Genomic DNA, 114,907 nt, shown 5'->3' with positions numbered 1-114,907 from the left:
GTGACCGACCTTCTGGATATCTTCCGGAGCATCGACTCGACGGGCAGTATTCCGACGTTGGGCAGGATCGTGGTTTTCGGGGCGGGTGGCTGCCCGCCTGCTCGGCAACCTCACCGATCCGTACCCGTGCTCCTCTGGCCGGAAGGCTGCCGGCTTGCCGATTTGCGCCTCACGTCGACGTCAGGTTGAGAGTAACGGGTATCGAATGAACACCATCATTTCGACCTATAAAGGTAAGGCAGGACATTATGCGTGCAGCCCGCTTCCATGAATACGGCGGAGCGGAGAGCCTGGTGATCGAGCAGGCCCCCGAGCCCCACCCCGGACTTGGCGAGATACGTGTCCGGGTCGCGGCGGCCAGCGTCAATCCCATCGACTGGAAGCTGCGCTCCGGCGCCCTGCACCAGCTGATTCCCCTGGAGCTGCCCGCCATTCCAGGGCGCGACGCCGCCGGCGTGGTCGACGAAATCGGTGACGGAGTGCAGGGGGTGAGCATCGGCGACCGCGTTTTCGGGCTGGGCGGTGTCACCGGCGCAACCGCAGAGCTGGTCATCCTCTCGGCCTGGGCCCACGCCCCCGACACGTGGAACGATGAGCAGGCCGCGGGCGCCGGTCTCGCGTCCGTGACCGCGATGCGTGGCCTGAACGCGCTCGGCTCCCTCGCGAGACGCACCCTTCTCGTCGAGGGAGCCGCCGGAGGCGTGGGCAGCGCGGCAGTCGAGATCGCGGTGGCACAAGGTGCCACCGTGATCGGGACAGCCAGCGAACGCAACCACGAGTTCCTCACCTCTCTCGGCGCCGTTCCCACCACCTACGGCCCCGGCCTCGAGCAGCGCCTCTCCGCCCTCACTCCGCACGGCGTCGACATCGCGCTCGACACCGCGGCCTCCGGATCCCTGGACGACCTCGTCGCGATCACGGGCGACCCGACGCGCGTCGCGACCGTCGCCGACCACGCAGGCGGGCAGCGCCTGGGCACGCATGTGGTCAACGCGGACAACGACTCCACCCTCCTGTCCGCAGCCGCGGAACTGGGCCGGCAGGGCCGCTACACACCCCGTATCGAACAGAGCTACCCCCTGGAGCGGATCGCCGACGCCCACGCGCACGCCGAGCGCGGACGCACACGCGGAAAGATCGTGATCTGCATCTGAAGCGGGGGCATGGCACAGATACGCCAGCCCGCCAAGCGATGATCTTGGTGGGCTGGCGCTGCCCGCTCAGCGCCGGACGGTGTACGGGCACCTCGACAAGGCCAAGACAAGCCCATTGATCAGGACAAGTGCCCGCAGTGGCCGCATGGGTGGCTACCTTCGTGGCTACGTTCACAGCCGCGTGTACCGGTTTGAACCGGTACGGACCAGGGTCTGGTAAAGCCCTTCGGCTAACGAAAAAAGGGCCCCTGACCAGCAATTTCCCTGGCCATAGGGCCCCTGGCGGCAGACGAGTCGGGCTGTACGCCGGGTTCTGTCGCCCGGTCGCCTCGCGGCGGCCGGGGAGACGGCCATCCATCTAGGGCCGGCGTTGCCGCCGGCCTCGTGCGGTCTACCCGCGGACTTGGGCGGGCAGCCCTCGAACGTCCGCGCAGGGTCGCCCTTCTTGCGAAGAGGCGGCCCCTTTTGACCTTGCTCCGGGTGGGGTTTACCTAGCTGCCCAGGTCACCCTGGGCACTGGTGGTCTCTTACACCACCGTTTCACCCTTACCGAGGACCGAGGTCCCCGGCGGTCTGTTTTCTGTGGCACTGTCCCGCGGGTCACCCCGGGTGGCCGTTAGCCACCACCCTGCCCTGTGGAGCCCGGACGTTCCTCGGGAAGGTCCGTGAGGACCTTCACGCGGCCGTCCGCCCGGCTCGTCTGCCGTGGCGACCATGTTACCGGGCGAGAGGGAGGGGTCGGTGCCGCCGAGGCCGTCGCCAGGAACGAGCCCGCCAGGATCAGGGCGAAGGACGCCAGGATTCCGGGGGTGAGGCGTTCGTCCAGGAAGAGCGCGCCCGCCGCCACCGCCACCGCCGGGTTGACGTACGTGAAGACCGTCGCCCGTGTCGGGCCTACCTCGCGGATCAGTTCCAGGAACGCCACGAAGGCCAGAGCCGTGCAGATCACTCCGAGGGCCGCGAGGGATATCAGGGCGGGGGTCGAGGGGAGGGTGGGCGGGCGGGTGAGGGCTGCCGCGGGGGCGTAGACCAGGGCTGCGAGGAGCAGGACCGGGGCTATCAGCTGGAGCGTGGGGACCTGCTTGAGGTGGCGGGCCATGATCAGGGGGGCTATGGCGTAGCCGATCACCGTGATGAGGACCTCGGTGAGGGAGAGGACGTTGCCGCCGGTGAGGTGCGGGACGGTCAGGACCGCCACGCCTCCGAGGCCCAGGGCCAGGCCGGTCATACGGCGGGCGCCCAGCCGTTCCGTGTCTCCGAAGAAGCGGGTCAGGAGCACGCTCACGATCGGGACGCCCGCGATGAGCAGGCCGGCCGTGGAGCTGGAGAGGTGGCGTTCGGCGTCGGTCAGGGTCCACCAGGGGCCGAGGACCTCGATCACGGCGAAGGCGAGCATGGGACGCCAGTGATCTTTCACCACACGGGTCAGTCCCCCTTGGCGGATCGCGAAGGGGAGCAGGAGCGCCGCGCCCAGGGCACAGCGGACGAAGACGACCATGGACGGGGAGACCTCGTCCACGGCCACTTTGATCATCAGATAGGGGATGCCCCAGAGGACTCCCAGCAGGGAGAAGAGGAACCAGCCACGTGCAGTCATGGGGTGAGTCTCGGCCGGGTCAGTGACGTACGTCTTGAACGCTGTTGCGGTACGCCGCCGGGGTCACTCCCAGCACCCGCCGGAACCACCGTGTCATGTGCGCCTGGTCGGCGAAGCCCACCTGTCCGGCGACGTCCACCGGGCGCCCGCCGGCCTCCAGCAGGCCCCGGGCCCGGCTCACCCGGTGCTGGGCCAGCCAGGCGTACGGGGGCATGCCCATCGTCGTGCGGAAGGCTCGCAGGAGTTGGTAGCGGGAGAGGCCCAGGTCGGTGGCCAGGTCGGCGAGGGAGGGTGGGGCGAGGAGTTCGTCGGCCAGGCGGTCGCGTACGGCGAGGGCGATCGTGTCGGCGCCGGGGACGGTGTCGGAGGCTGCGCGGGACGTCGAGTGACGGCGGGCCAGGGCCGTGAGCAGCCAGGGGAGGCGGGACTCTGCCTCCAGGGGGTCGGGGCAGGTGCTCACCTCGGTGTGGGCGATGCGCAGGGCGGCGGCGAGTTCGGGGTCGTGGACGAGGGGGTCCCGGAAGTGCGGGGTGCCGCCGAGGATGCCGTCGGTGAGGAGGGCGGGGGCCGGGTAGAGGGCGCGGTAGGCGTAGGTGCCGTAGGCCGACTCGCCGGTGTGGACCTCGCCGGGGGCCAGGACGACTATCGCGCCCTCCGCCACCCTGAGGGCGCCGCCCCGGTAGTCGATGCACGAGGCGCCGAGCACGCAGATGCCCACGCTGAATTCCTCGTGCGTGTGCGGGGCGTAGCGGTGGCGGTCGAAGCGGGCGGTCAGGAGGTCGAGGGGGCGGTCGGGGCGGCCGAGGGTGGCCCTGGTCCACCGGGTCTGTTCATGTCCGCCGCCGCCCACCTGGCGCACCCCTTTCCAAGGCTGTAAGGGTGCAACACCTGGGTGTCCGGCTTTCATACCGCCGCCGTACGCCCCCCGGTACTCAGAGAAAGTCCGCCGTGTCCAGGTCGAAGGCGAAGGGCTCGGGGAGGGCGATCGGCTTGCCGAAGGGGACGGTGTGGCGCTCACGGTAATCGCCCTGACGTGGATCGCTGAGGAGTGTCACCGCGGAGGCGTCGCGGTCGACGAGCAGATACAACGGGGTCCCGGCGCGGGCGTAGCAGCGGCGCTTGACCTCGCGGTCGAGCTCGGGCCTGGTGGAGGTCACTTCCAGAACCATGGACACGCCTTGGCAAGGCATCCAGGGGTCCGCGCCCCGGTAGAGCCGCAGTGCCTGGGCAGCGAAGGTGCCGTCCGGGATCACGTAGTCGTTCGGGCATCCGTCCCCCTTCCCCAGCCGCAGCCCTTGTTCCCGGAGAACTGCATTTCGGTCCGCGACCGCTTCATCACCTGGCTCACGATCAGGCCGATGCAGTCCTCGTGGTCCCCGTCCGACGGCGCTGTCACTACGATCTCCCCCTCGATCAGTTCTGCCCGGAGACCCTCCGGGGTGCCAAGGGCGAAGAAGCCCTCCAACAGGACTTCCTCCTCCTGCATGAGCGGCTTGCGGGCCACGGCAGCCATGTCACACCCCTCCGTCCTCTGTCGCTCGCCAGACTGGGACATCGGCTGATCTCCTGGCCATGAGATCGGGACCGTTCCCTCGAACGTGGCACCTGATCACCGTGGTGACTGATCACCGTGGTGACTGATCACCGTGGTGACTGATCGCGGTCACCATCGGTCCCCCGGCCCGTCGCTTGACCCTGCCGCAGCGTCAACGTTTCTACTGGTCGTATGCGGATCGGAGAACTGGCCGCGGCTGTCGGGGTCACCCCGCGGGCCGTGCGGCATTACCACCACCTCGGGCTGTTGCCGGAGCCGGAGCGGCGGGCCAACGGGTATCGGGACTACACGTTGCGGCACGCCGTCGTGTTGGCGCGGATTCGGCGGCTGACGGAGTTGGGGCTCGGGCTCGCCGAGGTGCGGGACGTGCTCGTGGACGATGCCGGGCGTGAACTCGTCGAGGTGCTTGGGGAGTTGGACGAGGATCTGGCTCGGCAGGAGACGGAGATCCGGGAGCGGCGGGGGCGGTTGCGTGTCCTGATGGAGGACGCGCGTGCCGGGCGGCTGCCGGCCGAGGGGCCCGTGTCGCCCGAACTCGCCGCCCTCTTCGGGAGGTTCGGGCCCGTGCCGCAGTCCCCGATGGCGGTCAAGGACCGGGAGGTGTTCGCGCTTCTGGAGACGACCGCGACGCCCGAGGCGCGGGCGGAGATGCTGGCCGGGCTGGAGAGCATGATGGCGGCCCCCGGCGCGGTCGAGCGGGCACACGAGGCGTACGCGCTGCTCGACGCGCTCGCCGACGCCGAACCCGACGACCCCCGCGTGACGGAGGCGGCCCGCGTGCTCGCCGAGCTCATCCCGCCGGAGATGGTCCCACCGGGCACCGACATCGGCACCGACCTCGACAGCGGTGGCAGCAGCAGCGGCAATGGCGGCAACGGCACCAGCACCGGCAGCTTCCTGCGCGCCTTCTACGCCGACTTCGCCCCGGCCCAGGCGGAGGCCATCCGCCGCACGCTCCGGATACTGATGGAGGACCGCCCATGAGGATGATGGGGATGATGGGGAGTACCTACAGGATCGCCCACTCCCTGGTGCGTCATGAACTCCTGCTACTGGCCGGTCTGTTGCGCTGGGTGGCGCGGCGGCCGCATGGGGTCGGGAGCGGCGGGCGGGCGTTCGGGTACGCGCGCGGGCAGGGGGCCATGATGTTCGGGTTCGGCTTCGTGTGTGTCGTCGAGACCGTGACCATGGCCGTCCTGCTGCACGGCTTTCCACTCGTTCACCAGGTCTTCCTCGTCCTCGACCTCTACACGCTCCTCATCGTCGTCGGGCTCCACGCGGCCTCCGTGACGCGCCCCCACGTCCTCACCGGCACGACGCTGCGGCTGCGCCGCTTCGCCACCGTGGATCTGTGTGTGCCGCTCACCGTCGTGGCGTCGGTGCGACGTGAGTTGCGTACGACGCATGAGAAGCGGGACGGGGAACTCGACATGGAGGTCGGGTCACAGACCACCATCACTGTCGAACTCTCCCAACCCGTCGCGTACTTGACCTTCTTCGGCCGTCGCAGGGAAGTGCGCCTGGTGCGCTTCCACGCCGACCGGTCCGACCAACTTGTGGGGTGCGTGCGGGAGTTCATGGCGGAGGTCACGCCGGAACGAACCGTACCTTCGCCACTCCCGGTTCGGCCTGCGTGAGCCGTACCCGCAGCCGCTCCCCCAGCGGCAGCCGGCCGCCGGTGGTCTCCACCACGCGGCCGATGACCGCCGGGGACTCCAACTGCACGGTTCCAGCGCTGGGTTGGTCCTCCTCCACGTCCACCACACACCCCTCGAAGACTTCCCCCACCCGGTCCCTGAGCAGCGCCGCCTCGATGATGTCCACGCACTCGCGCTCCACGCGTCCGGCCAGCCGGGTTCCGGCGGTCATCTCGTCCGGGAGGGTGTCGAAGGCCGCCAGGACCCAGTCGGGGGTCACGGTGTCGGCTGCCGTCGCGAGGCAGATCTCCGAGGCGTAGCGGTCCACGAGACGGCGCAGTGGGGCTGTGCAGTGGGCGTAGGGGGCGGCGACCGCGGAGTGCGTGGTGATGTCGGGGAGGTGGCCGTCGCGGAAGGGCGTGTAGTGCGCGCCGCGGAGCAGGGTCGTGCACTCCAGGAGGAAGGCGGCGTGGCGGGGGTCGCGCGGGTCGAGGGAGCGGACGAGTTGTGCGTACGAGACGTGGTGCGGCCAGTCGATGCGGAGGGCTTTGGCCGTATGGCGAAGGCGGCCCACCGCGCCGTCCGGGGCGGCGGGGAGGGTGCGTAGTACGCCGGTGCCGTGGGCGAGCATCAGTTCGGCCGCGGCCATGCCGGTGAGGAGGGAGATCTGGGCGTTCCAGCCGTCGGCGGGGAGGGGGGCGCGGTAGGTCAACTCGTAGCTCTCGGTGCCATCGCCCGGGGCACCGTCCTCCGTGATCTCCTGCTCGGGGATGTTGAGGGAGATGCCGCCGCGGGCGACTTCCAGGCGCTCGCGCAGGTGCCCGATCTCCTTCAGGAGGCCGACAGGTTCCTCGGCGGTGCCCGCGTCGATCTGTTTCTGTACGCCGGCGTAGTCCAGCTTGGCGCGGCTGCGGACGAGGGCGCGGCGGACGTCGACGGTCTCGGTGCGGCCGTCCGCGTCGAGGTCCAGCGTCCACAGGACCGCCGGGCAGGTGTGGGCCGGGAGGAGGCTGGCGGCGCCCTCGGAGAGGCAGGCGGGGTGGAGGGGGACCTTGCCGTCGGGGAAGTAGAGGGTCGTCACCCGGCGGTGGGCCTCGACGTCGACTGCGCCGCCTGGTGTGACGAAGGCGGCGACGTCGGCGATGGCGTACCGGACGCGGTAGCCGCCGGCGCCCGTGCCCGGCCGTCGTGACAGGTGCATCGCCTGGTCGAGGTCGGTGGAGGTGGGCGGGTCGATGGTGAAGAGGGGGATGTCCGTGGCGTCGTACGACGGGAGGCGCGGTGACTTCGCGGCGTGCTCCGCCTCGACGAGGACCTGGAGGGGGAAGGCGTCGGGGACACCGAGGTCCCCGCGCAGCGCGCGCAGCGCCGCCCGCAGGGGTGCCTCTGCGGCGCCCTTGACGCGGAGATGGCGGCTGGGCATGGGTCGAGCGTAGGGCGGGACGCGCGGGACGGCACCCCGGCGGTCCCGCCCCCACCCGGCTTCCCTGCACCGTGCAGGGGTACACCCGTGCACCCCTGCACGACGGGCGCCCGGCGAAAGCCCGCCCCTCCGCGCCGCCCGGCCCTGGCAGGCGCCCGTCTCCCCACGTCGTACGCTTCTGCGGAGCCCCGAAACCCCCCGAGAACATGGAGTAGTGCCCGTGCTCGTCCTGCTGCCCCCCTCCGAAGGCAAGGCCCCCTCCGCGAGTGGCGCTCCGTTGAAGCTGGAGGGGCTGTCGCTGCCCGCGCTCACCGGGGCGCGGGAGGCGGTGATCGGTGAGCTGGTGGAGTTGTGTGCCGGGGACGAGGACAAGGCGCGTGAGGTGCTCGGGCTGAGTGAGGGGCTGCGCGGGGAGGTCGCCAAGAACGCGGAGCTGCTGACGGCGGGTACGCGGCCGGCCGGGCAGGTCTACACGGGGGTGTTGTACGACTCCCTCGACCTGGCCACCCTGGAGACCGCAGCCAAGCAGCGGGCGGCGCGTTCGCTGCTGGTCTTCTCCGGGCTGTGGGGCGCGGTCCGGGTGACGGACCGTATCCCCTCCTACCGTTGCTCGATGGGCGTCAAGCTGCCCGGCGTCGGCGCGCTCGGCACGCACTGGCGTACGCCGATGGCGTCGGCGCTCCCGGAGGCCGCCGGCGACGGACTCGTCCTCGACCTGCGGTCCTCGGCGTACGCGGCCGCGTGGAAGCCGAAGGGCGAGGTGGCCGGGCGGACCGCGACCGTACGGGTACTGCACGCACCCACCCGCAAGGTCGTCAGCCACTTCAACAAGGCGACCAAGGGCCGCATCGTACGAAGTCTGCTGTCGGCCGGGATCGCGCCCAAGGGCCCGGCGGAGCTGGTGGAGGCGCTGCGGGACCTCGGGTACGTGGTGGAGGTGGAGCCTCCGGCGAGGGCCGGGAAGGCATGGACGCTGGATGTGCTGGTGAACGAGGTCCACTGAGGGCGGGGGCCCAAGGCCGGAGCCGGCGGCCCGGGGTCGGAGCCCGGGGCCGGGGTCGGAGCCAGAGGCCGGAGCCCGCGGACGAGGACGATGCCGGAGCCCGGAGCCCGAGGCCGAGGTCGTAGCCCAAGGCCGGAGCCCGAGGCTCGGGCCGGGGCCAGGGGGCGGGGCCGGAGCCCGCGGCCCGGAGCCGGGGCCAGAACCATGGCCAGGGGGGCGGGGTTAGGGCCAGAGCCAGGGCCAGGGGGGCGGGGTTAGGGCCAGAGCCAGGGCCAGGTACGGGTGAAGCCAGGGCCAGAGCCAGAGCCGGGCCAGGGTCGGGTGGCGGGGCCGACCTCACCGGGTCCCCCACCTCCCCTTCACCCACCCCCCCACATTGCAGCATGCGCAACGTACGTTGTGCATGCTGCGGCTCGCGGGCAGGATGACGGCATGCCCTCATCGCCGCCCCCGTCGTCGCGCGTCTCCGTCCTCGGTCTGGCGGCCGTGCTGCCGGTGGTCGTCGTCGACGACCCGGTCGACGCGGTACCGCTCGCGCGGGCGCTGGTCGCGGGCGGGCTGCCGGCGATCGAGGTGACCCTGCGGACGCCGGGCGCGCTCGACGCCGTACGGGCGATCGCGGCGGAGGTTCCGGCGGTGGCGGTCGGGGTGGGCACGGTCATCACCCCGGCGCAGGTGGCGGAGGCCGTCGCGGCGGGCGGGCGCTTCCTGGTCAGCCCGGGGTGGACGGACGTACTGCTGGACGCGATGCGGGCGTCCGGGGTGCCGTTCCTGCCGGGGGTGTCGACCGCGTCGGAGGTCGTGACGCTGTTGGAGCGGGGGGTGCGGGAGATGAAGTTCTTCCCGGCGGAGGCGGCCGGCGGTACGGCGTATCTGAAGTCGCTCGCCGGGCCGCTGCCGCAGGCGCGCTTCTGCCCGACCGGCGGGATCGGGGCGGCCAACGCTCCGGAGTATCTGGCCCTGCCCAACGTCGGTTGCGTGGGCGGTACTTGGATGCTGCCGGCCGATGCCGTGGCCGCACGGGACTGGGGACGGATCGAGGGGCTGGCCCGGGAGACGGCGGCGCTCAAGCACTGAGCCGGCAGCGCTCAAGCACAGGAACGGGGAACCAACGGCGGCAGGCGGCCACCCCGTGGTGCGAGATCACGGGGCGGCCGCCCGCTGCCGTACGCGGAGGCGTCAGGCCACTTCGTCACCAGCGGCGCTCGCGACCTTCGCCCTCCACCGTTCAGCCGTTCAGCCGTTCAGCCGTTCAGCCGTTCAGCGCAGGTGTGACGTGTCGTTGAGGAGGCGGAGGGTGGCGTTGCCGTCCGCGTAATAGGCCAGGGCCGACAGTGACGCCGCCGAGAGTTCCATGCGGAACAGGGACTCCGTGGGCGCGCCGAGGGCCAGGCGTACGAGGGTCTTGATCGGCGTGACGTGGCTGACGAGCAGGACGGTACGGCCCCGGTGCGCCGCGACCAGTTCGTCGCGGGTGGCGGCGACGCGGTGGGCCACGGCCTCGAAGCTCTCGCCGCCGCCGGTGGGTTCGGCGTCCGGGGAGGCCAGCCAGGCGTTCATGTCGTCCGGGTACCGCTCCCGCACCTCGCCGAAGCTCAGCCCCTCCCACGCGCCGAAGTCCGTCTCCCGCAGCCCGTCCTCGACCGTCACCCCGAGCCCGAGCCGGGCCGCGACGATCCCCGCCGTCTCCCGGCAACGGGCCAACGGCGACGACACGACCTCCTGGATCGTCCCCCGGGCCACCAGCGCTGCAGCGACCCGCTCCGCCTGATACCGGCCGACGTCGGAGAGAGACGGGTCCGAACCCCCGCTCCCCGAGAACCGCTTCTGGGGGGTGAGGGCGGTCTCGCCGTGGCGCAGCAGCACGAAGGTGGCCGGCGTACCGAGATCGGGGGCGGCCGAGGCGACGTTCTTGGCGGCGCGCAGGTCGGCGGCGGTTGTGGACGCCCGGGCCTCCTTCGTACCTGCCGCAGTCGTCGCCCCCGCCAGCGCCGCACGAGCCTTCGCCGCACCCGCCGCCGCGTCCCCCGGGGGGCCCGACGGTTCGGGCGCGGCAGCCGCGGCGGCCCGCGTGGCACGGGTGTCCAGGTCCGCCGTGGAGGCGGACGGCGACCACTGCTCGCCCCGCTTCCCCGCGTCCATCGCCTCGTTGGCGAGGCGGTCGGCGTGCTTGTTCTGGTCTCGTGGCATCCACTCGTACGTCACGCGACCGGGCGGGAAGACGCGCGCGGCCTCGGCGGCCAGCGGCTTCATGCCGGGGTGTTTGATCTTCCAGCGGCCCGACAGCTGCTCGACGACGAGCTTGGAGTCCATGCGGACCCGGACGGAGGCCTCCGGGTCCAGCTCGTACGCCGCCTTCAGACCCGCGATGAGCCCGCGATACTCGGCGACGTTGTTCGTGGCGACCCCGATGTACTCGGCGGCCTCCACCAGCGTCTCGCCCGTCACCGCGTCGAGGACGACGGAACCGTAGCCCGCGGGCCCCGGGTTGCCCCGGGAACCGCCGTCGGCCTCGACGATGAACTCCCGCACGCCAGAAGCCCCTTACTCCCCTTGCCGCGCCTACTGCCCGCTACCGACTGCTACCGCAACCGCTACTGACTGCTACCGACACCTGCTACTGACTGCTACCTGCCTGCTGCTACCTGCCTGCCGCTGCCGCTAGAGGCCCGACTCGGACGTGCGGACCAGGATGCGACCGCAGTTCTCGCAGCGGGCGACCGTGTCGGCGGGGGCCTTGCGGATCTCGTTGAAGTCGGTGATCGACAGCTCCTGGCGGCAGCCCTGGCAGGTGCGCTGGTACAGCCTGGCCGCGCCGACGCCACCCTGCTGGTCGCGCAGTTTGTCGTAGAGCTTGAGGAGGTCCGCGGGGACCGCGGCCGAGATGACCTCGCGCTCCTTCGTCACCTTCGCCACCTCACCGTCGATCTCCTCGAAGGCGGCGTCCCGGCGCGCGGTCGCGTCGTCGACCTTCCCCTGGACGGCGCCGACCCGCTCGGTCAGCTCGGCGACCCGCTCCTGCGTGGACTCCCGGCGCTCCATGACCTCCAGGACGATGTCCTCCAGGTCGCCCTGCCGCTTGGCGAGGGAGACGATCTCGCGCTGGAGGTTCTCCAGGTCCTTCGGGGAGGAGACGGCACCCGAGTCCAGGCGCTGCTGGTCGCGGACGGCGCGCTGGCGCACCTGGTCCACGTCCTGCTCGGCCTTGGTCTGCTCGCGGGCGGTGTCGCTCTCCTCGGTCTGCGCGGCCACGAGCAGGTCGCGCAGCTGGATGTGGTCCTTCGTCAGCGACTCGATCTCGGCGTGCTCGGGCAGCGACCTCCGCCTGTGCGCGAGCTGCTGCAGGCGTACGTCCAAACCCTGGACGTCGAGGAGGCGGATCTGGTCGGCGGGCGCGGCGTTCAGTTGGGGGCTCCCAGTGGGTCAGAAGAAGAAGGGGTGCGCGAAGCGCTCGTTGGAAGGGCGGTGGCGGGCGACGGGTGGGAGGACGCCGCGTGGGCGGTCCAGGGGTCGGTGACCGTCTTGGAGACGTGGACGCGCAGGTCCCATCCCTCCCGGTCGGAGATCTCGTCGAGCTGGGCGGCGGCCAGCTCGCACCAGGGCCATTCGGTGGCCCAGTGTGCCGCGTCGAGCAACGCGAGAGGTGTGTGGGTGCCCGCGTGGGTGCCTTCCGTTGCGCGGGCGACAGCCGCCATGAACTCCGCGGCCGGGTGGTGGCGCAGGTCCGCGGTGAGGAAGGCGTCGACACCGGCCGCGCGCACGTCGTCGAAGAGGCTGTCGCCGGAGCCGCCGCTGACGGCGACCGTGCGGACGAGCGCCTCGGGGTCTCCGGCGATCCGAATGCCCTGCGCGGTGGCGGGCAGTCGTTCGGCGGCCCGCGCGGCCAGCTCCCGAACGGTCAGCGGGTGGTCCAGCTCGCAGACCCGGCCGAGACCGCGCCGCCCGGTGGGGTCGGCGGGGTCCGGTACGAGGGGGCGTACGACCCTGAGGTCCAGCGCGCCGGCGAGGGCGTCGCTGACCCCGGGGTCGGCGGTGTCGGCGTTGGTGTGGGCGACGTGCAGGGCGATGTCGTTCTTGATGAGGGTGTGCACGACGCGGCCCTTGAAGGTGGAGGCCGCCACCGTCGTCGTACCGCGCAGATAGAGCGGGTGGTGGGTGACCAGCAGGTCGGCGCCCAGCTTCACCGCTTCCTCGACGATCTCCCGCACCGGGTCGACGGCGAACAGGACCCGCGTGACCTCCTGGTCCGGATCGCCGCAGACCGTGCCGACCGCGTCCCACCCCTCGGCCCTCTCGGGCGGCCAGAGGGCGTCGAGCGCGGCGATGACTTCAGACAGACGGGGCACGCAGCAAAGGCTACCTGCACTGCTCCCGTCCCAGACCGGCCGCGGGTCACTTGACCATCCGCCCTCTGGCCAGCACATCCATCGCCGTTCCCTCAGACGAATCGAGGGACATGCACCCTTATGTGTGAAGGGGGTGCGGGTTGTCCCACGTCTGTGTGGACGAAAACTAGCTTCGTCGCCGGAGGTGATCGAACGATGACGGCCTGTACACCACCACCCTCACCCGCGACGGGCCACGGGAACGAGACGGGACGGGAGAACGAAGCGAAGAGACCCGGCGCGGAAAGCGGCGGGAACGACACCAAGGGCGGCGGCGAAGGCGGGAGCGAGGAGCCCCCGTCGCCCGGGTGTGTGATCACCGCCGACGGGACGTACGCGGCGCGCCTCGCGCTCGACGGCGAGTCCTGGTTCCCCGAGCGCTGGACCCTGGACGGCCCCGAGCCGTACGCCGTACCCCTGCCCGGCCACCAGCCGGAGGAGCCCGGCACGGAAGTGCTCCCCCTGACCGACGGCCGGGTCCTCATCCACCGGCTGGCCGCCGACCGGCACCTGTTCTCGCTCCTCTACCCGACCGGTCCCGGCACCGGCGAACTCCCGCTCGGCGCCGTGGAATGCGCCGATCCGGCGGCCGAGTTGCGGCTGCTGCCGCCCGCGCCGTGCGGGGAGCGGGCGTACGCCCTCGCCCTGGGCCGGAGCGCCACGACGGTGTGGCTGGTGGCGGGCGGGGCGTTCGGGCCGGAGTTGCTGGCGCAGGTGCCGGGGCGGTGTTCGGGCGGGATCTGGCTGGACGGGACGGGCCGGCTGCTCGCTCTGGACCAGGAATGGGGCGGCCGGACGAAGTCGGTGGTGGTCGATCTGGAGCAGGGCGGCGCGATCTCACCGCTGCTGCAGATCGCGGACGGCAGCAACGACCGGGTACTGCTCGCCGACCCCGACAGCGGGCTGCTCCTGATCCGTTCGGACGCGCCCTCCCCCGGTCACGACCGGCTCGGCTGGGGCGTGTTGGGCAGTACGCTCCCGGTCCGTTTCCCGGAGTGTCTGCGGGTTCCCGACGGCCACCGCATCACCCCGTTCGCCATCCAGCCGGGCCAGATCCTGACCCCCGAGAGCTGCGCGGTCGCGCTGCGTCTGGACGGCCCCAGGGGCAGCTGGGTCGGCGTCTGGCGCCCGGCGGCACGACGGATCTCCCATCTGCCCGCTCCTGAGGGCTGGTTGGCGGGGGCCGGGCTGTGGAGCCGGGAGGGGGTGCTGCAACTGCCGTACACGGCGGGGGCGGTGCGGTGCGGAGTGGCTCGGGTGGAGGTGACCTGGGAACCGGAGGAGCCAGAGGAGTCGCAGGAAGCACAGGAGGCACAGGGGGCCCACGAGTCGCAGGAGGCACACCGGGAGGGTGCGGCGTCGGGTGCGGAGCCGTCCGGACCGGGATTTACCGGACCGGGATCCGGCGCGGGGGCGACCGGTGCGGAGCCGTCCGCGCCTGTTGTCGCTCGGCCCGTGCCCTTGCAGCAGGCTCCGCTGGAGGGGCGAGTGCCCGAGGAGGTGACCGTCGGGTGAACGTGATGTGCGGGCTGCGGGCGAAGTGGGCGCGGCGCGGGCGACACGCCCTCGGGCGCCTTCGAGGCGCACGGGGTGCCCCGTTAAAATCATCCGCCGGAAAGAAGATCATTCGACGGGGAACACTTCCAATGAGCGACGTGCACACAGTCCATCCGCCCACGGTCAACCCACACGAGGCGGACGGCCACGGCAAACACCGGGGCCAGATCTCGGCCCAAGAAGCCGAGAAGACGAACCCTCGCGGGCGCCACCGCAAGCCCGCCGAACACACGGAGTCGACGACGTCCGCCTGAACGGCGACAGAGTCCCCTCCGGTCGCCTCCGGTCACCTCTGGAGAAACGTCAATTCGACGCCAGAACCGACCACCGCGGCATCCGGCCCCGCTCGTCGTCGACGGGCGGGGCCGTCCCGTTCCGGATACGGCCCCGTAAGGGGGCGGGCGCGGCGCGGGGAACCGCGACCGGCCCACCACCAGCCGCACTCGCCGATCCACCTGACGTGACAGACGCGTCCGCGGCTCGTTCGTGGCTGGTCGCGCAGTTCCCGCGCCCCTTGCGGGTCCGGGTCCCGCCTATACCTCCGCTGCCCCCCGACCATGCCGCAGCCCCAGCACCTCCGCCGCCGCGAACGTCTCCCCCGCCGGCCGGTCGACGTAGTGCGGCGTGAGCAGGCCGTCCAGTTCGTCGTACGTGAACGCGTCCTGCTTGGTGTCGAACTTGGCCCGCACACGCGGCCGTTCGACGATCGCGACCATGCCGCCGTGGACGACGAAGAGCTGGCCGTTGATCTGTGCGGCGGCGGGTGAGGCCAGGTAGCCGACGAGGGGGGCGACATGCTCGGGGGCGAGTGGGTCGAGGCCGGCGCTGTCGCCGTCGGGCGCCCCCGGCAGGCCCGCGAAGACGTCCTCGGTCATCCGGGTGCGGGCGCGCGGGCAGATGACGTTCGCGGTGACGCCGTACTTGGCGAGCGCGAGCGCCGTGGAGGTGGTCAGTCCGACGATTCCGCCCTTCGCGGCGGCGTAGTTGGGCTGCCCGGCGGAGCCGGCGAGGAAGGCCTCGGAGGAGGTGTTCACGACGCGCCCGTAGACCAGGCCCCCGCCCTCGCCCGACTTCGCCCGCGCACGCCAGTGGGCGGAGGCGAACCGGATCGTGTTGAAGTGCCCCTTGAGGTGCACCCGCACGACCGAGTCCCACTCGTCCTCGGACATGGAGAAGACCATGCGGTCGCGCAGGATGCCCGCGTTGTTGACGAGGATGTCCAGCTTGCCGAACCGGTCGACCGCCAACGTCACCAGTTCCCGGGCCTGTTCGTGGTCGGACACATCACCGATGTGCGCCACCGCGTGGCCGCCCGCCGCTCGGATCGACGCCGCGACCTCCTCGGCGGGCCCGGTGGACACCTCACCGGAACCGTCCCGACCCGGCCGGCCGTAGTCGTTGACCACCACGGCCGCGCCCAGCCGGGCCAGCTCCAACGCCTCGGCCCGGCCGAGCCCGCGCCCCGCGCCGGTGACGATCGCGGACAGTCCTTCGAGCGGCAGTGCCATTCCCGAACCCCTCTCCTCTCGCCCCCGGGCGGTGGTCAGATCTCGATGCAGGTCCGGAGCGCCACCCCGGTCCGCATCTGGTCCAGTGCCTCGTTGATGTCGGCGAGGGGCACCCGGTGGGTGATCAGGCCCGCGAGGTCGATACGGCCGGCCCGCCAGAGGGCGATGGCCCGCTCGTAGGAGCGCAGGACGTCTCCGCCCCCGTACATGGAGGGCAGGATCCGCTTCTCGTCGAAGAACAGCTCGAACATGCTGAGCTGGAGGAAGTCGTCCAGCGCGCCCGCGCCGACCACGACGAGCGTGCCGCCGCGCCGGGTGGCCTCGTACGCGGTGCGGGCGGTGGTCGAGCGGCCGACGACCTCGAAGACGTAGTCGAAGCCCTCGCCGGCCGTGACCGACTGCTTGGCGTCGGCCAGCTCCTCCGGCGGGATCGCCTTGGTGGCACCGAATTTGAGGGCCGCCTCGCGCCGCGAGGCCACCGGGTCGACGGCGACGATCTCGGCGGCGCCCTTGAGCCGGGCGCCCTGGATCGCCGAGATGCCGACGCCTCCGCAGCCGATGACCGCGACCGACGAACCGGCCTCCACATCGGCGGTGTTGAGGGCCGCGCCGAGCCCGGTGGTGACGCCGCAGCCGATGAGGGCGGCGATGTCGAAGGGCACGTCGTCCGGTATCGGCACGGCGCAGCCGGCGTCGACGACGACCTCCTCGGCGAAGGTACCGGTGCCCGCGAAGCCGAAGACGTCCCCGGCGGGACGCCTGAAGTTGGGCGTACCGGCGTTGAGGAATCCGGCGAGGCAGAGCTGCGTCTGACCGCGCTTGCAGGCGGGACAGATGCCGCAGGCCGGGAGCCAGCACACGACGACCCGGTCACCGGGCTTCACGTGGCTCACGCCTTCCCCGACCTCGACTATCTCGCCGGCCCCCTCGTGCCCCGGTACGAACGGTCCGGGCTGCGGCAGCACCCCGGCCATCGCGGACAGGTCCGAGTGGCACAGCCCCGTGGCCCGCACCCGGATCCTCACCCGTCCCGGCCCGAAGCCCACCGCCTCGACGTCGTCGAGCACGTCGAGCTTGTCCTGGCCGATCTCGTGCAGTACGGCTGCGCGCATGGTGCGGCTCCCCTCAGGAGTACCTGACCTACGGTTGTGCTGAGCTGCTCTTTCGTCGGCTCGTTCGGTGACTTGTACGTCGGCGCGTTCGGTGGCTCGTGCGGTGGTTCGCTCGGCGGCTCGTGCGGTGGCCCGTGTGGCGGTTCGTCCGACGGTCCGTACGTCCGCTCATTCGTGCTCGACGAGGGTGTCCGCCAGTACCGGCGCGTCGTCCCGCTCGACGGCGGTGACCGCCACCCGCACCGACCGGTCGTCCGGCCGCCACATCCGGATGCGGAGGGTCTCGCCGGGGAAGACGACGCCCGCGAAGCGCGTCCCGTACGAGCGGACACGGCCGACGTCCCCGCCGAGCACCGTGTCCACCACGGCCTTCAGCGTCATCCCGTAGGTGCACAGCCCGTGCAGGATCGGACGGTCGAACCCGGCCCGTCCGGCGAACTCCGGGTCGGCGTGCAACGGGTTCCAGTCACCGGAGAGGCGGTAGAGCAGCGCCTGGTCCTCGCGGACGGCCCGCTCGACCTCCTTGTCGGGCGCGGTCGTCGGCGGTTCCTGCCGGGCGGACGGCCCGCGCTCACCGCCCCAGCCGCCCTCTCCCCGTACGAAGATCTGCGCCTCGTTCGCCCACAACGGGCCCTCGGCGTCGGTGACTTCGGTCCGCATGACCAGGACGGCCGCCTTGCCCTTGTCGTACACGGCCGCCACCCGCGAGGTCGCGGTCGCCCGCCCCTCGACCGGGATCGGCCGGTGGAGCTCGACGCGCTGACCGCCGTGCAGGACCTTGGCGAGGTCGACGTCGACGCCAGGTGCGTTCAGGCCGCCGATCACATCCGGTGATCCCGCGCCCGCGACGGTCGCGAAGCTCGGCAGGACGTGCAGCCGGGACTCCAGCGTGTAGCGCAGTTCGTCGGGGTCGGTCGCGGGGATGCCGGCGCCGATACCGAGGTGGTAGAGCAGGACGTCCTTACGACTCCACGCGATCTCGGCGGAACGGGGCTCGGCCGCGAGCGCCTTGGCTGCGTCGATGGGCATGGGGCTCCTGTGTGCGATGCGTGGCGGAAGGCGAAAGAGGGAAGGCGGGTGACGGGTGGGGGGTGGCTTGCGCTGAGAAACCTCGGTACGACCGTCCGCACCAGCGGTCGCACCGAGGTCGTCACGGCCGACCCGGAACCCGCCCACCTAGAACGCGTTCCAGTCCGGCGACCCTCTGTATAGCCGAGCCACGTGCACTTGTGAAGGCTCCTGACAGTACGTCAGATACGGGTCGCTCCGCCGACCGGGCAGGGCAGGGTGACAGGGGCGGCACAGACCTTCCGCGCCCGGTCGTCCGGTCAGCCCCGCCCGCCACCACGTCACTCTCGCTTCCTCACGCCGTCACTTCACCACTTCGTTCACCTCGTCACCTCCGCCGACCGGTACCCCACCCCCTCCGGCGCCAGCGCCACGAACCAGCTCGCCTGGGCGCCCTCCACCTCGACGATGCGGGGATTGCTCAGGTCCGCCCGGGGGTCATCGCCCCGGTCGCGCTTGACGTCGACGAAGGTGTTGTCGGACCAGGTGACACGCACTACCTGAGCGGTGGGGGCGACCTGGCCGATGACAAGGCGCTCGGGGGCATCGTCCTCATCCCGGTCGCCGGTGCCGAAGGGTGTCGCGTAGACCTCCAGGTCCGTGCCCGAGAGGGCGTCCGCCTCGCCGTCGATCATCGCGCCCGTCTGCTCACCGCCCATGCTCAGGTGCACGAAGTGCCAGCTCTTGCCCACGAGGTCGGCGGCGCCGTCCACACCCCCCGGCGAGTCCCCGAACAGAGCCATCGCGGCGAGCTGATCGTCGGCCGTCGCCTTGTCCTTCGGCGCGTCCCAGACGTCGATCGTCATTCGCCAGGCCGTGCCCTTGTCCTCCCCCTGGGCCAGGGTGGTCCGCGACGGCTCGTACGTGACCCGGGCGTCGGGCGTCACCCGGTCCGTCGGCACCGGGGCCGACGCCGCCGGGACCACCCGTCCCCGGTCCCCGTCCGTCACCGTGGCCAGGGCCAGCGTCCCCGTGGTGCCCGCGATCACCACGGCCGCGGCAGCCGCGACGGCCCAGCGGCGGGCCTTGCGGCGCCGGCCGCCCCGTACGACCGCCTGGTACGGGGCTATACCGACCTCTACGCCGTCGGCCGCGTCCGCCAGCAGGAGGGCGATGTCTCTCTCCACCGGGGTGCTGTGCGTGAGGTCGTGGCGCGTGAGGTCGCCGTACGCGCTGTCGCCGTATGCGCTGTCGCCGTGCTTCATCTGCTGGTTCGCCTTCCCGTCCACGCCACCCACACCGTCCGTGCGGTTCGGACCGTTCATGTCGTCGGCCGTGTCGTCCGCGTCCCTCATTTCCGGCCCCCCTGTGTCACCATCTCGGCCAGTCCCGGTATGGCGCGGAGCTTCGCGATCCCCTTCGCCGCGTTGCTCTTCACCGCGCCCACGGAACAGCCCATCGCCTCCGCCGTCCGGCTCTCGCTCAGGTCCTCCCAGTACCGCAGGACCACGGCTTCGCGCTGGCGCGGCGGCAGTTGGGCCAGGGCTTTCAGCAGGGCGCTGCGGTCGTCGGCCTGGGCGATGCGGTCACCACTGTCGGGCCGCTCGGGCACGAGGTCCGAGTCGCTCCGGGGCGCCAGGAACTCCTTGAGGCGTCTACGGTGCTTGCGCGCGTGGGCGTTGATCATCACGCGCCGTACATATGTGTCCGGGTCGTCCGTCGAACCGACTCGGCGCCAGGCCACGTACACCTGCTCCAGCGTCGTCTGCACCAGGTCCTCCGCAGCGTGCCGCTGCCCCGTGAGGAGAAACGCCGTACGCATCAACCGTGGCCAGCGGCCGACGAGGAAGCTCTGGAACTCCTCGTCCCGAGCAGCCCTCGCCTGCTTCCGATCCCCCATGAGCACCTCCTAGATGCTTCTAACAGTCCATGAGGGCGCGGATCCGTTGCCTCCTCTCGCAAGAAGATTTCAGGCCCCCCTGACGGCCCACCCGGAGGCCTCGTCCCGCCCTCCGGCCCTGACGTGCCGTCACTTCCTCACGAGCGGGTCAAGTTTTCGTTAGTCGCTCGAAACAACGGAATAGTTGCCCAGGGCACGAGGTTTAGACGGCAGCTACCTTGACCCGGCCAGGAGGCCCGCACCATGACGCAACCGCACACGCCGCCGCCGATCGACCGGCCCACCACAGGAGCCGCAGGGGCCACACGTGCCTCCGGAGCGATCGTCCCGGTGCTGGCCTTCGCGGGAATCGTCGTCGCGGTGATGCAGACCCTTCTGGTCCCGGTGATCAAGGACCTCCCGCAGCTGCTGGACACTTCTCCCAGCAACGCGACCTGGGTACTGACCTCCACCCTGCTGTCCGGTGCCGTGGCCACCCCGATCATGGGCCGCCTCGGCGATCTCTACGGCAAGCGCCGCATGCTGCTCGTCAGCCTGTCCGTCATGGTGGTCGGCGCGCTGATCAGCGGTTTCACCAGCGCACTCCTCCCGATGATCGTCGGCCGTACCCTCCAGGGCTTCTCCATGGGCGCGATCCCGCTGGGCATCGGCCTGATGCGCGACGAACTGCCCCGCGAACGTCTCGGCTCCGCCATGGCCCTGATGAGCTCGTCCATAGGCGTCGGCGGTGGACTCGCGCTGCCGCTCGCCGCCGCGGTCGCCCAGAACACCGACTGGCACGTCCTCTTCTTCGGTGCCGCCGGCCTCGGTGTCCTCTCCATCGTGCTGACCCTCGTCGCCGTACCGGAGACGAAGGCGCGCGCGCAGGGCACCTTCGACTATCTCGGCGCGCTCGGCCTCTCCGCGGGCCTCATCCTCTTCCTCCTGCCGATCACCAAGGGCAGCGACTGGGGCTGGACCTCCGCGACCACGCTCGGCCTGTTCGCCGCGTCGGCCCTCGTTCTGCTCCTCTGGGGTGTCCTGGAGCTGCGTATCCCCGCGCCGCTGGTGGACCTGCGCACCACCGCCCGCCGCGAGGTCCTCCTCACCAACCTCGCCTCGATCATGGTCGGCGTCTCCTTCTACGTCGTCTCCCTCGTCCTGCCGCAGCTCCTCCAACTGCCGTCCTCCACCGGCTACGGTCTCGGGCAGTCCATGATCGTCGCGGGTCTGTGCGTGGCGCCGCTCGGCCTGACGATGATGTTCACCGCGCCGGTCTACGCCCGGATCTCCGCCAAGTACGGCCCCAAGAGCACCCTCATCCTGGGCCTGCTGATCATCGCGGTCGGCTACGGCGCCGGGCTCGGCCTGATGAGCGCAGCCTGGCAGACCGTGGTCGTGTCGGTGGTCCTGGGCGCGGGTATCGGCCTCGCGTACTCCTCGCTCCCGGCGCTGATCATCGGCGCCGTCGACCCGTCCGAGACGGGCGCGGCCACCGGACTCAACACCCTCATGCGCTCCATCGGTACGTCCTTGTCGAGCGCCGTCATCGGCATGGTGCTGGCCAACACCGCGAACCATGTCGGCGGTGTCGCGATCCCGACCATGCACGGCTTCCGCGTCTCCTTCCTCATCGCCGCGGCCGCGGTCGCCGTGGGCCTCCTCTTCGCCGTCCTCCTCCCGAGCCGCCGCCCCGCGCAGGGTCTGACGCTCCGCGCGAGCAGCGAGGACGGGGCCGATGGGACCAGGGGGATCGAGGGGATCGAGAGGACCAAGGGGATCGACAAGGCCGGTGAGACCGACGGCCTCGACGCGGCCGAAGGGGGCCACGCGACCGACGCGGCCTCCAGGGAGGACAGGGCAGCGGTCACCCGCTAGGCCGAGCGCACGGCGTGACGCCCGCCCGCTCGCTCGCTCGCTCGCCGAGAGTGGCACCTGCCCTCGACCCCTATCCGCAGGTCCGGTGGGGGCTGGTCGCGCAGTTCCCCGCGCCCCTGAAAAGCAGGGGCTGCGCCCCGTGCTTTCCGGCGCGCGGGCCGTACCTTTCAGGCCCGCAGGGGCCTGGTCTTTAGGGGCGCGGGGAACTGCGCGGCCAGCCCCCACCCACCCGCACCCGCCATCCGACCGAATCCCCGAACCCTCCCGCCGATCACCGCATGGCAGCATGGGGCGCCAGCGCGTACGACGACACGGAGGACCCCATGTCCGCGGCCCCCAACCCCAACCCGAACCTGGTCACGCCCACTCCCGCACCCAAGGCGGAGATTCTCGGTGCCTTCGAGTCGGCCAAGGGGTTCATGCCGGTGGGTGAGGGGCTGGCGCTGTACGCGGCGGCGGTGGAGGCCGGGCGGCTGGGGCTGCCGTTGCTGGAGGTGGGGACGTACTGCGGGCGGTCGACGATCCTGCTGGCCGACGCTGCCCGTGAGGCGGGGGTCACGGCGATCACGGTCGACCATCACCGGGGCAGCGAGGAGCAGCAGCCGGGCTGGGACTACCACGACGAGTCCACCGTCGACCCCGAGGTGGGTCGTATGGACACGCTCCCCACCTTCCGCCGTACCCTCCACCGGGCGGGTCTGGAGGACCACGTCGTCGCGGTCGTCGGCCGTTCCCCGCAGATCGCCGCCTTCTGGGGCACCCCTCTCGGCCTCGTCTTCGTCGACGGCGGCCACACCGACGAGCACGCCACCGCCGACTACGAGGGCTGGGCGCCCCATGTCGCCCCGGGCGGCCTCCTCATCATCCACGACGTCTTCCCGGACCCCGAGGACGAGTTCACCGGGCAGGCCCCGTACCGCGTCTACCTCCGTGCCCTCGCCTCCGGCGCCTTCACGGAGGTGTCGGCGACGGACTCCCTGCGGGTGCTGCGGCGCACCGGGACGGGAATCTGACCCGCACCACCCCGATACCCGAGCGGTCCCGCATACCTGGAGCTGCGCCACCTGCGCCACCTACGCCACCTCTATGCCGTGGTCCTGGACCAGTTCCTCCAGGCCGCCCCGGTACCCCTTGCCGCCGACGACGAAGTCCCAGTCGCCGTTGGCGCGGCGGCGGAAGGAGCCGAGGGTGAGGGCCGTCTCGTCGGCGCGGCCGTCGGAGACGTCCAGGCGGCCCTGTTCGGCTCGGGAGGGGTCCAGGAGGCGGATGCCGGCGTCGGTGAAGCCGGAGAGGTCGGCGTCGGGGTTCACGGCCGGGTCGATCGCCGCCACGAGGACGAGGCGGTCGGCCTCCGCCGGCAGTCCGTCGAAGGAGACCTGGATCGCGGCCTTGTCGGGTGCGGTCGGCGGGACGGCGCGGACCGTGCCGTCGGGGGTGCGGAGGTTGTTGTAGAACACGAAGTGGTCGTCGCTGAGGACCCGGTCGCCGCGGCAGACGAGCGCGCAGACGTCCAGGGCGACACCGCCGGTCCAGTACATGCCGAGCACGCTGTGGTCGTCCGTGGCCGGGTCCGCCACGGACGAGGCGTCCGCCGAGGTCCACTGGGCGGGCAGCACCACGGTGGGGTCGGTCGAGGACACGGGAGCTGGAGCGGCAGCGGGGCGCTCGCCCGTCCCCAGGCGCCCCCGGAGACCGTGCCGGTGGAGCAGGTCGACGAGTTCGCGGCCCGAGACCAGCTCCAGCGGCTTGCCGTTGGCGAAGGTGTGGGAGCCCGGTCCGAACTTGGACGTCGTCACCAGGACGCCCTTGTTGGCGCCGGCGTCCTGGACCGTGCCGTAGAGGTCACGGACGGCCGTCGGCGGGACGGTGTTGCGGTAGCGCTTGACCTGCACGACGATCTTGCCGCCGCGGATCGGGGCCGGGTCCAGGGCGTCGACGTCCACCCCGCCGTCGCCCGAGCGCTGGGTCGTGACGGCCTGCATGCCCATGGCCCGGAAGAGTTCGGCGACCAGTGACTCGAAGGCCAGGGGGTCCATCTCCAGCAGGTCGGGCTCGTCCTCGCCGCCGTGGGTGACGACGCCGTTGCCCACGTCGTCGGGCCTGCGCCCGGGGCGGACGGGGGTGCGCTGGTCCGGCCGGGCGGACAGCTGGCCCCGGAGCCCGTCCGTCAGGCAGTCCACGGCGCTCACCTGTTCCAGGTGCAGGCCGGCGAAGACCGACCGGGGCACCGAGACGGTCGTCAGGAAGATCTGGGCGCGGCAGCCGGTCGCCGGATCGTGGTCGTCCACGAAGCCGTTCAGGACCACCGATTCCAGCGCGCCGAACTCGTCGGCGGAGAAGAGGTCGTGGAGCACCAGGAGGGTGCACTGTGCGAGGACGTCCCGGTAGAGGGCCCGCCGCTGGGTGACCGGGCGCGGGCGCTCCTTGTCCTGGTCGACGCTCGGCATGTAGACGACGGTCTTCGCCTCGGGGACGGTGTCGTACCTGGGCAGCTCCCAGTCCAGGACCAGTTGCCGTGCCGCCGAGTCGTAGGCGGCCGAGACGCCCCGGGGGAAGCCGTCGGGCCAGGCGGGCGAGGCGTAGAGGGCGGCGGAGAAGTAGTCGACGGCGGCTTCCGGGTCGCCGTCGCGCAGTGCCGTCGCCATCTGCGCGAGCCCGGCGTTGTGCCGCCGGATCTCCGCCCGCTGCCCCTCCGCCCACTGCTCGTACTGGCGTTGGTACTGGGCCAGTTGACTCTGCCGCTGTGCATCGGCGGCCTGCGCCGCGTGCCAGTCGTGCTCGAACCGGGCGCGCGCCTCGGCCTCTGCCGCCGCCCGCCGCTGCGCGGTCCAACCACCCTGCGCCTGGTAGTGGTTGGGGTCCGGCATGGGCACCGGCCGGGCGAGCGGACCCGGCGAGAACGGCTCCAGCCGCTCGGTGCGGGTGAGGGACGCGGCCCTGAACGCCGGGGCCCGGCAGCCTGCGGCCAACAGCCCTTCCAGGGCCTGGACCTGCGCGTCCAGTTCCTCCGTACGCCGCCGCGCCTCCGCCTCGCGCTGCTGCCGGTACGCCGCCTGCTGCTCCCGCTGGCTGCGCGCCACCTCCCGCTGATACGCGCGCTGTTGGCGCTCGTACTCACGCTGCTGCCGGGCCTGCTCCTCCGACTGACGCTGCTGCTGGCGTTGTGCCTCGGCCCAGATCCCGGCCAACCCGTTGGAGCGACGACTCATGCGCTAACGGCCCTCCCACCGGAGCTCACCGACCGCGCGACGAAGCCCCGCCCCCACAACCAGACGTAACCGGACGACTTTATCCCGCGACAGCCCCTACGCCTACCGCTGGTCAGCGCCCTGCCCGCCGACCTCGCACCCCTCGCCCCCCGGCGGCCGTCGTCCGCCTGCCCGTGTACCGGACGGGCAGGCGGACGACGGCCGCCAGACGACGATCACGGGGGCGACGGCCGGTCGATCGGTCGGTCGGCTCGATGGGAGAACGGGCGGGGCGGGGATGCCTTCGTATGCCGTTGCCGTATGCGCGAGCCGCGGCGACGACGGGCCTTCAGGGGGCTCTCCCGGAGCAGGGGGCTGGTGGCGGGCCGACGAGCGGAGCCCGGGGCGAGGCTCCGAGCGGGAACGCGGGTGGGGACGCAGCCGGGACACGGGCGAGGACGGCCACACGCCTCCGGAGCGTGGCATCAGCTGCCACGCGGAGCGGGGGCGGCTGTCCGTCCGGGGCCCGACCCGTAAGGTGGCAGGCGTGTCGTACGTAGGCCCGGACTTCGATCCGCCCCAGCCCCGCCGTTCCGCGCTTCGCCGTCCGATGACCGTGGCGGTGGCCGCGGTCGTGGTGGGGGCGGTGGCCGGATGGGGGGTCTGGCAGGCCGTCGGGGACTCCGGGGGCGGGGACGGTGGGTCGGGCGGCGTGGCGGGCCCGCAGACCCGGTCGGCGACCACTCCGCCGACCTCCCCCGACCCGTCCGGCGGGCCGACCGCCTCCGACGACGGCAAGGACGCGAAGGACGGTGCGGACGGCGAGAAGGCGAGCCCCTCCGGTTCCTCCTCCGCGCCCGCCGCCACCGGCCCCCTCAAGGGCAAGGTCGTCGTCATCGACCCGGGTCACAACCCCGGCAACTTCCAGCACACGACCGAGATCAACCGCAAGGTGAACATCGGGACGAACGCGAAGGAATGCGACACCACGGGGACGACGACCAACGACGGCTACACGGAAGCCAAGTTCACGCTGGACGTCTCCCGGCGGCTGCGGACGCTCCTCGAACAGGAGGGCGCCACGGTGAAGTTCACACAGGACGGCGGTCGGGCCTGGGGTCCGTGCATCGACGAGCGGGCACGGATCGGCAACGAGGCGAAGGCGGACGCGGTGGTGTCGATCCACGCGGACGGCTCCGGCGCCGGCAACCGCGGCTTCCATGTGATCCTGCCGGGTTCGGTGAACGAGGGCGCCGCCGACACCCGGCCCATCGTCGCCCCCTCCCGCGACCTCGGCGAGCGCATCACCGGCTTCTTCGTCCGCGCCACCGGCAGCGCCCCCTCCAACTACGTCGGCGACGGCACCGGCATGGTCACCCGCACCGACCTCGGCGGCCTCAACCTCTCCACCGTCCCGAAGGTGTTCATCGAGTGCGGCAACATGCGTGACAGCAAGGACGCGGCCCAGCTCACCAGCGGAGCCTGGCGCCAGAAAGCGGCCCAGGGAATCTCCGACGGCATCGCGAGCTTCCTCGAAAATTGAACAACTCTCCCCTTCGCGGAACTCAGGCCGCTAACCCGAAGTACCACGGAATGAAGTGCGGGCGGTCTCAATCTGTCAACGGTTCCCGCCGTGTTCGTCGTGCGCGCCACGAAGCGCGATATCCATGACCAGGCACCGTTGACCAGCGGTGCCTGGCGGCAGAAAGCGGCGCGGGGGAACTCTGAGGAAATCGTGAGTTTTCTGCGAGGGTAGCGGGCGGGTCGTGATCATCGAGATGATCACGGCGGACACCCAAGTCGGTCGGACGATATGGTCGTCCTTACGATGAGGGGCCACCCCCGCGCATCCCACCACGGCCTGACGGCGACATGGTGACGGCGACGCCTCCACCGATGACGAGACGACTGACGAAGGACCTGAAGTGAATATCCGCTCCCTCACCAGAGGCGACGGCGTCGTGATCGGAGCAGCGGTATTGCTGTTCATCGCGTCGTTCCTCGACACGTTCGACGGCTCCGGCGACGACATCCCCAATGCCTGGGACAACCTCGGCTTGGTGATGAGCATGTACGTCGGCGGCATCATCGGTGCGGTGCTGATCGTCCTCGCCCGTGCGCTGCCGCAGCCGCCCAAGGTCGTCGGTCTCGACCTGGGACAGCTCGGGGTGGCTCTGACGATCTTCGCCGCCTGGACCTCGTTCTGGTCGATCATCGACCCGTTCGGAGCGATGGAGGACCTCTTCGGCAGCTTCGGCGGCTCCGAGCCCGACTCCGGCGCCGGCCTCATCCTCGGCCTGATCGCCGCCCTGCTCCTGGCCGCCGCGGCCGTCGCCACCCCCCTCGTCCCCGCCCTCAAGGCCGCCCTGGTCGGCGCCCCGCGTCCGGCCGCCCCGCTGCCGTACGGCGCCCAGCCGCCCGGTGGTTACGGCTACCCGGGTGCCGGTGCGCCGGCGCCCTTCGGTGCGGGTCAGCCGCAGCCCGGTCAGCCGGGACCCGGTCAGCCGGGTCCGGGTCAGCCGGGTCCGGGCGCGCCGTTCGGTGGCGCTCCGCAGCAGCAGGCGGCGGCCCCGCAGCCGCCGGCCGGTGACTTCTCGCCGTTCTGGTTCGCGGTGCCGGTGGCCCGTCCACTGTTCGCCGAGGACGGTTCGCAGTCGGCCATCGCCGAACTGGCGCCGGGCACCTGGTACCTGGCGGTCGAGCAGCGCGGCCCCAACCTGGTGGCCCAGACTCAGGACGGCCGCCGTGGCGTCCTGCAGGACACCAGCGGCATCCAGCGCGGCTGATCACCTCTCCGCACGGAGCCGCACGAAGTCATACGAAGCCATAAGAAGTCATAAGAAGCGGTACAGATCCACACAGAGCTCTACGACCGGCCCCTCGCTCTTCCGAGCGGGGGGCCGTTGTCGTACAGTCGCCTCCCGCCCGAACAGCTGACACACCGTCAGGAGGCAGGCGTATGCGGCTCGGTCTGGCACTCGGTTACTGGGGGCGCGGCCCCTCCGCGGACCACGTCCCGCTCGCCCAGGAGGCGGAGCGGCTCGGCTACGACTCGGTGTGGACCGCCGAGTCCTGGGGCTCGGACGCCTTCACGCCGCTCACCTGGATCGCCGCGCACACCTCAAGGATCAAGCTGGGCACGGCCGTTGCGCAGATGGCCGCCCGGTCGCCCACCACGACCGCGATGCACGCGCTGACCCTGGACCACCTCTCCGGCGGGCGCGCCCTCCTCGGGCTCGGGCTCTCCGGGCCGCAGGTCGTCGAGGGCTGGTACGGACGCCCGTTCCCGAGGTCCCCGCTGACCGCGACCCGGGAGTACGTCGACGTCGTACGCCAAGTCCTCAGGCGTGAGGCCCCCGTCGAGCTGCCGGGGCGCTTCCACCCCCTCCCGTACGACGGCCCGGACGGCACCGGCATCGGCAGGGCGCTGAAGTCCATCACCCACCCCCTCCGCGCGGATCTGCCCGTCCTGCTCGGCGCCGAAGGGCCGAAGAACATCGCGCAGACGGCCCGGATCGCGGACGGCTGGCTGCCGTTGTACTGGTCGCCGACGCGGACCGACGTCTACGAGGCGTCGCTGACCGAGGTGCCCGACGACTTCCTCATCGCGCCCATGGCACGGGCGAAGGTCTGCGACGACGTCACCGAGGGGCTGCTGCCCGTCAAGGCCATGCTGGGCTTCTACATCGGCGGGATGGGGCACGCCAAGCGCAACTTCCACGCCGATCTCATGGCCCGCATGGGGTACGCGGAAGAGGCCCGGCACATCCAGCGGCTCTTTCTCGACGGGCGGCGCGAGGAGGCCGTACTCGCCGTGCCGGACGCCTTCGCCGACGAGATCTCGCTGGTCGGGCCGCGCGAACGGATCGCGGAGCGGCTGGAGTTGTGGCGGAAGGGGCCGGTGACGGACCTGCTGGTGCTCGCCCCTGATCCGCACACGTTGCGGGTACTGGCGGAGCTCAACTCCTAGTCCGGCGAGGGCCGTCGACGGACGGCCGAGGTTTCATCGGGGGCAAAAGGGCAACCCGTCCGGCATGTCTCGATACAGCGGCTCCAACCAGGCCGGCCGGGTCATAGCCATCGTCGCCGACATCATGGCCTTCATCCTCGGCCTGTGGATCCTGATGTACCTGTTGGATGCGAACGGCACGAACGACTTCGTGCAGTTCATCCATGACGCGGCCCGCTGGCTCGCCGGCTGGTCGCACGACCTGTTCACCTTCGACGAGCAGTGGGCGCGGGTGGTGGCCGGCTATGGCCTGGCGGCCGTGGTCTACCTGTTCGTGGGGCATGCGATCGCCAACCGGATGCACCGCCATTGAGCGGATGCACCGCCGTTGAGGGGATGCACCGCCATTGAGGGGTGTGTGCGGCCCCACCGGACCCGCACACGCCCCTCAGCAGCACTCCGATTCGTCGAAGTCGTCCAAGCCGCGCGGCAACCGCTCACCGCCGAAGACCGCACACGTCGCCTCGTCGCCGCCCAGCGCGGCCACGGCAAGCAACAGGGATCCGGCGGTCCAGGAGGTCAGCTCCTCGGGCCAGACTGCCTGGTCCTCGTAGACGTAACCCGTCCAGTACAGGCCGGAGTCGGCGTCGCGGAGGTGCTGGATGGACTGGAGGATGTCGAGGGCGCGGTCGGACTCGCCCATCACCCAGAGCGCCAGGGCGAGTTCGGCGGACTCGCCGCCGGTCACCCACGGGTTGGGGACCACGCAGCGGACGCCGAAGCCGGGCACGACGAAACGGTCCCAGCCTTCCTCGACACGGGACTTGGCCTCGATGCCGGTGAGCGCGCCGCCGAGCACGGGGTAGTACCAGTCCATCGAGTAGCGGTCCTTGTCGAGGAACCGCTCGGGATGCCGGCGTATCGCGTGCCGGAGCGCGCCGACCGCCAACTCCCAGTCCGGCTGCGGCTCTTCGCGCTGTTCCGCGATGGCGAGAGCGCAGCGCAGCGCGTGATGGACCGACGAACTGCCCGTCAGCAGCGCGTCGTTCACCGGTGTGCCGTCGTCCTCACGCTTCCAGCCGATCTGGCCGCCGGGCTGCTGCAGCCGCAGGACGCATTCGATCGCCGCGTAGACGGCGGGCCACATGCGGTCGAGGAAGGTGTCGTCGCCGGTGGCCAGGTAGTGGTGCCAGACGCCGACGGCTATGTACGCGACGAAGTTGGTCTCGCGGCCTCGGTCGGTGACGTCGTCGGCGTCCCCGTCGGCGTACGCGGCGTACCAGGAGCCGTCGCCGTTCTGGTGCCGGCGCAGCCATTCGTAGGCGCGCTCGGCGGCCTCGTGCTCGCCGGCCGCGTCCAGGGCCATGGCCGCCTCGGTGTGGTCCCACGGGTCGAGGTGGTGCCCGCGGAACCAGGGGATGGCACCGTCCGCGCGCTGCACCGCGAGGATGCCGCGCACGGTGGCGGCGGCCTCCTCTGCGGTGAGGACCCCGGGCAGGACCAGGTGTTCTGTCCGGGGCGTCGTCACTTGGCGTCCGCCCCGGCCTTGGTTCCGGCTTCCTCGAACGGCCCGGCCTTCTCGGACGGCCCGGCCTTCTCGGACGCTCCGGCTTCCTCTGGGATCCCGGCTTCCTCCGGGATCCGGGGAAGGTGCGGCTTGGTCGCGTACGCCACGAAGCTCTTGCCGATGAGCGGGTTCAGCGCCTCCTCGGCGACCCGGGTGGCCAGCGGCTTCTTCATGATGTCCCAGACCAGCAGCTTGTGGTACGCCCGCACGGGCAGCGCCTTGTCGTTGTCGACGCCGAACGCGCACTTCAGCCACCAGTACGGCGAGTGCAGGGCGTGCGCGTGGTGGGTGCCGTACGGCTTGAGGCCCGCCTCACGGATCTTGGCCAGGAGTTCGTCCGCCTTGTAGATGCGGATGTGGCCGCCCTCGACCTCGTGGTAGGCGTCGGAGAGCGCCCAGCAGACCTTCTCGGGGCCGTAGCGCGGGACGGTGATGGCTATGCGGCCGCCGGGCCGCAGCACCCGGACCATCTCGGCGAGTACGCCCTTGTCGTCGGGGATGTGCTCCATCACCTCGGAGATGATGACGACGTCGAAGGACTCGTCGGGGAAGGGCAGCGCGAGGGCGTCGCCCTCCATGGCGGTGGCGGTGGCGCCTTCCGGGGCCTCCCCGGCCTCCTTCATCGCCGCGAACCACTTGGCGACCTCGCGGATGTCCTCGGCGTTCTGGTCGAGGGCCACGACCTGGGCGCCGCGCCGGTAGCACTCGAAGGCGTGCCGGCCCGCTCCACAGCCGAGATCCAGGACCCGGTCCCCCGGAGCGAGCGGGAACCGGGAGAAATCGACGGTCAGCACGTGGCCCTGCTTTCGCGGTTGGCGCTTTCGCGGTTGGTCTCGACTGCTTCGTCGACGACTTCGACAGCCTTGTGGGCTTCGACAGCCTCGTGGGTTTCGACGAGTTCGGCGGCTTCGACGGTGTGGTCCGCCGCCGGTACGGCGCTCGCGGCGGCCCCCGCCGGACGGCCCTCGGCGCGGGCGATCACCTCGCGGTAGTGGGCGACCGTGCCCTCGGCGGCGCGGGCCCAGGTGAACCGGGTGAGGACCCGCTCGCGTCCCGCGCGGCCGAGCCGCCGCCGGAGTTCCGGGTCGCCGAGGAGCCGGCTCAGTCCGGCGGCCAGGGCGCCCGGGTCGCCCGGGGGCACCGCGAGGCAGGTCTCGCCGTCGGGTCCGGCGACCTCCGGTATGGCCCCGCCGGTGGTGGCGACCAGCGGCGTACCGGTGGCCATGGCCTCGGCGGCGGGCAGCGAGAACCCCTCGTACAGCGAGGGGACACAGGCCACCTCGGCCGAGCGGACCAGGTCGACCAGCTCGGCGTCCGATATGCCCTTGACGAACTCGACGGCGCCTTCGAGGCCGTACCGCTCGACGGCCTGGGCGACCGGGCCCTCGGCGGGCCGCTTGCCGACGACGACCAGATGGGCGGCGGGGTGCTCGGCGCGCACCTTGGCGAGCGCCTCGACGAGGAAGACGAGCCCCTTCAGCGGCACGTCCGCGCTTGAGGTGGTGACGATCCGGCCCGGTACCTGTGGCACGGCCGGATTCGGCGAGAAGAGGTCGGTGTCGGCGCCGATGTGCACGACGTGCATACGGTCGTCTCGTACGCCGAGGTGGTCGACGATCTCCTGGCGGGAGGTGCCGGAGACGGTGAGCACTGACGGCAGCCGCCGTGCGACCCGCTTCTGCATGCGCGTGAACGCGTACCAGCGGCGCACGGACATCCGCCGCTGCCACCCCTCGGCCGCGTCCAGCTCCAACTGCCGGTCCACGGTGATGGGGTGGTGGATGGTGGTGACGAGGGGCGCGCCCACATCGCCCAACAGCCCGTACCCGAGCGTCTGGTTGTCGTGGACGACATCGAACTCGCCGCGCCGGGCGCGCAGATGACGGCGGGCGCGGAGCGAGAAGGTCAACGGCTCCGGGAACCCGCCGGTCCACATCGTCGCCACTTCGAGGGCGTCGACCCAGTCGCGGTACTCGTCCCGCTTCGGGGTGCGGAAGGGGTCGGGCTGCCGGTAGAGGTCGAGGCTGGGCAGCTCGGTGAGGGAGATCCCGCCCGGACCGTCGGCGGGCACGGTGTCCTCGTCGAGCACGGGGTACGGCTGGGAACCGATCACCTCGACCCGGTGGCCGAGGCGTGCCAGCTCTCGCGAGATGTGCCGTACGTAGACGCCCTGCCCCCCGCAGAACGGGTTCCCCTTATAGGTGAGGAGCGCGATGTTGAGCGGTCGCTCGCCGTCCGCAGCGAGGTCATGCCGAGACCCCGCCTGACTGGCCTCAGCGGTCACTCCTGGCCCCCTTCTCACTGCGATTTCCCGTGAGATTACGACGAGACGGTAATCTAGAACAAGTTTCAGAGTTGATCGTTCAAGAGGCTCTGAATCTACCGGCTGGTAGAACCGCTGTGAGGGGTGGATCGGGTGATTCACGCCACGGCCCGCGCCCTGGCATGCTATTTGATCTCATACCCTCACCGACCGTCACGACTGTCACGGAACGAGACCCATGCCTGCGGAAGTCAAGGTGGAAGCCGTCGCGGGGCGACCGGACTCACCGCCCCTCACGGAGCGACAGGAGGCCCGTCGGCGCCGCATCCTGCACGCGAGCGCCCAGCTGGCCAGCCGGGGCGGTTTCGACGCCGTGCAGATGCGTGAGGTCGCCGAGTCCTCGCAGGTCGCCCTCGGCACGCTCTACCGCTACTTCCCCTCCAAGATTCATCTGCTGGTCGCCACCATGCAGGACCAGCTGGAGCACATGCACGGCACGCTCCGCAAGAAGCCCCCGAGCGGCACGACGGCGGCCGAGCGCGTCGCCGAGACCCTGATGCGCGCCTTCCGCGCCCTCCAGCGCGAGCCCCACCTCGCCGACGCCATGGTCCGCGCGCTCACCTTCGCCGACCGCAGCGTCAGCCCCGAGGTCGACCAGGTCTCGCACCAGACGACCGCGATCATCCTGGACGCCATGGGCCTGGAGAACCCGAGCGCGGAGCAGCTGTCGGCGGTCCGTGTCATCGAACACACCTGGCACTCGGCCCTCATCACCTGGCTCTCCGGCCGCGCCTCGATCGCCCAGGTGAAGATCGACATCGAGACGGTGTGCCGCCTGATCGACCTGACGGCCCCGGAGCAGCGGACGCGGGCATAAAAAAGACCTACGAGACGGGTTCCCTGCGCCGGTACTGCTTGTCCGGCTCAGGTGCCGAGGGTCACCGTCAGGCCCTGTCCTGCGACCTTCCGGCCTCTCAGCCCGACCGTCGACGTCGGCATCGGCGGATCTGCTACCTCGCGCCACTGTCGGCTACTGCGGTCGGCTCCCTCACTCGTCTCGTAGGCTGATTTCTACGATAGAACACCCACGCGGGAATACAACCCCCTCAAGGGGATTTTTTCGAGCAATTCCGACAATGACGGAACGCGCTAACCCGCGGCTTCCAGACCGCTCCAGCTCCGCCCGATCGCCTTCTCGCCCGCCCACCGGTCGAGCAGCCCGCGAGCCTCGTCCTCCGGGGCCGCCAGGGACACGCGCTGGGCGCCCGCGAGCGCCGGCCGGGGCTCCTTGTGGAGGGTGCCCTCGCTGCAGCAGGCGCAGTGCGTCGTCAGGCTGCCGGCGGGTTCCGCCGCGAAGTCGTGGTCGGCGAAGAGGGTGGTGAGGGCTTCCAGGTCGGCGGGGTCGCCGACCGCGACCGTCACCTGGAACGTGGGCAGGTCGGACGGTTCGAAGAGGAGCAGTTCGTCGAAGACGGGGTAGGTCGCGCCGTCGACGACGCGTTCGCCGTTGGGCTGGCCGTCGTGGAGGACGATCTCGCCGTAGCGGCGGCCGCCGGTCACGGGCACGTTCATCACGCGCCCGCGCGTCGGGCACAGCCGGTCGATCCACACCACCTCACGTGCGCCATCGGTGTCGAGGCGCACGCAGGCCTGGCCGAAGCGGCCGTCGATCTCGCCCTCGCCGTCGGGCAGCTGGATGCCGAAGCCGGTCCAGGCGTCGCGGGCGGTGGCCCAGTCGCGGCGGATCGTGGCGGCGATGCCGAGGTTCCAGTACGCGGGGTCGCCCTCGCCGCGCGGTGCGCGGGCGGCGGCCTGGATGCCGAGCTCGTACGCCTTGTCCCAGTTGCGCAGGAACTTGTGGCCGAGCGCGGCGTCGTACCACCACTCCGCGCTCGGCTTCTCGTCCGGGAAATGGGCGAGCACCTGTTCGTAGAGGTCGGCGGCGCGCTGCCACTCCTCGGCGTCCCAGGCCACGTACGCCTGCTTGATCAGCTCCATGGCCTCGGACTTCCGCACGCTTCCCGCCCCGACTTCCCGATCGTTCCTGTACCGACCGCAGAGCGTAGGCCTCCTAGTCCTCCGGCGGGAACACCGGCTCCCCGCTGCCCAGGAGGGCGATCGTGATCGCCTCCACCGGGCAGCCCTCCGCCGCCTTCAGGATGCGTTCGTTGGCATCGGTGTCGGGGGCGGCGGGGTGGGACTGCATGGCGGAGTCGAGGCGGAAGGCTTCCGGGGCGAGGTGGGTGCACTGGGCGGAGCCGATACAGAGGGAACGGTCGACCTCCACGTGCCAGCGGTCACCCATGCCCTGTCAGTCCTCTCCGTCGACGGTAACGGTGACGACGGTGGGCGGCTCGTACCCGGCCGGCAGATGGATCATCTTGTGCTCCAGGTACTCGCCGTAGCCCTCGGGGCCGAACTCCCGTCCCAGGCCGGAGTTCTTGTAGCCGCCGAAGGGGCCGAGCATGTCGAGGCTGAAGGTGTTGACGGAGTAGGTGCCGGTGCGGACCTGGCGGGCGATGTCGATGCCGTGTTCGTCGTCTGCGGTCCAGACGCTGCCGCTGAGGCCGTAGTCGGAGTCGTTGGCGATGCGTACGGCCTCGGCCTCGTCGCCGTACGGGAGGAGGCAGATCACCGGGCCGAAGATCTCCTCGCGGGCGATGCGCATGGAGTTGTCGACGTCGCCGAAGAGGGTCGGCTCGACGTACCAGCCGCGTTCCAGGCCGGCCGGACGGCCGCCACCGGTGAGGATCTTGGCACCCTCCTCCTGGCCGATGCGTATGTAGTCGAGGCTGCGGCGCTGCTGGCGGGCGGCGACGAGGGGGCCGAGTTCGGTGGCGGGGTCGAGGGGGTCGCCGATCTTGAGCGCGGAGGCGTAGGCCGCGAAGGCCTCGGCGAACTCGTCATAGCGGCTGCGCGGGACCAGGATGCGGGTCTGGGCGACGCAGGCCTGCCCGTTGATCATCCAGGCGAAGGGGGAGATGCCGTTGACGGCCGTCTGCGCGTCCGCGTCCGGCAGGATCACGGCCGCCGACTTGCCGCCCAGCTCCAGGGTGACGCGGGTGAGGTTGCGGGCGGCGACCTCCATGACCCGTTTGCCGGCGGCGACCGAGCCGGTGAAGGAGACCTTGTCGACGCCCGGGTGCCCGACCAGGTACTCGCTGACCTCGCGGTCGGCGGGAAGGATGGAGAGAACACCTTCGGGCAGGCCGGCCTCGGCGGCGATCTCCGCCAACAGGTAGGCGTCCAGGGGGGTTTCGGGCGACACCTTCAGGATCGCCGGGCAGCCCGAGAGGAGGGCGGGAGCGAGCTTCGCGGCGGCGGTGAACTGCGGGACGTTCCAGGGGACGATCGCCGCGACCACGCCGACCGGCTCGCGCCGGACGAGGATCTTGCCGAGCACGCCGTCCCGCCGCTCCTCGTACGTGAATCCGCGCGCCGTCGTGATCGCCGCGTCCCACACCAGCATCGAGGCGAGCGCCTGCACCATCACGCTGGAGGTGAACGGGGTGCCGTTCTCGGAACTGATGATCCGGGCGAACTCCTCGTGCCGTACGGCGAAGGCGTCCTTGATGCGGGCGACGACCTCGATCCGTTCGTCGAGGGTCATACGTGGCCAGGGGCCGTGGTCGAAGGCGTGGCGCGCGGCGGCCACGGCCCGGTCGACGTCCGCGCGCGACGCGTGCGGGACGCGACCGATGACCTCCTCCGTGTGCGGCGAGACCACCTCGATGACGTCCGTGCCCAGGGGGTCGGTCAACTCCCCGCCGATGAACAGCTGTCCGTGTTCCACGAGTTCGGTCATGGCCGACTGCCTCCCGGAGCCAGTTCTCTTCTCCAGCAAGTTCCAAGTTCGCGAGTCCGCAGGTGCGCAGACTTAGATTCAGATTCAGATTCCGACCCAGACTCAGATTCTGACGAGTCATCAGATCGTGAGGGATAGGGAACAGATACCAGTTCCAGTGAGAGGAGTCCACGGACTGCACACCGGATCATCCGGACTCCCGGTGGAACCCGTTCTAGTTATAGTGGCCGGAGCGCGCGGTGATCGGGTCATCAACGGGGCATCGACGACAGGGGGAGCGCATGACACACGTGCACGATCACGGCGGAGGCGTACGGTCCGTCGAGGTCCCCATCCCGGACAACCCGCTCGGCCACACCCTCGTGTACGTCGTCGACACCGACCGCGGGCCGGTCCTCGTCGACACCGGCTGGGACGACCCGGCGTCGTGGGACACGCTCGCCGCGGGTCTGACGGCCTGCGGTACGTCGGTCGCGGAGATCCACGGGGTCGTGATCACGCACCACCACCCCGACCACCACGGGCTGTCGGGGGCGGTGCGCGAGGCGTCCGGGGCGTGGATCGCGATGCACGCGGCGGACACTGCGATCGTACGGCGCACGCGCGGGACCGGCCCCGACCGCTGGTTCACGTACATGACGGACAAACTCACGGCCGCGGGCGCACCCGAGGAACACCTCGCCCCACTGCGCAGCCCGCGCCGCCCCCGCGCCCTGCCCGGTTTCTCCCCCGCGCTCCCCGACCGCGAGATCGTCCCCGGGGAACTCCTCGACCTCCCCGGCCGCCGCGTCCGCGCGATCTGGACGCCGGGCCACACGCCCGGCCACGTCTGCCTCCATCTGGAGGAGGAGCATCCCTCCCGGCTCCCCGGCCACGGCCGCCTGTTCTCCGGCGACCATCTCCTCCCCGAGATCAGCCCGCACATCGGCCTGTACGAGGACCCGGACGACGACACCGTCACCGATCCCCTCGGCGACTACCTCGACTCCCTGGAACGCGTCGGGCGCCTCGGCGCCGCCGAGGTCCTGCCCGCCCACCAGTACGCGTTCACCGACTCCGCCGCCCGCGTACGGGAGTTGCTGGCCCACCACGAGTCCCGGCTCACCGGCCTGCTCGCCCTCCTCGCCTCTCCCCTCACCCCCTGGCAACTCGCCGAACGCATGGAGTGGAACCGCCCCTGGCCCCAGATCCCCTTCGGCTCCCGCAACATCGCGGTCTCCGAGGCGGAGGCGCATCTGCGGCGACTGGTGAAGCTGGGGCGGGCGGAGGCGGTGACGGGGAGCGATCCGGTGACGTATGTGGCGGTGTGAGGGGCTTTCGTCGAGGCTGGAGGCCGCCGCCGCGCCCTCACCAGGCCGTGCTCTCAGGCCACCGTCGCCGGAAGCATGAGGGAGCGGATCAACTCCTCGGCGGCTCCCACGAGTTCCACTTCGCGCGCGGTCATCGTCGGGTTGGCCGCGCGGCGCCGTCCCGCCTCGACGAGTCCCTCCTCCGTCAGGGCGGAGGGGCCGTCGGGCTGCTGGGCGAGGAGGAGGGAGACGAGTGTGGCGTGGGCCATCTCGGCACGGAAGTCGGCGGTGTCGACGGCGACTTGGGCGAGGATCACTGCGGACGTACCCCAGTCGAGGCCGGGCGGCCCCTCCTCGGCAGTGCTCCAGTCGATGACCCGGGGGCCGTGGGTCGTGAGGATGACGTTCTCGGGGTGCAGGTCCAGGTGGAGGACGCGGGGTGTGGGCGCTGTGGACGACGCCCCGCGGGTGGGGGGCGGCGCGGCGGCGGTGGGGCTGAGGGAGTGGCCGGGCGTATGACTGCGGGGCGGGGAGATGTCTTGGCTGCCGGGCAGGGAGATGTCTTGGTCGCGGGGCGGGGAGATGTCCTGGCCGCGGGGCGTGCAGAGCGCTTGGTTGCGAGGCGGGAGGGCATGGAGGGAGTGCAGGAGGCGTGCCAGGGTGGCGCCGACCTGCGCCGGGTCGAGCAGACCGGTGGCGACGGCCTCCAGCATCGTCGGGCCGGACAGCCGCTCCAGCACCATTTCCGTACGGCTCGCCGAGCGCACGCGCGGGACGGGGTACCCGTGGGCCCGTACGTGCTCCATGATCTCGGCCTCGGCGGCCGCGTCACCCCAGCCGTCCCGGTAGCGCCGCAACACCCAGGCACCGACGGCGCCTTCCGGGCTCCCGGTTCGGCCGGTTGCGGCACGGCCGCCGAGGCCGCGACGGCCGCCGCGCCCGCCGACTTCGCCACGGTCGCCGGGGCCACCAGGGCCGCTGGCTGCGTCACGGTTTCCAGGTCCGCCGTCCCCGGACGGCCCCTCGGCCCAACCGAGCGCGTCGCCTCGGCCGCTCCCGCCGGCTCCGTCGGCCGCGAAATGGCCGTTGGGCCCATCGACCGTGTGGTGTCCGTCGGCTGCGGCGGGTCCGGTAAGCCCGTTGCGCCCGGGGCGCCCACCGCGTCCGGTATGTCCGTCAGCTCCGTCACCGTCGTCGAGTCCGTCGGGGGCGGTGGCTTCGCTGTGGGCGACGAGGGTGGCGGGCCCGGCCGTCGCGGACTCGCTTTCGTCGGTGTGGAGTTCGTACACGTCGGCCGTGCGGCCGGACCCCAGCAGTCTCCCCGTGCGCATGGCCCGAACCTATCCCGGCGCACCAACTGCCCTCAGGCTTTTGGCTACCGGCAGGTAGAGTGACCGGGTCGTCATCACACCCGTACGGGGGGAAGCCGGTGCAAATCCGGCGCTGACCCGCAACCGTGAGCCGACCCCGGCAAGGGGGAGGCAAGTCGGACTGCCCTGTACGGAATCGTGACCGGCTCGCGTCACCGGCGGCCCGCCGGTGTACGGCACCGTCGAGGAATACGGAGCCGAGCCGCCCGGCGCTTCGCCGTGCGCCCGGCTCCCCGTCAGGGAGAGGCAGCCGCCGATCATGAATGTCCGCCGCAGCGCCGCGGTAGTCGCCGTACTGGCCGTCACAGCCGGGCTCGGCACCGGACTCGGTGGCGGATTCGGTGGCGGATTCGGTGGCGGTTTCGCGCCGGTCGCTCTCGCCGACGACGCGTCTCCCGTGGCATCCGCCGCTCCCTCCGCCTCGCCGTCGCAGGCGATCCCCACCGGCCTGTACGGCTCCACCGACCCCACGTACGACGGTGTCTGGCGGCAGTCCCTCGCGCTGCTCGCGCTGGACACCGTGGAGGAGAAGCCCGGTGCCGGCGCCGTGCGGTGGCTCGTCGGGCAGCAGTGCGCGAGCGGGGCGTTCGCGGCGTACCGGGCCGACGCCACCGCGCGGTGCGATGCCAGGACGACGGTCGACACCAACAGCACGGCCGCCGCGGTCCAGGCGCTCGCCGCGGTCGGAGGACAGGACGCCGAGACGGGGCGGGCGGTGCGCTGGCTGAAGGACAACCAGAACAAGGACGGCGGCTGGGGCTACACCGCCGGCGGGCCCAGCGACGCGAACTCGACGTCCGTCGTGATCGGCGCGCTGACCGCCGTGGGCGACGCCCCCGACAAGCAGAAGAAGGCCGGCAACTCGCCCTATGACGCCCTCCGCGCCCTCGCCATCCCCTGCGGGGACGGGGAGAAGGACGGCAAGGGGAGTGGGAAGGACGGCGGGAACGACGGCGGCGCCTTCGCCTATCAGCCCGACAAGAAGGGCGGTCTCGCCGCGAACGCCGACGCCACGGCCGCCGCCGTACTCGGCAGCCTGGGCAAGGGGTTCGCCGCCGAGGCGGGGAACGGGCCGGGGAAACAAGGGGATTCCGTCGGGGAGTGCGTTTCGGGTGACTCGCCGGAGGATCTGGCCCACAACGGGGCCGACTACCTGGCCGGCGCCCTCGCCGCCGACGGTTTTCTGACGTCCGCCCTCGCGGGTGCGGAGGATCAGCCCGACCACGGCAACACCGCCGACGCGGTCGTCGCGCTCGCCGCCGCCGGGGACAAGGGCGCGACCGCGAAGCCGCTCGCCTGGCTGGAGAAGAACTACGGCGTCTGGGCGGCCAAGGCCGGCCCCGCCGCGTACGCCCAGCTCGTCTTCGCCGCGCACGCCGCCGGTGACGACCCGCGCGACTTCGGTGGCGCCGACCTCGTGGCCCAGCTGAAGGAGACCGGTCCGGCGCGCGACGTGGACGACTACTCCTCCATACCGAGCGACGAGACCGCCACCGGGGAGGAGGACGGCGCCGGTCTCGGGGCTGGCGCGTGGTGGGCGATCGGGTTCGGGCTCGCCGTTGTCGGGGGCGTCGTCGGGTTCGTACTGGTGAGGGCCGGCAGGAAGCGGCGGGAGGCGTGATCGGCCGCCGGAGGGCCGCCGCGATCAGGTCGACTGCCGCGCCGACGGGCTCGTCGTGGTCGGCCTCGCCTCTTCTGCCCCGGCCCCGGCTGCGTGGCGTGTTGCCGCTGCTGAGCGGCATCCTGCTCCTGCTGGGGAGCGTGGGCGTGGGGCAGGCTCATGCCTCGGCGTACCGCTACTGGTCGTTCTGGGATCGGGACGGTTCGGCCTGGACGTATGCCACGCAGGGACCGTCGACCGCGCGGCCGTCCGACGGGGATGTCCAGGGGTTCCGGTTCGCGGTCAGCAGGGACTCCGCGGACGCGGCCCAGCCGCGTGGGGCCGCCGACTTCGCCGCGATCTGTGGGGAAACAGCCGCGCGGGGTGGGGAGAAGCGGGTCGCGCTGGTCATCGACTTCGGTACGGCGGCGGACGCGCCGGCCGGTGAGACGCCGCCGACGGCGCGTACGGCGTGTGCGCGCGTTCCGGACGACGCGAGTACGGCCGAGGCGTTGGCGTCCGTCGCGAAGCCGCTTCGGTACGACACGAACGCGATGCTCTGCGCGATCGCCGACTATCCGGGGAAGGGGTGCGGTGAGGCGGTCGGCTCCGATGCCGATGCCGATGCCGATACCGGCGCCGATGTCGATACCGATGCCGGGGGCGATCCCACCGGCGACGCCCGCACGGACGAACCGAGTTCGCCGCCCGCTGGCGCTGTCACCTCCGACGAAGGGGGCGGGCCGTCCGTCGGGCTGCTCGCGGGCGTGGGAGTGGTCGCCGTGCTGGGGGCCGCTGCGGTGTGGCAGGCGCGGCGGCGTCGGAGGTAGGGCGGATGCGGTGGTGGCGGAAATTCAGCCGACCGGCACAACTACCCGCGGCCGAGACGACGGGGCGGGAAGCCGGCCCAGCGGCACGACTGCCGGTGGTCAGGGGGAGCAGGGAGCTCGGCGTGCACCCCCTCGCCTGGTGGGTCTGGGCCCTCGGGCTCGCGACTGCCGCGTCCCGTACCACCAACCCCCTTCTCCTCTGCCTCCTCGTCGCGGTCGCCGGATACGTCGTGGCCACGCATCGGACCGACGCGCCCTGGGCCCGGTCGTACACCGCGTTCGTGAAGCTCGGTCTCGCCGTACTGCTCATTCGGCTGGTCTTCGCGATCGTGCTGGGCTCGCCCATCCCCGGTACGCACACCCTGTTCACGCTCCCCGAAGTGCCACTGCCCGACTGGTCACAGGGGATCCGACTCGGTGGCCGGGTCACAGCGGAGGGGTTTCTGTTCGCGCTGTATGACGGGCTGCGGCTGGCCACCCTGCTGATCTGCATCGGCGCCGCGAACGCCCTCGCGAACCCGGCGCGGCTGCTCAAGTCGCTCCCCGGCGCCCTGTACGAGGCGGGCGTCGCCGTGGTGGTGGCGATGACGTTCGCACCGCATCTGGTGGCGGACGTCCAGCGGTTGCGGGCCGCGCGGCGGCTGCGAGGGCGGCCGGACCGGGGCGTACGGGGGCTGCTGCACGTCGGACTGCCCGTGCTGGAGGGCGCGTTGGAGCGATCGGTCGCGCTCGCCGCCGCGATGGACTCGCGCGGCTACGGCCGTACCGCACAGGTCCCCGCCCCGGTCCGCCGTACGACCGCCGCGCTCACCCTCGGCGGGCTGCTCGGCGTCTGCGCGGGAACGTACGGCGTACTGACCGCCGAGGGCGGCACCTACGGCCTCCCCGTGCTGCTCGCCGGGCTGGCCGCCGCGCTCACCGGACTGCGGCTGGGCGGCCGTCGCTCGCCGCGCACCCGCTACCGGCCGGACGTGTGGGGCGGGCGCGCGTGGCTGGTGGCCGGGTCCGGCATCGCCGTCGCCGTGCTGCTGATCGTCCTCGGCGCGTACGACTCCGCCGCCCTGCACCCCACCGTCGTACCCCTCACCTCCCCGGACCTCCCCCTCCGGCCGGCCGCCGCGATCCTGCTGGGCCTACTCCCCGCGTTCGTGGTGCCCGCCCCACCGAAGCCCGCCTCGTCGAGGCCCGCCCCGCCGCGCACCCAGCCGAACGCCGCCCCACCGACGAAGGAACCCGCGTGATCCGCTTCGAGGATGTCTCCGTGACGTACAAGGGAGTGGCGGAACCCACCGTCCAGGGCGTGGACTTCGAGGTCCCGGAGGGTGAACTCGTGCTGCTCGTCGGGCCGTCGGGCGTCGGCAAGTCGACGGTGCTCGGGGCGGTGAGCGGGCTCGTGCCGCACTTCACCGGCGGCACCCTGCGCGGCCGGGTCACGGTGGCCGGGCGGGACACCCGTACGCACAAGCCTCGTGAACTCGCCGACGTGGTCGGCACGGTGGGGCAGGACCCGCTGTCGCACTTCGTGACGGACACCGTCGAGGACGAACTCGCCTACGGGATGGAGTCGTTGGGGCTCGCTCCGGACGTCATGCGGCGCCGGGTGGAGGAGACGCTCGACCTGCTGGGGCTCGCCGGGCTCCGCGACCGTCCCATCGCCACGCTCTCCGGCGGCCAGCAGCAGCGCGTCGCCATCGGGTCCGTCCTCACCCCGCACCCGCGTGTGCTCGTCCTCGACGAGCCGACCTCGGCGCTGGACCCGGCCGCCGCCGAGGAGGTCCTGGCCGTGCTCCAGCGACTCGTCCACGACCTCGGCACGACCGTCCTGATGGCCGAACACCGCCTGGAACGCGTCGTCCAGTACGCCGACCAGGTCGCCCTCCTCCCGGCCCCCGGTGCCCCGTTGACCCTCGGCACCCCGGCCGAGATCATGGCGGTCTCTCCCGTGTATCCGCCGGTGGTGGACCTCGGGCGGCTGGCGGGCTGGTCCCCACTGCCGCTGACGGTGCGGGACGCCCGCCGCCGCGCGGGACCACTGCGGGAACGCCTCGCGACTCGAACACCGGACACCACCCGCGCTCCAAAGGGGCGCGGGGAACCGCCCGATCAACCACAACCCACCCGCACCCCGCGACGCACAGAAGCCCCCGAGCTCCCCCCGGCCCGCCCCTCCCCCCTCCTCCGGCGCCTCCTCGGCAAACATTCCACCCCTCCCACCCCCTCACCTCCCGCCGAACCGGCGACAGTCAGGGCCCTCGATGTCCACCGCGGCCACGTCCACGCCCTCACCCACATCGACCTCACCGTCACCCCCGGCGAGACGATCGCTCTCATGGGCCGCAACGGCGCCGGCAAATCCACGCTCCTCTCCGCGCTGGTCGGACTGGTGGAACCGGCGGCCGGTTCGGTGCGCGTGGGCGGGCTGACGCCACACCGCACGGCGCCGAAGGATCTCGTACGCCGGGTCGGGCTCGTACCGCAGGAGCCGCGCGACCTCCTGTACACCGACACCGTCGCGGCGGAGTGCGCGGCGGCGGACCGGGACGCGGGGGCCGAGCCGGGCACGTGCCGGAGGCTCGCCTCCGAGCTGCTGCCCGGGATCGGGGACGACACTCACCCCCGTGACCTGTCGGAGGGGCAGCGGCTGGCCCTCGCGCTCGCGGTCGTCCTCACGGCCCGCCCACCGCTGCTCCTCCTCGACGAGCCGACCCGGGGCCTCGACTACGCGGCCAAGTCCCGCCTGGTCACGACCCTGCGCGGGCTCGCCGCCGACGGCCACGCCATCATCCTGGCCACGCACGACGTGGAACTGGCCGCCGAGCTGGCCCACCGCGTCCTGATCCTCGCCGACGGCGAGATCGTCGCCGACGGCCCGACCCCCGAGGTCGTCGTCGGCTCCCCCTCCTTCGCCCCCCAGGTCACAAAGATCCTCGCACCCCAGAAGTGGCTGACCGCAGCACAGGTACGACGCGCCCTGCGGGCGGCCGGGCCGGAGGAACGGGGCGGGGCCGAGCTGGAAAAACAGGCTGGAGTCAAGGCGGAAGGGCAGGCCGGGGACGAGCCGGAGGAAAAGGGCGGGGCCAAGGCGGAAGGGCGCCAGCCATGAGCGGCTCCTCCCCCACCGACACCGAACCCCCCACCCCCGCTCGCCGCCGCCCACGTCCCCGCCCCGTCCCCCTCTCCCCCCGCACCATCGCCGCCCTCGTCCTCGTCAGCCTCATCGGTGCGGCGGCTTTCAGCTGGCCCTTCTTCGCGGACCCCGGCTCGCAGGTGACCGCGCACGCGAAGGACGCGCCCTGGCTGTTCGCGGGGCTGCTGGTGCTGCTGGTCGGGGTCGTCGGCGCGACGCTCTCCGAGGCCGGGCTGGGGGCGAAGGCGGTGGCGATGCTCGGGGTGCTCGCGGCGACCGGGGCGGCGCTGCGGCCGATCGGAGCGGGGACGGCCGGCATCGAGCCGATGTTCTTCCTCATGCTCCTCAGCGGCCGCGTCCTCGGCCCCGGCTTCGGCTTCACCCTCGGCGCGGTCACGATGTTCTCGTCCGCGCTGCTCACGGGCGGTGTGGGGCCGTGGATGCCGTTCCAGATGCTGTCGATGGGATGGTTCGCGATGGGCGCCGGACTGCTGCCGGGCGCGCACCGCCTGCGCGGCCGTACCGAGCTGGCCCTGCTCGCCGCCTACGGCTTCGTCGCCGCCTTCGCCTACGGCACGGTCATGAACCTCTACGGCTGGCCCTTCATCGACACGCTCGCCTCGAACATCGCCTTCGACGAGTCGGCGGCCCCGGCGGCGAACCTCGCCCGTTTCGTCGCGTACTGCCTGGCCACGTCCCTCGGCTGGGACCTGGGCCGCGCGGTCGTCACCGTCGCCCTGACCCTCACCCTCGGTACCCCGGTCCTGAAGGCACTGCGCCGGGCCACCCGCAGGGCCGCCTTCGAGAGCGCGGTCACATTCACCCCGCCCACCCGATGACCCACACGAACCGCACCACTCACCGTCCGTTACATGAGCCGTGAACCACCACACAGGACCCACATCACATACGAACCGGGCTCGTAGATCGAAGTACGTGACGTGCACACGCCCTTACCCGCGCTGACCAGCACTTTGAGAGCCACGTCACAGAGGGCACCTTCACCGCGAATACGACTACAACTAGCAAAAAGGGTCATTGCGGACGGCCGCTCCGGCTGTTTCCCTGGAGGAGTCGCAACGGCGCCGACGAGCCCACCCGGGCCTCGGCGCCGACGTACGCCCCCACCGCACAGCACGTGGTGAAGGCATGCCCGCGACGGCCGTGTCCCCGAAGAAAAGGATCCCCGTGACCGTCTCCGTTCTCCGCCGCATCGCCTCCCCGAAGAAGGCCCTCGCCGGTGTCACCCTGGCCGCTGCCGCCACCGGTGCCCTGTTCGCCGCCGCGCCCGCCCAGGCCGCGTCGGAGGCCACTCAGGCGCAGGCTGTGGCGAAGAAGATGATCGCGGACTCGGCCCAGTACAAGTGCTTCTCCAACATCGTCGACCACGAGAGCGACTGGAACATCAAGGCGACGAACTCGTCCTCCGGCGCATACGGCCTGGTCCAGGCCCTGCCCGGCTCGAAGATGTCCACCGCGGGCTCCGACTGGAAGACCAACGCCGCCACGCAGATCAAGTGGGGCGTGGACTACATGAAGGACCGCTACGGCAGCCCCTGTGGCGCGTGGAACTTCTGGCAGGCCAACAACTGGTACTGATCCAGCAAGACCCGCACCACCAGCGCGAGCTGCACGGCTGACACGGACGAAACAACCGGCACAGCCGACCCAGACCGAAGGCGGCGGCCCCCGATCCCCGGGGCCACCGCCTTCGCCGTCCGCACGGCACGTTCCCGCCGCGGCGAACGGCGACCGCTTCAGTCGGCGCCGCCCCGGCACTCGAACCACACCGTCTTGCCCCCGGCCCCCCTGGGCCCCACCCCCCACTTGTCGGACACCGCGCCCAACAGTGTGAGGCCGCGCCCGCGTTCCGAGTCCGGCGGCAAGTCGTCCCGCACGACGGGGAGCTGAGCCGACCCGTCGCCCACCTCCACCCGCACCCCGGCCGCCGCCCGCAGCAACAGCAGCGTGCACCGCCGGTCCGGGACATGCCGTACGACGTTGGCGAGCAGCTCCGTCACGCCCAGCTCGACGGCGTCGGTCAGCTCCGGCAGCTCCCACTCGTCGAGATACGAGCGGACGATATGGCGGATGTGATGCGCCGAGTGCTCACCGACGGTGAGGCTGATCCGGTACTGGGCGGGTGGGGCACCCAGGAGGAAGGGGGGAAAGTATGCGTTCACGCCCCAAGACTGACCCGACGCGGCTACTCTCAGCTACAGATCGGACACAACCTGTTGAAGAGTGGGTTCAAGCTCGACGGAGGGACCGCACGTGACCCAGATCCACACCCTCGACCCCGGCGCCTCACCACTGGACTACTACGGCTACGAGTTGCGGCGCTGCCGCGAGGCCGCGAGCCTGACGCAGAAGCAGTTGGGGGACATCCTCGGGTACACCGCGTCGCTGGTGGGACAGATCGAAACCGCGAGAAAATGCCCGACGCTGGAGTTCAGCGAGCGGGTGGATGTGGCGCTGGAGACGGGCGGGCTGCTGTCCCGGCTGGCGGTGCTGGTGATGCGCAGTCAACTTCCGGCCTGGTTTCAGCAGGTGGCGGAGATCGAGGTTCGGGCCGCCGAGATCTACACGTTCCAGACGCACTTGATCCACGGCCTGCTCCAGACAGAGAACTACGTACGCGCTGTACTGGGCGCCCTGGACGAGACCGACCTCGACGAACGGACCGCCGTACGACTCGCCCGCCAGCGCATCTTCGAGAAGGAGGAGCCACCGGTCCTGTGGGCCGTCATCAGCGAAGCCGCGCTCTACCAGAAGCTCGGTGGCGCGGATGTCATGCGGGGCCAATTGTTGAAACTGTTGGCCTTCGAGAAGAATCACCGAATCAACGTCCAGGTTCTGCCTTTCGAGGCCGGAGCACACGCGGGACTACAAGGCTCATTCAACCTCTACCGCTGCCGCCAGGACCCGGACATCGTCTACACCGAGGGCTACGGAAGTGGGCATCCGACCGCGAACCCGGACACCGTAAGGGACTGTTCACTCCGTTACGATCATCTTCAAGCCGCTGCCCTCTCCCTCAGGGACTCGGCAGAGCTGATCCGGCGCGTGATGGAGGAACGCTATGCAGAGCAACGGGATTCCGGTGCGGACCGAGTGGCGTAAGTCCAGCTACAGCGGCGACCAAGGCGGCGATTGCGTCGAGTGCGCGCCGCTCGGCCCCCTGGCCTGGCGCAAGTCCTCGCACAGCAGCGACCAGGGCGGTGATTGTGTAGAGATCACCGAAACCCCCTGCCCCATCATCGCCATCCGCGACTCCAAGAACCCGGCGGGACCCCAACTCACCCTGGCCCCCGCCGCGTTCAGCACCTTCCTCGGCTGGGCGGCGTCAGCAGACGCCGCCTGACTCCTGGTCCGGGAGGTACAAGGCCCGCTCCTGCCGGGTGAGGTCGCGGTGGACCGCTCGGCAGATGTTGGTGATCGACTTGTCCGGGGCGGGCAGATCCACGTTCCACAGGCGCAGGCGACCCTCGTATTCTCCGGTCGCGAGGGTGTGACCGTCCGGGCTGAAAGCCATCGCCCGGGGGCCATCACCGTGGCCGGTGAGGGTCGCGCGCGCGTACCCCGTGGCGGTGTCCCAGAGCCGTACCGTGGTGTCGGAGGCGGCGGTGGCGAGGGTGCGGCCGTCCGGGCTGAACGCCACCCTCACCGAGGCTTCCGTGGTGCCCGCGGTCAGGGTGGCGTCGAGCTGTCCCGTCCCGGTGTTCCACAACCGGACCGTGCCGTCGGAGGAACCGGTGGCGAGCGTACGGCCGTCCGGGCTGAACGCCATCGACTCGATCTGCCGGTACATGATGTAGTCGTCGTCCGCGTAACGCGTCGGTGCGGGGCGGCCGGTGGGGTCGGTCAGCGTGAGGCGGACGCGTCCGGTGTCGGGATCCCGGAGCCGGACCTTCTCGTCGTTGCCCCCGGTGGTGGCGAAGACCTCGCCCGTGGGGCTGAACGCCAGCACCGAACTCTCCTCGTCCTTGGGGAAGGAGACACGGGGACGACCGGTCGGCACGTCCCACAGCACCAGTCCGTCGCTGCCCACCGTCACCAGCGTCCGGCCGTCGGGGCTGTACACCATCGCGTTGACGAACCGGCTGGGGAGCGTGGTCCGCAGACGTCGGGTGGCCGGGTCCCACAACTCCGCGTCGGCGTCGTTGGTGAGGGCGAGCGTCCTGCCGTCCGGGCTGAACTCCAGTGACCCCACGAGGGTCACCTCACCGGTGAGTACGCTTCTCGTACGGCGCGTGACCGGGTCCCACAGCCGTACCACCCCGGCCATGTCCCGGATCTCCTGGGTCATCCGGACACTGGCGGTGGCGAGGGTGTCACCGTCGGGGCTGAACGCGACCGCTTCGATACTGCCGCCCGGCACGGTCACCGTGGCTCGGGGCCTGTGCGTGGTCACGTTCCAGAGCCGGACACTGACCCGGTCGCCGCCCGCGAAATTGCTGTCCTCGTTGCCCGCCGCCAGTTGCCTCCCGTCAGGGCTGAACGCCACCGACATCACGGGGCTGGTGTGGCCGGTGAGGGTGGTGTCGGCACGTCCGGTGGCGAGGTCCCACAGGCGAACCGTGCCGTCGTAGCTGCCGGCGGCCAGGGTCTTGCCGTCCGGGTCGAACGCCATGGACTCGACGCGGCTGCTGGCACTGGTGAGGGTGGTCCGCTGCCTGCCGTCGGCCACGTCCCACAGATGGACGGTGCCGTCCTCGGTGCCGGTGGCCAGGATCTTCCCGGCGGAGTCGAACGCCAGTGAACTGACCACTCCCGTACTGCTCTTGAGGGTGGACAGCACTCTTCCGGTGTCCAGGTCCCACAGCTGTGCGGTGCGGTCCCGGGTGCTGGTGGCCAGCGTGCGTCCGTCCGGGCTGAACGCCACCGCCATCTCCAGACCGGTGGGGCCCTTGAGCGTGGTCGCGACACGGCCGGATGCCACGTCCAGCACCTGCCCGTTCTCTCGTACGGCCAGTGCTCGGCCGTCATGGTCGAAACCCACGGACGCCAGGCTGTTCTCCTCGGTCACGCGGGCGGTGAGCGAATCCCGGACGCGTCCGGTGGCCGCGTCCCGCAACCGCACCTCCTCACCGCCGCCGGTCGCGAGGGTCCTGCCGTCCGGGCTGAAGGCCACGGTCCGCACGAGTCTGGTGTGGTCTCCGCCGGTGAGCACCTTCCGGGTGCGGCCGGTCGCCGGGTCCCACAGCCGCACCGTGCCGTCGAAACTCCCCGTGGCGAGGGTCTTCCCGTCCGAGCTGTAGACCAGGGTGGACACGGTCCCGGTGTGCCCGGTCAGCCGGCGTTCCAGCGGGACGGCCGCCGCGGCGTACAGGCTGCGCGTGGCCTCGCGGGTGGGGCTCGTCCGGTACGCCTTGACGGCCAGCAGCGAGGCGAGGTCGGTGTCGCTCTCCAACAGCGCGGCGGACTGGGCGGCCAGCTGCCGGGACAGGCCCTCGCGTTGGGCGTTCACGGCGCTCTGGCGCTGCCAGTAGGCGACGGCCGTGGCGGTGAGCGCGAGGGCCAGGAGGCAGGCGAGGGAGCCGACGAGGACGCGCAGGCGTCGCGTGGTGCGGGCCCTGGCCCGTTCCTCCTGGTCGAGGGCGGTGAGACTCTCGGTGAGGAAGGCGGCTTCCTGGTCGGTCAGGTCGTCGGTGTGACGGGGGCCCCCGAAGTACTCCCGTGCCGTGACGAGCCGGCTGCCCCGGTACAGCGCGCCCGTGTCACGGCCCAGCTCCTCCCAGGTCCGGGCCGCCTCGGTCAGTTGCCGGTGGGCGCGCAGACGGTCCCGGTCCTCCTCGATCCAGCCGCGCAGCCGGGGCCAGGCGGTGATGAGCGCCTCGTGGGCGACCTCGACGGTCGGGCCGTCGAGGGTGAGGAGGCGGGCCCGGGTGAGGGCCTCCAGGACCTGGGCGACCTCCGCCCGACCGGTGCCCGTGGTCTTCAGCTCGGCCCTGTCGGCGGGCCGGCGTGTGTCGGGCGTGCCGTCCCCCGGGGAGATCAGCCGCAGCAGCACCCGGCGGGCCGTGGCCGCCTCGCCGTGGGTGAACCGGCCGTACATGTCCTCGGCGGTCTTGGCGATGGCTCCGTCCAGGCCGCCGGCCGCCTCGTACCCGGCGAGGGTCAGCGTCTTGCCCCGGCGGCGCCGCCAGGTCTCCAGCAGGACGTGCGACAGCAGCGGCAGACCGCCGGGCGCGTCGGTGATCTCGTCGACCAGCCGCGTGGTCAGCGCCCGTTCCACCGTCAGCCCGGCAGCCGCCGCCGGCTTGACGACGACCTCGCGCAGCTCCGCCGAACTCATCGGCCCGGCCAGCAGATTGGCGTCGCCCAGCGCCTCGGCCAGCTCACGGTGCTCGGCGCAGCGGCCGTAGAAGTCCGCGCGCACCGCCAACAGCACCCGCAACCGGCTCTCCGGCTCGCGCGCGGTCAGCAACAGGTCGATGAAGCGGGCCCGTTCGGCCGCGTCGTGGCAGAGGGTGAAGACCTCCTCGAACTGGTCGACGACCACGAGGGTGTCACCGGAGCCGGTGCGGGTGCCGGTGCCTGTGCCGATACCTGCGTCGGTGCGTGTGCCGGTGCCTGCGTCGGTGCCTGCGTCGGTGCCGTTCGTCTCCAGCAGCAGCTCATGGGTGCGGGCCAGTTGCTCGCCGGGGGTCAGGATCCGGATCGCGGACGGCCGCAGTCCCTGCTCCTCGGACTCGCGCAGGACGGGGATCAGACCGGCGCGCAGGAGTGAGGACTTGCCGATCCCCGACGGGCCGAAGACCGCCGCGAACCGTCGGCGGCGCAGCAGGTCCACGAGTTCCGCGGTGAGCCGGTCCCGGCCGAAGAAGAGCCCGCTGTCGTCGGCCTCGAACCGGGCCAGCCCCCGGTACGGCGGCTCCGCGCCCTCCCCGTCCTTGTCCGGGTCCGACGCGGCGGCCTCCTCGACCGCCTGGTGCCACCGGATCTCCCACTCCCCCGGATCGCCCCCGCAGGCCCGTACGAAGGCCAGGGCCACCGCCAGCGTGGGCAACTGCTCGCCGCCCGCCGCCTGGGAGAGGGTGGTGATCGAGTAGCCCGCCTGCTCGGCCATCGCCCGGTAGGTGAGGCCGCCCGCCTCGGTCCGCAGTTTCCGCAACTCGAACGCGAACCGCTGCACCGGCCCGGCCCCCGGATCGACCGGCACCTCACGACGACCCGCCACCGCGCTGTTCCCCTCCCACCACACCCACACCGTCCCGGACAACCACCGTACGCATCCGGCCACCTAAGCGGAGAGATCGCGTCCGGCCATTGTTTGGCATGCTCGGCACCCGTGCCAAACAATGCGCGACCCGGTGAAATCAGTGGTGTGGGCGGTACGGGGGCCGCACACGACGGGGGATCGTGCGGCACGGCCACGGGGGACATGCCGCTCACGGGGGAAAGCGGCGGCGCGACCGGTCGCCACGGGGGAAAGAGGCGGCACGGGGGACGTGGCCGCCACGGGGGAAGGCCCTGCTGGCCGCGGGACGACCAGCAGGGCCACTTCCGTCTCCGGGCGCCGACCGACAGCCGGACAGCCACCGGCCACCGGCCACCGGCCACCGGCGCCACTGTCCGCTCGCCGCCGACCGGACAGCCATCAGCCATCAGGTGAGCCGTCAGGCGCCAGCCTTCAGCCCCAGCCTTCAGCCTCAGCCTTCAGCCTCAGCCTTCAGCCGGACAACAGCCACCGCACCACGGTCGGCCGACAGCGGCGGGCGGCGGGCGGCGGGCGGCGGGCGGCGGGCGACGTCACAGCCGCTGGATGATCGTCCCGGTCGCCAGTCCGCCGCCCGCGCACATCGTCACCAGCGCGAACTCCTTGTCGGTCCGCTCCAGTTCGTGCAGCGCGGTCGTGATGAGCCGCGCCCCCGTCGCACCCACCGGATGCCCCAGGGCGATCGCGCCGCCGTTGACGTTCACCTTCGCCAGGTCCTGGTCGAAGACCTGCGCCCAGCTCAGCACCACCGACGCGAAGGCCTCGTTGATCTCGACGAGGTCGATGTCCTTGAGCGACATCCCGGCCTTCCCCAGCACCGCCTTGGTCGCGTCGATCGGCCCGTCGAGGTGGAAGTGGGGGTCGGAGCCCACCAGCGCCTGGGCGACGATCCGCGCCCGGGGCCGCAGCTTCAGCGCGCGGGCCATCCGCTTCGACGCCCACATGATCGCCGCCGCGCCGTCGCTGATCTGCGAGGAGTTGCCCGCCGTATGGACGGCCGTCGGCATGATCGGTTTCAGCCGGGCCAGCGCCTCCACCGACGTGTCGCGCAGCCCCTCGTCGTGGTCGACGAGCCGCCACATGCCCTGGCCCGCGGCCTGCTCCGCCTCGGTCGTCGGCACCTGGACGGCGAACGTCTCCTTCTTGAACCGTTCCTCGGCCCACGCGGCGGCGGCCCGCTCCTGGGAGAGCAGGCCGAGCGCGTCCACGTTCTCCCGGGTGAGCCCCCGGTGCCGGGCGATCCGCTCCGCCGCCTCGAACTGGTTCGGCAGGTCGACGTTCCACTCCTCCGGGAACGGCTTCCCGGGCCCGTGCTTGGACCCCGACCCGAGCGGCACCCGGGACATGGCCTCGACGCCGCAGCTGATCCCGACGTCGATGACGCCCGCCGAGACCATGTTGGCCACCATGTGCGAGGCCTGCTGCGAGGAGCCGCACTGACAGTCGACGGTCGTCGCGGCCGTCTCGTAGGGCAGGCCCATGGTCAGCCAGGCCGTGCGCGCGGGGTTCATGGACTGTTCGCCGGCGTGGGTCACCGTGCCGCCGACGATCTGTTCGACGCAGTCGGCGGGGATGCCGGTGCGCCCGAGGAGTTCACGGTAGGTCTCGCCCAACAGGTAGGCGGGGTGCAGGTTGGCGAGCGCGCCGCCGCGCCTGCCGATGGGAGTGCGTACGGCTTCGACGATCACGGGTTCCGCGGCCATGGGGGAATCCTCTCGACGGTTACCCGCGCGGCGCGGGGCGTCCCGGCCCGGCCCGCCACGCAGAACTAGTACGCGTTCTAGTTCTCTTGAGCAGTCTGCTGAGCGTGACCGCGCGACCGCAAGGGGCGTGCGGCAATTGAAAAGCCCGTACCCCTTGCCAGTTGTAGAACCCGTTACTACGGTCACCGCAATTCCCTCTATCTGATGCCCCGTCAGGAGTGGCCGATGCCCTGTCCAGCGCTGCCCGACGGGTTCGACTTCACCGACCCCGACCTGCTGCACCACCGTGTCCCTCTCCCGGAGTTCGCCGAACTGCGCCGCACGGAACCGGTCCACTGGATCCCGCAGGCACCCGGCATCGCGGGCTTCGCGGACGAGGGCTACTGGGCCGTCACCCGGCACGCGGACGTCAAGTTCGTCTCCACGCACCCGGAGTTGTTCTCCTCGACGGTCAACACCGCGATCATCCGCTTCAACGAGCACATCGAGCGCGACGCGATCGACGCCCAGCGGCTGATCCTGCTGAACATGGACCCGCCGGAGCACACCCGGGTCCGGCAGATCGTGCAGCGCGTCTTCACCCCGCGGGCGATCCGCGCGCTGGAGGACAACCTGCGCCACCGCGCCCTCAGCATCGCCCGCGAGGCCGTCGCCCAACCCGGCCCCTTCGACTTCGTCACCGAGGTCGCCTGTGAACTGCCCCTCCAGGCCATAGCCGAGCTGATCGGCATCCCGCAGGAGGACCGCATCCGGATCTTCGAGTGGTCGAACCGGATGATCTCGTACGACGACCCGGAGTACGCCATCACCGAGGAGGTCGGCCAGGAGTCGGCGATGGAACTCATCGCGTACGCCATGAACATGGCCGCCGACCGGAAGCAGCGCCCGGCGAAGGACATCGTCAGCACCCTGGTGGCCGCCGAGGACGAGGGGAACCTCACCTCCGACGAGTTCGGCTTCTTCGTGCTGATGCTGGCGGTCGCGGGCAACGAGACGACCCGCAACGCCATCACCCACGGCATGCACGCCTTCCTCACCCACCCCGACCAGTGGGACCTCTACAAGCGCGAACGCCCCGCGACGGCCGCCGAGGAGATCGTCCGCTGGGCCGCCCCGGTCAACTCCTTCCAGCGCACCGCCACCCAGGACATCGAACTCGGCGGCAAGCTGATCAAGCAGGGGGACCGCGTCGGCATCTTCTACGCCTCCGCCAACCACGACCCGGACGTCTTCCCCGACCCCGACACCTTCGACATCACCCGCGACCCCAACCCCCACCTCGGCTTCGGCGGCGGAGGCCCGCACTTCTGCCTCGGCAAGTCCCTGGCCGTCCTGGAGATCAACCTGATCTTCAACGCGATCGCCGACGCGATGCCGGACCTCAGGCTCGCCGGCGAACCCAGCCGGTTGCGCTCCGCCTGGATCAACGGGGTGAAGCACCTCCAGGTGACCACCGGCTGACCACACCGCCCCACCGCACTCGGGTCGACGGCCTCCCGGCGCCGTCGACCCGTCCCGCTGGAGGCAGGGGCGCCATCCCCCTACGCCCCGCCCCTGCCTCCGTCGTCTCCTCCGCCGTCGCGCTGGACGGCCGTCGCGAGGCTGCCGGTCGCTCCCGGTTGCTCGTGCGGTTCCCCGCGCCCCTGACGGGGCGCGGTGGTGCGGGGCCCTGTCAGGAGGTAGGTCAGGCCGAAGCCCGCGCCCACCACCGCCGCGCCGCCCACCGCGTCGAGGATCCAGTGGTTGCCGGTCGCCACGATCGCGAGCGCCGTGAAGAACGGGTGCAGCAGGCCCAGTACCTTCATCCACACCTTGGGCGCGACCAGCGCGATCGTGAGCCCGCACCACAGTGACCAGCCGAAGTGCAGGGACGGCATCGCCGCGTACTGGTTGGCCAGCTCGGTCAGCCTGCCGTAGTCCGGCCTGGAGAAGTCCTGGGCGCCGTGGATGGTGTCGATGATGCCGAGGCCCGGCATCAGACGCGGCGGTGCCAGCGGGTAGAAGAAGAAGCCGACGAGGGCGAGGAGCGTGGTGAGGCCGATGGCCGTGCGGGCCCAGCGGTAGTCGGCGGGGCGGCGCCAGTAGAGGACACCGAGGACGGTCAGCGGGACCACGAAGTGGAACGACGTGTAGTAGAAGTCGAAGAAGCCCCGCAGCCAGCCGATCCCGACCACGGTGTGGTTGAACCAGTGCTCGATGTCCATGAACAGGACCTTCTCGACGGCGAGGATCTGGTTGGCGTGCTCCTCGGCGGCGGCCCGGCTGCCGGTGGCCTCAAGGCGGGTGCGCTGGTAGGCGGCGTAGGTGACGCGGATCAGCAGCAGTTCGAGGAGCAGGTTCGGCCGGGTCGCCACCCGGCGCAGCAGCGGGGCCCGGCGGAACCGGGTCTCCGCCTTCGGGGCGTACCGAGTGGGGGTCGGCGTCCGGTAGAACTCCGAGGTGCGGGACAGGAACGGCACGACGAGCGCGGCGGCGAGCGCGGCCAGCAGGACCACGTTGTCACGCACCGGGTGCAGGACGCCCACGTTCGGCACCATCATCTTCGCGGGCAGCGTCATCAACAGGACGACGGCGAGCGGCCACACGTACCGTGCCGAGGTCTTCTGCCCGACCCGGCCGACCACCGCGAGGAGCACCCACAGCAGCTGGTGCTTCCAGGACGTCGGCGAGACGGCGACCACGACACAGCCCGTGAGGGCGACCGCCAGCAGCAGCTGCCCGTCGCGGGCGTAGTGGATGGCCCGCCGCATGCCGAGTGCGGCGACGGCCGCGGCCAGCGCGAAGAAGACGACGACCTCCAGCGGGCCCTCCAGGCCGAGCCGGAGCAGCACACCGTGCAGGGACTGGTTGGCGAGGTCGTCCGCCCGGCCGCCCAGGCCGACGCCGGCGAGGTGGTGCACCCAGTAGGTGTACGAGTCGTGCGGTAACGCGGCCCAGGCCAGTGCGGTCGCCCCGGCGAAGGTGATCCCGGTGCTCGCGGCGGCGCGCCTGCGGCCGGTGAACCACAGCAGCGGCACGAAGAGCAGCACGGTCGGCTGGAAGGCCGCGGCGAGCCCGACGCAGACCCCGCTGGTGCGCTCGCCCCGGACCACGAAGCAGCCCGCGAGGACGAGCAGGACGGGGAGGATGCTGGTCTGGCCCAGGTACAGCGTGTTGCGCACCGGCAGCGACAGCATCAGCAGGGTGACCGCGACGGGGGCCGCGAGCAACGCCGTACGGCGGTTGACGGGCTGGGGCAGGGCGCGGGCGGCGATCAGGCCGAGGGCGACGACCAGGACGAGGGTGCCGAAGGTCCAGCCCCAGCCGAGCGCCTGTTCGGCCATTCGGGTGAGAGGCTTGAGGGCGAGGCCACCTAAGGGTGTGCCCGTGAACTGTGTGGAGTCGTACAGCGAGCCGTTCACATGCAGGACGCCGCTGGGCCCGACCCAGGTTTCCAGATCCGTGAGCAGCTCGCCTTTGGGCGTGTTCAGCACGACCGCGATCTGCCGCACCGCCAGGATCGCGGCGACCAGCCACAGCAGCGCTCGTGCCGCCCCCAGTCGGCCCGCCGTCGGGCCCGCTCCGGTGGCACCACCCGGTCTGCTCTGCTCCGTCGCCACGCGCTGTCGCCCTCCCGCCCCGTCGACGTCCCCCCGAGAAGGCTCGCACCGTCCCCGTTGTGAGACGCGGGCAACCCCCTCTTCACCCGAGAGTCACCCAACCGTTTTGTCCGAATGACGATAGTGCGCGGAAGGTTGCCCGCACGCCCAAGGGCACGACGTGGATCACAGATGCACATCACGGGCGGGGTTGTGACAGGCCACTGACAAACACCTGGAAGCATGGCCCCGAGCGGGACGGCACGTCAGCGGGGCAGCGGGAGGGCACGGGGGATGAAGGGTTTCGCACGGGGGCGTGCGCGCCCGGCGGAGTGGGCGCACGGGAGGCGCGGGGCGCGCGGACGGCTGATGGTGGTCGTCCTCGCCCTGCTGGGCTTCCAGCTGGCGTCGCTGGTGGCACCGGCGTACGCCTGTGGCTGCGGCGCGATGGTGCCGGACGGCCAACGGAACATGTATGTGAACGGCGAGAGGTCCGTCGTGCGCTGGGACGGACACGAGGAACAGATCGTGATGAGCCTGACGGTCGCCGGTGACGCCCGGACGGCCGCCTGGATCATGCCGGTGCCGAACCGGGCGACGGTGAAGCTCGGCGACGCGGCCGTCTTCGACCAGCTCGACCGGGAGACCGCGCCCGAGTACGAGAAGCGGGAGTACTTCTGGCCGCGCTCCGGCGACTGGCCGTTCGACATGTTCGAGAGCGACGGCATGGCAGGGGACGCCGCACCCCAGGACCCGCGGTCCTCGGTGGACGTCGTCGGCCGCGAACGGCTCGGCCCGTTCGACGTGGCCCGGCTGACCGCCACCGACTCCGGCGCCCTCGGCGACTGGCTCGACGAGAACGGCTTCGCGCTCCCGGACCGCCTGGACACGGCACTGAAGCCGTACGTCCGGCAGAAGTGGGAGTACGTGGCGATCCGGCTGGCCCCGGAGGACACCACCGCCGGCCTGCCGCTCTCCGGCACCCTCGACCCGCTCCACCTCACCTTCACCAGTGACGAGCTTGTCTACCCGATGCGCCTGTCCCGCCTCGCCACCACCCCGCAGACCCTCGACCTGTACGTTCTCGCCGAGCACCGCATGGAGCCCGGCTCCGCGATCGGCGGGGACGAGCCGAAGGTGACGTTCGCCGGACGCCTCGGCGCGCCCGTCGGCGCGCTCGGCGACCTCACCGGGGGCGGTACGGACTTCCTCACCGCCGTCGAGCAGAGCTTCCCGCAGCCGGGGCGGATCTCCGGCGATCACACGCTGCGGCAGGCCGCGGCCGACGACACCTATCGAAAGGTCATCTACGTGGACGAGATGCAGACCCTGTGGGGCATGCCCGAGTGGCTGGTGTGGTTCGGCATCGGCATCGCCGCGCTGGCGATCAAGGCGGTGGCCGTCGCGATCGTGCTCATGCGCAACGCGAAGCGGCAACTGCCGCCCCTACCGCCGCCGGGCGCGGCTTTCCCGCCGCAGGGCGCCTACCCGCCCGGTGCCTACCCGCCCGGCGCCCCCGGCGCGTACCCACCGGGAACACCGGGTGCGTACCAGCCCGGACCGCCCGCCGCGCCGGCCGACCCGAAGTCCGGACCGATCGGCTGACAACACACCCTGGAACCGCTGACAGAGGGCCTGCCTCGCGCCTATATTCATTAGCGCACCTACTTAGCCGATCTAAGTAACTGCTGGTCAAAATAACTACTGGTCTGAGTAACTGTTCCAATGAAAGGCGCGGGAGGCACAGCTTCATGAGCGAGTCAGGGACCTGGGACGATGTCGACGCCTACTTCACCACCCACCTCGCCCCGAACGACGAGGCCCTGGAGGCGGCGCTGCGCGACAACGAGGCGGCCGGACTCCCGGCCATCGACGTCGCCGCCAACCAGGGCAAGTTCCTCCATCTCCTCGCCCTGATCCAGGGCGCCCGCCGCATCCTGGAGATCGGCACCCTCGGCGGCTACAGCACCATCTGGCTGGCCCGGGCGCTCCCCGCCGAGGGCCGGCTGATCTCCCTGGAGTACAGCGACCGGCACGCGGAGGTCGCCTGTCGCAACATCGCGCGCGCCGGGCTCGACGGCATCGTCGAGGTACGGGTCGGCCCCGCCCTGGAGTCGCTGCCCAAGCTGACCGACGAGAACCCCGAGCCGTTCGACCTGGTCTTCATCGACGCGGACAAGGCCAACAACCCGCACTACGTGGAGTGGGCCCTGAAGCTCACCCGGGCCGGCAGCGTCATCGTCGTCGACAACGTCGTACGCGGCGGCCGGGTCGCCGACGCCGGCAGCACCGAGCCGGACGTCCGCGGCACCCGGGCCGCCATCGAACTGATCGCCGCGCACCCGAAGCTGAGCGGCACGGCGATCCAGACGGTGGGCACCAAGGGGTACGACGGCTTCGCGCTGGCCCGGGTACTGGACTGACCGGGGGCGGCGGGGCGCGGTTCCCGTCAGGCCTCGTGGTAGAAGCCCACGTTGACGCTACGGGGGCTCGTGCGGTCGTAGATGACGAGTTCGCCCGAGCTGCCGTGCGGGAGCTTCGCCGTGCCGCCGTACGGGAGCGGTGAGGGCTGGTGGTTGAGCAGGGTCAGCCGCACCTCGGAGGAGGGGTCGGCGTGCGAGCCGCGCAGCCAGGTGACCTGCCAGCTCCCGTCGGGGGCGCACAGGAACTCCAGGTGCACGCGGGAGACGAAGAGCCAGTCGTCGGGTGTCGCGAGCCTGCACACCGCCCGATCGCGGCCCACCCGGAGCACGCCGCCCGGCTCGCTGGGCGCGTCGGCCATCTGCATGCCGGCCGTCGCCCCGGCGTCCGCCTCGGAGACCGAGGCCATGGTGAGTTCGAGCACGTACCGCTCCTAACGGGTCAAACTCCAATTGTCGCTGCGCACGGCGCGTTTGACGCGCCGCCGCCGCATGATAATTCGCCGGATCGTCCTGCTGTGCGGGCTCCGGCACAATGGACGCATGACCGAGCGAAAGCCCCCCGGTGTCAGCTTCGAGTCCTTCGTCGACAAACAGATCCGCGACGCGGAGGCGCGCGGCGACTTCAAGGCCCTCCCCGGCGTGGGCCGACCCCTGCGGGACGACGACACGAGCTACGACGAACTCTGGTGGATCAAGCGGAAGATGGCCCGCGAGGGCATGTCCGTCCTGCCACCGACGCTCGCCCTGCGCAAGGAGGCGGAAGACGCCCTCGCGACCGCCGCCGAGGCCCCTTCCGAACGCGTCGTCCGCAAGATCATCACCGAGATCAACACCAAGATCCGAGAAATGATGTTCAAGCCCCCACCGGGCCCCCCGCTGGGCCTGAAGCCCTACGACGTGGAAGAGGTCGTACGGGAATGGGCCGCGCGCCGCGCGGGTGAGCAGGACGCCCGGTAGCCCGGGGGATTCCGCCATACGGCGCCTGCGGCCCGTCGGCGGCTGATCGCACAGCTCCGCCCAGACATGAAACCGCGCCCCGGGGCACGACCCGGGGCGCGGTCTCGTCGGGTGCCGCTGTCGGCGTCAGAGCCGAAGCAGCCGTTCGGTCAGCTCCCGGTAGTCGCGAAGGGCGAGGCGGAGCTGCTCGGTGTCGGTGGCGGACGCGCGGTCGTCGGTGGCGCTCGTCTGCCAGGAGGTACGGAGGGTGCGGCGCCGCTGCGTCATCGCGTCGGTGAAGCGGGCGGTGACCTCTTCGAGAACGTGATCCGCCTCCTCGACGGCGGACCGGGGCTCGTCGACGAACTCGCCGACCGCGTGCCGCAACCTCGACGTCAGCTTGTCGCACTCGTCGTGGGGCAGGAGAAGGGATCCGGCGGAGTGGGAGCCGCCCGGGCCGGAGGCCTTGGCGCGGTCCTCGCCGCGTCCCCGGCCGGGCTCATCGGCGACGCCCATCGTCCTGCCTTCGGTACGACCCTCGGTACGGCTGTCCGTGCGGCCGTCCATACGGCTGTCCGTGCGGCCGCCTGTACGGCCCGCCGTGGTGTCGTGGCCCGCGACGAGCGGGGACCCGGTACCTCCGGAGCCGGCCGGGTCCGTCGCCCGCGTGCCCGGCGAGATCCCGTCGCCCTTCACACCCTCACGCCTCGGGTCCGCGTCCCGCGCCTCGCGCGCGCCGCGCTCCCGGATGCTGTCGCCCCTGGTCACGTCGTCAGTCATCCCCCTCAACTCCCCTTCGCGTGGCGCCTGGTGGGCACCCATGGCAGATGGGACCGGTGACGGCCGGCGGCCGTACCGTCGCGCTCGTCGCGTCGCGCCGTGCCGTCGTGGGCCGGGTTCTCGCGCCCGGCGGTACCGTCGCGGTCCGCCCGCGCGTCCCGGCGGTCCGGTGTCACCAGGTCCTCGAACAGGGCGCGGGCGTCGATCATGGCCTCGCGCAACTCCTCGGTACCTGTGCCGGGACCGGCACCGTTGCCCGCGTGGCGCTGGGCGCTGTCGCCGGTGGTGTGCGCCGCGAGGTGCACCCGGCGGTAGCCGTGGACGTGGTGGGCGTGGTGGACGGAGAGCGCCTCCAGTTGGGTCTCGTAGTGGCCGCCGTCCGGGAAGCCGCGTGCTCCGGCCACCTCGGAGAGCAGCCGGTCCGCCTCGGAGACCGCCTCACGGGGCGAGTCGACGAAGCGCTCCTGGGCGGCCGCCCAGCGGGACTCGTAGCGTTCGCGCTCCGCGCTCGGCAGCGGCCGCTTCTCCATCGAGCCGTGCCGCTTCACCCGCTCCGTGAGTTCCCGGGCGGCAGCCCGCTCGTCGCCGTCATAGCGGGTCACGGTCCGGTCGTACTCGGGTCCGAAACGCCGTTTCAGCGATCCGCCGCCACCCGTACCCCTGCGGGCGCGCTGGGCCAGGACGGCCGCCACAACGATCACGACCGCCACGATCACGATCAAAGCGATGATCAAGCCTGTGGACATGAGTGCCTTCCAGAGTCCTCGGCCCGGGCGTCTCGCCCCATCGGGCCGTTTCGCACCGGGTTGCCCGAACCCGTTCGTTCAAACGGCAAGTGCACGGAAGAAGGACGCCGGGAGGCTGACGATGGGAGACGGACGACGGACGACGGACCAACCGCGTAAATCGTTTGCGGGCCACCCGCCCCCGCTCCCGACAATGACCGCCATGACCCGTATGACCCACGAGAGCCGCGAGAGCCACACGACCCCCACGACCAGCGTCTGGTCCGTGGACGAGGAGCCCTACGACTCCCCCCTCGCCACCGCCCTGTGGCGGGCGTACTACACCGAGGTCAGCGACCGCTGGTATCTGCTGCACGAGGGACACGCCACGGACCCGGAGGAGCTGGAGCGGGAGGTCGCCGCGGACACCGGGGAGTATCTGGCACCGCCGGGCGGGACGCTGCTGGTGGCGCGGTACGGGGGCGTACCCGTCGGCACCGCCGGGGTACGGCTGATGGACGCCACGACGGCCGAGCTGAAGCGGGTCTTCGTGCTGACGGAGGCACGCGGCAAGGGCGGTGCCGCGCTCCTGGTGACGGCGGCCGAGGACGCGGCCCGCGCACTCGGCGCCGAGCGGATCGTCCTCGACACCCGCGGCGACCTGGTGGAGGCCCGCGCGCTCTACGCCCTGCTCGGTTACGAGGAGAGCGCCCCGCACAACGACGACGAGTACGCCGACCACTGGTTCACGAAGAGACTGGCGTAGACGTAGACGTGGGAGCCGTAGGGGGCGTGGGCGGAGTGGGCGGCGGCGTACCGGACTTCGTCGTGGCCTGCGGCCGTCGGGTGATCGCTCCGCCGTCGTGCGGGCGTTCCGCGTCCGAGCCGCACAGCTCGTCGTTGAGTTCCTCGACGAGACGCACGAGGTCGGTGGGGCGGTCGGGGCCCCACCAGTCGCCGAGGAGTTCGGCGAGGGAGTCCTCACGGGCCTTGGCCAGCTTGTCGGCGGCCTCGTGGCCGGTGTCGGTGAGGACGAGGTCGATGCCGTCGCGGCGGGCAAGGCGGCGCCCCTCCACCTGCCGGGTCGCGGCCATGATCATGTCGAGCGGAACGGTGCTGCGTTCCGCGAGCACGGCGGGTTCGGTCCAGCCGTACCGCCGGATCCGCAGCAGCAACCAGCTCGATGCGGGCAGCAGGTCGTAGCCGGCCCGTGCGGTGATCGTCCGGTAGACCTCGCGGCGGCCCTCCCTCGACCCGAGTACCGACAGCGCCCGGCACACCTCGTCGTACGACGACCGTTCGACCGGATTGCTGGCGAGCGTCTCCGTGGCGTCGGGCGCCGTCACGGAGGCCCGCAGCGGGTCCTCGCGCAGGAACCAGGCGAGGACGAAGCCGAGGAGGGCGACCGGGGCCGCGTAGACGAAGACGTCGGTGATGGAGGAGGCGTACGCGTCGAGGACGGACGGGCGCAGCGAGGCCGGGAGTTCGGCGATCTCGCGCGGGTCGGCCTTCAGCCCGTCCACGCTCACGCCGGACGGGAGCCGGGCCCCTTCGAGCGCGTCGGTGAGCTTGTCGCCGAGGTGCCCGGCGAAGACCGTGCCGAAGACGGCCACGCCGAACGAGGCGCCGATGGACCGGAAGAAGGTCGCGCCGGAGGTGGCGACACCGAGGTCCTCGTACGGGACGGCGTTCTGCACGACGAGGACGAGGACCTGCATGACGAGGCCGAGGCCGAGGCCGAAGACCAAGAGGTAGGCGCTCATCTCGCCGTCGCTGCTGTCCGCGTCGAGCTGGTGCAGGAGCAGCAGGCCGAGCGTGGTGACCCCCGTACCGGCGACGGGGAACATCTTCCAGCGGCCCGTACGGCTGACGATCTGCCCGGAGACCGTCGAGGACAGCAGCAGCCCGAACACCATCGGCAGCATGTGCACACCCGACATGGTCGGCGACACACCGTGCACGACCTGCAGGAACGTCGGCAGATAGGTCATCGCGCCGAACATCGCGAAGCCGACGACGAAGCTGATCACGGCAGAGAGGGTGAACGTGTGGACACGGAACAGCTTGAGGGGCAGGACGGGTTCGGCGGCCCGCCGCTCGACGGCCACGAAGGCGACGACGAGCAGCACGGCCAGGACGGAGAGGCCGATGATCTGCGGCGAGTTCCAGTCCCAGGTGGTGCCGCCGAGGGAGGCGACCAGGACCAGACAGGTGGCCACGGAGGCGATGAGGAAGGTGCCGAGGTAGTCGATGACATGCCGCTCGGCCTTGCGCGGGATGCGCAGCACGGCGGCGATGACGAGCAACGCCACCGCTCCGACGGGCAGGTTGACGTAGAACACCCAACGCCAGCTCAGATGCTCGGTGAACAGCCCGCCGAGCAGCGGCCCGAGCACGCTCGTCGCGCCGAAGACCGCGCCGAACAGCCCCTGGTAGCGCCCTCGTTCACGCGGCGGGACGAGGTCCCCGACGATGGCCATCGACAGCACCATCAGCCCGCCGCCGCCGAGCCCCTGCAGGGCCCGGAACCCGATCAACTGGGGCATGTTCTGTGCCGCTCCGCACAGCGCCGACCCGATGAGAAAAATCACGATCGCCGTCTGGAACAGCCTCTTCCGACCGTACTGGTCGCCGAGCTTCCCCCACAGCGGTGTCGCCGCCGTCGCGGCCAGCATGTACGCCGTGACCACCCACGACAGGTGCTCCAGTCCACCGAGGTCGCTCACGATCGTCGGCAGCGCCGTCGAGACGATGGTCTGGTCGAGCGCCGCCAGCAGCATGCCCAGCAGGAGGGCCCCGATGGAGACCATCACACCACCGGGCACCCCTTCGGCGACGGGCACACCGTGGCCACGGGAGCCGTGCGGGGGCTCGTGTCCGGCGGTGGCGCCGGAGTCGTCGTCGCTGGTCGGGGTGGCGGCACCGGCGGCGTTCGCGGGCTCCTTGCCACCGTCGGCGGCGTTCGTGGGCTCGCCGCCACCGTCGGCGGTGGCGTGGCCGGTGTCGTCGGTCATGCAGACCTCCCGAGGGCCTCGTACAGCGTCCCCAGTTTCCTCTTTCTCCGTGTCCAGTCCATCGTGGTCGGTGTGACCGGTTATGGCCTGTCGAGCCGTACCGGAACCTGTGATTCCCGGGGCGCCTGGGAGATTCTGTGAGGACCGTTTGCTTAAACTCTGGAGTCTTCGCGGGGAGGAACGACACGTGAGTGAACCGACCAGTCACATATGCCCGGAATGCTTCACACCCCGGGCCTCGGACGGCTCGCCGTCCTGCGCGTGCGGCCGCCGCGCGTCCGAGGCCCTTCTGGAAACCCGCACGGCCGAGGCGGCGGCCGCGGAGGACTTCGACCCCCTCCGGATACGCCCATACGTGGAACTGGGCGACGAGGACGACGGGCCGGGCGGAACCTGGCCGGGCGGGCCGGGTCCCGGTCGGGCTTCGACGATCGCCATGCCGGTGACCACGGCAGCGACGAGTACGCCGAGTACCCCGAGCGCCACTTCGACCCGGGCGCTGTTCTCGACACCGGCGCCGACCACGCCGTACGCGTCGCCGACCGCTTCCGTCGCCTCTTCCGGCCCATCCGGCCCCTCCACATCCCTCGACTCCCCCGCCTCCCCGTCGGCGGCGGGGGAGTCCGTACATCGACGCCCTCGGCGTCGCCGCCGTACGGGGCTCGTCGTCGCCCTCGCCGGGACCGCCGCCGCGGGGGTGATGGCTGCAGCCGGGTTCGCGAGCGGCCTGTTCTCGTACGACACCCCCGAGCGTGACCGTGCGCTGCCGGACGACCTGCGGGCGAGCGCGCCGGACACGTCGCCGGACGGGGAGGCCTCGCCGGTGGAGCCGTCCGGGAAGGGCGGGGGCCGGGCACCCGCGCCGGCGCCGCCGGGCGGTGGCGGGGGCGCGGGTGCCCCGAGCCCCACGAAGAGCCCGTCCCCTTCTCCGTCGCCATCGGAGGCGTCCGGCTCGCCCTCGCCGTCCGTCTCGGCCGGCCCGACGCAGAGCTCGCCCGGCGCCAGCGCCTCCACCGGCTCGTCGGCCGCAGGCGCGGACGAGTCGGACGACAGCCGGCTCGTGGTTCCCAAGACGCTCCGCCTCGGCGACGACGACCCCGAGGTCACCGAACTCCAGCTCCGGTTGCGCCAGTTGGGCATCTACAACGGCGACATCGACGAGAGCTACGACAGCCAGGTCGAACAGGCCGTCCTCGTCTACCAGAGCAGCCGCGGCATCACGAAGGACCAGGACGAGCAGGGCGTCTACGGCCTGGTCACCCGGGAGCGACTGGAGTCCGAGACGAAGAGGCCGTGACCGGCGGGACCGACCCGACCAACAGGACCGACGGGGGCTGGGCACGGCCGACACGGGCTGTAGCCGGGCGCGAGGGCTGTAGCCGGGTGGCAGGGGCCGCGCACGGCTGATGCGGGTCGGCCGGCGTGCCCTCGTCCCGTGTGATGCAGGATGAAGCCATGAGTATCGTCAAGATCAATGTCCTCACGGTCCCTGCCGAGCAGCGCGAGGTGCTGGAGAAGCGGTTCGCTTCCCGTGCCGGGGTGGTCGAGAGTTCCGACGGCTTCGAGTGGTTCGAGCTGCTGCGCCCCGTCGACGGCACCGACAAGTACCTCGTCTACACCCGCTGGCGCGACGAGGTCGCCTTCCAGGCATGGATGGAGGGCCCCATGAAGCAGGCCCACCAGGGCGGCGGCGACCGCCCCAAGCCGGCCGCCTCCGACTCGAACGTCTGGACCTTCGAGGTGCTCCAGCAGACGGGCCCGAAGACCGGGTCCTGACGACCACCGGCACCAGCACCCGCTTCGCCCCGCCCGACGGCTACGGAACCGGCCCCCGGGCGGGGCGAAGTGGTCCCGTAAGTACCCACCTTTTTGTGGGTACTTGGCGGACGGCAGCCGTCAGGCGACCCTTGTGGTGAGGGAGCGGCCGGAGAGCCGCGTGACACCGACCACGGGACGGAAGACGAACGCGATGGCGACGGCAATGACGATCACGATGACGATGACGTGAGGGTTCACGAGGCGGGTCGGGACGCGATCTCGTGCTCGGCCTCACCCTCGGCCCCGGTCAGCGTGTCCAGGCGTCGGTGCCCCCAGTCCGACAAGGGTCCCAGCGCCTCGGAGAGTTCGCGGCCGAACGGGGTCAAGGAGTACACGGTCTTCAGCGGCAGCACGTCGTGCACCTCCCGGTGCACGAGCCTGTCGGTCTCCATCTCGCGGAGCGCCTGAGTCAGAACCTTCTCGCTGAGGCCCGGCAGCATCCGGCGCAGCTCGCCCGGGCGGTGCGGGCCGGACTCCAGCATCCAGAGCAGCGACGTCTTCCACTTTCCCTCGATCACTGCGATCGCCGCGGTCACCCCGCAGACATTCGTGTCCTGGGCACGCTTGCGCGACATCCCCGTTCCCCCTCGCCCTGTTCATCCTGTTCGTCGCGAATCGACAACGGACCAATTTTCCACAGGAGTTACTGAGTCATGCCCGCACACACCGAACAGCCCACCACTACCGCCGCCGGCACCGCCACTGACACAACCACCCCCACCGTCACCGTACTCGGCCTGGGTCCGATGGGCCGTGCCCTCGCCGGCGCGTTCCTGGACGCCGGGCTGCGGACCACGGTCTGGAACCGTACGCCGGGCCGGGACGGGGAGTTGGCCGCGCGGGGTGCGATCGGCGCCGGGTCGGCCGAGGAGGCGGTGGCCGCGAGCACGCTGACCGTGGTCTGCGTGGTGAACTACGACGCCTCGGACGCGGTACTGCGAAGCCCGGAGGTCACCGAGGCGCTCAAGGGCCGCACAGTGGTCAACCTGACCGCCGACACCCCGGGCCGGGCCCGCTCCACCGCCGCGTGGGCGGCCGAGCACGGCGTCGACTACCTCGACGGGGCGATCATGACGCCGACGCCGACCATCGGCACCCCGGACGGCGTCTTCCTCTACAGCGGCTCCGAGGACCTCTACAACGCCCACCGGCCCGTGCTGGTCGCGTTGGGCGGCACCCACACCCATCTCGGCGAGGACATCGGCCGGGCGGCGACGTTCGACATCGCGCTGCTCGACCTCTTCTGGACCTCGATCGCCGGCTACACCCATGCCCTGGCGCTGGCCCGTGCGGAGGGGGTGAGCGCGCGGGAGCTGACCCCGTTCGCCCAGGGGATCGCCGCGATCCTTCCGCCTCTGTTCGAGGCGGGTGCGGAAGAGGTCGACAGCGGCAGGCACTCCGGCGAGGGCAACCCGCTCACCTCGGCCGTGTCGACCATGGCCCACATCGTCGAGGTCTCCGAGTCCCACGGCATCGACGCGAGCGTCATGCGGTCGGCCGAAGGCTTCGCCCGCCGCGCGATCGCCCGGGGCCAAGGCACCGACGGCTTCACCAGGCTGACGGACGTCCTCGACCGCCACTAGCCCATCCCGCCGATGGTCCGGTGCGGGGGTGGGGGAAGCGGCGCCGTCCGGTGCGGGGGAAGCGGCACCGGCCGCACCGACCGGCTGCCCCATCCCTGGCATGCGGCACCAATCCCACCGGACCCACCGCCCGGAAAGACGGCACAAGCCTCAGCCGACCGACGTCCGGGAGACGGCACAAGCCTCAGCGAACCGGCCGTCCGGGAAACGGCACAGATCCCCCGTGACCAGCCCACCCGGAAGACGACACAAGCCCCCATGACCAGCCGGCCGGGGAGACGGCATTCCCGCCGTCTCCCCGTCAGCCGCTCACGTGCAGCCGGATCGTTCCGTCCCCGGCCACCTCGACCCGCACCGCCGTCAGGTCGGGAACCACCACGTCCGGACCGTAGGACCGGGCCCGCTCCCCGATCCCCACAACCCGCATCCCCGCCGCGCGCCCCGCCTCGATCCCCGCCTCGGAGTCCTCGAAGACAACGCAGTCCTCCGGCGGGACGCCCAGTTCGGCGGCCCCCTTCAGGAAGCCCTCGGGGTCCGGCTTGCTCGCGCCGACCGACTCGGCGGTGACGCGCAGCTCGGGCAGCGCCAGCCCGGCCGCGGCCATCCGGGCCGTGGACAGCGCGACGTCCGCCGAGGTCACGAGGGCGTGCGGCACACCGCCGACGACGAGGGACGCGAGGAACTCCGGCGCGCCGGGTATCGGGACGACGCCGTCCACGTCGGCGGTCTCCTCGGCCAGCATCCGCGCGTTGTCCGCGAGGTTCTGCTCCATGGGCCGATCGGGCAGAAGGACGGCCATCGTGGCGTACCCCTGGCGGCCGTGCACCACCTTCATGATCTCGGCGCCGTCCAGCCCGTGCCGTTCCGCCCAGCGCCGCCAGACGCGTTCCACGGCGGCGTCCGAGTTGACGAGGGTGCCGTCCATGTCCAGCAGGAGGGCGCGGGCGGTCAGAACGGTGGTGGCCGTCATCAGCAGCTCCAAGGCGCGAAAAAAGGGGGCCGCGAACGGTCGGACCCGGCGAGGCGGCCCGCAGGGACAAGGCGGCCCCGCCCACCGGTCAGGGAATGCGGGCGGGAGCCACTTTGTTTCTCTACGGTACAAAACAAAAAGGGTTCCCGCCACCCCCACACTCATCCCGCCACGGCCTCCCACAGACTCCACACACCGAGCCCCGCCATCAGCACGGCGGCGACCTGCGTGATCAGCTTCAGCGGCACCCGCTTCATCAGCGCCTTGCCGCCGACGATGCCGAGCCCCGCCACGGCCCACAGCGCGAGGACCGCGCCGAGCCCGACGGACAGCGGATCGTCGTACCGGGCCGCGAGGTTCGCCGTCATGATCTGCGTCAGGTCCCCGAACTCGGCGACCAGGATGAGCATGAAACCCGTCCCCGAGACCTTCCAGAAGCTCTGGTTCCCGGGCCGCCGAACCTCCGCGTCGTCATCGGCCCCGCCCTTCGTCATGAGCAGCACCGCCGCGCCGCCCAGGAACAGCGCGCCCGTCAGCGCGTGCACGATCTGCTGCGGCAGGAGCGTGAGGACACTGCCCGCCGCCACCGCGAGCGCGACGTGCACGGCGAACGCGGCGGCGACACCGGCGAAGACGTACGAGGCGCGGTAGCGGGTGCCGAGGACGAGACCGGCGAGCGCGGTCTTGTCGGGTAGTTCGGCAAGGAAGACGACGCCGAAGACGAGCGCCGTGACGCTGAAGCTGATCAAGTTTCCTCAATCGGTCGGGCCACCCCACCGAGAGAAATCATCCGCTGACGCGACACCTCGGCACGGCAGCACACGGATCGTCCGCGCCGGACGGCACGGACGGATGAGCCCGTACCGAACGGCACGGGCGGTGCACTGCTTGCCGAAGGTCTCGCTGGCCGGTCCCGACCAACAGGACCTGCCTCCGGGCGCCGGCTCAGACGAGCTGAGCAGTATGTCGACGGTCCGGCGAAGAGCTACTCCCCTTCTGCGGGGTCCATGGTACGCCGGAGGCGTTACGGGGCGACCGGTGGGGCTGTCGGGCGTCGCGAGCGAAGGAGGCTTCTCGCGCGGTTCCCCGCGCCCCTGAGAAGCAGGGGCCGCGCCCCGCGCTTCTCGACCCGCAGGCCGTCGCCTTCCAGGCCGAGGTAGCCGTTGTCTCGACCCACAGCCGGCACACAGGCCGCACTCATCTGGGGCACTCCGACCGCACAATCACGACCGCAACCCTTGCCGTGTCATGCGCACGTCACTAGCTTCTCACCAGACGCACATCCGCCGGTAACACGGCGGCGCGACCCTTCAATCGCTCGCGCCCCCACACTCCGCCCGACGTCCCCAGCCTCACAAGGAGTTCACATGCGCAGGTTCTACGCGCGTCGACGAGTCAGCATACTCGCGGCGCTCAGCGGATTGATAGCCTCCGTCGCGATCTTCAACGCTCCCACCGCCTCCGCCGCGCTGCCCACCCCGGTCAGCGCCGCCACCGCCCGCTCCTACCTGGCCACCCTCACCGTCGCGACAGAGGACCGCACCGGGTACGACCGGGACCTGTTCAACCACTGGATCACCATCAGCGGCACCTGCAACACCCGCGAGACGGTCCTCAAGCGCGACGGTACGAACGTCGTCACCAGCTCCGCCTGCGCCGCCACCAGCGGCAGCTGGTTCTCCCCGTACGACGGCGCCACCTGGACCGCCGCCTCCGACCTCGACATCGACCACCTGGTGCCGCTGGCCGAGGCCTGGGACTCCGGCGCCGACGGCTGGACCAGCACCCAGCGCCAGAACTTCGCCAACGACCTCACCCGCCCGCAGCTCATCGCCGTCACGGACAACGTGAACCAGTCGAAGAGCGACCAGGACCCGGCCGAGTGGATGCCCTCGGTGACGTCGTACCGCTGCACGTACGTCCGCGCCTGGGTCCAGGTGAAGTACTACTACGACCTCTCCGTCGACTCCGCCGAGAAGAGCGCCCTCACCAGCTACCTGGCGAGCTGCTGAACCGCCTGCCCGGCGAACGCTGAAGCACGCCGGCCGCCGAACGCAGCAGACTGCTGAACCCGGCCGACAAAGTGGTCCAGGACCTCCCCGTTCCCCTCCGTCGTTCCGTACCGTACGGGGCGACGGAGGGAAGGTGATCGCGATGACCGGGCTACGCCTGGGACCACTGCTTCGCTATGTGGACGGCTCGACCGCGACCGTATGGATCGAGGCGAGCCGTCCGTGCGTAGCCGAGGTGCGGTGCGCCGGCGGCGGGCGCGGGGAGGCCCGCACCTTCCAGGTCGCCGGCCACCACTACGCGCTGGTCCCGGTGACGGGCCTCGCACCGGGCACGGCCTCGGCGTACGAGGTCCTGCTCGACGGCACGCAGGTGTGGCCCCTGCCCGACTCCTCCCACCCGCCCTCCGAGATCCGCACCCCCGCCGAGGGCGACACCGTCCGGGTCGCGTTCGGCTCCTGCCGCTGGGCCGCGCCGCCCGCCGGCGAGCCGGATCCGGTGGGCCCCGACGCCCTGGACACCCTGGCGGCCCGGCTGGCCGCCGAGCCGGGGGCCGAGCGCCCCGACGTACTCCTCCTCCTGGGCGACCAGGTGTACGCGGACGAGACCTCCAAGGCCACCCGCCGCTGGCTCGCCGCCCGCCGGGACCTGGCGGACCCGCCGGGGGAGCAGGTGGCGGACTACGAGGAGTACACCCACCTCTACTACGAGTCCTGGCTCGACCCCGAGATCCGCTGGCTGCTCTCCACGGTCCCCAGCTGCATGATCTTCGACGACCACGACGTCATCGACGACTGGAACACCAGCGAGGCCTGGCTCACCGGCATGCGGGCCACCCCCTGGTGGCGCGAGCGCATCCTGAGCGGCCTGATGTCCTACTGGGTGTACCAGCACCTCGGCAACCTCTCCCCCGCCGAGCTGGCCGCCGACCCGGTCCACGCCGCCGTACGCGCCGTCCCGGACGGTACGGACGCGCTGCGCGCCCACGCCGCCGCGGCCGACCAGGACCCGGCGTCGGTCCGCTGGAGCTACCGCCGGGACTTCGGGCGCGTACGCGTGCTGATGCTCGACAGCCGGGGCGCGCGCGTCCTCGACGAGCGGAACCGCTCGATGCTGGACCCGGGCGAGGCGGAGTGGCTGCGCACCCAGGCACTGGACGCGCGCGGCTCGTACGACCATCTCCTCATCGGCACCTCCCTGCCCTGGCTCCTGCCCCACCTCGTGCACGACGCCGAGTCGTGGAGCGCCGCCCTGTGCCGGGGCGAGCGCGGGGAACGCTGGGCGCGGTTCGGGGAGAAGCTGCGTCAGGGCGCCGATCTGGAGCACTGGGCGGCCTTCCCCGCCTCCTTCGAGGACCTGACCCGGCTGATCGCCGAGGCGGGCTCGGGCGCCGACGCCCCGGCGACCGTACTGGTGCTCTCCGGGGACGTGCACCACGCGTACGTCGCCGAACCGTCGTGGCCGAAGGTCGCCCCCGATGGCGGTGCGGGCCACCCGGGAGCCCCCGACGCCCGCGTACTCCAGCTCACCTGCTCCCCCGTGCACAACTCCATCCCGCTCTCGATAAAGCTCGGTTTCCGCTTCGGCTGGAGCGGGACGGGGCGAGCGCTCGGCCGGTGGTTCGGGCGGCACGGGCGGGGTGCGCGGCCGTCGATCGACTGGCGCCGGACGGACGGCCCCTGGTTCGGCAACCACCTCATGACGCTGACGCTGCACGGCCGTTCGGCACGGCTGCGGCTGGACCGCGCCCGGGCCCGGAAGGGCGGCAAGGGAGAGCTGGAAACAGGAATGGATTCGGCACTCACCCCTTGATCCACTTAATCCACCCATTGCGCATGGTTGTTGCCCCCGTCGCCCCGGTGACCCTGCGCCCCTCCGTGACCCCTGTGACCCCTGTTGTCCGAGATGCTCGTGAGGCATTTCACACCTGGCGCACCTGCGGGGTTTCAGAGCTCTGTTCCCGTGACGGACGGCGGCATGATGAGGCGGACCGTCCGCTTCTCGGCGGGCGGTCCGCCGCACCCGCGCCTCACGATGCGCCCCACACGCACGGGAGTTACCCCTTTGTCTGATTTTCCAGGGATCAGTGACATCGGCATCGCACTCGTCGGCGCCGGCCCGCGCGGCACCAGCGTCCTGGAACGCCTCTGCGCCTCCGCCCCCGAACTGCTCCGCCCCGGCACCCGCCTGACGGTCCACGTCGTCGACCCCGCGCCGCCGGGCCCCGGCCAGGTCTGGCGCACCACCCAGTCCCCCCACCTGCTGATGAACACGGTGGCCTCCCAGGTCACCCTCTTCACCGACGACAGCGTGGACTGCTCGGGCCCGATACGCCCGGGACCGAGCCTGTACGAGTGGGCGACCGGCGGGAAGGGGGAGACGGACGGATCGGACCGGCCGGGCGAGTGGGGCGGGGCGGGCGAAGTGGGCAGGTCGGGCGGGGCGGGCGAGTTGGGCGGGGCGGGCGGGTTGGGGCCTGACGACTATCCGACCCGGGCCCAGTACGGCCGCTATCTGGAGTGGGTCTTCGCCGAGGTGGTGCGCGGCGCGCCGCCCGGGATCCGGGTCGAGGTGCACCGCACCCGCGCGGTCCGCCTCGACGACGCACCCGATGACGCGCCCGACGGCGGCCAGCGGCTCACACTCGCCACCGGCCGTGTGCTCACCGGCCTCGCCGCCGTGGTCCTCACCCAGGGGCACCTGCCCACCGTCCCGGACCGGGCCGAACGGGGTCTGGCCGCGTACGCCACCCGGCACGGCCTGCGCCACTTCCCGCCCGCCAACCCGGCCGACCTCGACCTCTCCCCCGTAGCCCCGGGCGAACCCGTCCTCCTGCGCGGCCTCGGCCTCAACTTCTTCGACCACATGGCCTTGCTGACCACCGGCCGGGGCGGCCGCTTCGTCCGCGACGGCGACGAGAAGGACAGCCACACGGAGGGCGCGCAGGGAGGCCTGCGGTACGTCCCCTCCGGCCACGAGCCACGTCTGTACGCCGGTTCCCGGCGCGGTGTCCCGTACCAGGCACGCGGCGACAACGCCAAGGGCCCCTACGGCCGCCACAGCCCTGTCGTCCTGACCTCCGAGGTCATCGCGGCCTTCCGCAAACGCGCGGACTCCGGCGAGGCGCCCGACTTCCTGACGGAGATATGGCCGTTGGTGGCGAAGGAGGTCGAAACGGTCTACTACGAGGGAGTGTTGAGGGCACCGACGACGGCTTCCATGACGGCTTCCACGACGATCAAGGCGACGGCTACGACGACGTGTCACGACGCCCGATGCGGCTCTCGCGGCGGCTCCCGGCCCGTTTCGCGCGGCGGCTACCCAAGCGCTTCACCCGGCGGCTCGCCGGGCACCGCGCGTGGCGGTTCACCGTACGGCCCGTTTCGGGTCCCGTCGTGCGACCTCTTCGGCGGCGCCCCCCTCGACAACGCACCCTTCGGCAACGCCTCCCACGACCTCTTCCCCACCCCTTTCCGCCCCTCCACCCCCTTCCGGGACCGCTTTCTCGCCGCCCCCCACCGTTCCCTCCAAGAGGTCGCCGTCCTCGACGAGTTCGGGGTCGCGGAGGCGGACCGGTGGTCGTGGGGCCGGGTCTCGTGGCCGTACGCGGGGCGGGAGTTCGCGGACGCGGAGGAGTGGCGCGGGTGGCTGCTGGGGTATCTGCGGGAGGACGCGGCGCAGGCGGCGCTCGGGAACGTCGTGGGGCCGGTGAAGGCCGCGCTGGACGTGCTGCGGGACCTGCGGAACGAGTTGCGGCTGATCGTGGACCACGGCGGGCTGGCGGGCGGCTCGCGCCGGGAGCATCTGGACCGCTGGTACACGCCGTTGAACGCGTTCCTGTCGATCGGCCCGCCGCGCCGCCGGATCGAGGAGATGTCCGCGCTGATCGAGGCGGGCGTACTGACCGTGCTCGGCCCGCGACTTGAGGTGCGGCCGGAGGGCGAGGCCTGGCTGGCCCGCTCGCCCGACGTGCCGGGGTCGGCGGTCCGGGTGACGACGGTCGTCGAGGCCCGCCTCCCCGAGCCGGACCTGCGCAGGACCGCCGACGATCTGCTCGCCGGACTGCTGAGGACCGGAGGGTGCCGCCCGCACCGGGTGGACGGCTACGAGACGGGCGGACTGGACGTGACGCCTCGCCCCTATTTTCTGATTGACCGTCAAGGTGTCGCGCACACAAGGCGGTTCGCGTTCGGTGTGCCCACGGAGGGCGTGCACTGGGTGACCGCGGCGGGTGCCCGGCCAGGGGTGGATTCGGTCACACTTTCGGATGCGGATGCTGTGGCGCGAGCCGTTCTACGTGCGACGACACCAGCGGAAGCTCCCCAAGTACCGGTGAAGAGCTGGCCAGATGTTGAACTTGAAAGCATCGATGGGGCCTGCCTACCGTGGGTGACTCAACGGTAATAACCATCCCCATCGGTCCCCACAAGGACCGGGTCACTACCGAAGGAGTCCCCCACCATGACCGGACGCCTCAACAGCGCCCAGCCATATGCCCTCGGACTGTTCCGCATCGTCATCGGCCTGCTCTTCACCTGCCACGGCGCCAAGACCCTCTTCGGCGTCCTGGGCGGCGTGGACGGACAGGGCGCCACCGCCTCCGCAGGCACCTGGCCCGGCTGGTACGCGGCCGTCATCCAACTTGTCGGCGGCGCCCTGGTCCTCCTCGGCCTCGGCACCCGCGGTGCGGCGTTCATCGCCTCGGGCGCCATGGCGTACGCGTACTTCAAGGTCCACCAGCCACAGGCCCTGTGGCCGGTCGAGAACGGCGGGGAGGCCGCGGCCTTCTACTGCTGGGCCATGTTCCTCCTGATCTTCACCGGCTCGGGCGCCCTCGGCCTCGACCAACTCCTCGCCAAGCGCCATGCCTCGTCCCCGGGCAAGACCGCCACGAGCAAGGCCCCCGTGACGGCCTGACCCACCCCGGTCACTACCGGCACGAACGGGGCCGCCGGGGGTGTCACTCACCCCCGGCGGCCTCACCCGCCCCCGAAACCGGTCGCCGAACCGATCGCCGAACCGGTCGCCGAACTATCGGCGCACCGCCGCAACACTGCCGCCGCACTCCCCGAATGAACACGGCGTGACCGACACATGAGCCCCTGTGAGCCTTCTGTCACACCCGGGGCGTACGCTGTTCGGCTGTCACGGGTCGCCGTGACGACGGGGGAAAACAGGAGAGTGCGCGGTGCTTGAGAGTCTGGGTTGGCTGGCCGCCGGCCCATGGATCTACGCGGTCGTGGGCGCGTCCATCGTGCTGGACGTGTTCCTGCCGGTCCTCCCGAGCGGTGTCCTGGTCGTCGCGGTGGCCACGGCGGCCGCGGCCGAGACGGCGGCGGGGGCGATGGCCCGCGAGGTCCCCGACATCCTGGTGCTGATGCTCTCGGCGGCGACCGCGTCCGTGCTCGGCGACCTGGTGGCCTACCGCCTTGCCTGGCGGGGCAGTGCCCGGCTCGACCGTGCCATCGCCCGCTCCCGACGCCTGACGACCGCGCAGGAACGTCTCGGCGCCGCGCTCGCCCGGGGTGGCGGCCTGCTGGTGGTCGTCGCCCGCTTCGCCCCCGCGGGCCGTTCCGTCGTCTCTCTCGGGGCCGGCGCCGCCCGCCATCGCGCCCGCGACTTCCTCCCGTGGTCCGCCGTCGCCGGCCTCGCCTGGGCCGCCTACAGCGTCGCCCTCGGCTATCTCGGCGCCCAGTGGCTCGGCCCAACCTGGCTCGCGACGGCGGTGTCCTTCGCGGCCCTCTTCGGAGCGGGCGCGGCGGCGGCGTACTTCATGCGCGCCCGTCGCACCGCTGACTGACGCGGTTCCCCCGCGCCCCCCTGAAAGACAAAGACCGGCCCTGCGGGCCGAAAAGCACGGGGCGCAGCCCTGCTTTCAGGGGCGCGGGGAACCGCGCGACCAGCCCCCACCCACCCGCACCCGAAGAACCCACCCCACGGGGTCGAAGGGGCAGCGCCCCTGGGACGGGACGGGACGGGACGGGTAGGGGCGGCGGGGGCGAGGAAGCTACCCGGCCCGCCGAGGGGCGCCCCTCACCTCCAAGCCGTCCAACAACTCCGCCGTGGCCGCCGCGATCACCTCCACCGCGTGGTCGAAGACCTCACGATTGTGGGCGGCGGGCGCACGGAACCCGGAGACCTTGCGGACGTACTGAAGGGCGGCGGCACGGATGTCGTCCTCGGTGGCCTCCTCGGGCAGGACGGGCGGTCGAAGGGTCTTGATGCTGCGGCACATGCACCCAGTCTCGCGCGTACACCCGCACAACCCCAGGGCGACAACCGCAGGTCACCACCCCTCCCAAGCGCTCCCTTGGGTATCAGCAAGTTTCCCCGAGGATTGACTTCACTCTCCACGTCGCGTGATCATCACCGAGCCCGGCTCGACCCGCCCGGCAGGAACGAGGGGACCATGACGAACGAACGGCTCACGGTGGCGGTACTGGGCCCCGGCGGCGTGGGCGGCCTGCTCGCGGCGCTGCTGGCCCGCGCCGGAAACCGGGTGATCTGCCTGGCCGGGGAGGCGACCGCACAGGCTCTGGAGAAGGACGGCATCTCGGTCAGAAGCGCCCGCTTCGGCGAGTTCACCGCCCGCGTGGAGACCGCGTCGGAACTCCGCGAACCGGTCGACGCGGCCATGATCGCGGTGAAGCACACCACCCTGACGACCGCCCTGGACCGGCTCCCGGCGTCGGCCCTGGGCCCCGACACCCTGGTCGTACCGTTCCTGAACGGCGTCGAGCACCCGGCGATTCTCCGCGCCCATTACGGCGGCGCCGTCCCCGTCGCCCCCGCCACCATCCGCGTCGAGTCGACCCGGGTGGCCCCGGGTGTCATCGAACACGCCAGCCCCTTCGCCGAGGTCGACCTGACCGGCGACACGGTCGCTCGGGGCCGCCTCAACTCCCTCGCCGGGGCCCTGGAATGGTCCGGCGTGGGCACCCGGGTCCTGCCGGACGAGACGGCGGTGCTGTGGGCGAAGATGTCGTTCCTGGCCCCGTTCGCCCTGCTGACAACCCTCCACGGCCTGCCCCTCGGCGAGATCCGCACGCGGCACCGTGGGCAACTGACCGCCCTGGTCGAGGAGACGGCGGCCGTCAGCGCGGCCGTCGGCGCCCCCGTGGACCCGGCCGAGGCCCTTCGCCGCTACGACGCCTTCCCGCCCACCACCAGGTCCTCCATGCAACGCGACGCGGAGGCCGGCCGCCCCCTCGAACTGGACGCGATCGGCGGCGCGTTGCTCCGCGCGGCCGAGCGGCACGGCGTCCCGGCCCCCGTGGCGACCGAGGTGGTGGCGGAACTGCGGGCAGCGGGCCGCTGAACGAGTACCCGGCCCCGGTCGAGGTCCGGGGCCCGGGCTCCTAGACCGCCCGCACCCCGCCCCCCGCCCGCACCGCGTGCCGGGCCACCGTGTCGGCGAAGGCGCGGGCCGGTGGTGACAGCGCCTCCCAGCGCCGTACGGCCCATCCGACGGTGAGCGGGGGCAGATCGGGGACCGGAAGGAAACGCAGCCCGGGGTGGCCGGGGCCGGTCCAGCCCGGGAGCGCGGGAACAACGGCGTGACCGACGCCGAGCTCGGCGAGAAGGATCGCGGTGTCCCAGTCGGCGACACCGGCGCCGGAGGGACTGACGGTGATGCCCAACTCGCGGTAGGCGGCGGCGAGATGGGCGTACGAGGTGGAGTTCTCCGGCAGTCCGATGAGCCGCATCCCGTCCAGTTCGCCGCCCTCCACCCGCTCCCGTCCGGCGAGTTGGTCATCGGCGCGCACGGCGAGCACCCAGGGCAGTTCCGCCACGGCCCGCTGCTCGATGCCGCGTACGGCGGGCCCGAGGGTCACCCACGACAGGTCGAGGTCCCGGAACGGGTCGGCCAGCGCGTCACGGCATCGGGCGCTCGACCGCACGGTCTGGAACTCCAGGCCCACGTCCGGGTAGGAGCGCCGGAAGTCGACGATGCCCTGCGCCATGAAGTGCCGCACGGTCGTGCCGCCGGTCGCGATCCGTACGACACCGCCGTCGCCGCGCACCAGATCGGCCAGGCGGCGCAGTGCGAGGTCCAGCCCGGTGATGCCGTCGGCCGCCGCTTCCTGGAGCACCCGCCCGGCCCGGGTGGGCACGACCCCGCGGGCCTGCCGCTCCACCAGCCCGACGCCGACCTCCCGCTCCAGCCGCCGCACGTGCTGGCTCACCGCCGACTGGGTGCAGCCCAGCTCACGGGCCACCGCGCTGAGGCTCCCGGCCCGGCAGACGGCGACGAAGACACGGAGATCGTCGAGGGTCATGGAGCGACGATACCCAAGGTGCAGCTTGGGTAAGAGCCACTCCCTCAAGGTCCCCCTTCCCCTCATCCGCCCATTCGAATGAAGCGGCGCCCGAAGTGACAGAAGGAACTCGCATCCCAAATTCGAACAGGCGTACCATTGCCGGGTGGCCAAGACCTATGACTTTCCCAGTGACCTCCTCGCCGGTCAGGAGGAGCTGCATCAGGTCCGGGCCGAGCTCCTGGAGCTGCTGAAGCGACTGCCCTGGTCGGTCGAACCCCTGGACGCCTTCAGCGACGACTACGGCTGGCGGAAGGTCGAGCGCCCCGCCTCCCCGGGCTGGACCCCCGACGAGCAGGCAGAGGTGGAGAAGCTCCGGGAGCGCGAGCGGGAACTGGCGGTGTTCGTGAGCTGCCACCGCTTCTGGGCGGAGCTCGCCACCGAGGAGAAGGTCGAGGCCCGCACCCGCCTGAAACACACCCGGGACTCCTGACGCGAAAACCCCGGCCGTGATCGGCCGGGGTCTTCGTCTCGGTGGGCATGGACGGTTTCGAACCGCCGACATCCTGCTTGTAAGGCAGGCGCTCTACCCCTGAGCTACACGCCCGAGTACGAGTCGACAGCCTACATCGCGCGAGGGAGTGCCCGGCAAACCGATAGTCGGGGGTTATCCCCACCCCTGTTCCGGGAGCGGCCCGGATCCCCCTCAAGACGCCGGCTCCGTACGGTCGGAGCACAACGGACGACAGGGGAGATCGCCATGGCACGCACGGCTCGTACGGCTCGCAGGTCACGCATGGGAGCGGTGGCCGTCGCCGGCCTCGCCGTCGCGCTCATGGCGTCCGTCGCCGCGTGCGGGGCGGACGCCGGGGAGGACCGGGACCCCGAGCACCGGAGCTTCGCCCTGGAGGGCCGGACGCTCACGGTCGACTCGGACGACTCCGCACTCGAACTGGTCTCGGCGGACGTGGACGAGGTCGAGGTGACCCGGTGGTTCGAGGGGCGGGTCATGGTCGGCGGGACTCCCCGGGTGACGTGGGAGATGAAGGACGACCGGCTGAAGCTGCGGCTGGAGTGCTCGGGCATGGTCGCCGACTGCGCGGCCAAGCACCGCATCGAGGTGCCGCGCGGGGTAGCCGTCGCCGTGCGGAGCGACGACGGGAGTGTGACCGCGAAGGGCTTCGCGGAGCCGCTGGAGGTCCGTTCGGCCGATGGTGGGGTGCGGGTCAGTGACTCCACCGGGCCGCTGGAGCTGCACACCGACGACGGTTCGGTGCGGGCGCTCGGGGTCGAGTCGCGGAGCGTCAGGGTGAGCACGAAGGACGGTTCGGTCAAGCTCGAACTCGGCGTCGTACCGGACCTGGTGGAGTCCCGCAGCGACGACGGCTCGATCAGCATCGGGCTGCCGCGTGACACGTCGTACCGGGTGGAGACCGGCAGCGAGGACGGTTCCGTGGAGGTGTCGGTGCCCCGTGACGAGGACAGCTCCCATGTGGTGACCGCCCACACCGAGGACGGCTCGGTGAAGGTACGGAACCTGGACTGAGAACCGTCCGGGAAGCTCGAACCGATCGCCCCGTGTTTTCGTCCTTGACCGGTGGGAGAATGGCACCGGTCAGGGTGGATGACAGCACGGGAGAGGGAAGTGACGGCGACACCTGCAGAGCCGTACACACCGATGGTGCCGAGCGCACGACAACCCCACAGCCGTGCACCACGACCAGCCGACGAGCCCACGCCACGACCGCCGGACAGCCTCGGGCCTCCCGGGTCGCTGCCCTCGGGCGGTCTCGTGCCGCGGCCGACGGAGAACCCCGCACCACCAGCGCCGGGCAGCCTCGGAGCCCCTGGTTCCCGGCCCTCTGGCGGCCTCGGGCCGTGGTCATCGGACACCTCGGCACCACGGCCGGCGGGCGGTCCTGCCACGCGGCCGTCGGGCAGCCCGGCGCCACATCCGCCCGACAGCCGCGCGCCGCAGCCGCCCGACAGCCCCGCACCTCGGCTCCGGAACCCCGCTCCCCGGCCCCGCAGAGCCCGGCGGCCCCTTCGTCGTTCCGCCGGTCGGGACGCGGTCGTCCTGCTCGCCCTGCCTCTGCTCGCCGTGCTGGTGCTGCCCGCCGCCTTCGCCGGAGGCGGGACCCGGCGGTGGTTCGGGGGGCGGGCGGAGGGGCAGCGGGCCGAGGCACAGGCCGCGAAGGACGCGGCGGCCGCCGCGTTCTACGAGCTGGACACCGCGCAGCGCGACCTGCGGATCTCGATAGAGACGATCACGGCGGTGGACGACTCCCCCGGCGCCCGCCGGGCGGCCGACGGCTTCGAGGCGCTGGGACGGCGGATCGACGAGGCCAGCCACCAGTACATCAACGCCGTCGACGCCCACGACCTGGACCGGGACGACCTGGAGGCCTCCGTCGCCGCCCGCGCCCGGACCGAGCTGACCGCCGCCAAGGACGAGCTGGGGCGGGTCAAGCAGGAGCTGGACCGGTTCGCCCAGGGGCTCGAACCGCTGCTCGGCACGGCCGAGACCCAGTTGGCCCGGCTGGTCCCGGCGGTGGAGCGCGCCCGGCAGGGCCTGCTCGCAGCCTCCAACGCCCTGGACGCCGTACGGGGTTCGCAGCTGAAGGCCGACGACCTCGCCGCCCGGCTCGCGGCCCTGGCGCCCGAGCTGACCAAGCTGAACCAGGGGGCGGGTCAGCACGGCGTACGGGAGACGCTGGAGCGGGCCGACCGGGTCGTGCGTGAGGCGGAGGCGGTGCGGGCGGAGGCCGAGCGGCTGCCGGAGAAGGCCGCCGAGATCGACCACCGGCTGGTGTCGCTGCGCACCCGCGCGGAGGCGCTGGGCACCCGGGCGGGGCAGGTGCCGCAGGTGCTGAGCGAGCTGCGGCGGCGGTTCGTGGCGGCCTGCTGGCAGGATCTCCAGCAGGTGCCGGACCAGGCCGCGCGGGACGTCGAGCAGGCCCAGCTGAAGCTGCGCGAGGCGCGGGCCGCGCGGGACGCCCAGCGCTGGCCGGACGCGACCTCGCTGCTGTCGACCGCACGCGCGCTGCTGAACCACACCGACGAGGAGGTCTCGGCGGCCGGCGACCGGCTGCGTCGGCTGAACGCCGTGCAGAAGGACCCCCAGCAGGAGATCGACCGGACCCGGTTCGCCCTCCGGGACGCCCAGCGCCTGGCCATGACCGGCCGCTCCACCCCCGACCCGCGCCACGCCCGCCCGCTGGACGACTCGGTGGGCCGTCTGGACCGCGCGATCGCCGCACTGGAGGGGCGCCACCCCGACTACTGGCATTTCCTGACCGAGACCGAGGCCGTACGGCAGAACGTGGCCCGTGTGGTCGACCTGATCCGCAAGGAGCGCGGCGCGGGCGCCACCTGAGGCGCCCGCCCCTCCCGGGCCGGGGTCGCGGGCCAGAGGTGCCCGGCCGGGCCCCCCGGGGTCACTGGGTTGCCCGGTGGAGCCCCCCGGCGGATGCTGAAGGGGTACGCAGGCCTCCGCTCACACCCGATGGGAGGCGGACATGGCCACGCACGCCACGCACACGGTGCGTCCGAAGGGCCGGCAAGGGAGTCCCCGGCGGCGGATCAGGATCGACGAACACCTGCCGGTCGACCACCGTCTCAGCAGGGTCTACCGGTTCGGGGCGGGCCTGATGGGTCTGTTCCTGCTCGTCTTCGGCATCCTGGGCCTCGTCGACAAGGTGGGCTGGTTCGACACCCACGGCGACGAGGTCGTGGGGCTGAACACCAACGGCACGCTGAGCGTCCTGTCGATCGCCGTGGGCGTGCTGCTGCTCGTCGGCGCAGCGATCGGCGGCAACTTCGCCTCCACGCTGAACATGACACTGGGCGTCCTGTTCATCCTGAGCGGCTTCGCCAACATGGCCCTGCTGGACACCGACTCCAACTTCCTGGCGTTCCGCATCGAGAACGTCCTGTTCAGCTTTGTCGTCGGCATCCTGCTGATGACGTTCGGGATGTACGGCAGAGTCGGTACCGCGCTGCCGCACGACAACCCGTACTGGCGATCCCGCCACCCGCAGGAGTCGGAGCGCGAGACGCGGCGCAAGGCCGGTGTGGGGATGGCGAAGCTGGAACGGGCCGACGCCCTCCCCCAACCGGAATCCGGATCGGGATCCGGGACGGACGGGAAGGGCGCCGGCTGACACCTGGTCGGGCCCAAGAGCCCGGGGATCAGGTGCGGTACGCGTAGTAGTTCGCGCTCGGGTACGAGGCGATGATGCTCGCGACCGAACGGCGGTAGGTGTCCGCGTCGTGGTAGGTCAGGTACGGGACACCGCTGGAGCTGCGGTAGGTCGTCATCATGGAGTGGTCCTTGACGCCGTCCTTGTTGAAGTCGACCTGCAGCACGTCGCCGATGTCCATCTGGTAGACGTTCGCGAGCGCGGTGGTCCGCTTGGCGGTCTGGGTGAACCAGGACCACTCGTTGACGCCGATCCAGGCGTCGGCCGTACCGTTCGACGCGTAGTACCAGGTGTCGTACTCCTCTGGCGTCACCGTGGAGATCTGCTTCCAGCCACCCGCCAGGAGACCCTGGCTGAGGTAGTTGGTGCAGTCACCGCCCGCCGAGTTGTACTTGCGGTACGCCGAGTTGTAGTTCTTCCAGTACTTCTCGGTGTACGTCGCCATCGCGTTGTAGTTGTACGCGCCGCCCGTGAGCGTCTTCGGCTTGGCCACCGGGTTGGGCGTGGTGGCCGCCTTGGGCGCGCTGATGATGGCCATCGGCGTGCGGCTCAGTTTGGCGTCCGCCGCCGGGGCCGCGGGCTCGTTGATGCGAGGGGCGCCGCCGTCCGTGGAGCGCATCGCGGTCAGCTGCCAGGTGCCGTCCGCCTGCGCGGCGAAGGTCAGCACGTGGTGCGCGTCGAAGCCCGTGGAGGCGGGCTCGTCGCCACGTATCTTCTTGTACTTGAGGGTCGTGGTCTCGGTGACCTTGACCGTGGCCTTCTGGCCCTTGACCTTGGCACTGTCGACAGTGACCTTGGTGTCGGCCGAGGTGTAGGCCTCACCCAGGTCGGCCAGGCGGGACTTGGTGCCCTTCAGGGCGCTCAGCTTGCCGTCCTCGGCCTTCTTCTGGCCGGAGGACAGCTTGACGCCGCCGGTGGGCGTCAGCGACTTGCGGGCGGCCTTGCTGCCGAGCAGGACGGCCGTGCGGTCGGTGAGCACGTTGTCCGCGACGCGACCGAAGGCGTCCTTGGTGGCGCTCGTGACCTTGGGCGTCGACGCGGCGGCGTTCGCGGCGGCGACGGGCAGCAGTGCGGAGGCCAGCACGGCTGCCGTGAGTGTCGAGCCTGCGAGGCTCAACGTCCTTGATCTCACTGGGAATCTCCTTGACCCCGGGTTGGTCTTACCCGAGAGACGAATCTTTACATGACCTCCTCAAGTAGAGAGAAGTCAGGGGGAATAACAAGTACGCAACATGGGTATCTGTGCGCCTATTTCACGACCGACGCCCAGTCGGCCGGTGCCTGGGCCGGGTCGAGTCCGCGCAGGTTCGCCAGGGTCTCCGGTGTCTGGACGTCCATCCAGTCGGCCAGTTCGTCGAAGGACACGCACTTCACGTCCTTCTTCACGCACACGTTCTTGATGACCTCGTCGACGGCGTTCATGTAGATGCCGCCGTTCCACTGCTCGAAGTGGTTGCCGATGAGCAGGGGTGCCCGGCTGCCGTAGTACACGCGGTTGAAGCCGGCCATGTAGGTGTCGATGGTCTCCTGCTGCCAGGCCGGGAACTTGGCCGGGTCGCCCTGGGTCTGGCCGTCGGACTGGTTGTAGAGGAAGTTGAAGTCCATCGACAGCGCCTGGTACTCGTCGTTGTACGGGAGCATCTGCAGCGGGAAGTCCCAGACGCCGTTCTTCTTGCCGGGCCACACCTGGTACGCGCCCGGTGAGCTGGCGTCGTAGCGGTAGCCGAAGTCCTTGATCGCCTTCAGCAGGTTGTCCTGACCCTCCAGGCAGGGGGCGCGTCCGCCCTTGATGGCGTCGATGCTGAAGGGCAGCGGGTCGAGGTCGGTATCGCCGGTGTTGGTCTTCCAGTTGGCGACGAAGTTGTTGAACTCCTTGATCTCCTGCTTCCACTCCGCGACGCTCCAGTCACCGCCGCCCTTCGGCCCGCAGAAGTGGCCGTTGAAGTGGGTGCCTATCTCGTTGCCCTCTTCCCACGCCTTGCCGAGCTGGTCCAGCGTGGTGCGGATGTGCTCGTCGGTGGGATAGCTGATCGCCGCGGCGCCCTTGTCGTGCTGGGGCGGGCTGTAGAGGTCCCGCTTCTCCTTGGGCAGCAGGTAGATGCCGGTGAGGAAGAACGTCATGTGGGCGTCGTACTTCTTCGCCAGTTCCTGGTAGTGCTGGAACAGGTTGTCGTCGCCGGCGAGCGCGCCGTCCCAGGAGAAGACGACGAACTGCGGGGGCTTCTCACCCTTCTTGAGCGGTACGGCCTTCAGGCGCCCCTTCTGCGGGCCGGTGTAGGAGGTCGAGCCGTCCCCGATGACCTTGGTCTTGCCGTCCCACTGCGGTTCCGAGTTCTTCGTGGACTTGTTCCCACTGCCGGCCGACGAGGCGGTCGGCGTGGTGCCGACCGAACGGTTCAGCACCATGTAGCCGCCGACCAGCGAGGCGAGCACGAGGAGCGCGGCCACCGTCAGGAACTGCGGGCGCGTGGTGCGGCGCGGCGGGCGCGCCTTGCGACGGTGGCCCTTGTGCGGCTTGCTGGCAGGGTTCATGTACGGCTCATTCTGCGAGGGTGGCGGGTCCGGGTGCTCATCGGTGGTCAGCCGATACTCATCGCACTGGACCAGATGTCGTAGGGGATTCCGGCGTTGGGCGTTCCGGCGATCCCGTCGAGCCGTAGCGGCTCCAGGCTCTTGGCGAGGTCGATGCGGTAGACGACGACGGCGGTCGACACGTCCTTCGCCGTTCCGACGTACCAGGCGGCCTTGTCGTTCTGTGTGGTTCCGCCCTTGGCGGCCACCTCGAAGGAGGCGGCGCCTGGCGAGGTGGGGTGGTCGGCACGGTAGGCGTCCGTGAGGGCCGAGGTGACCTCGGCAGCCACCTCGGCGCCCACCGCGCGCTTCGGCTTCGGGTTGTTCAGGGCGACCTTGGACCCGTTGTGGGTCACCTTCCGCACGGAGTACGGCTCGGTGTGCCTGCCCTGGGCGGCGAAGGTGCTGTAGCCGCTGGCCATACGGATCGCGCTGGGCGTGGCGCTGCCCACGGACAGTGCGGGCACCTGGGCCCCGAGGCTGGAGGAGAGCAGTCCGGCCGCCTCGGCGGTGGCCCGCACCCTGCCCAGCCCGGTGTCCATGCCGAGCTGCATGAACGGTGTGTTCACCGATCCGGCGAGCGCGTCGTGCAGGGTGATCGGGCCCCAGGACTTCTTGCCGTCGTTGTGGGCGGAGACCTGATCGCCGTCCCGGTCCCAGTATGGCCCCTCGGGGGTGGTCACCGGGACTGCGTCGTTGCCGTCGTAGACCGTCGCCGGGGTTACAGGTGTAGCCTCGCCGCCGCGTTCCTTGACGACGCCGTGTTCCAGGCCGGCCGCGTAGACGAACGGCAGGAAGGCCGACCCGGACGGGACGGTGGTCGCGTTCGACTCGTTGAAGCCCTGTTTACGGTGGTCGGGGCCGCCGTAGACGGCGAGGATCCGCCCGTCGGCGTCGACCGAGGAGGCTCCGAAGTGGGCGCTCTTCGCCTTCTTCGGATCGTCCTTGCGCACGTCCTTGCGCGCCTTGGTGACGGCGTCGGTCAGCTCGGTCTGCCGGTCCTTGTCGAAGGTCGTGTAGATCTGGTAGCCACCCCGGTCGAACTCCTGGTCGGTGACGTTCGCGGCCTTCTTCGCGTACTGGGAGGCCAGTCGCACCAGGTAGTCGCTCTGCTTGCCGGTGTCGTACTGGTTGGACTGTTGGATCGGCTCGGGGAACTTCGTGTACGTGGCGCGCTCGGCCTTGGACAGTTTCCCGATGTCCACCATCCGGTCCAGGATCCACTCCCAGCGTTCGACCGTCCGCTCGTGGTTGGCCTTGCCGAGGGAGGGGTCGTAGAGGCCCGCCCCCTTGAGGAGGGAGGCGAGGACCGCGGCCTCGCTGACGTTCAGGTCGCTGACGTCCTTGCCGTAGTACGCCTGGGACGCCCGCTGGATGCCGTAGGTGCCGCGCCCGAACCAGCTGGTGTTGAGGTACCCCTCAAGGATCTTGTCCTTGCTCATCTTGTTGTCGAGCTTGAGGGCGATCATCGCCTCGTCGAACTTGCGGCCGAGCGAGCGGTCCTGGGACAGGTAGACGTTCTTGACGTACTGCTGGGTGATCGTCGAGCCGCCCTGGGTGTCGCCCTCGCCCACGGTGCGCACCAGGGCGCGGGTGATGCCGCTGACGGAGATGCCGGGGTCGGAGTAGAAGCTCGCGTTCTCCGCCGCGAGAACCGCCCAGCGCACGTCCTCGGGGACGTCCTTCAGCGGCATCGCCTGACGCCGCACCCAGCCGGTACGGGCCATGGGGGTGCCGTCGGACCAGAAGTACACATTGTCCTGCTGGGTCGCGAAGGTGTTGAGGTCGTCCGGTATGTCCGTGGCGGCGTAGGCGGCGGTGAGCAACATGCCGCTGGCGCCCACGGCCAGACCGACGGCTCCCAGCGACTGCCGCCAGGACGGCACCCAGCGCCGCCAGTCGGTGCGGCCCGGGCGCGGGTACTCCGGACGCAGCCGGCTGGCGAACGGGGCGAAAGGGGCCAGCCGCGAGCCGGCGACGGCGGTGAATCTGGCCAGAACAGACGGCCTGGGCGCCTTGCGCCGACCCCTTCCCCCCGGCTTCGACTGCTCCTGCGGGCTCTCGAACATGCCCGGCTCGGGCAGCCGCAGCTGCATGGTCTCGTCCGCCGGGGCAGGGGGAAGCTTCAACTGCATCGTGAGGTCGGACTCCCGTACCTCCTCCGCCCGCTCCTGCGCCGGGGCACGTCGACGGCGCGCGCGGCCCTCGTCCTCGGACTCGGACCCGGTCGCGTTTCCCGCACTAGTCACGGCGGGCTCCCTCGAACGGGCGGCCCGAGCGATGCGCGGCAACGATTCTGCGGTGCGCGGCAACCTTTCGCCCACGCACGGCAACCATGCGACCGGGAGACGTGACTCCCGGTCGACAAAGGACAGCGGTCAAGACTGTCCCCCCTCCCCACTTGGCATCGCCCGTGTGGACGGCCACAGCCGCCACACTCGCGGCCGTGAGCCCCCTGTTCCCCCAGCCTTCCGGCCTCCACACAGCGACCACAAATTATCAGTCACTTTCACAACTGCTTCTGTCAGTGGCGTGAAAATTTGGCCAGTGTGACCGACCAGCCATTATGGAGGACCCTTGCCGCCGCGCGAACGCCGGTTAGCCTGGGCCCATGCCTCGCTACGAGTACCGCTGCCGGACCTGCGGCGACACCTTCGAACTGAGCCGCCCGATGGCCGAGTCGTCCGCCCCCGCGGACTGCCCCGGCGGCCACTCCGACACGGTCAAACTTCTGTCGACGGTCGCCGTCGGGGGCTCGGCCGCCGCGTCGGCACCCGCGCCCCGGGCGGGCGGTGGTGGCGGATGCTGCGGCGGCGGCTGCTGCGGTTGATCAACACACTTCGATCAACGGCCACCGGCCCGGGAACGTTCACCGGTCCCCCGGCCGGGCCACAAACTTTGAGCGGTCTCTCACCCTGACCCCGGGCGTTCACCGTCCCCTCAGGGTTCCCTCAGGCTCTCTTCAGCTTGGCTCACCTAGCGTGCCCGCATGACAGCCATGCAAGCGGAGTCGATGAGCGGCGCGCCTCTGTGGATCATCGGTCTGATGGATCTGCTGGGCGCGCCGGGCGCGGGCCTCGCCGTCGCGCTGGAGAACCTCTTCCCGCCGATACCCAGCGAGGTCGTCCTGCCCCTCGCCGGTTTCGCCGCGAGCACCGGGCAGATGAGCCTCCTGGCCGCGCTGCTGTGGACCACCGCGGGCTCCGTGGTCGGCGCCCTCGCCCTCTACGGCGTCGGCGCCGTCCTCGGCCGCGACCGCACGGTCGCCATCGCCGCCAGGCTGCCCCTGGTCAAGGTCTCGGACATCGAGAGGACGGAGGCCTGGTTCCTCAGGCACGGCACCAAGGCGATCTTCTTCGGCCGCATGATCCCCGTCTTCCGCAGCCTGATCTCCGTACCGGCCGGCGTGGAACGCATGCCTCTGCCCGTCTTCACCCTGCTCACCACCCTGGGCAGCGCCCTGTGGAACACGGCCTTCGTCCTGGCCGGCTACTTCCTGGGAGCCAACTGGACGGAGGTGACGGCGATCGCCTCGACGTACTCGAAGATCGTCCTAGTAGGAGCAGCCCTGGCGGTTCTGGCATTCACACTGGTCCGCTTCCTGAAAAGGGACCGCAGCAGCCACCGTCAAGGGGCGCGGGGCTCTGACACATGCGGCTCCGCCGCGCGGGCGCGACAAGCCACGACGAACCCGCAGCCCGAAACGCACCGCACCCGCACCCTCCGACCGGCACAGTCACCCCGCCCCCGGGTCAACGCTCCCGCGAGGCCCGCAGGAACTCCCGCAGAATCCGCTCCCCCGCCAGCACACCCCGCTCAGGAAGGGCACTGACCGCGGGCCCCACGAACCCCTCGTCCGCCAGCTCCCCGTGCCCGGGCCGCCAGGCCCGGTCCGCGGCGAGCAGCAGATCCGCGTCGAGCAGGGAGTCCCCCGCGGCCAACGTCAACTCCACCCCGGTCCGCCGCGCGACCTCCCGCATCGCCGCCGACTTCGTGAGCGGCTTCGGAACGGCGTAGATCTTGCGCCCCTGCAGGGACACGGTCCAGCCCCGCTCCTCGGCCCACACCCCGAGACACTTCACCCACTCCTCGGGAAGCAGCTCGCGCTCGACGACGAGATAGACGAACAGATCCTCCGCGATCCGGTGCTTGCGCACCCACGCCGGGTCCGCCGTGGCCTCCAGATGGTCCCGCACCTCGGCGAGCGGCGCGCACTCGTCCGCGAGCCGGGCGGTGACCCGCTCGTGCCAGGCGACATCCGTGACACCGTCCACCAGCAGATGCCCGCCGTTGGCGCAGATCGCGTACTTCGGCTCCGGCCCCGGCAGACTGATCCGCTGGTACTGCTTGCGCGTCCGGGTCGTCGTCGGCACGAACACCGCCGCGTCCCCCAGCTCGGCGAGCAACCGCGCGGCCGTCTCCGTCATGTACGACAGCGGCCTGCTCTCGTGCACCTCGACGGTGAGCAGCCGGGGCGCCCGCGCGTCCGGCATGGTCAGCGCGAGCGCGGCGGCCGAGTAGATGAGCGTACGGTCGAGATCGCTCGCGACAAGAACCCTGGGACCCGGCATCAGACCGCCACCGCCTTGCCGTCGGCGCCGGTCGCGCCCCGCGTGTACTGCGGGTGGATCAGCCCCACACATGTGTACGGCAGTTCGGCCACCTCTTCCACCGGTACCCCTCTCTGTTCGGCGAGCAGACGTACGTGGTCGAGATCCGCGCCCGCCCCGGCCCGCGCGAGGATCTTCCACGGTACCCGGCGCAACAGCACTCGAGTGGTCTCCCCGACACCGGGCTTGACCAGGTTCACGTCGTGGATCCCGTACTCCTCACTGATCCGCTCGACGGCCGCCCAGCCCTCCCAGGTGGGCGTGCGATCGGCGGCGAGCAGTTCCTTCGTACGGGCGTCCACGGCATCCACGACCTCCGCGAAGCGCGCGGCTATGGCGTCCAGGAAGCCCACCGACACGTCGACCCCGGCCAGCTCCCGGTAGAACTTGGCCCCGTGGAAGTCGTCGGGCCCGACGAGATCCGAGCGCAGGACGGTCCGCGATATCAGCCCGGAGACGGTCGAGTTGAGGCAGGCGGACGGGATGAGGAAGTCCTCCCGCGTCCCGTACGTCCGCACGCACGACCCCGGGTCGGCGAGCACGGCGATCTCCGGGTCGAACCCCGTGATCCCGTCGGACACCTCGAACTCCTCGATGGCGGCGGCGAGTTCACGGGTGATCGCGCCCTTGCCGGTCCAGCCGTCGACGAACACGACGTCGGCGGGGTCGTGATGGGCCGCCAGCCACCGCAGCGCGTTGGCGTCGATACCGCGCCCCCGCACGATCGACACGGCGTAGTGCGGCACCTCGACCCCGTGCCGGTACCGCGCCCACCGGCGCATCAGCACACCCACGGGTGTCCCGGCCCGCGCCAACGACACGAGGACGGGCCGCCGTGCCGACCGCTCGGCCAGCACGGTCTCGGTCACCACCCCCACGGCCAGCGCGATCCGCTCGGCGGAGGCTTCGAGAGCACTGTGGAAGAGGGCCTGGTACTGCTCGGTCGGCTGGTACTCGACCGGCAGGGACTCCGCGTAGTGCGCGCCCCCACTCTGGATGGCCTCCTCCCGCTCCTCGGTCGGCGCCTCCAACGTCACCTCCGAGAGGTCCCTCAGCAGCCACCCCACCTCGTCGGGCGCGTAGGAGGAGAAGTCGGGACCGCGCAGGGGGTCGGGGAGCATGGGGGGCCTTTCGGTGACAAGAGAGGTGGGGGGTGTCTGCGCGTGGGGGTCGGTGGTGCGGGTGACCGGCCTCGGTGGCCCGGCGGAGGCCGGAGTGACCGGGGCGTTCGCCCCACTGGGCGAGAGTTCGCGCGCTTCGGCCGTGGTGGCCGGGGCGAGTCCGCTCGCCTCCTTCGCCTCGGTCGCCTCGAACCGGCGGCTCCCTGATGCCGCCGCGGCGGCGCGGGGCCCGGACGCCGCGGCCCGGCGGTGCCCGGTCGGCGGGACGTACGACGGCACCACGGCGAGCAGCACGTCCGGTGTGTGCGCGGCGAGGGTCGCCAGCAGGCCGTCCGCGGCGTGCAGCGCGGCCGTGTCCGCGACCGAGTCGACGACCGCGACCACCGCGTCGAAGCCACCGCCGGCCACGTTGTACGCGTACCGCTCCCCCGGCCCGTCCGCGGGGTCGTCGTGCGCGGGGAAGACGATGCGGCTGCGTATCGCGTAGCCGGGGTCGTCGACGGCGAGGACGGGTGAGCGCGTGGTGGTGGAGAACCGTATCTCCAGCCCGGCCGCCATCTTCTCCAGCTCCCGCGCGAGCGCCAGCGGCGCGTACATCAGCTCCTCGAAGCCGAGTACGAGCACACGGCGGGCCCCCGGCGGCAGCGCCTCCGCGAGTCGCGCGGCCATGGCGGGCAGCGCGCTCTCCAGCCGCGCGCGATGCGCGGGGGTGAAGCCGTGCCGCCCCCCGTCGGGCACCCCGGCCGGCCATCCCAGATCGACGGGGGTGACCTGCGAAGTCCCGCCCTTCCCGGCCGGCGCCGTGGAAACGGCCTCGTACTCCGCGACGAGCGCCTGCCCCTTCTCCAGCACACCCTCCGGCAGCCGCACGGTCCCCTTCGCCGCGGCCACCAGATCCACCCGCGCCCCGATCTCCCGGGCGAACTCGGCCAGCCGTCCCTGGTCGGCGGCCGACCGCATGTCGACCAGCGCCACGACGACGTACCGCCTGCGCGGATACCGCTCGTGCAGCGCGCGGATGGTGTTGAGGACCGTGTTCCCGGTGGAGAACTCGTCGTCGACGAGGACCAGCGGCCCCCGCCCCGCGAGCAGCCTGGGGTCCTCCGGCAGCAGCAGATGCGACGTCGCGTGGGAGTGGGACTCCTCGAAGCCGCCCGCCTGGTGGACGCCCTCGACCGGGCGCCGGGTGGAGTGGAGGTAGGGCGCCTCGCCCACGCCGTCCGCGACCGAGTGTCCGAGCCCGGTGGCCGTCTCGGCGTACCCGAGGACGACCGCGGTCCGCGCCCCGGCCGCCCCCAGCAGCTCCCGCACCCGGCGGCCCAGCGCGAACCCGTGCCCGTGCACGACGGCCGGCGACTGCGGCACGTGCTTGCCGAGGACGTTCGACACCAGCAGATGGGCCCGCTTGGGATTGCGCCGCAGCGCGAGCCCCAGCAGCCCGCTCAGCTCCGCGTCCCCGACCAGTTCGACCCCGAGCCGTTCGCCGACCCAGGTCCCGGACCAGACCGGGTCGGAGGCGTCGGAGGGGTCGGGTGCGCCGGACACGCCGGACCTGCCGGTCGGGTCGTTCGCTGCGTTGATCATCGATTCCTTAGTCGGTACGACGTGAATGCGGACGGCTGTCGGAAGGCGGGAGGTTCAGTCGGGCAGCCCCGCGGCCAGCAGGTCCACGAACCCGATGTCCTCGTTGGCGACCCCGAACACCTCGGCACGCTGCAGAACCCTTTCCGCCCAGGCGCGGTGCGGTTTGACCTCGTTCATCTTGTTGCGGGAGGCGGAACGCAGTACGCCGCCCCCGTTGCGGTCGGGCCGCACGATGTCCTGGGCGTCGCTGAACTCCTCGTGGCTGACCACGGACAGCGCGTGCACGGGCAGGACGTGCGAGGGATGGATGCAGGTCTTGCCGAGCAGCCCGTTGGCCTGGTCGAGGGAGATCTCGCGCAGCAGACCGTCCAGCGCGTGCTCGATGAGCGACTCGCGCAACTGTCCGGCCCGGTTCGCCAGGAAGGGACTCGTGCGCAGCTGCGGCTTGAACATGCGCTCCTGGACCCGGAAGTACTCCCACACCGGCCCGGTCACCGTGAACCCGGTGCCGTCGGCACGTCCCAGCACGTTCACCACGTCCGCGATCACGGAGGCGACGATCTGGACGTCGTACGCGGTCATGTCCGGCGGTCGACGCAGGCCGTAGGAGGAGCAGAAGTCGGTCACGCCGAGGCGCAGCGCGAGGACGCGGTCGCGGTACTTGTCGACGGTGTGGGCGATGCCCTGGAGCGCCTCTACGCGCGTCTCCCTGTACATCAGCTCCGGCGATTCGAGCACCGGCATACCGAACAGCCGCCGCCCGCTCGCGGACTCGGCCGCGGTGAGCGCCTCCAGGAACGCGACACCCCGCTCCTCGGTGAACTTCGGGAACACGAACCCCGACAGCAATCGTACGGCCGGGCCGAATCGGCGTACGAGGTCGGGTATCTGCTCGGGGAAGCGGACTCTGATGAACAGCAGCGGAAGCTCGGCGTCCGGCCGCCCGGCGAGGTCGGCGAACTGCCGGACGAGGTTCTCCTCGGCGCCCACGACCTCCGCGTCGTCGATGGAGTCCTCCAGGCACAGCACCATGGAGACCACACCACGCCCGGCCTGCTTGACGATGTCGTCGGCCAGCCGCTCCCGGGTCGCCGGGCTGTAGAGCGTGGCGCCCAGCGCGGCGGCGAGCACGCGGGGCGGGGAGTCGGCGTCGAAGACCCCTGGCTCCCGGTGGAAGAGACGCTGACGCTCCGCAGGGGCGATATGCCCGAAATGACGCACGTAATTCCCCCGTGGTTGCTAGGCGGCCGGTCCCGATGGTGGCCGGTAATAGTACGTACAAATGTGTGACATCAGTTCCCACCGGGCGTGAAGTTCTGGTAACCCGGCCATGACGGGCGCTGGACTGTTTCACCGACGGTTCGCCGCCCCCGCGTTGTCGTGATCAGGACCGAGAGGGCAGGATGACCGCATGACGCACGCGATGCTGAAGGGGTCGAACGTCCCGATCGAAGCCACGGCGGTCCGCGCCGTGCTGCGCTGGGCGCCCGGGCAGGGCGCCCCGGTGGTCGACGCCTCGGCGCTGCTCCTCGGTCCCGACGGCCGCGTACGGTCCGACGAGGACTTCGTCTTCTACAACCAGCCGCGCCACCCCTCGGGCAAGGTGTGGCGGCTCGGCCAGAAGCGCGTGGCCGAAGGCCTCACCGACACGATCCAGACCGATCTGGCGGGTGTCGAGTCCGCTGTCAGCCAGATTCTCCTCGTGGCCTCCGCCGGGGACGTCTCCTTCGACCGCGTTCCGTCCCTGCGCATCCTGCTGTACGACGCCACGGTCACCGACGCCGAGCCGCTGGCGTACTTCGACGTCAAGCCCGAGACGGGTGAGGAGACCGCCCTCATCTGCGGTGAGCTGTACCGCCGCGGCGGCGGCTGGAAGTTCCGTGCCCTGGGTGAGGGCTACACCAACGGCCTCGAGGGCCTCGCCACGGACTTCGGCATCTCTGTCGACGAGTCGACCGCCGACCAGACCGCCACGACCCAGACCCCGGCCCCGGTCCCGGAGATCTCGGCCCCGCTGCCCCCCGAGCAGGCCCCGGTCGGCGTCCCGTCCCAGCCCGCGTACGGCTACCCGCCGGCGGCCCCCACACAGCAGCCCGCCCAGCCCTCCTACGGCTATCCGCATCCCCAGCCGACCCCCGCCACCGCCAACGGCCCGGCGTACGGCTACCCCCAGCCCACGGCGGCGGCCCTGGACCCGAACTTCCGCCTGCCGCCTCAGGGGCCGCAGTTCATCGGCCGCTGAGCGCCCGGTAGAGGGCGCGGGGCTGTCAGGAACGGCGCTAGGAACGCTCGGCCTTCGTCTTGTAGCCCCGCCCCCACTGCAGCCCCCACCCGTACAACCGGTCGAGTTCCGCCTGGAAGCCGTACACGAACTTCACCTCCCGGCGCACGGTGATCTCCCCCTTGATGTTCTCGATCATCACCACCGCACACGACCGGGCCTGGGGATGTCTCTCGTCCAGGCCTATCTCGATCCGCGGGCCGTTGCTGGGATAGAGCGTCACGACCGCGTGCGTCCGGTCGAACGCCGGCGTCTGGTCGTAGATGTAGACGAACACCAGCATCCGCTTGAAGGCGTCCCGGTGGTCCAGGTTGATGTACATCGTCTCGCCGGATCCCGACCCGAACCGGTCGTCCCCGCTGAGCCGCATGTACGGCGGGTCGTTGATGTCCCCGAGGAAGCCGCCCAGCGGCTGCACGACCCCCTTCGTCCCGTCGGCCAGCTCGTACAGACAGCCGAGGTCGAGGTCGACGTTCACCATGCTCTGGCTGTGCGCCTGCACCTCCTCCGGCCTGAGCGCCTTGAAGGGGTGCCGCAGCACGCTCTGCCGCTTCGGCCCGCCGATGTCGGACGTCCGCATCCGCCAGGACAGGTTGACGCGCAGATGGCCCGCCGCGGCGTTCTGTTTGGAGAGGGACACCCTCTGGTGCCGCTTGGTCAGTTCGATCGCGTTGGTCGCCGCGTTGCCCGCGTCGAACTCCGAGGCCCGCCCGCGCCAGAGGTTGTCCAGGAAACCCATGCCCGCCCCACAACTGCCGTGTCGTCACGTCAACCACCAGCGGGGCGGCCGACGAGGACGAGTCCTCGTCGGCCGCCCCGCTCAGAGCCTGCCCTCACCCCGCGGGTGGTCACACCCCGGATGAGACCTCCGCCTTGTCGGCGGCGTCAGCTTCTCCCTCTTCGGCCTCCAGCGCCTTGTTGCGGCGCACGGAGGACCAGAAGGACCAGGCGATCAGGATGACACCGATGGAGCCGGTGACGAACTCGTTGATCTCGTACTGGATGGTGACGAGAAGGATCGCCGCGAGCGCGCCGATCGCGTAGTGCGCGCCGTGCTCCAGGTAGACGTAGTCGTCGAGGGTGCCCTGGCGGACCAGGTACACGGTCAGCGACCGGACGTACATCGCGCCGATGCCGAGGCCCAGCGCCATCAGGACGATGTCGTTGGTGATGGCGAAGGCGCCGATGACACCGTCGAAGGAGAAGGACGCGTCCAGGACCTCCAGGTAGAGGAACATGAAGAACGCGGCCTTACCGGCCAGGGCCACGGCCGAACGCGGCTTGCCCGCGCGCTCCGCCGCCTCCTCCTCCTCGTGCTCGCGCTCCTCCTCTTCCTCCAGCTTGTTCTCGAAGAAGCCGGAGAGACCACCCACGATGAGATAGGTGATGAGACCCGCGAGTCCGGAGATCAGGACCGTCTGCGCCTTGTCGACATGGACGCCGCCGTGCTGGTGGGCGTTGGTGGCGAAGGTCATCGAGGTGACCAGCAGAACGATCATCGCGATACAGGCCGACAGCATGTCGACCTTGCCGAGCTTGGACAGCGGACGCTCCAGCCAGCCCAGCCACTTGATGTCCCGGTCCTCGAAGATGAAGTCCAGGAAGATCATCAGCAGGAACATACCGCCGAAGGCCGCGATCGACGGGTGGGCGTCGGTCACGTACTGCTGGTACTGGTCCTTGTCGGTGAGCGCCAGGTCGACGGCCTCTATCGGAGTCACCTTGGCGCTGATGGCGACGATGACGACGGGGAAGACCAGCCGCATACCGAAGACGGCGATCAGGATGCCGACGGTGAGGAAGATCTTCTGCCAGAAGGCATTCATCTTCTTCAGGATCCCGGCGTTGACCACCGCGTTGTCGAACGACAGCGAGATCTCCAGGACGGACAGGATCGCGACGACACCGAACGCCGCCCATCCGCCGTAGAGAACCGCTGCAACCAAGCCGAGCGCGGTGACCGCGAACGACCAGCCGAAGGTTTTCAGAACCACTGGCTACCCAATCGTGTGTGTACGGCGTTCCCCCGCGCCGCGCGCGGCTTTACGAACTTTTGAACCCGAAGTCTAGTCGGGTACCCCTCGCACCCCACACGGCCCCGGCTTTTGCGCTTATAGCGCTACGAGACGTTCACACCGAAGTCGAGCGCGATGCCTCGAAGGCCGGACGCGTACCCCTGTCCCACGGCGCGGAACTTCCACTCGCCGCCGTAGCGGTAGACCTCGCCGAAGATCATCGCGGTCTCGGTGGAGGCGTCCTCGGAGAGGTCGTAACGGGCGAGCTCCTGGCCGTCCGCCTGGTTGACGACGCGAATGAAGGCGTTGCTGACCTGGCCGAAGGCCTGGCCGCGGTTCTCGGCGTCATGGATGGAGACCGGAAAGACGATCTTGTCGACGTTGGCCGGCACCCGGGAGAGGTCGATGATCAGCGACTCGTCGTCGCCGTCGCCCTCACCGGTGAGGTTGTCGCCGGTGTGCTCGACCGAGCCGTCGGGACTCGTCAGGTTGTTGTAGAAGACGAACCACTCGTCCCCCAGCACCCGGCCGCCCTGGCACAGCAGTGCGCTGGCGTCGAGGTCGAAGGGTGCGCCGGTAGTGGTCCTGACGTCCCAGCCGAGCCCGACCAACACTTGAGTGAGGTTCGGCGCGGCCTTGGAGAGGGAGACATTTCCCCCCTTGGCGAGTGTGACGCCCATGGTGCTGGTCCTCCCCGATTTTCGAGCTTCAGTTGCTCAACTGTTCAGTTGTGGTCGTACGCGCGGGCAGCCGCCCTCGTCGTACGAGCGCGTCCGGCGCCGCGGTCGCTGAGGACGGCGGCACCGGACGTGGTGAGTCGGTGGTTCAGGGGGCTATTCCCCCGTGACTCAGACGTTCACACCGAAGTCCTGGGCGATGCCGCGCAGGCCCGAGGCGTAGCCCTGGCCGATGGCGCGGAACTTCCACTCGGCGCCGTGCCGGTACAGCTCACCGAAGACCATGGCGGTCTCGGTGGAGGCGTCCTCGGAGAGGTCGTAACGGGCGAGCTCCGCCTCACCGGCCTGGTTCACCACGCGGATGAACGCGTTGCGGACCTGGCCGAAGGACTGCTGGCGGTTCTCGGCGTCGTAGATCGAGACCGGGAAGACGATCTTCTCGATCTCGGCCGGGACGGTCGCGAGGTTGACCTTGATCTGCTCGTCGTCGCCCTCGCCCTCACCGGTGAGGTTGTCGCCGGTGTGCTCGACCGAGCCCTCCGGGCTCTTCAGGTTGTTGAAGAAGATGAAGTTGGCGTCGCTGCTGACCTTGCCCGACGACTCCAGCAACAGGGCGCTGGCGTCCAGGTCGAAGTCGGTGCCGGTCGTGGTGCGGATGTCCCACCCCAGACCGACGATGACCGCGGTCAGGCCCGGCGCCTCCTTGGTCAGCGATACGTTGCCGCCCTTGCTGAGGCTGACTCCCACGAAGTCCTCCGTTTGGTTTCAGGGGCGGGGAGCCCCGTCGTGCGTTGGTGTCGGATCAACGTCTCGATCCTAATGACGGGTTCCCGTTCCACGCAGGGCTTGGAACCCGGGAATCACAGGGTGTCCAGAGCGGCGAGATACTCGTTCAGGTCGCGGGCGTCCGGCAGGGCGTTGACGACCGACCAGCGGACGATGCCCTCCTTGTCGACGATGAACGTGCCGCGTACCGCGCAGCCCTTGTCCGCGTCGAACACGCCGTACGCCCGGGAGACCTCGCCGTGCGGCCAGAAGTCCGACAGCAGCGGGTACTCCAGGTTCTCCTGCTCGCCGAAGACCCGCAGCGTGTGGATCGAGTCGTTGGACACGGCCAGCAGCTGCACGTCGTCGTTCACGAACTTCGGCAGGTTGTCCCGCAGTTCGCACAGCTCCCCGGTGCAGACCCCGGTGAACGCGAACGGGTAGAAGAGCACCACCACGTTCTTCTCGCCCCGGAAGTCCGCGAGCCGCACGGTGGCCCCGTGGTTGTCCCTGAGCTCGAAGTCGGGAGCCTTGTCGCCGACCTGGATCGCCATGATGTTCCTGTAGTCCCTTCATGGACCGTTCGGGTGGCCCAGCCTACGCAGGGGAAACGGCGCGCCCCTGGAGGGGTGGCCCACAAGGGGCCCTCTCTCCAGGGGCGCGGGTCACGTCACTTCTTCGACTTCGCTGCCTTCGGCGTCACCAACCGGCTCCCACTCCAGTCCTTGCCGACGCTGACGCTCTTCGACGCGGACAGTCCCGCGGTCGTCGCGGCTTCGGAGATGTCGCTGGGCTCCACATAGCCGTCCCGCCCTGTCTTGGGCGTCAGCAGCAGGATCGAGCCACCCTCCTCGATGTACGTGGTGGCATCCACCAGTACGTCGGTCAGGTCGCCGTCGTCGTCTCGGAACCACAGCACGACGGCATCGGCCACGTCGTCATAGTCCTCGTCGACGAGCTCACTGCCTACGACTTCTTCGATGGACTCGCGGAGCTCCTGGTCGACATCGTCGTCGTAGCCGATCTCCTGGACCACCTGCTCGGGCTGGAACCCCAGCCTTGCGGCAGGGTTCGTCCGCTCCTCCGCGTGGTCCGCGGTCGCGCTCACGGGTTGCCTCCTGATCATGTTCGGGTGGGGTCGCCCCCTGGGGAATCAGCCACGCGCGTGCGCGAAGCATTGGCCGTAGTCCACACGGGCGGGACCGATCGCGCAAGTACCCAGCCTTTCAGACCGCCGAAACGGTGACGATCCGGGCCGTGTCACCGCAACTCTCTGCGCGGATTAATAGCCTCACGTGACTCACGCCACACCGTTCTGCCCGTTTTGTGCATTCGGCAATCATCCGGGGGTACGAGCATCGAATACCTTTACTACCTTTGTCGAGCAGGTGGCCGCCCTGGTTACCTCTCGGTAGAGGTGACGTTTGCGTCCCCGAGGTACACGATGGGGGGCGGTGCAGGCACCTAGTGAACACCCATGAAGAACCCCTGAAGAGCGGCCCTCTGACAGCTAAGGAACAGCGTGGCTTCCGGATCCGATCGCAATCCGATCATCATTGGCGGCCTTCCGAGTCAGGTCCCTGACTTCGATCCCGAGGAGACCCAGGAGTGGCTCGACTCGCTCGACGCCGCCGTGGACGAGCGCGGCCGTGAGCGCGCGCGCTACCTGATGCTACGGCTCATCGAGCGGGCCCGTGAAAAGCGCGTGGCCGTGCCCGAGATGCGCAGCACGGACTACGTCAACACCATCCCGACCAAGGCCGAGCCGTTCTTCCCGGGCAACGAGGAGATCGAGCGGAAGATCCTCAACGCGACCCGGTGGAACGCCGCCGTGATGGTGTCGCGCGCCCAGCGGCCCGGTATCGGCGTCGGTGGCCACATCGCGACCTTCGCGTCCTCCGCCTCCCTCTACGACGTGGGCTTCAACCACTTCTTCCGCGGCAAGGACGAGGGCGACGGCGGCGACCAGATCTTCTTCCAGGGCCACGCCTCCCCCGGTATCTACGCCCGCGCGTACATGCTGGACCGGCTCGACGAGCAGCGGCTGGACGCCTTCCGCCAGGAGAAGTCCAAGGCGCCGTACGGGTTGTCCAGCTACCCGCACCCGCGGCTGATGCCGGACTTCTGGGAGTTCCCGACCGTGTCCATGGGCCTCGGTCCGCTGGGCGCGATCTACCAGGCGCGGATGAACCGGTACATGGAGGCACGCGGTATCGCGGACACCTCCAAGTCCCATGTCTGGGCGTTCCTCGGCGACGGCGAGATGGACGAGCCGGAGTCGCTCGGCCAGCTGTCGATCGCCGCGCGCGAGGGCCTGGACAACCTCACGTTCGTCGTCAACTGCAACCTCCAGCGCCTCGACGGGCCGGTGCGCGGCAACGGCAAGATCATCCAGGAGCTGGAGTCGCAGTTCCGCGGCGCCGGCTGGAACGTGATCAAGCTGGTCTGGGACCGCTCCTGGGACCCGCTGCTCGCACAGGACCGCGACGGTGTGCTGGTCAACCGGATGAACACCACTCCGGACGGCCAGTACCAGACGTACGCCACCGAGACCGGCGCGTACATCCGCGACCACTTCTTCGGTGACGACCAGCGGCTGCGCGCGATGGTCGAGGGCATGACCGACGACCAGATCCTGCACCTGGGCCGCGGCGGTCACGACCACCGGAAGATCTACGCGGCGTACAAGGCGGCCCACGAGCACAAGGGCCAGCCGACGGTCATCCTGGCGAAGACGGTCAAGGGCTGGACGCTGGGCCCGAACTTCGAGGGCCGCAACGCCACGCACCAGATGAAGAAGCTGACGGTCGCCGACCTCAAGGGCTTCCGTGACCGCCTCCACCTGCCCATCTCCGACAAGGAGCTGGAGTCCGGCGCGCCGCCGTACTACCACCCCGGGCGGGACTCGGAGGAGATCCAGTACATGCACGACCGCCGCAAGGGCCTCGGCGGGTACGTCCCGACGCGTGTCGTGCGTGCGAAGCCTCTGCCCCTGCCCGAGGACAAGACGTACGCGAGTGTGAAGAAGGGTTCCGGTCAGCAGTCCATCGCCACCACCATGGCGTTTGTTCGACTACTGAAGGACCTCATGCGGGACAAGGAGATCGGCAAGCGTTTCGTGCTGATCGCGCCCGACGAATACCGCACCTTCGGCATGGACTCGTTCTTCCCGAGCGCGAAGATCTACAACCCGCTCGGCCAGCAGTACGAGGCGGTCGACCGCGATCTGCTGCTCGCCTACAAGGAGTCGCCCACGGGTCAGATGCTGCACGACGGCATCTCCGAGGCGGGCTGCACGGCCTCCCTGATCGCCGCCGGTTCGGCCTACGCCACGCACGGCGAGCCGCTCATCCCGGTCTACGTCTTCTACTCGATGTTCGGTTTCCAGCGCACCGGCGACCAGTTCTGGCAGATGGCGGACCAGCTGGCGCGCGGCTTCGTCCTGGGCGCGACCGCCGGCCGTACGACACTGACCGGTGAGGGTCTGCAGCACGCGGACGGGCACTCGCAGCTGCTCGCCTCGACGAACCCGGGCTGTGTCGCCTACGACCCGGCGTTCGGGTACGAGATCGCGCACATCGTGAAGGACGGTCTGCGCCGGATGTACGGCGAGACCGCCGACGGCAAGCCGGGCGAGGACGTCTTCTACTACCTCACCGTCTACAACGAGCCGCTCCAGCACCCGGCCGAGCCGGCGGACGTGGACGTCGAGGGCATCCTCAAGGGCGTCCACCGCTACCGGGCCGGCGAGGCGGGCTCGATCCCCGCGCAGATCATCGCGTCCGGCGTGGCGGTGCCCTGGGCGGTCGAGGCGCAGCGGATCCTGGCCGCCGACTGGAACGTGAAGGCGGACGTCTGGTCGGCGACCTCCTGGAACGAGCTGCGCCGCGAGGCCGTCGAGGTGGAGCGGCACAATCTGCTGCACCCCGAGGAGGAGCAGCGCGTCCCGTACGTGACGAAGAAGCTGAGCGGCGCCGAGGGCCCGTTCGTGGCCGTCTCCGACTGGATGCGGTCGGTGCCGGACCAGATCTCGCGGTGGGTGCCGGGCACGTACCAGTCGCTGGGCGCGGACGGCTTCGGCTTCGCGGACACGCGGGGCGCGGCCCGGCGCTTCTTCCACATCGACGCGCAGTCGATCGCGGTCGCGGTGCTGACCGAGCTGGCGCGCGAGGGCAAGGTCGACCGTTCGGTGCTCAAGCAGGCCATCGACCGCTACCAGCTGCTCGACGTGGCGGCGGCGGACCCGGGCGCCGCCGGAGGCGACGCATAGCATCGTTCTGAGTGCAAGGGGTGGTGAACCGGTGGGTTCACCACCCCTTCACGTTTTCTACTATGCGGCCATGAAGCAGCGATCGGTCTCGGCACAGGTCCGTTGGGAACAGAAGACGCAGCGGCCGCTGTTCGGACTGGCCGCGGTGTTCGCCGTCGCGTACGCGGTGCCGATCGTCCGGCCGGACGTGAGCGGGGACGTGCAGTGGTGGTGCGACGTCGCCGAGTGGGCGGTGTGGGGTGCGTTCGCGCTCGACTACGTCATCCGCCTGCTTCTCGCCGAGCGGCGGTGGGAGTTCGTACGGACGCGGTGGCTGGACCTCGCGGCCGTGGCGCTGCCGATGTTCCAGCCGCTTCGGCTGCTGCGGATGGTGGCGACGCTGCTGCTGGTGGGGCAGCGGGCGCGCATGGCGTCGCAGATAAGGCTCACGACGTACGTCGGCGGTGCGGTCGTCGGGCTGTTGATGTTCGGGTCCCTGGCGGTGCTGTCCGTGGAGCGGGACGCTCCCGGCGGGAACATCGACACGTTGGACGACGCGGTGTGGTGGTCGTTCACGACGATGACGACGGTGGGGTACGGGGACCACGCGCCGACCACCGGGCTGGGGCGGGTGCTGGCCGTCGGGCTGATGTTGTCGGGGATCGCGTTGCTGGGTGTGGTGACCGCGAACATCGCGGCGTGGTTCATATCGCGGTTCGAGAAGGACGACGCGGAGGAGCGACGACAGACGGCGGCGATAGTGGAGCTGGCGGAGGAGGTTCGGCTGTTGCGGGCGGAGGTTTCGGCATTGCGGTCTTCCGCGAAGGTGGTATCTGAAGTACCTGAACAGCGCCGATGACCGTAGAGGTACCTGTGCGTCGGCGGGTGCGGGTCGTGTGGGGTTGCTCGCGGGGTTCCCCGCGAGCAACCCCACACGACCCGCACCCGCCGACGCGTCCCGGGTCTTCCCGCACCTCGGGGTCAGAAGAAGCCGGTGCCCGGAGTGGCCGTGCCCGCCAGCCAGATGATGGCCAGGACGGTGTCGATGGCACCCAGAACGACCGCGACGATCGCGGGGACGGGGCGGGCGCCGGACCAGGTGCGGTTCATCGCCAGCCAGCCGCAGAGGATCGCCACCGGGCCGAGGATGATGCCCAGGACGAAGAATCCCGCTATCGCGCAGATGACTCCGATGACGCCGAGCGTCGCGCGATCCGGCCCGGTCCGTGACCCCGTCCGGCCACGTGATCGGGGGTGCCTGCGCGTACCGTGTCCGAAGCTCGCCATCGTCAACAACTCCCTGAACCTCGCGGTCAGTTCGAGTACCGAACGTCGAGTACCCGTCCGGCGTGGTCGAAACCGGCGAGAGTTGGCGAGCTGTCTGCGCGCGCTGCCCCCCTCCGGCAGCGCGCCGCAGACCCCGGGTCGCTCCGCCGTCAACGACCATGCCGTGCGGAGGACTTGACCCACTGTCACCTGCGGCGCGCACCGGATGGAGCGATCTTCAGCGTTGTCACCCTGATAGGCGAACTCGGGCCGAAACCCGCGCGTGAAGCAGTGGCATCGCTGTCGGATGCGCACGGAGCTGTCGGATGCGTACGGAGCTGTCAGATGTGTATGGAGCTGTCAGATGTGTGCCGCTCCGGCACCCGCCTCCGCGTTCTCGCCGCGCTTGGTCAGGAACGCCACGAGGACGGCGATCGCGGCCACACCGGCGGCGACGAGCGAGGCCAGGCTCATGCCGGACATGAACGTGTCGTGCGCGACCGTGGTGATCTTCGCGGCGATCTCCGCCGGGGTGCCCTCGGCGACCGGAGCGGCGCCCTGCTGGACCGCCTGCTTGGCCAGGGCGAGCTGGGCGTCGTTCAGCTCCGGGAGTCCCGCGTCCGCCCAGTTGCCCGCGAAGTCGCTGTCCACCTTGGACGTCATCACGGCGCCCAGCACGGCCGTACCGAGGCTGCCGCCGATCTGCATCGCGGCCTGCTGGAGACCGCCGGCGACACCGGACAGCTCCAGGGGCGCGTTACCGACGATGACCTCGGTCGCGCCGACCATCACCGGGGCGAGGCCGAGACCGAGGAGCGCGAACCAGAGGGACATCGCGGCGCTGCCGGTGTCGGTCTCCAGCGTCGACATGCCGTACATGGCGATCGCGGTGAGGGCCATGCCGCCGGCCAGCGGGATGCGCGGTCCGGCCTTGGTGATCAGCGCGCCCGCGAGCGGTGAGCCGACGATCATCATGCCGGTGAGCGGAAGGAGGTGCAGACCCGCGTCGATGGGGCTCATCCCGTGCACGTTCTGGAGGTAGAACGTCACGAAGAACAGGCCGCCCATGAAGGCGATGGCCATCAGGACCATCAGGACGACACCCGCGGACAGGGGTACGGAGCGGAAGAGGGCCAGCGGGATCAGCGGCTCCTTCACCCTCGTCTCCCAGAAGGCGAAGAGGACGAAACCGGCGATGGAGACGACCAGGAAGGTCCAGGTCAGGCCGTCGCCCCAGCCCCACTCCGGGGCCTTGATGAGGGCCCAGACCAGGCAGAACATGGCTCCGGACAGCAGGGCTATGCCGAGGACGTCGAACGAGCGCGGGGCGTTCTCCGCGCGGTGGTCCAGCAGGATCCAGGCGCCCAGGGTCACGGCGAGGACGCCGACCGGGACGTTGATCCAGAACACGGACTGCCAGCTGACGTTCTCCACCAGGAAGCCGCCGAGGATCGGGCCGCCCGCGGTGGAGGCGCCGATGACCATGCCCCAGATGCCGATCGCCATGTTCAGCTTCTCGGCGGGGAAGGTGGCCCGGAGCAGGCCGAGCGCGGCCGGCATCAGCAGCGCGCCGAACAGGCCCTGGAAGACCCGGAAGGTCACCACGAAGGCGACCGAGTTCGACAGGCCGATGGCGCCGGAGGCGGCGGCGAAGCCGACCACGCCTATCAGGAAGGTCTGCCGGTGGCCGAAGCGGTCACCGAGCTTTCCGGCGGTGATGAGCGTGACGGCGAGAGCGAGGAAGTACGCGTTGGTGATCCACTGGACATCCGCCCAGGTGGCACCCAGATCCTTCGCGATGGCCGGGTTGGCGATCGCCACGATGGTGCCGTCGAGGGCGACCATCATGACGCCGACGGCCACGGTGAGGAGGGTGAACCAGGGATGGCCGCGCAGGCCCCGGCCCTGGTTCGTCGTCGGGTCCGACGGGACGACTGGCGCCTTGTCCCCCGGTCCCGTCTTGTCGACAGTGGTCTGACTAGTCATACGCGCGAGACTAATGACAGCCACTGACAGTTGACAAACCAGTTCACAAGTCGGTAACTGTCACGTCACTCGCCGCACCGGCGGGCGGAGACGAGGGTTCATGGAGACGGCGGCCACGGCGGCGGCGACGGCGGAGGAGCGACCGGGACTGCGCGAGCGGAAGAAGCAGCGCACGCACGACGCACTGCTGCGGGCGGCCCTGGAGCTGTTCACGACCCAGGGGTACGAGGCGACGACGGTCGACGAGATCGCCGAGGCCGTCGACGTCTCGCAGCGCACCTTCTTCCGCTACTTCGCGGGCAAGGAGGAGGCCGCCCTCGCGGTCGTGGGCCTCACCCAGGAGCACTTCCTGGCGGCCGTGCGCGCCCGGCCGGCGCACGAGGCGCCGCTGGAGGCGATGCGCAACGCCGTCCTGGAGGGCTGGGACGCCATCGGTGAGGCCGTCGACCAGGTCGTTCCCGTCGACCTCCATCTGCGCGCCTACGGCATGATCGAGTCGACGCCCGCGCTGCTGGCCGCGCATCTGCGCCGCTCCGACGAGGTGGCGAGGGAGATCGAGCGGGTCATCGCCGAGCGCGAGGGGCTCGACGTGGACACCGATCCCCGGCCGCGGGTGGCGGTGGCCCTCTTCGGCGGGGTGATGCGGGTCACAGAACGCATGTGGGCCCTGGGCGGCGACCTCAGCAAGGACGCCATGCGCACACTGACCGCCACGCATCTGGACGCCGTACGGCCGACGTTGGCCGAAAAGTGGCGCACTGACTGAAAGGTGCGGGGAACGGCATCATCGGGACCTTCTCGACGCACCGCACGGAACGGGGCGTGATCGAAACGTGATCCCTCTCACTTGGTTAACGCGAGACCCTTCCGTTCTCTTAGTGTGTCCTTTCAGTGACTTCCTTCGACTCCTCCCCGCAACTGAACGTCTGGCGCGCACTGCTGGCGCTGGCCGTGGTTTTCGTGATGCTGGCGACCACCGGCTGGACCGCGATCCGCAGCCACCGCGAGGAGTCGCCGCTGCAGGCGTCGCTCTCCTCGTGGCAGCGCGGACACCTCGACGGCCGCGAACTGCCGGACGCCGAATCGTCCCCGCACCGCCTGGCCGCCTTCTTCGCCTCGCTCACCGCGTACCAGCGCACCAGGCTCGCCCACCGGTATCCGCTCGCCGTGGGCAACATGAACGGCGCCCCCGTCGAGCTGCGCTACCGGGCCAACCGCGTCGCGCTGAAGCAGCAGAGCAATCTCGAACGGGAACGCATGCACGACCAGCGGCTCTCCGAGACCGGCCGGTACGAGGCCGGCCGCCGGATGCACCGCTTCGACATGCTGGCCGTGAAGAAGCGGCACATCCTCGCCTTCAGCCCCGAGGGCAACGGCCGGGTCGCCGAGGTCTTCGGCAGCCTCGACAAGGCGGAGCGCGTCTCGGTCGTCGTCCCCGGCGTCGACACCAGCGTCATCAACTTCCAGCGCACCAACCGCCGGTACTCCGCGCCCGTCGGCATGGCCGAATCGCTCTACGAGGCCGAGCGTTCGGCGAGCCCCGGGACGCGTACGGCCGTGATCGCCTGGGCCGACTACACCGCGCCCACCGGCCTCGGCCTCGACTCGGCCACCGCGCTCCGCGCCGAACAGGGCTCGGTCCGGCTGAACGCACTGGTGCGGAGCCTGCCCGGCGGCTCCACCGTCGCGCTGGTGTGCCACAGCTACGGCTCCGTGGTGTGCGGGGTCGCCGCCCCGTCGCTGCCGTCGCGGGTCACCGACATCGCCGTCGCGGGCAGTCCCGGCATGCGTGCCGAGTCGGTCGGCCAGCTGCGTACGGCGGCCCGGGTGTGGGCCATGCGGGACGCCGACGACTGGATCCAGGACGTGCCCTACCTGGAGGTCGGCGGGCTCGGCCACGGCGCCGACCCGGTCTCCTCGGAGTTCGGGGCGCGCATCCTGTCGGCGGCCGACGCCCAGGGCCACAGCGGCTATTTCGAGCCGGGTACCGAGAGTCTGTACAACTTCGCCGAAATCGGCATCGGCGCATACGAGTCGGTGCGGTGTGCGCGGGAGGACGACGCGTGTCTGTCGGGTCTGTCCGACAGCGCTGCGGCCTGACGCGCGTAGAGGAGGGTAAAAGTGCGGTTCGCCTCGGTCGGGACTTCCCCGCGTCGCACGCATACGATGAGCCGCATGGGTGACGTACTGGCCGGATTTCATGCCGCCTGGGAGTTCGAGTCCGACTCCGTGCTCATCCGCTTCGAACGGGGGATTCGCACGCCGAAGCTCTTCCAGGCACTCGGTGAGCGACGCATCCCCCTGGAGGCGATCGCGGGGGTGACACTGACACCCGGGAAGCGGGGCACCGTCGTACTGCGTGCCGTGCCGCGACCCGGCGCCGATCCGCTGATGGAGGCGGCGGCGGACCAGCTCAAGGAGGGGTCCGACCCGTACCGGCTGGTGCTGCCGGCCGAGCGGGAGACGCTCGCGGAGTACTACGCCGACGAGCTGCGGGCGCGGTTGACACGGTCCGGGCCGGCCGAGCGGTTTCTCGTGGCGGCGCCCGAGGTGCCGTTGCAGTTCAAGGCGTACGACGGGAAGGCGTCCTTCGACGGGCGGTCCGTGTCGTTCCGGTGGTTCTGGACGGGCGCGTCGTCGGCGAAGTGGAAGGCCGGGGACCAGAGTTTCCCGGTCGGCGCGCTGAGCGGGGTCGAGTGGCGGTCGCCGGAGCTCTTCGAGGGGTATCTGCGGTTGCTGCGGCGCGACGACTCCGGTGAGCAGCCGCCTCAGCCCGATCATGATCCCGCCGCCGTGGTGTTCGGGCTGGGGTACGGGCCGGTGCACGAGTCGTTGCCGTTCGCCGCGGCCGTGTTGGCGGCGGTGCGGTCGGCGGGGCCCGTGGGCACGCCGGCCGATGCCGGGCCCCGGCGGGATCCGGCCGACATCGCCGACCGGATCCGGCATCTGGGGGAGCTGCACGAGGCGGGGCTGGTGACGGATGAGGAGTTCAGTATGAAGAAGGCGGAGTTGCTGGCGGAGTTGTAGCCACTCGCCGTTCGGGGATCGCGTCGTTGCCGGGTGCGGGTACGTCGTGGCTTGTCGCGCCCACGCGACGGAGTCGCATATCGACATAGGCCCGCGCCCCTGAAAGCAAAGCCCGCGCGCCCCCTGCCTGAAGCACAGCGCACCGACCCGCCTGAACAGCTCCGCTTCCTACTCCCTGCCTGCCGACGTGAACCGCATGTCCGCGTAGCGGTCGCCCGCCACCTGTGCCGCTATGGGTTCGAGCAGGGCCAGGTCGTCCTCGGTCAGGACGATCCTCGTGGCCGCCGCGTTCTCCTCCACCCTGGTCGGCTTACGGGTGCCCGGGATGGGGACCACCGGGAGGTTGTGCAGGGGTGCCTGCTGCTGGACCCAGGCCAGGGCGATCTGGCCCAGGGTGGCGTTGTGGGTCTCGGCGACCTTGCGGACGGGGTCGAGGAGGGTCGCGTTGGCGGTGGCGTTGTCGCCGGTGAAGCGGGGCTGGTGGCGGCGGAAGTCGTCGGCGGTGAGGTCCTCGGCCTTGGCGAAGGAGCCGGTGAGGAAGCCCCGGCCGAGCGGGGAGTAGGCGACGAGGGTGATGTCGAGGTCGCGGGCGGCGGGGACGACGTTCGCCTCGATGTCCCGGCTGAAGAGGGACCACTCGGACTGCAGGGCGGCGATGGGGTGCACGGCGTGCGCGGCGCGGAGTTCGGTGGCCGTGACCTCGCTGAGGCCGAGGTGCTTCACCTTGCCCTCGCGGACCAGGTCGGCCATGACGCCGACGCTCTCCTCCAGCGGGACGCTCACGTCGCGGCGGTGCATGTAGTAGAGGTCGATCACGTCGACGTCGAGGCGGCGCAGGCTCCCCTCGGCGGACTCGCGGATGTACGCCGGGTCGTTGCGGATGATCCGCTTGGTCGGGTCGTCGGGGTCGACCGCCAGACCGAACTTGGTGGCGATGACGACGTCGTCGCGGTGTGCCTTGAAGAAGGGGGAAAGAAACCTCTCGTTCTCCCCGGCGCCGTACGCGTGCGCCGTGTCGTAGAGCGTGACGCCCAGGTCGAGCGCGCGCTCCAGGGTGGCCCTGGACTCCGCCGCGTCCGAGGGGCCGTACGCGAAGCTCATGCCCATACAGCCGAGGCCCTGTACGCCCACCTCGGGTCCGTCGGTGCCCAGCCGTGCCTTCGCGATCCTGCCGTCCGTCATGAGGCCCTCTCCGATGCCAGGGCCTGCCCGGCGTCAGCGTAGAAGTTGATCTTGCGGTCGAGCACGTTCAGGGTGTCCTGGAGCTCGGCGATCCGGGACAGGACGTCCTGCCGGGTCGCCTTGAGCAGTTCGAAGCGCTCGGTGTAGGTGTGGTCGCCCTCGCGCACCAGTTCCGCGTACCGGACCATGTCGGCGACCGGCATGCCGGTCAGCCGGAGCTTGCCGACAAGGTCCAGCCAGTCGAGGTCGCGGTTGCGGTAGCGGCGCTGGCCGGTGTGGGAGCGGTCGATGTGCGGCATCAGCCCGATCCGCTCGTACCAGCGCAGTGTGTGCGCCGTCAGACCGGTGAGGTCGACGACCTCGCTGATCGTGTACCTGTCCTGCCCCTCCGGCCGCCGAGGCTTCGGCGGCGGACCGGCGCAACTGTCGGTACCGGCGGTACTCGTGGTACTCGTGGCACCCGTGGCCCTCGCCGTACTCGTGGTCTCCATCACCGTCATGCCCCCACGCTAAAACCTTGGAGTGCGCTCCAAGCAAGCGAATACGGTGAGAAAACACGAGGACGTGACGTGATCCCGCTGGTTAGCGTGCGGGCATGAGTCTTGTACGACGTGCCACGGTCGAGGACGCGGTGGAAGTGCTCCGGCTGCGCCAGGTGATGATCGACTCGATGACGCCCCCGGGAGCGGGTGGTCCCACCGGCTGGCATACCGAGTCCCTGCCCACCCTGCGCCGCCGACTCGCCGATACCGAAAGGGAGTTCGCGGCCTTCGTCGTCGACCGTCCGGAGCGGCCTGGCGCGCTCGCCGCGCTGGTGGTGGGGACGGTCGACTACCGGATCGGGCGGGCCGGCAACCCGCGCGGCGCGGTCGGACACGTCTTCAGCGTGGCCACCGACCCGGACTGCCGGCGCAGGGGCTACGCCCGTGCCTGTATGGAGGCCCTCGTCGACTGGTTCCGCGAGGTCGGCGCCGGATACGTACATCTGACCGCCTCCCCCGACGCCGAGCCGCTGTACGCGTCGATGGGCTTCCGGCGCAGGCCCGACCCCTTGATGCAGCTGGACCTCTGAGCCGCCTAGGCTCGTGGGCATGTCTCTGCAGAGCTTCGCGTTGATCGGGAACTGGCCGGTTCCCACGGCCGCCGCGGCCGTCGTACGGGCGGACGGAACCGTCCTCGGGACCCACGGTCCTCTCGGGCACCGCTTCCCGCTGGCCTCGGTCACCAAGCCGCTCGCCGCGTACGCCGCGCTGGTCGCGTACGAGGAGGGGGCGATCGAGCTGGACGAGGCGGCGGGGCCCGCGGGGTCGACCGTGCGGCATCTGCTGGCGCACACCTCGGGGCTGGCCTTCGACGAGCACCGGGTGACGGCGGCGCCGGGGGTGCGGCGGCTGTACTCCAACGCCGGGTTCGAGGCGCTCGGGGACCATGTGGCCAAGGCGACGGACATCCCGTTCGCGGAGTACGCGCGGCAGGCGGTGCTGGAACCGCTCGGGATGACGTCCACCTCCCTCGACGGTTCGCCGGCCAAGGACGGCGTCTCGACCGTCGACGACCTGGTGCGGTTCGCCGCCGAGGTGCAGGCGCCCCGGCTGCTGGACCCGCGTACGGTCGCGGCGGCGATGACCGTGCAGTACCCGGGCACGAAGGGCGTCCTTCCGGGCTACGGGCACCAGAACCCCAACGACTGGGGGCTCGGCTTCGAGATCCGGGACTCCAAGACGCCGCACTGGACAGGCACTTCGTCGTCGCCGGGGACGTTCGGGCACTTCGGCCAGTCGGGGACGTTCCTGTGGATCGACCCCGTCGCCGGCGTGGCCTGTGTGGCGCTGACGGACCGGGCGTTCGGGCCGTGGGCGGTCGAGGCCTGGACTCCGTTCGCTGACGCTGTGCTCGCCGAGGTCGGGAACAGTGTCTGATTCGTGAAGGAAGCGACAACTCTTCGACGGAAGAGGGCGGGTGCCCGGTCCGGGCGGCCACAGGCACCGATCCGTCGGCTAGCCTCCCCCGTGCACATCGGCCGCACAGTATTCGGGGGAGCACCATGAGTGAGGTTCGCGCGGGCGGGCAGTTCCGGCCGTTGGAGGTCGGGGACCCGACGACTGTGGCGAGCTACCGGCTCGCGGCGCGGCTCGGCTCCGGCGGCATGGGCACGGTGTATCTGTCGTACACGCCGGGCGGACACCCGATCGCGCTGAAGACGATCCGGCCCGAGCTGAGCGAGGACCCCGAGTTCCGCCGCCGGTTCAAGCAGGAAGTGCGGGCGGCCCAGCGCGTGCAGGGCCTGTACACCGCCCCCGTCCTCGATCACGACACCGAGGGCGACCAGCCCTGGCTTGCCACCGCCTACGTACCGGGCCCGTCGCTGCACGCGGCGGTCGCCGCGCATGGCGCGCTGCCGGTCTCCTCGGTCCTGCTGCTGCTCGCCGGGGTGGCGGAGGCTCTGAAGGTCATCCACGCGGCGGGCATCGTCCACCGCGATCTGAAGCCCGCCAACGTACTGCTCGCCTCCGACGGTCCCCGGGTCATCGACTTCGGCATCGCCCGCGCCGCCGACGCCACCGCGCTGACCGGTACCGGAGTCTCCATCGGCACCCCGGCGTTCATGTCGCCCGAGCAGGCGGCCGGGAAGCCGGTCACGCCCGCGTCGGACATCTTCGCGCTCGGCCAGGTGGCCGCGTTCGCGGCGCGCGGGTCCGGTGCGTACGGCGACGGCCCCTCGCACGCCGTGCTGTACCGGATCGTCCACGAGGAGCCCGACCTGAGCGGTCTCGCCGACGAACTCCGGTTCATCGAGCGCTGCCTGGCCAAAGACCCGGCCGACCGCCCCTCCCCCGCCGAGGTCGTCGCCCTCTGCCAGGAGGCGTCGCCCACCCCGCTGGTGCAGTCGGGCTCCTGGCTGCCGGACGCGATCGGCGCGGACATCACCCGGCGGGTCTCGGCGTCGGCGGACCTGCTGGCCGAGCGGGACAGGGCGGCCGAGGCGCCGACTTCGGCCGCCCAGCCCCCGCCGCCCACCGCCCCGGTGACGCAGATGGACCCAGGGTCCACAGGCCACAGCGCGCCGACGACGCACGCGGCGCCGACGATGCACTCCGGACCGGTGACACCGCCCCCGCCGGGCCCGCCGTCGACGCCGTACCACCCGCAGTCGGGACCGCACACGGTGCCGACCGGGCACCAGGCGCCGTACCCGCAGTCCGGGGGCTGGCAGCAGCCGTACCCGCAGGGACATCCTCAGGGGCATCCGCAGGGCCACCCTCGCCCGATGCCCGTTCCGCCGCCGCGCAGCAACGTCGGCAAGTGGATCGGGATCGGCGTCGCGGCGGTGTTCGGTCTGGGGCTGCTCGGCAGCTGCGCGTCGCTGGTGAAGGACCTCACGGATTCGTCGAGCGGCTCGTCGAGCAGTTCCTCCGGCGGTACGTCGACGGGTTCCGGCGGCGGTTCCGCCGAGTCCTCCGAGTCCAAGCCGAAGTCCGACCCCAAGCCGGTCGCCTTCAAGGGCATCAACATCCCCGCCAACTACTACGTGCGCTTCGCGGACTCGCCGCCCAAGCCCCTCGACAGCGAGACGGGCGTGTCGTACGAGGACGACGGGGACTTCTACTACTACGTGGACACCTTGTTCGGCGACAAGAAGCTGGGCAGCAGCAGCGACAAGCTCGTC

At 70.9% G+C, this 114,907-nt stretch carries 100 protein-coding genes, 1 tRNA gene, 1 other RNA gene, 3 pseudogenes and 1 riboswitch (1 of these 106 cut by a window edge); of the genes and pseudogenes, 53 read left to right on the top strand and 52 right to left on the bottom strand.

The annotated features are described in order from the left end of the window. The first annotated feature begins 248 nt into the window (after positions 1–248). Positions 249–1,154: an NADP-dependent oxidoreductase gene (locus OG622_RS35435; protein WP_371580703.1), complete on the top strand. Its 906-nt coding sequence runs from the start codon at positions 249–251 to the stop codon at positions 1,152–1,154. A 286-nt stretch (positions 1,155–1,440) separates the two neighbouring features. Here OG622_RS35435 and rnpB read toward each other — a convergent pair. The 4 genes and pseudogenes from rnpB to OG622_RS35415 form a co-directional block, all read right to left on the bottom strand. Further along, positions 1,441–1,853, bottom strand: an RNA gene (gene rnpB / locus OG622_RS35430) — RNase P RNA component class A. A 70-nt stretch (positions 1,854–1,923) separates the two neighbouring features. Further along, positions 1,924–2,751, bottom strand: a pseudogene (locus OG622_RS35425) (DMT family transporter); the annotation flags it as partial. Between the two features lie 19 nt (positions 2,752–2,770). Beyond that, positions 2,771–3,610, bottom strand: coding sequence for a helix-turn-helix domain-containing protein (locus OG622_RS35420; protein ID WP_371580702.1), 840 nt, complete (start codon positions 3,608–3,610; stop codon positions 2,771–2,773). Between the two features lie 73 nt (positions 3,611–3,683). Beyond that, a pseudogene (locus OG622_RS35415) lies at positions 3,684–4,264 on the bottom strand (Uma2 family endonuclease). A 213-nt stretch (positions 4,265–4,477) separates the two neighbouring features. Between OG622_RS35415 and OG622_RS35410 the strand changes: the two are divergent. Together OG622_RS35410 and OG622_RS35405 are read left to right on the top strand one after the other, a co-directional pair. Then, the gene (locus OG622_RS35410) at positions 4,478–5,290 is read left to right on the top strand and encodes a MerR family transcriptional regulator (RefSeq protein WP_371580701.1); all 813 of its coding nucleotides are present in this window, start codon (positions 4,478–4,480) and stop codon (positions 5,288–5,290) included. A 5-nt stretch (positions 5,291–5,295) separates the two neighbouring features. After that, a complete protein-coding gene (locus OG622_RS35405) occupies positions 5,296–5,943 on the top strand; it encodes a hypothetical protein (RefSeq protein WP_371584323.1) in 648 nt (215 codons plus the stop codon). On the opposite strand, the gene OG622_RS35400 is transcribed toward OG622_RS35405, so the two are convergent. Continuing rightward, entirely contained in the window at positions 5,894–7,366 is a 1,473-nt protein-coding gene (locus tag OG622_RS35400) for an RNB domain-containing ribonuclease (RefSeq protein ID WP_371580700.1), read from the bottom strand. The two genes, OG622_RS35405 and OG622_RS35400, sit on opposite strands and share 50 nt — an antisense overlap. A 220-nt stretch (positions 7,367–7,586) precedes the next feature. Between OG622_RS35400 and yaaA the strand changes: the two genes are divergently transcribed. Together yaaA and eda are read left to right on the top strand one after the other, a co-directional pair. Then, positions 7,587–8,369, top strand: a complete 783-nt coding sequence (yaaA, locus tag OG622_RS35395; protein WP_371584322.1) for a peroxide stress protein YaaA — start codon at positions 7,587–7,589, stop codon at positions 8,367–8,369. Between the two features lie 432 nt (positions 8,370–8,801). Beyond that, complete coding sequence (gene eda / locus OG622_RS35390) at positions 8,802–9,446, top strand: bifunctional 4-hydroxy-2-oxoglutarate aldolase/2-dehydro-3-deoxy-phosphogluconate aldolase (RefSeq protein ID WP_371580699.1); 645 nt, start codon at positions 8,802–8,804, stop codon at positions 9,444–9,446. A 183-nt stretch (positions 9,447–9,629) separates the two neighbouring features. On the opposite strand, the gene OG622_RS35385 is transcribed toward eda, so the two are convergent. The 3 genes from OG622_RS35385 to OG622_RS35375 all read right to left on the bottom strand — a co-directional run bounded on the left by OG622_RS35385 (position 9,630) and on the right by OG622_RS35375 (position 12,715). Next, entirely contained in the window at positions 9,630–10,901 is a 1,272-nt protein-coding gene (locus OG622_RS35385) for a bifunctional RNase H/acid phosphatase (protein ID WP_371580698.1), read from the bottom strand. 129 nt (positions 10,902–11,030) lie between these two features. After that, complete coding sequence (locus OG622_RS35380; protein ID WP_371584321.1) at positions 11,031–11,774, bottom strand: zinc ribbon domain-containing protein; 744 nt, start codon at positions 11,772–11,774, stop codon at positions 11,031–11,033. Beyond that, the gene (locus OG622_RS35375; protein ID WP_371580697.1) at positions 11,771–12,715 is read right to left on the bottom strand and encodes a Nif3-like dinuclear metal center hexameric protein; all 945 of its coding nucleotides are present in this window, start codon (positions 12,713–12,715) and stop codon (positions 11,771–11,773) included. Before OG622_RS35375 ends, OG622_RS35380 begins: the two co-directional genes overlap by 4 nt. A 195-nt stretch (positions 12,716–12,910) precedes the next feature. Here OG622_RS35375 and OG622_RS35370 point away from each other — a divergent pair, with 195 nt between their 5' ends. Both OG622_RS35370 and OG622_RS35365 read left to right on the top strand, forming a co-directional pair. Further along, positions 12,911–14,269, top strand: coding sequence for a hypothetical protein (locus OG622_RS35370; protein ID WP_371580696.1), 1,359 nt, complete (start codon positions 12,911–12,913; stop codon positions 14,267–14,269). Between the two features lie 131 nt (positions 14,270–14,400). Continuing rightward, positions 14,401–14,565, top strand: a complete 165-nt coding sequence (locus tag OG622_RS35365) for a hypothetical protein (RefSeq protein ID WP_371580695.1) — start codon at positions 14,401–14,403, stop codon at positions 14,563–14,565. Positions 14,566–14,844: 279 nt separating this feature from the next. Here OG622_RS35365 and OG622_RS35360 read toward each other — a convergent pair whose 3' ends face one another. The 5 genes from OG622_RS35360 to OG622_RS35340 all read right to left on the bottom strand — a co-directional run bounded on the left by OG622_RS35360 (position 14,845) and on the right by OG622_RS35340 (position 19,839). Then, positions 14,845–15,819, bottom strand: coding sequence for a 3-oxoacyl-ACP reductase (locus OG622_RS35360; protein ID WP_371580694.1), 975 nt, complete (start codon positions 15,817–15,819; stop codon positions 14,845–14,847). Between the two features lie 35 nt (positions 15,820–15,854). Beyond that, positions 15,855–16,931, bottom strand: coding sequence for a Zn-dependent alcohol dehydrogenase (locus tag OG622_RS35355; RefSeq protein WP_371580693.1), 1,077 nt, complete (start codon positions 16,929–16,931; stop codon positions 15,855–15,857). Positions 16,932–17,099: 168 nt separating this feature from the next. Beyond that, the gene (locus tag OG622_RS35350) at positions 17,100–17,960 is read right to left on the bottom strand and encodes a MaoC/PaaZ C-terminal domain-containing protein (protein ID WP_371580692.1); all 861 of its coding nucleotides are present in this window, start codon (positions 17,958–17,960) and stop codon (positions 17,100–17,102) included. 359 nt (positions 17,961–18,319) lie between these two features. After that, the gene (locus tag OG622_RS35345) at positions 18,320–19,294 is read right to left on the bottom strand and encodes a hypothetical protein (RefSeq protein ID WP_371580691.1); all 975 of its coding nucleotides are present in this window, start codon (positions 19,292–19,294) and stop codon (positions 18,320–18,322) included. Then, entirely contained in the window at positions 19,291–19,839 is a 549-nt protein-coding gene (locus OG622_RS35340; protein ID WP_371580690.1) for a SigE family RNA polymerase sigma factor, read from the bottom strand. Before OG622_RS35340 ends, OG622_RS35345 begins: the two co-directional genes overlap by 4 nt. A 243-nt stretch (positions 19,840–20,082) precedes the next feature. On the opposite strand from OG622_RS35340, the gene OG622_RS35335 reads away from it, so the two are divergent. Next, positions 20,083–21,696 carry an MFS transporter gene (locus OG622_RS35335; RefSeq protein WP_371580689.1) on the top strand — a complete coding sequence of 538 codons (1,614 nt, stop codon included), beginning with the start codon at positions 20,083–20,085 and terminating at the stop codon, positions 21,694–21,696. A gap of 323 nt (positions 21,697–22,019) precedes the next feature. Next, entirely contained in the window at positions 22,020–22,709 is a 690-nt protein-coding gene (locus OG622_RS35330; protein ID WP_371584320.1) for a class I SAM-dependent methyltransferase, read from the top strand. A 60-nt stretch (positions 22,710–22,769) separates the two neighbouring features. On the opposite strand, the gene OG622_RS35325 is transcribed toward OG622_RS35330, so the two are convergent. Next, on the bottom strand, positions 22,770–24,905 hold the full coding sequence (locus tag OG622_RS35325; protein ID WP_371580688.1) for a restriction endonuclease: 2,136 nt from the start codon (positions 24,903–24,905) through the stop codon (positions 22,770–22,772). Between the two features lie 526 nt (positions 24,906–25,431). Here OG622_RS35325 and OG622_RS35320 point away from each other — a divergent pair. From OG622_RS35320 to OG622_RS35300, 5 genes and pseudogenes are all read left to right on the top strand, one after another. Then, positions 25,432–26,427 (top strand): N-acetylmuramoyl-L-alanine amidase, encoded by a 996-nt coding sequence (locus OG622_RS35320; RefSeq protein ID WP_371580687.1) that lies wholly within the window; start codon positions 25,432–25,434, stop codon positions 26,425–26,427. Positions 26,428–26,487: 60 nt separating this feature from the next. Then, a pseudogene (locus tag OG622_RS35315) lies at positions 26,488–26,640 on the top strand (N-acetylmuramoyl-L-alanine amidase); the annotation flags it as partial. Between the two features lie 169 nt (positions 26,641–26,809). Then, positions 26,810–27,670: a hypothetical protein gene (locus OG622_RS35310; protein WP_371580686.1), complete on the top strand. Its 861-nt coding sequence runs from the start codon at positions 26,810–26,812 to the stop codon at positions 27,668–27,670. Between the two features lie 173 nt (positions 27,671–27,843). After that, complete coding sequence (locus tag OG622_RS35305; RefSeq protein ID WP_371580685.1) at positions 27,844–28,854, top strand: LLM class F420-dependent oxidoreductase; 1,011 nt, start codon at positions 27,844–27,846, stop codon at positions 28,852–28,854. 64 nt (positions 28,855–28,918) lie between these two features. Then, the gene (locus OG622_RS35300; protein WP_257546057.1) at positions 28,919–29,206 is read left to right on the top strand and encodes a hypothetical protein; all 288 of its coding nucleotides are present in this window, start codon (positions 28,919–28,921) and stop codon (positions 29,204–29,206) included. Positions 29,207–29,281: 75 nt separating this feature from the next. Here OG622_RS35300 and OG622_RS35295 read toward each other — a convergent pair whose 3' ends face one another. From OG622_RS35295 to OG622_RS35285, 3 genes are read right to left on the bottom strand one after another with little or no spacing between them, the layout of a single operon-like run. Further along, the gene (locus tag OG622_RS35295) at positions 29,282–30,361 is read right to left on the bottom strand and encodes a prenyltransferase (protein WP_371580684.1); all 1,080 of its coding nucleotides are present in this window, start codon (positions 30,359–30,361) and stop codon (positions 29,282–29,284) included. Continuing rightward, positions 30,358–31,194: a class I SAM-dependent methyltransferase gene (locus OG622_RS35290; RefSeq protein WP_371580683.1), complete on the bottom strand. Its 837-nt coding sequence runs from the start codon at positions 31,192–31,194 to the stop codon at positions 30,358–30,360. The genes OG622_RS35295 and OG622_RS35290 overlap by 4 nt, the downstream gene beginning before the upstream one ends. Beyond that, complete coding sequence (locus OG622_RS35285; protein WP_371580682.1) at positions 31,188–32,684, bottom strand: glycosyltransferase family 4 protein; 1,497 nt, start codon at positions 32,682–32,684, stop codon at positions 31,188–31,190. The genes OG622_RS35290 and OG622_RS35285 overlap by 7 nt, the downstream gene beginning before the upstream one ends. Positions 32,685–32,901: 217 nt before the next feature. On the opposite strand from OG622_RS35285, the gene OG622_RS35280 reads away from it, so the two are divergent. Further along, positions 32,902–33,540 carry a TetR family transcriptional regulator gene (locus tag OG622_RS35280; protein WP_371580681.1) on the top strand — a complete coding sequence of 213 codons (639 nt, stop codon included), beginning with the start codon at positions 32,902–32,904 and terminating at the stop codon, positions 33,538–33,540. A 272-nt stretch (positions 33,541–33,812) separates the two neighbouring features. Here OG622_RS35280 and OG622_RS35275 read toward each other — a convergent pair whose 3' ends face one another. From OG622_RS35275 to OG622_RS35265, 3 genes are read right to left on the bottom strand one after another with little or no spacing between them, the layout of a single operon-like run. Then, positions 33,813–34,679, bottom strand: coding sequence for a tetratricopeptide repeat protein (locus OG622_RS35275; protein ID WP_371580680.1), 867 nt, complete (start codon positions 34,677–34,679; stop codon positions 33,813–33,815). A gap of 55 nt (positions 34,680–34,734) precedes the next feature. Beyond that, complete coding sequence (locus OG622_RS35270) at positions 34,735–34,968, bottom strand: ferredoxin (protein WP_371580679.1); 234 nt, start codon at positions 34,966–34,968, stop codon at positions 34,735–34,737. Between the two features lie 6 nt (positions 34,969–34,974). Then, positions 34,975–36,468, bottom strand: a complete 1,494-nt coding sequence (locus tag OG622_RS35265) for an aldehyde dehydrogenase (RefSeq protein WP_371580678.1) — start codon at positions 36,466–36,468, stop codon at positions 34,975–34,977. Between the two features lie 281 nt (positions 36,469–36,749). Here OG622_RS35265 and OG622_RS35260 point away from each other — a divergent pair, with 281 nt between their 5' ends. Next, positions 36,750–37,778, top strand: a complete 1,029-nt coding sequence (locus OG622_RS35260; RefSeq protein ID WP_371580677.1) for an MBL fold metallo-hydrolase — start codon at positions 36,750–36,752, stop codon at positions 37,776–37,778. A 53-nt stretch (positions 37,779–37,831) separates the two neighbouring features. Here the strand turns inward: OG622_RS35260 and OG622_RS35255 are convergent, their stop codons facing one another. Next, positions 37,832–39,088 carry a phosphotransferase family protein gene (locus OG622_RS35255; protein ID WP_371580676.1) on the bottom strand — a complete coding sequence of 419 codons (1,257 nt, stop codon included), beginning with the start codon at positions 39,086–39,088 and terminating at the stop codon, positions 37,832–37,834. Positions 39,089–39,136: 48 nt separating this feature from the next. Then, positions 39,137–39,271: riboswitch (cobalamin riboswitch) on the top strand. A gap of 115 nt (positions 39,272–39,386) precedes the next feature. Between OG622_RS35255 and OG622_RS35250 the strand changes: the two genes are divergently transcribed. The 6 genes from OG622_RS35250 to OG622_RS35225 all read left to right on the top strand — a co-directional run bounded on the left by OG622_RS35250 (position 39,387) and on the right by OG622_RS35225 (position 46,283). Beyond that, positions 39,387–40,748: a prenyltransferase/squalene oxidase repeat-containing protein gene (locus OG622_RS35250; RefSeq protein WP_371580675.1), complete on the top strand. Its 1,362-nt coding sequence runs from the start codon at positions 39,387–39,389 to the stop codon at positions 40,746–40,748. Positions 40,749–40,846: 98 nt separating this feature from the next. Next, positions 40,847–41,557, top strand: coding sequence for an SCO2322 family protein (locus OG622_RS35245; RefSeq protein ID WP_371584319.1), 711 nt, complete (start codon positions 40,847–40,849; stop codon positions 41,555–41,557). A 122-nt stretch (positions 41,558–41,679) separates the two neighbouring features. Beyond that, on the top strand, positions 41,680–42,798 hold the full coding sequence (locus tag OG622_RS35240; RefSeq protein ID WP_371580674.1) for an energy-coupling factor transporter transmembrane component T: 1,119 nt from the start codon (positions 41,680–41,682) through the stop codon (positions 42,796–42,798). Further along, complete coding sequence (locus tag OG622_RS35235) at positions 42,795–44,660, top strand: ABC transporter ATP-binding protein (RefSeq protein ID WP_371580673.1); 1,866 nt, start codon at positions 42,795–42,797, stop codon at positions 44,658–44,660. Before OG622_RS35240 ends, OG622_RS35235 begins: the two co-directional genes overlap by 4 nt. After that, entirely contained in the window at positions 44,657–45,523 is an 867-nt protein-coding gene (locus tag OG622_RS35230) for an ECF transporter S component (protein WP_371580672.1), read from the top strand. The genes OG622_RS35235 and OG622_RS35230 overlap by 4 nt, the downstream gene beginning before the upstream one ends. Before the next feature lie 349 nt (positions 45,524–45,872). Continuing rightward, complete coding sequence (locus tag OG622_RS35225; RefSeq protein WP_371580671.1) at positions 45,873–46,283, top strand: transglycosylase SLT domain-containing protein; 411 nt, start codon at positions 45,873–45,875, stop codon at positions 46,281–46,283. A gap of 158 nt (positions 46,284–46,441) precedes the next feature. Here OG622_RS35225 and OG622_RS35220 read toward each other — a convergent pair whose 3' ends face one another. Next, positions 46,442–46,867, bottom strand: a complete 426-nt coding sequence (locus OG622_RS35220) for an ATP-binding protein (RefSeq protein WP_371580670.1) — start codon at positions 46,865–46,867, stop codon at positions 46,442–46,444. A 91-nt stretch (positions 46,868–46,958) separates the two neighbouring features. Here OG622_RS35220 and OG622_RS35215 point away from each other — a divergent pair, with 91 nt between their 5' ends. Both OG622_RS35215 and OG622_RS35210 read left to right on the top strand, forming a co-directional pair. Further along, complete coding sequence (locus OG622_RS35215; RefSeq protein WP_371580669.1) at positions 46,959–47,807, top strand: Scr1 family TA system antitoxin-like transcriptional regulator; 849 nt, start codon at positions 46,959–46,961, stop codon at positions 47,805–47,807. Then, positions 47,767–48,048 (top strand): DUF397 domain-containing protein, encoded by a 282-nt coding sequence (locus OG622_RS35210; protein ID WP_371580668.1) that lies wholly within the window; start codon positions 47,767–47,769, stop codon positions 48,046–48,048. The genes OG622_RS35215 and OG622_RS35210 overlap by 41 nt, the downstream gene beginning before the upstream one ends. Here the strand turns inward: OG622_RS35210 and OG622_RS35205 are convergent. Together OG622_RS35205 and OG622_RS35200 are read right to left on the bottom strand one after the other, a co-directional pair. Then, entirely contained in the window at positions 48,031–51,867 is a 3,837-nt protein-coding gene (locus OG622_RS35205; RefSeq protein ID WP_371580667.1) for a helix-turn-helix domain-containing protein, read from the bottom strand. The two genes, OG622_RS35210 and OG622_RS35205, sit on opposite strands and share 18 nt — an antisense overlap. 572 nt (positions 51,868–52,439) lie before the next feature. Next, positions 52,440–53,609, bottom strand: a complete 1,170-nt coding sequence (locus OG622_RS35200) for a steroid 3-ketoacyl-CoA thiolase (protein WP_371580666.1) — start codon at positions 53,607–53,609, stop codon at positions 52,440–52,442. A 225-nt stretch (positions 53,610–53,834) separates the two neighbouring features. Between OG622_RS35200 and OG622_RS35195 the strand changes: the two genes are divergently transcribed. After that, on the top strand, positions 53,835–55,070 hold the full coding sequence (locus OG622_RS35195; protein WP_371580665.1) for a cytochrome P450: 1,236 nt from the start codon (positions 53,835–53,837) through the stop codon (positions 55,068–55,070). Between the two features lie 80 nt (positions 55,071–55,150). Here OG622_RS35195 and OG622_RS35190 read toward each other — a convergent pair whose 3' ends face one another. Beyond that, positions 55,151–57,208, bottom strand: a complete 2,058-nt coding sequence (locus OG622_RS35190) for a bifunctional glycosyltransferase 87/phosphatase PAP2 family protein (RefSeq protein ID WP_371580664.1) — start codon at positions 57,206–57,208, stop codon at positions 55,151–55,153. Between the two features lie 273 nt (positions 57,209–57,481). Between OG622_RS35190 and OG622_RS35185 the strand changes: the two genes are divergently transcribed. Beyond that, entirely contained in the window at positions 57,482–58,792 is a 1,311-nt protein-coding gene (locus OG622_RS35185) for a DUF2330 domain-containing protein (RefSeq protein ID WP_371580663.1), read from the top strand. A gap of 146 nt (positions 58,793–58,938) precedes the next feature. Then, positions 58,939–59,610, top strand: a complete 672-nt coding sequence (locus OG622_RS35180) for an O-methyltransferase (protein WP_371580662.1) — start codon at positions 58,939–58,941, stop codon at positions 59,608–59,610. 26 nt (positions 59,611–59,636) lie between these two features. Here the strand turns inward: OG622_RS35180 and OG622_RS35175 are convergent, their stop codons facing one another. Next, positions 59,637–60,032, bottom strand: coding sequence for a hypothetical protein (locus OG622_RS35175; RefSeq protein WP_371580661.1), 396 nt, complete (start codon positions 60,030–60,032; stop codon positions 59,637–59,639). A 118-nt stretch (positions 60,033–60,150) separates the two neighbouring features. Between OG622_RS35175 and OG622_RS35170 the strand changes: the two genes are divergently transcribed. Continuing rightward, complete coding sequence (locus tag OG622_RS35170; RefSeq protein ID WP_371580660.1) at positions 60,151–60,567, top strand: DUF1992 domain-containing protein; 417 nt, start codon at positions 60,151–60,153, stop codon at positions 60,565–60,567. A gap of 126 nt (positions 60,568–60,693) precedes the next feature. Here the strand turns inward: OG622_RS35170 and OG622_RS35165 are convergent, their stop codons facing one another. Beyond that, complete coding sequence (locus OG622_RS35165) at positions 60,694–61,326, bottom strand: hypothetical protein (protein WP_371580659.1); 633 nt, start codon at positions 61,324–61,326, stop codon at positions 60,694–60,696. A gap of 5 nt (positions 61,327–61,331) precedes the next feature. Then, the gene (locus OG622_RS35160; RefSeq protein WP_371580658.1) at positions 61,332–62,072 is read right to left on the bottom strand and encodes a hypothetical protein; all 741 of its coding nucleotides are present in this window, start codon (positions 62,070–62,072) and stop codon (positions 61,332–61,334) included. 211 nt (positions 62,073–62,283) lie between these two features. Here OG622_RS35160 and OG622_RS35155 point away from each other — a divergent pair, with 211 nt between their 5' ends. Continuing rightward, positions 62,284–62,817 (top strand): GNAT family N-acetyltransferase, encoded by a 534-nt coding sequence (locus tag OG622_RS35155; RefSeq protein ID WP_371584318.1) that lies wholly within the window; start codon positions 62,284–62,286, stop codon positions 62,815–62,817. Here OG622_RS35155 and OG622_RS35150 read toward each other — a convergent pair. Together OG622_RS35150 and OG622_RS35145 are read right to left on the bottom strand one after the other, a co-directional pair. Further along, on the bottom strand, positions 62,798–64,861 hold the full coding sequence (locus OG622_RS35150) for an MDR family MFS transporter (protein ID WP_371584317.1): 2,064 nt from the start codon (positions 64,859–64,861) through the stop codon (positions 62,798–62,800). The two genes, OG622_RS35155 and OG622_RS35150, sit on opposite strands and share 20 nt — an antisense overlap. Positions 64,862–65,269: 408 nt before the next feature. Next, positions 65,270–66,136: a hypothetical protein gene (locus OG622_RS35145; protein ID WP_371580657.1), complete on the bottom strand. Its 867-nt coding sequence runs from the start codon at positions 66,134–66,136 to the stop codon at positions 65,270–65,272. Between OG622_RS35145 and OG622_RS35140 the strand changes: the two genes are divergently transcribed. Both OG622_RS35140 and OG622_RS35135 read left to right on the top strand, forming a co-directional pair. Then, entirely contained in the window at positions 66,126–66,362 is a 237-nt protein-coding gene (locus tag OG622_RS35140; RefSeq protein ID WP_371580656.1) for a peptidoglycan-binding protein, read from the top strand. The two genes, OG622_RS35145 and OG622_RS35140, sit on opposite strands and share 11 nt — an antisense overlap. A gap of 158 nt (positions 66,363–66,520) precedes the next feature. After that, positions 66,521–66,841 (top strand): antibiotic biosynthesis monooxygenase, encoded by a 321-nt coding sequence (locus OG622_RS35135; protein ID WP_371580655.1) that lies wholly within the window; start codon positions 66,521–66,523, stop codon positions 66,839–66,841. Between the two features lie 236 nt (positions 66,842–67,077). Here the strand turns inward: OG622_RS35135 and OG622_RS35130 are convergent, their stop codons facing one another. After that, entirely contained in the window at positions 67,078–67,458 is a 381-nt protein-coding gene (locus OG622_RS35130; protein ID WP_371580654.1) for a winged helix-turn-helix transcriptional regulator, read from the bottom strand. Positions 67,459–67,536: 78 nt separating this feature from the next. Here OG622_RS35130 and OG622_RS35125 point away from each other — a divergent pair, with 78 nt between their 5' ends. Beyond that, a complete protein-coding gene (locus tag OG622_RS35125) occupies positions 67,537–68,466 on the top strand; it encodes an NAD(P)-dependent oxidoreductase (RefSeq protein WP_371580653.1) in 930 nt (309 codons plus the stop codon). A gap of 301 nt (positions 68,467–68,767) precedes the next feature. Here OG622_RS35125 and OG622_RS35120 read toward each other — a convergent pair whose 3' ends face one another. Continuing rightward, positions 68,768–69,436 carry an HAD family hydrolase gene (locus OG622_RS35120; protein WP_371580652.1) on the bottom strand — a complete coding sequence of 223 codons (669 nt, stop codon included), beginning with the start codon at positions 69,434–69,436 and terminating at the stop codon, positions 68,768–68,770. 161 nt (positions 69,437–69,597) lie between these two features. Then, a complete protein-coding gene (locus OG622_RS35115) occupies positions 69,598–70,185 on the bottom strand; it encodes a TMEM165/GDT1 family protein (protein ID WP_371580651.1) in 588 nt (195 codons plus the stop codon). Positions 70,186–70,803: 618 nt separating this feature from the next. On the opposite strand from OG622_RS35115, the gene OG622_RS35110 reads away from it, so the two are divergent. From OG622_RS35110 to OG622_RS35090, 5 genes are all read left to right on the top strand, one after another. Then, positions 70,804–71,448 carry an HNH endonuclease family protein gene (locus OG622_RS35110; protein ID WP_371580650.1) on the top strand — a complete coding sequence of 215 codons (645 nt, stop codon included), beginning with the start codon at positions 70,804–70,806 and terminating at the stop codon, positions 71,446–71,448. A 142-nt stretch (positions 71,449–71,590) separates the two neighbouring features. Beyond that, positions 71,591–73,258 carry an alkaline phosphatase D family protein gene (locus tag OG622_RS35105; RefSeq protein WP_371580649.1) on the top strand — a complete coding sequence of 556 codons (1,668 nt, stop codon included), beginning with the start codon at positions 71,591–71,593 and terminating at the stop codon, positions 73,256–73,258. A gap of 222 nt (positions 73,259–73,480) precedes the next feature. Next, positions 73,481–75,850: an FAD/NAD(P)-binding protein gene (locus OG622_RS35100; RefSeq protein WP_371584316.1), complete on the top strand. Its 2,370-nt coding sequence runs from the start codon at positions 73,481–73,483 to the stop codon at positions 75,848–75,850. Positions 75,851–75,907: 57 nt separating this feature from the next. Further along, a complete protein-coding gene (locus tag OG622_RS35095; RefSeq protein ID WP_371580648.1) occupies positions 75,908–76,363 on the top strand; it encodes a DoxX family protein in 456 nt (151 codons plus the stop codon). Between the two features lie 271 nt (positions 76,364–76,634). After that, positions 76,635–77,246 (top strand): DedA family protein, encoded by a 612-nt coding sequence (locus OG622_RS35090; protein WP_371580647.1) that lies wholly within the window; start codon positions 76,635–76,637, stop codon positions 77,244–77,246. Between the two features lie 207 nt (positions 77,247–77,453). On the opposite strand, the gene OG622_RS35085 is transcribed toward OG622_RS35090, so the two are convergent. After that, positions 77,454–77,681, bottom strand: coding sequence for a DUF2277 domain-containing protein (locus tag OG622_RS35085; RefSeq protein WP_005478730.1), 228 nt, complete (start codon positions 77,679–77,681; stop codon positions 77,454–77,456). A gap of 174 nt (positions 77,682–77,855) precedes the next feature. Here OG622_RS35085 and OG622_RS35080 point away from each other — a divergent pair, with 174 nt between their 5' ends. After that, complete coding sequence (locus OG622_RS35080; RefSeq protein ID WP_371580646.1) at positions 77,856–78,764, top strand: ketopantoate reductase family protein; 909 nt, start codon at positions 77,856–77,858, stop codon at positions 78,762–78,764. A 40-nt stretch (positions 78,765–78,804) separates the two neighbouring features. Here OG622_RS35080 and OG622_RS35075 read toward each other — a convergent pair whose 3' ends face one another. Continuing rightward, on the bottom strand, positions 78,805–79,725 hold the full coding sequence (locus OG622_RS35075) for a LysR family transcriptional regulator (protein WP_371580645.1): 921 nt from the start codon (positions 79,723–79,725) through the stop codon (positions 78,805–78,807). A 145-nt stretch (positions 79,726–79,870) separates the two neighbouring features. On the opposite strand from OG622_RS35075, the gene OG622_RS35070 reads away from it, so the two are divergent. Then, positions 79,871–80,197: a hypothetical protein gene (locus OG622_RS35070; RefSeq protein ID WP_371580644.1), complete on the top strand. Its 327-nt coding sequence runs from the start codon at positions 79,871–79,873 to the stop codon at positions 80,195–80,197. A 42-nt stretch (positions 80,198–80,239) separates the two neighbouring features. Here OG622_RS35070 and OG622_RS35065 read toward each other — a convergent pair. Beyond that, positions 80,240–80,311 (bottom strand) — tRNA-Val (locus OG622_RS35065). A gap of 153 nt (positions 80,312–80,464) precedes the next feature. On the opposite strand from OG622_RS35065, the gene OG622_RS35060 reads away from it, so the two are divergent. From OG622_RS35060 to OG622_RS35050, 3 genes are all read left to right on the top strand, one after another. Next, a complete protein-coding gene (locus OG622_RS35060; RefSeq protein ID WP_371580643.1) occupies positions 80,465–81,250 on the top strand; it encodes a DUF4097 family beta strand repeat-containing protein in 786 nt (261 codons plus the stop codon). A 531-nt stretch (positions 81,251–81,781) separates the two neighbouring features. After that, a complete protein-coding gene (locus tag OG622_RS35055) occupies positions 81,782–83,080 on the top strand; it encodes a hypothetical protein (protein WP_371584315.1) in 1,299 nt (432 codons plus the stop codon). 142 nt (positions 83,081–83,222) lie between these two features. Next, positions 83,223–83,867 carry a DUF4383 domain-containing protein gene (locus tag OG622_RS35050; RefSeq protein ID WP_371580642.1) on the top strand — a complete coding sequence of 215 codons (645 nt, stop codon included), beginning with the start codon at positions 83,223–83,225 and terminating at the stop codon, positions 83,865–83,867. Between the two features lie 28 nt (positions 83,868–83,895). Here the strand turns inward: OG622_RS35050 and OG622_RS35045 are convergent, their stop codons facing one another. The 3 genes from OG622_RS35045 to OG622_RS35035 form a co-directional block, all read right to left on the bottom strand. Then, positions 83,896–85,038: an amidase domain-containing protein gene (locus OG622_RS35045; RefSeq protein ID WP_371580641.1), complete on the bottom strand. Its 1,143-nt coding sequence runs from the start codon at positions 85,036–85,038 to the stop codon at positions 83,896–83,898. Positions 85,039–85,154: 116 nt separating this feature from the next. Next, the gene (locus tag OG622_RS35040) at positions 85,155–86,438 is read right to left on the bottom strand and encodes a hypothetical protein (RefSeq protein WP_371580640.1); all 1,284 of its coding nucleotides are present in this window, start codon (positions 86,436–86,438) and stop codon (positions 85,155–85,157) included. Between the two features lie 47 nt (positions 86,439–86,485). Then, positions 86,486–88,612: a transglycosylase domain-containing protein gene (locus OG622_RS35035; protein ID WP_371584314.1), complete on the bottom strand. Its 2,127-nt coding sequence runs from the start codon at positions 88,610–88,612 to the stop codon at positions 86,486–86,488. 476 nt (positions 88,613–89,088) lie between these two features. Between OG622_RS35035 and OG622_RS35030 the strand changes: the two genes are divergently transcribed. Continuing rightward, a complete protein-coding gene (locus OG622_RS35030; protein ID WP_371580639.1) occupies positions 89,089–89,307 on the top strand; it encodes a zinc ribbon domain-containing protein in 219 nt (72 codons plus the stop codon). A gap of 168 nt (positions 89,308–89,475) precedes the next feature. After that, complete coding sequence (locus OG622_RS35025) at positions 89,476–90,309, top strand: DedA family protein (RefSeq protein ID WP_371584313.1); 834 nt, start codon at positions 89,476–89,478, stop codon at positions 90,307–90,309. On the opposite strand, the gene OG622_RS35020 is transcribed toward OG622_RS35025, so the two are convergent. Genes OG622_RS35020 through OG622_RS35010 form a run of 3 tightly spaced genes read right to left on the bottom strand, consistent with a single transcriptional unit; the run spans position 90,230 to position 95,013 of the window. Beyond that, positions 90,230–91,048: an HAD family hydrolase gene (locus OG622_RS35020; protein ID WP_371580638.1), complete on the bottom strand. Its 819-nt coding sequence runs from the start codon at positions 91,046–91,048 to the stop codon at positions 90,230–90,232. The genes OG622_RS35025 and OG622_RS35020 overlap by 80 nt on opposite strands. Next, positions 91,048–93,792 carry a phosphoribosyltransferase domain-containing protein gene (locus tag OG622_RS35015; protein WP_371580637.1) on the bottom strand — a complete coding sequence of 915 codons (2,745 nt, stop codon included), beginning with the start codon at positions 93,790–93,792 and terminating at the stop codon, positions 91,048–91,050. The genes OG622_RS35020 and OG622_RS35015 overlap by 1 nt, the downstream gene beginning before the upstream one ends. Positions 93,793–93,846: 54 nt before the next feature. Next, positions 93,847–95,013: an HpcH/HpaI aldolase/citrate lyase family protein gene (locus tag OG622_RS35010; RefSeq protein WP_371580636.1), complete on the bottom strand. Its 1,167-nt coding sequence runs from the start codon at positions 95,011–95,013 to the stop codon at positions 93,847–93,849. Between the two features lie 190 nt (positions 95,014–95,203). Between OG622_RS35010 and OG622_RS35005 the strand changes: the two genes are divergently transcribed. Then, a complete protein-coding gene (locus OG622_RS35005) occupies positions 95,204–96,034 on the top strand; it encodes a TerD family protein (protein WP_371580635.1) in 831 nt (276 codons plus the stop codon). A gap of 37 nt (positions 96,035–96,071) precedes the next feature. On the opposite strand, the gene OG622_RS35000 is transcribed toward OG622_RS35005, so the two are convergent. The 6 genes from OG622_RS35000 to OG622_RS34975 form a co-directional block, all read right to left on the bottom strand. Further along, entirely contained in the window at positions 96,072–96,812 is a 741-nt protein-coding gene (locus OG622_RS35000; RefSeq protein WP_371580634.1) for a Tellurium resistance, read from the bottom strand. A gap of 109 nt (positions 96,813–96,921) precedes the next feature. After that, on the bottom strand, positions 96,922–98,067 hold the full coding sequence (locus tag OG622_RS34995) for a DUF475 domain-containing protein (protein WP_371580633.1): 1,146 nt from the start codon (positions 98,065–98,067) through the stop codon (positions 96,922–96,924). 125 nt (positions 98,068–98,192) lie between these two features. After that, on the bottom strand, positions 98,193–98,768 hold the full coding sequence (locus OG622_RS34990; protein ID WP_371580632.1) for a TerD family protein: 576 nt from the start codon (positions 98,766–98,768) through the stop codon (positions 98,193–98,195). Between the two features lie 168 nt (positions 98,769–98,936). Beyond that, the gene (locus tag OG622_RS34985) at positions 98,937–99,512 is read right to left on the bottom strand and encodes a calcium homeostasis/redox stress adaptation protein (RefSeq protein ID WP_371580631.1); all 576 of its coding nucleotides are present in this window, start codon (positions 99,510–99,512) and stop codon (positions 98,937–98,939) included. 113 nt (positions 99,513–99,625) lie between these two features. Further along, entirely contained in the window at positions 99,626–100,084 is a 459-nt protein-coding gene (locus OG622_RS34980; protein WP_371580630.1) for a peroxiredoxin, read from the bottom strand. 116 nt (positions 100,085–100,200) lie between these two features. Continuing rightward, positions 100,201–100,638, bottom strand: coding sequence for a DUF3052 domain-containing protein (locus OG622_RS34975; RefSeq protein ID WP_020115348.1), 438 nt, complete (start codon positions 100,636–100,638; stop codon positions 100,201–100,203). A 414-nt stretch (positions 100,639–101,052) separates the two neighbouring features. Here OG622_RS34975 and aceE point away from each other — a divergent pair, with 414 nt between their 5' ends. Both aceE and OG622_RS34965 read left to right on the top strand, forming a co-directional pair. Next, the gene (gene aceE, locus OG622_RS34970) at positions 101,053–103,800 is read left to right on the top strand and encodes a pyruvate dehydrogenase (acetyl-transferring), homodimeric type (protein WP_371580629.1); all 2,748 of its coding nucleotides are present in this window, start codon (positions 101,053–101,055) and stop codon (positions 103,798–103,800) included. Between the two features lie 70 nt (positions 103,801–103,870). Then, positions 103,871–104,638 (top strand): potassium channel family protein, encoded by a 768-nt coding sequence (locus tag OG622_RS34965; RefSeq protein ID WP_371580628.1) that lies wholly within the window; start codon positions 103,871–103,873, stop codon positions 104,636–104,638. A 122-nt stretch (positions 104,639–104,760) separates the two neighbouring features. Here the strand turns inward: OG622_RS34965 and OG622_RS34960 are convergent, their stop codons facing one another. Beyond that, positions 104,761–105,066 (bottom strand): small hydrophobic protein, encoded by a 306-nt coding sequence (locus OG622_RS34960; protein WP_371580627.1) that lies wholly within the window; start codon positions 105,064–105,066, stop codon positions 104,761–104,763. A 339-nt stretch (positions 105,067–105,405) separates the two neighbouring features. Continuing rightward, entirely contained in the window at positions 105,406–107,031 is a 1,626-nt protein-coding gene (locus OG622_RS34955; RefSeq protein WP_371580626.1) for an MFS transporter, read from the bottom strand. A 100-nt stretch (positions 107,032–107,131) separates the two neighbouring features. Between OG622_RS34955 and OG622_RS34950 the strand changes: the two genes are divergently transcribed. The 3 genes from OG622_RS34950 (at position 107,132) to OG622_RS34940 (ending at position 110,058) form a co-directional block, all read left to right on the top strand. Continuing rightward, positions 107,132–107,797, top strand: a complete 666-nt coding sequence (locus tag OG622_RS34950) for a TetR/AcrR family transcriptional regulator (protein ID WP_371580625.1) — start codon at positions 107,132–107,134, stop codon at positions 107,795–107,797. 125 nt (positions 107,798–107,922) lie between these two features. Then, positions 107,923–109,131 carry an alpha/beta hydrolase gene (locus OG622_RS34945; RefSeq protein ID WP_371580624.1) on the top strand — a complete coding sequence of 403 codons (1,209 nt, stop codon included), beginning with the start codon at positions 107,923–107,925 and terminating at the stop codon, positions 109,129–109,131. A gap of 75 nt (positions 109,132–109,206) precedes the next feature. Then, positions 109,207–110,058, top strand: coding sequence for a DUF4429 domain-containing protein (locus OG622_RS34940; RefSeq protein ID WP_371580623.1), 852 nt, complete (start codon positions 109,207–109,209; stop codon positions 110,056–110,058). Between the two features lie 168 nt (positions 110,059–110,226). On the opposite strand, the gene OG622_RS34935 is transcribed toward OG622_RS34940, so the two are convergent. Both OG622_RS34935 and OG622_RS34930 read right to left on the bottom strand, forming a co-directional pair. Next, positions 110,227–111,240, bottom strand: coding sequence for an aldo/keto reductase (locus OG622_RS34935; RefSeq protein WP_371580622.1), 1,014 nt, complete (start codon positions 111,238–111,240; stop codon positions 110,227–110,229). Continuing rightward, entirely contained in the window at positions 111,237–111,740 is a 504-nt protein-coding gene (locus OG622_RS34930) for a MerR family transcriptional regulator (RefSeq protein ID WP_371580621.1), read from the bottom strand. Before OG622_RS34930 ends, OG622_RS34935 begins: the two co-directional genes overlap by 4 nt. A gap of 95 nt (positions 111,741–111,835) precedes the next feature. Here OG622_RS34930 and OG622_RS34925 point away from each other — a divergent pair, with 95 nt between their 5' ends. From OG622_RS34925 to OG622_RS34915, 3 genes are all read left to right on the top strand, one after another. Next, positions 111,836–112,312 carry a GNAT family N-acetyltransferase gene (locus OG622_RS34925; RefSeq protein ID WP_371580620.1) on the top strand — a complete coding sequence of 159 codons (477 nt, stop codon included), beginning with the start codon at positions 111,836–111,838 and terminating at the stop codon, positions 112,310–112,312. A 19-nt stretch (positions 112,313–112,331) separates the two neighbouring features. Beyond that, positions 112,332–113,159: a serine hydrolase domain-containing protein gene (locus OG622_RS34920; RefSeq protein ID WP_371580619.1), complete on the top strand. Its 828-nt coding sequence runs from the start codon at positions 112,332–112,334 to the stop codon at positions 113,157–113,159. A 125-nt stretch (positions 113,160–113,284) separates the two neighbouring features. After that, a protein-coding gene (locus tag OG622_RS34915; protein ID WP_371580618.1) for a serine/threonine-protein kinase crosses the window boundary here: on the top strand, positions 113,285–114,907 show its 5' portion. It continues 237 nt past the right edge of the window; 1,623 of the gene's 1,860 nt are visible here — the first part of the coding sequence; its start codon is at positions 113,285–113,287; the stop codon falls past the right edge of the window.

This window comes from Streptomyces sp. NBC_01314, from assembly GCF_041435215.1.
Taxonomy (GTDB): domain Bacteria; phylum Actinomycetota; class Actinomycetes; order Streptomycetales; family Streptomycetaceae; genus Streptomyces.
The sequence above is the reverse complement of the archived record's forward strand: the minus strand, read 5'-3'. Positions and strand labels throughout refer to the sequence as shown.

Coding starts and splice junctions, on each gene's coding strand:
- OG622_RS35435 (WP_371580703.1), top strand. CDS start 249: ATGCGTGCAGCCCGCTTCCATGAATACGGCGGAGCGGAGAGCCTGGTG.
- OG622_RS35410 (WP_371580701.1), top strand. CDS start 4,478: ATGCGGATCGGAGAACTGGCCGCGGCTGTCGGGGTCACCCCGCGGGCC.
- OG622_RS35405 (WP_371584323.1), top strand. CDS start 5,296: ATGGGGATGATGGGGAGTACCTACAGGATCGCCCACTCCCTGGTGCGT.
- OG622_RS35400 (WP_371580700.1), bottom strand. CDS start 7,366: ATGCCCAGCCGCCATCTCCGCGTCAAGGGCGCCGCAGAGGCACCCCTG.
- eda (WP_371580699.1), top strand. CDS start 8,802: ATGCCCTCATCGCCGCCCCCGTCGTCGCGCGTCTCCGTCCTCGGTCTG.
- OG622_RS35370 (WP_371580696.1), top strand. CDS start 12,911: ATGACGGCCTGTACACCACCACCCTCACCCGCGACGGGCCACGGGAAC.
- OG622_RS35365 (WP_371580695.1), top strand. CDS start 14,401: ATGAGCGACGTGCACACAGTCCATCCGCCCACGGTCAACCCACACGAG.
- OG622_RS35360 (WP_371580694.1), bottom strand. CDS start 15,819: ATGGCACTGCCGCTCGAAGGACTGTCCGCGATCGTCACCGGCGCGGGG.
- OG622_RS35355 (WP_371580693.1), bottom strand. CDS start 16,931: ATGCGCGCAGCCGTACTGCACGAGATCGGCCAGGACAAGCTCGACGTG.
- OG622_RS35350 (WP_371580692.1), bottom strand. CDS start 17,960: ATGCCCATCGACGCAGCCAAGGCGCTCGCGGCCGAGCCCCGTTCCGCC.
- OG622_RS35345 (WP_371580691.1), bottom strand. CDS start 19,294: ATGAGGGACGCGGACGACACGGCCGACGACATGAACGGTCCGAACCGC.
- OG622_RS35340 (WP_371580690.1), bottom strand. CDS start 19,839: ATGGGGGATCGGAAGCAGGCGAGGGCTGCTCGGGACGAGGAGTTCCAG.
- OG622_RS35335 (WP_371580689.1), top strand. CDS start 20,083: ATGACGCAACCGCACACGCCGCCGCCGATCGACCGGCCCACCACAGGA.
- OG622_RS35330 (WP_371584320.1), top strand. CDS start 22,020: ATGTCCGCGGCCCCCAACCCCAACCCGAACCTGGTCACGCCCACTCCC.
- OG622_RS35325 (WP_371580688.1), bottom strand. CDS start 24,905: ATGAGTCGTCGCTCCAACGGGTTGGCCGGGATCTGGGCCGAGGCACAA.
- OG622_RS35305 (WP_371580685.1), top strand. CDS start 27,844: ATGCGGCTCGGTCTGGCACTCGGTTACTGGGGGCGCGGCCCCTCCGCG.
- OG622_RS35300 (WP_257546057.1), top strand. CDS start 28,919: ATGTCTCGATACAGCGGCTCCAACCAGGCCGGCCGGGTCATAGCCATC.
- OG622_RS35280 (WP_371580681.1), top strand. CDS start 32,902: ATGCCTGCGGAAGTCAAGGTGGAAGCCGTCGCGGGGCGACCGGACTCA.
- OG622_RS35270 (WP_371580679.1), bottom strand. CDS start 34,968: ATGGGTGACCGCTGGCACGTGGAGGTCGACCGTTCCCTCTGTATCGGC.
- OG622_RS35265 (WP_371580678.1), bottom strand. CDS start 36,468: ATGACCGAACTCGTGGAACACGGACAGCTGTTCATCGGCGGGGAGTTG.
- OG622_RS35260 (WP_371580677.1), top strand. CDS start 36,750: ATGACACACGTGCACGATCACGGCGGAGGCGTACGGTCCGTCGAGGTC.
- OG622_RS35255 (WP_371580676.1), bottom strand. CDS start 39,088: ATGCGCACGGGGAGACTGCTGGGGTCCGGCCGCACGGCCGACGTGTAC.
- OG622_RS35250 (WP_371580675.1), top strand. CDS start 39,387: ATGAATGTCCGCCGCAGCGCCGCGGTAGTCGCCGTACTGGCCGTCACA.
- OG622_RS35230 (WP_371580672.1), top strand. CDS start 44,657: ATGAGCGGCTCCTCCCCCACCGACACCGAACCCCCCACCCCCGCTCGC.
- OG622_RS35210 (WP_371580668.1), top strand. CDS start 47,767: ATGCAGAGCAACGGGATTCCGGTGCGGACCGAGTGGCGTAAGTCCAGC.
- OG622_RS35200 (WP_371580666.1), bottom strand. CDS start 53,609: ATGGCCGCGGAACCCGTGATCGTCGAAGCCGTACGCACTCCCATCGGC.
- OG622_RS35195 (WP_371580665.1), top strand. CDS start 53,835: ATGCCCTGTCCAGCGCTGCCCGACGGGTTCGACTTCACCGACCCCGAC.
- OG622_RS35185 (WP_371580663.1), top strand. CDS start 57,482: ATGAAGGGTTTCGCACGGGGGCGTGCGCGCCCGGCGGAGTGGGCGCAC.
- OG622_RS35180 (WP_371580662.1), top strand. CDS start 58,939: ATGAGCGAGTCAGGGACCTGGGACGATGTCGACGCCTACTTCACCACC.
- OG622_RS35170 (WP_371580660.1), top strand. CDS start 60,151: ATGACCGAGCGAAAGCCCCCCGGTGTCAGCTTCGAGTCCTTCGTCGAC.
- OG622_RS35165 (WP_371580659.1), bottom strand. CDS start 61,326: ATGACTGACGACGTGACCAGGGGCGACAGCATCCGGGAGCGCGGCGCG.
- OG622_RS35160 (WP_371580658.1), bottom strand. CDS start 62,072: ATGTCCACAGGCTTGATCATCGCTTTGATCGTGATCGTGGCGGTCGTG.
- OG622_RS35155 (WP_371584318.1), top strand. CDS start 62,284: ATGACCCACGAGAGCCGCGAGAGCCACACGACCCCCACGACCAGCGTC.
- OG622_RS35150 (WP_371584317.1), bottom strand. CDS start 64,861: ATGGTCTCCATCGGGGCCCTCCTGCTGGGCATGCTGCTGGCGGCGCTC.
- OG622_RS35135 (WP_371580655.1), top strand. CDS start 66,521: ATGAGTATCGTCAAGATCAATGTCCTCACGGTCCCTGCCGAGCAGCGC.
- OG622_RS35130 (WP_371580654.1), bottom strand. CDS start 67,458: ATGTCGCGCAAGCGTGCCCAGGACACGAATGTCTGCGGGGTGACCGCG.
- OG622_RS35125 (WP_371580653.1), top strand. CDS start 67,537: ATGCCCGCACACACCGAACAGCCCACCACTACCGCCGCCGGCACCGCC.
- OG622_RS35120 (WP_371580652.1), bottom strand. CDS start 69,436: ATGACGGCCACCACCGTTCTGACCGCCCGCGCCCTCCTGCTGGACATG.
- OG622_RS35110 (WP_371580650.1), top strand. CDS start 70,804: ATGCGCAGGTTCTACGCGCGTCGACGAGTCAGCATACTCGCGGCGCTC.
- OG622_RS35105 (WP_371580649.1), top strand. CDS start 71,591: ATGACCGGGCTACGCCTGGGACCACTGCTTCGCTATGTGGACGGCTCG.
- OG622_RS35100 (WP_371584316.1), top strand. CDS start 73,481: ATGCGCCCCACACGCACGGGAGTTACCCCTTTGTCTGATTTTCCAGGG.
- OG622_RS35095 (WP_371580648.1), top strand. CDS start 75,908: ATGACCGGACGCCTCAACAGCGCCCAGCCATATGCCCTCGGACTGTTC.
- OG622_RS35085 (WP_005478730.1), bottom strand. CDS start 77,681: ATGTGCCGCAGCATCAAGACCCTTCGACCGCCCGTCCTGCCCGAGGAG.
- OG622_RS35080 (WP_371580646.1), top strand. CDS start 77,856: ATGACGAACGAACGGCTCACGGTGGCGGTACTGGGCCCCGGCGGCGTG.
- OG622_RS35075 (WP_371580645.1), bottom strand. CDS start 79,725: ATGACCCTCGACGATCTCCGTGTCTTCGTCGCCGTCTGCCGGGCCGGG.
- OG622_RS35060 (WP_371580643.1), top strand. CDS start 80,465: ATGGCACGCACGGCTCGTACGGCTCGCAGGTCACGCATGGGAGCGGTG.
- OG622_RS35050 (WP_371580642.1), top strand. CDS start 83,223: ATGGCCACGCACGCCACGCACACGGTGCGTCCGAAGGGCCGGCAAGGG.
- OG622_RS35040 (WP_371580640.1), bottom strand. CDS start 86,438: ATGAACCCTGCCAGCAAGCCGCACAAGGGCCACCGTCGCAAGGCGCGC.
- OG622_RS35035 (WP_371584314.1), bottom strand. CDS start 88,612: ATGCAGTTGAAGCTTCCCCCTGCCCCGGCGGACGAGACCATGCAGCTG.
- OG622_RS35030 (WP_371580639.1), top strand. CDS start 89,089: ATGCCTCGCTACGAGTACCGCTGCCGGACCTGCGGCGACACCTTCGAA.
- OG622_RS35025 (WP_371584313.1), top strand. CDS start 89,476: ATGCAAGCGGAGTCGATGAGCGGCGCGCCTCTGTGGATCATCGGTCTG.
- OG622_RS35020 (WP_371580638.1), bottom strand. CDS start 91,048: ATGCCGGGTCCCAGGGTTCTTGTCGCGAGCGATCTCGACCGTACGCTC.
- OG622_RS35015 (WP_371580637.1), bottom strand. CDS start 93,792: ATGATCAACGCAGCGAACGACCCGACCGGCAGGTCCGGCGTGTCCGGC.
- OG622_RS35005 (WP_371580635.1), top strand. CDS start 95,204: ATGACGCACGCGATGCTGAAGGGGTCGAACGTCCCGATCGAAGCCACG.
- OG622_RS35000 (WP_371580634.1), bottom strand. CDS start 96,812: ATGGGTTTCCTGGACAACCTCTGGCGCGGGCGGGCCTCGGAGTTCGAC.
- OG622_RS34990 (WP_371580632.1), bottom strand. CDS start 98,768: ATGGGCGTCACACTCGCCAAGGGGGGAAATGTCTCCCTCTCCAAGGCC.
- OG622_RS34980 (WP_371580630.1), bottom strand. CDS start 100,084: ATGGCGATCCAGGTCGGCGACAAGGCTCCCGACTTCGAGCTCAGGGAC.
- OG622_RS34965 (WP_371580628.1), top strand. CDS start 103,871: ATGAAGCAGCGATCGGTCTCGGCACAGGTCCGTTGGGAACAGAAGACG.
- OG622_RS34960 (WP_371580627.1), bottom strand. CDS start 105,066: ATGGCGAGCTTCGGACACGGTACGCGCAGGCACCCCCGATCACGTGGC.
- OG622_RS34955 (WP_371580626.1), bottom strand. CDS start 107,031: ATGACTAGTCAGACCACTGTCGACAAGACGGGACCGGGGGACAAGGCG.
- OG622_RS34950 (WP_371580625.1), top strand. CDS start 107,132: ATGGAGACGGCGGCCACGGCGGCGGCGACGGCGGAGGAGCGACCGGGA.
- OG622_RS34940 (WP_371580623.1), top strand. CDS start 109,207: ATGGGTGACGTACTGGCCGGATTTCATGCCGCCTGGGAGTTCGAGTCC.
- OG622_RS34935 (WP_371580622.1), bottom strand. CDS start 111,240: ATGACGGACGGCAGGATCGCGAAGGCACGGCTGGGCACCGACGGACCC.
- OG622_RS34930 (WP_371580621.1), bottom strand. CDS start 111,740: ATGACGGTGATGGAGACCACGAGTACGGCGAGGGCCACGGGTGCCACG.
- OG622_RS34925 (WP_371580620.1), top strand. CDS start 111,836: ATGAGTCTTGTACGACGTGCCACGGTCGAGGACGCGGTGGAAGTGCTC.
- OG622_RS34920 (WP_371580619.1), top strand. CDS start 112,332: ATGTCTCTGCAGAGCTTCGCGTTGATCGGGAACTGGCCGGTTCCCACG.